Here is a 115,343-nt window from a genome sequence, read left to right on the forward strand (position 1 = left end):
TTTCTTGCACTTAACAAGACGTATAAGGTTTACAATCCGCACAGTGTTACCTTTTTCTACTTTGTCAGCAAGCCCTAATTATACTATAATCAACAACTTACCCCTTATTCTTTTTTATATTACATTTGTACTATAAAAAGTCATAGCAGATGCTTGAATTTAAGCAAGGTCAGCTTTTGGAAGAAAATGTCGAATATCCTCAAGGTGAATACTGTAGTTTAGCAAGAAGTGCCTATTTCAGCTAGTGCTTCAGGAAGCACATCATCACTGACACCTCGCCGTTTCAAACTTGCAATTAAAGCTGTTACCGTACTGAACTCTTGCCGTTCTAAGTCTACTCGCATTCCCTGCCCTATATAGGCACGGATCAATGGCTGATAACCGGGAAAACCAAGCATTGGTGCAATTCGCTTCAAATCTTCTACTACGTCTTCCGGTATGCGAATAGTAACCGCTATCATCGGGCGATTCTTGTCCAAACGTTGTTTCAAAGTTTCAACTTTCATAGTACTCTCGCTCTTTTCATGTGGCTTTACGGGCTGAAATGATTCGGATTACATCATTTTCACTCATCAATGTGAACAACAAATCATTTATAACTAGTAAATAATTCCAGAACTGTGTTTGGAATTTATTTCACTGATAGATTATAAATTATGCTAAACCTAGCTTAAAGAGTTTGGAGTAGGGATAAAGTGCTATCTGTATCTAAACACTGTATTTTATTACCACGTGTGTTTTGAAATAGCTTATCTAAGTTAAGTATGTCTTCATCAGATGAAACTATTAAGTCTACGTCTTCGGTTAAGGCAGTAACTACATGAATAGAGTCTCCAGCTTCAATTGCTCTTTTTTGAAGTTCTATTTCTGCCACCACCTTTTCAAATGTAGTTTTCGTAAGGTCAATAACCTGTATATTATAAAACCACACTACAGAGAGAACCTGCATTGTGAGAGAACGTGCTGAGGTAATTAAGTATCTATTACGATCTGATAACCCGCTTGATAAACTCTTAATGCTTCCGTACATTACATTTTCAGCTTCATAAAGTGTCAAACTTGATGTACAACCGTCATGATGCGAGTTTATTAGTTTAAGACACTCTGCGGCATCTGTTGAAAGTTGTTGAACTGTTCTTCCCCGTCGGCCTGCTGTTCTTACATAACCACCTGCATGACCACGAAGAGCGAGATAATCAAGAAAAACTCCAGTGTCAATATACACTTTCATATTCAGTTATTCAATCATACTCAAAAACTCTTCTGGAGGCATAGCTTTGTATTTTTTATCTGCTGATTCTTTTATTAGTATTTGATCATAAGTTAATAGATAATCACTATTAACTTCCCTTACCGTTGACATGATTAACACATCGTTACTATGTGCTACACGATTTCGGAAATTTTGCAGTTCTTTTTGAAAGGATTTATCAAAAATATTCGGATTGACGATATCTACATATGGTATGATGCTATCTAAATCAACCTGTTTATTGGTGCGCGATGCGGCAAGAATTAACTCTTGAAAAACAATTGGACTAGTTACATAAGTTACTTGGCTCAAAATTTTTTCCGAAAATAATTTCAATAATTCTTTATGTCCAGATAACAACCTGACAAAGACGGAAGTGTCAAGAAAAACCTTTAGTTTAGTGATTGAAGATAATGTACTTTTGTTATTCATTGATGATTTTTTATTCAAAATTATACATTAAACGTAACAGAAGTAAGGTCAACGGTATCAGTAGAAGTAGATGTAGTAACTAGATTATAACAATTACCAGAAATATTCATATTCTGTGGAAACAGAAACCTAAGCTTATGAGCATTTAGATTGCACGTTGGGAAAGGGCTAAAGCCCTTACTACGAACGAGTTACCTTTGAAAAATGAATGATGACTAGCTTAGTTCACCCGACAATTAAACCATCCTGAACGCGGATAGTTCTTTTTGTTTGCTCAGCGATATCTGGTTCGTGAGTAACAATCACAATTGTGATGCCTTGCTCGTTTAATTCTGTGAGCAGATTCATTACTTCTTCGGAAGTTTGAGTGTCTAAAGCTCCTGTTGGCTCGTCTGCCAAAACTAATGCCGGTCGATTTACCAAAGCACGAGCGATCGCCACACGTTGTTGTTGCCCACCGGAAAGTTGACTGGGACGGTTGAAGATGCGATCGCCTAAACCTACCCTCCTCAAAGCTTCAATCGCTCGTTGGCGGCGTTGTGATTTAGGCACATTGGCATAAACCATTGGCAACATCACATTATCCACTGCTGAAGCGCGAGGTAATAGATTAAATTGTTGGAAAACAAAACCTATCCTTTGATTGCGAATATAAGCCAATTCATCATCATCAAAGGTAGTCAAGTTTCTGCCTTCCAAGATATAGTGTCCATCTGTAGGACGGTCGAGGCAACCGATAATATTCATGAGTGTGGATTTACCAGAACCAGACATACCCATGATGGCGACGTATTCCCCTTCCTCAATTGACAGGTTAATCCCCTTGAGTACTGGGACATTGACTTCGCCCAAACGGTAGGTTTTGGTGATCGATTCCATCCAAATCATTGTAGGCATATTAGTCACTCCGTAAAGCAGCGATGGGATCTAACTTGGCGGCGTTACGTGCAGGAATCACCCCAGCAATTAACCCAACTGTAAACGCCAGTCCAAAACCGACGATGATTGACAAGGGAGAAATTACAAATGGAAACTTGAAAATAGACGCCGCCGCCGCCGCAATCAAAACGCCACTTCCTATCCCAATTCCTCCACCAAGAGTGGAAATGACGATCGCTTCTGCTAAAAATTGATTGAGGATAGCTGAATATGTAGCTCCTACTGCTTTGCGAATTCCAATTTCTCTTGTCCGCTCCACAACAGAAACTAACATGATATTGGCAATGCCTATACCGCCAACTAATAATGAAATTCCGGCGATCGCCACTACCATCACCGTAAATAAACCCACTACATTAGTAAAAGTACTAATAATATCAGCAGAGTTGCTAATGCGGAAATCATCAACCTGAGGCGGATAAATGTTGTGACGCAGGCGCAAGATGTTGGTTACTTGAAACTGAGCCGCATCTAACTGCTCTTGATTGCTCGTCTTGATCAAAATTACACTAACAGAAACACCTGACAAGGCATTATTACCAACTAATCGCGCCGACATACTGGTAAGGGGGATGTATATTTGGTCATCTCTGTCTACCCCGCCTTGAGAACCTTTAGATTCCGTTATGCCAATTACTTCGTAGGCTTCTCCACGAATCCGAATTCTCTCACCGATGGGATTGACTCCCCGTTCAAAGAGTGTGCTTCTAACTGTCGGTCCAATCACTGCCACCGACTGCGCCGTATTTAATTCTTCTGTGTTAAAATATCTACCCCTACTAACTTGGACATCTCTCACTTCTGGGTAGTTTAAATCCGTGCCGAAAATTGATGTGGAAGTATTCTGTCCGCCGTATACTACTTGTGCAGAACGTTGTAAATAGGCTGAAACAAATTGTGCCGAGGGAGCTTGTTTAGCGATCGCCTTAGCATCATCCCAAGTCAACGTACTAGCAGAACCAAGCCCTTGACGCACATTCCCGCTTCTTGCCGCACCTGCAAAAACCGAAAGAACGTTTGTACCTAAAGCCTGGATTTGTTGTTCTGTAGCTTTTTGCACACCTTGTCCAACAGAGGTAATCGCAATTACCGAAGAAATACCAATAATTACACCTAGCATAGTTAATCCTGTGCGTAATTTGTTACTCCACAGTGCATCGAGCGCCATTGATAATATTTCTGCTAATGATACTGTGCGACTACTTTTCTTATGGAAAAACCCCTTAAACATAATGTAATAATTTTTTACTAAAAAGGAGCGCCACCACCAGAACGACCACCCCTACCACCAGAAGAACCTCCTGCACCAGGAAAGATTCCGCCTCGCGGTGTAGATTGCGGTCGTAACCCAGGTGGAAAGCTGAGCAATACTTTATCTTTTTCTTTTAATCCTGAGCGTACTTCAGTAAAGTTATTTACCGTCACCCCAGTTTCAATCGGAGTGAAAACAGGTTTGTTATCTGCCCCCATCAAATACACACCAGTTGCTCGCTGTTGGCGTACAACTGCGGCTGTAGGTACAACCAGGGCATTTTCCAATTTACCAACTTGGAAATCTACTTGCACATTCATCCCCGAACGCAGCAACTTTTCGGGATCGTTGACTATTGCTACTTTGACTTGAAAACTAGTAACATTTTGATCTACTACTGCTTGTGCCGCAATTTCACTGACTCGACCTTCAAAGGTTTTGCCGGGAAAAGCATCTGCCTTGATGCTCACGTTCTGACCAATCTTGATTTTGGCAATATTTACCTCAGCTAAATTTGCCACAACTTGATTGTTAGAAGCTAGGGACAAAATAGAAGAAGAAGTAGCACTAGAAACAGCACTACCAGAGGTTGTCGGTGTGACAAATGCGCCGGGGTCAGAAAATTTTTGCGTAACAACACCATCAAAAGGTGCGCGAAGTATAGTATCGTTGATCTGAGTTTGAATAGTTTGAAGCGAACCACGAGCAGAAGTTACTTGGGCACGCGCTGCGTCAATCTCTTCTTTTCTTGTTCCTGCTTTGAGCAGTGATAAAGCTTGTTGTCTTTGTCTTACAGCAGCTTGTACTTGCTCAATGTCTTCTGTACGTGAACCGGCTTTTTGTAAAGACAGTGCTTGCTGTGCTAGGGCTACTTCGGCAGCGGCACTATCTCGATCTGCGCGTTTTTGGTTGACAACTTGCAGGGCAATGGCTCCCGATCTGTAAAGTTCTTGGTTGCGGCGAAAATCATCTTCGGCTTTTCTTAAGGTAGCTTGAGCGCTGTTTAACCGTGCTTGTGCTTGACCGATATCTTGGGGTCGATTGCCTGCGATCGCCTTTTGTAGAGTTGCCTGAGCTTCATCCAATTGTGCTTGGGCAGAAGCAATGTCCTGAGGGCGATTTCCGGCAATTAACTTACGTAAATTTGCCTCTTGTTGTGCTAGTTGTCCTTGTGCAGAGGTTAGCTGTCCGCGTAGGTTAGAGTCATCCATGTAAGCGAGGATTTGCCCAAGCTTAACTGTATCGCCTTCTTTAACTAGTAGTTTTTTCAGTACACCCGAATTTTTCGGACTGACGTTGATTGATCGTATGGGCTTAATTGTTCCGTTGGCGGAAACCGTGATGGGTAGAGTTTGCCTTTCTACAGGATTTGTCAGTACTCTGCTTGCTGCTTTTTGAGTGGGAACAATGACTAATTGATGGTATACTACGTATCCTACTCCACTTAAAAGTAAAAGAGTGATTAACCAAGGTAGCCACCCAGTCCTGTTTTTTTTCTTTACTTCTTTAAATAAATTCGTAGAATCTACAGTCTGTGTTGTATCAATTTTCATGTTCCCATGGTGACTAGTATAACTGACAAGCATAAACCCATCTTATACACTACTCTGTTGCCATCACATGAGTCAAAAGTCCCAAACTCATACATGACGAAAGTCACAAGTTTAGCAATATTTTTTGCTCACAAAATTATTGCTAGGTATCGATTCATTTACCAGTGTAGTTGAAAGAAGCGAAATTTTGCTGTCGTCGATAGCTGAGATCGTTTAAGCTAGCTGAAAGATTCTATGATTAGCGGGCCCGAGGTGGAGTGTGCCAAAACGAATTGGTTTAATTTCAATTTTGGTTATTTGTGGTTTATTGAGTACTCCTAGAGATGTTTATGCACAAGCTTTGATCCCTCATACACTGCAACTGGATGTAACGAAGTTGGAACAGCAGGGGTTGAGTTTGGCACAAGAGGCGGCTCAACTAGCTCAGTTTCAACAGTATGAAATAGCTTTACCAAGAGCGCGGTTGGCTTCTCAACTAGCGCCCAAGAACGATAAAGTATGGTTGCTCCTGGGCGGGTTGTATTTGCAAACTAAAAATTTGGATAATGCAATCACAGCTTTGAAACAAGCACAATCTCTTAATCCCAAGAACGGTGATATCCACTTTGCTTTGGGTTCTGCTCACTTTCAGCAGCAAAAGTACTCTGAGGCAATTGGATATTTTCAAACTGGTTTGAATCTCAAGCCTAATGATCCAGAAGGACTATTTGATTTAGGCAACGCTTACTATATGGTGGGTAAAAAGCCTGAAGCACTTGTACAATACAAAAAAGCTGTCTCTTTTAACAAAAAATTCTGGCCTGCTATTAACAATGTGGGCTTAATTTTGTACGAGCAGGGAGATCTTCAGGGAGCGATGAAGCAATGGCAACAAGCAATTCCCATTGCCAAAGCTCTTAAACAGCCAGAATCGGAACCCCTACTGGCATTAGCTGTGGCAATGTATACTAGAGGAAATCAGCAACAAGCGTTAGCAATGGGAGAAGCCGCACTCCGGATTGATGAGCGTTACGGCGATTTGGATTTCCTCAAGCAGAATCTCTGGGGCGAACGTCTACTATCGGATACGAAGAAATTCTTGTCATTACCTCGGATTCAAGCGGCGTTAGGGCAAAGAGAAAACTCTTCTCAACCTAGAAGAACACGGACGCAATAAGTGGGTTTCGGGTAATGGGCATTTTTTCTCTGCCCAATATCCAATAACTATTGCTAAAAAGTACCATTCAGTAGTACATATATATTAGAAAAAGACGCCTAGAGTGCGGCTACCTAAAAAAGGTTTTCGCCGCTCTACAGTGTCTTAGTTGTCGTCTTTGGGAAGCAGTGACAAAATTTGATCGACAAACTGTTGATGATCGATCACTGGTTTGGAGATGTAGCCATCTGCACCGCTTTGCTTGAGAAAGTTCTCGCGATCGCCTTCCATGGCGTGAGCTGTGACCAAAATAATTGGTAATTTGGCTGTTTGTGGATCAGATTTCAACATTTGTGTAATCTTAATACCATCAACAGACTTACCCTGGTAAACACTTCGTGACAGAGAAACATCCATCAAAATAATGTCAACTTCTCCCGCTTGGGCAATTGTCATTACCTCTTCCACGTTTTCAGTGTGCTTCACTGACACACCACCCCGCTTGGTCAAAATCTTGGAAAAAACGCGAGCATTAATCAGATCGTCTTCGACAATCAAAACTGTTTTCATGAGAATTTGACTTTTAATCACCTATGTTAAAGGTTGAAGGTGTACGCGAATCAATCGGGAGTTACCACCCAATAGGAAACACACTTGTACATCCTTTGAATTAATCCATGTGCATCCCCGTCATTCAGGATAATACTACTGCTTTTTATCCAATGACTATCAAGATTTTGTAATGATCAGCATTTCATTCGTTATGCTGTGGTTGCTATAGTCTTCAATTACAACAACATTTGTATAGTTAAAATTCAGGGAAAAAACTCATGGCAAAACAGTTAAACCTTCTCTCAACGGGACAGGTCATTACTACAGCCCTGCATACTGAGATGCAACGGTCTTACCTAGAATATGCCATGAGTGTGATCGTCGGGAGAGCTTTACCAGACGTGCGCGATGGCTTAAAACCAGTTCATCGGCGGATTTTATACGCCATGCACGAACTAGGTTTAGTTCCAGATCGACCTTATCGTAAATGCGCTCGTGTTGTGGGGGATGTGTTGGGTAAATACCATCCCCACGGCGATCAAGCGGTTTACGATGCCTTAGTAAGGTTAGTGCAAGACTTTTCTAGCCGCTACCCCTTACTAGCAGGACATGGTAACTTTGGCAGTGTAGATAATGACCCACCAGCAGCGATGCGCTACACGGAAACGCGCCTCGCGCCCATCAGTCACGAAGGGATGTTGGCGGAAATTGGTGAAGAAACTGTAGAATTTATCGGCAACTTTGATAATTCTCAGCAAGAACCAACTGTACTACCAGCACAGCTACCGTTCATATTGTTGAATGGCTGTACGGGTATTGCTGTAGGAATGGCGACTAATATTCCACCTCATAATTTGGGGGAAGTGGTGGATGGGTTAATCGCACTAATTGACAACCCAGATTTAAGTAATGAAAAGTTATTTGAGCTAATTCCTGGACCTGATTTTCCCACTGGTGGAGAAATTGTCGGTAATGCGGGGATTCGTGAAGCTTACACTACAGGTAAAGGTGGGATCGTACTCAGAGGTGTTGCTACTTTTGAGGAGATTAATCCGGGACGAGGTAGCAAGCGGCGCACAGCAATTGTGGTGACGGAGTTGCCTTATCAAGTGAATAAGGCAGGTTGGATTGAGAAAATTGCTGAACTAGTGAATCAAGGGCGTCTGGTGGGAATTGCCGATCTTCGTGATGAAAGCGATCGCACTGGGATGCGGGTAGTAATTGAACTTAAACGTGACACTAACCCGAATGAAGTTCTCCAGCAATTGTATCATCTGACTGCTTTACAAACTAATTTTGGCGCGATCCTCCTGAGTATAGTAAATGGTCAACCGCGTCAGTTGAGTTTACGTCAACTATTGCAGGAGTTCTTGAATTTCCGCGAACAAACTCTCTCTCGCCGCTATTCTCACGAGTTAGAAAAAGCCGAAAGTCGGTTGCTTTTGGTGTCCGGTTTGCTGATTGCACTTTCTCAACTAGATGAAGTCATCGATATTTTGCGCCATGCTGCAGATGGTACAACAGCAAAAATAGAACTGCAAAATCGACTCTCTTTAAGTGAAGTGCAGGCAGATGCGATCTTAGCTATGCCACTGCGACGGTTAACAAGTTTAGAACAGCAAAATTTACAAAAGGAATCAGAGCAACTCACAGAGCAAATTCAGTTGCTGCGGACTTTACTGAGCGATCGCCGCGAATTATTGAAGTCACTGAAAAAAGATTTGCGCACTCTCAAGCGCAAGTACAATGACTCTCGTCGGACTAAGTTAGTAGAGGAGCACAGGAGCACAGGAGCACAGGAGCAGGGGAGTAGGGGAGTAGGGGAGGAAAATCCAAAATTGGAGGTTCCACCAGAAGAAGTAGTTTTAGAAATTACCCAAAAGGGGTATGTGCGACGTCTGAGTTCCGCCGCTAAAAAGTCAAAATCTGACAATGGTGCTTCAGATAATGACTTCACAATTCAAACCGCTGCGACTGATACAGAAAAAGAGTTGTTGGTACTAACTAATGGTGGTAAAGTCTACCCGATTAAAGTTGGAGATATACCACCCACCACTGGACGTTCTCCACGCGGAACACCTTTAATTACTTTACTGACTACTACTGCTCAGGGTACACAAGAAGCTGTTGTTGATCGCTTTTTACTCCCAGATAATCCTGATGCAGAAATGATTTTGCTCACTAAGCAGGGAAGAATTAAGCGCTTACCGTTACTAGAATTTACTAACTTGACTCGGCGTGGTATTACCATCTTGAAATTAAAAGACGACGACGAATTGTTATTTAGCCAGTTCACAACTACAGGTGAACATTTAGTTTTGGCTAGTTCAGGTGGGCGACTTTTGAAGTTTAAAGTGGACGACGAACAATTACCTGTGATGGGACGTACTGCGATGGGGTTGCAAGCTTTACGCCTGCGTCTACAGGAAAAGATGGTTGGTTGTGTTACTTTCCACAAAGACCAACAGCTGTTATTGGTAACTGAATTAGGATACGCCAAGCGTATCGGAGCAAGCAGTATACGACTGGCTAGCCGAGGTGAACTCGGCACTCAGTTCTTCAAATTTACTCATAAGAGTGACAACTTAGCTGGTGTGGTACTGGCAAATCCAGGAACTGAAGTGGCGATCGTGACTAATCAGCAGCGAATTGTCCGTACAAGCGTAGAAACGGTATCTGTATCTGGTAGAGACACTATAGGTGAAAGTGTTCTCCAACTTAACCGTGATGAAAAAATCATTACCGTTACCGAGTTGCGCTCTTAGATATACCTGGGCTACGGATTTAAAAAGATCCCCTCATGCCCCCCTTGCCAAGGGGGGGTCTAATTTCTGTTATAGCTTTTCTTTATCATCAGTTATTTTCCCATAAGTCAATTTGATACAATAAATATATAAATAAATATGACATTTTTTACAAAACTTGTTATAGTAGTTTACAAAAGGTAACACAAACATAAAAGTTCAAGCTTGGAGCCAAAATCATGACAAACGCAACAAAAGTTACAACCCCCGTAATGGAAGATCGCAATGCTTGGCGTTGGGGTTTTACTCCCCAAGCAGAAATTTGGAATGGTCGTTTGGCAATGATCGGCTTCTTAGCCGCAGCTTTGATTGAACTGTTTACTGGTCAGGGCTTCTTACATTTCTGGGGTATCCTGTAATTAAGATTACAGATTTCTCTTAAATAAAATCAATAAAAAACGATGTAGGGACACGGCATTGCCATGTCCCTACAATGTATTGCACCCCATAGAGAAAAGCTATATTCCCAAGCGATCGCCTGGGAACTAGGGACGTCGATTCCCCTTAGCGGATGTACTCTTTGAGAACGCTGTTACGGTTGGGATGACGTAACTTACGTAAAGCTTTCGCTTCAATTTGACGAATACGTTCTCTGGTGACATTGAAAATTTGACCAATTTCTTCCAAAGTCTTCATGCGCCCATCATCCAATCCATAGCGCAGTCTAAGAACATCTCTTTCGCGAGGACTAAGGCTATCAAGGACTTTTTCTAGGTCTTCGCGCAGAAGATTTTTGGAAACTTGGTCTTCTGGTGTTTCACCATCTGACTCAATGAAATCGCCTAGTCGAGAGTCTTCTTCTTTACCTATAGGAGTTTCTAGTGAAATTGGTAGCTGAGCAGATTTAGCAATAAACCGCAGCTTTTCAATAGTCATTTCCATTCTCGTTGCAATTTCTTCTTCAGTGGGTTTGCGTCCCATTTCTTGAGAAAGCAACTTGGTGGTTTTCTTAATCCGAGAGATAGTTTCGTAGAGGTGAACAGGAAGGCGAATTGTCCGGGATTGATCGGCGATCGCCCTCGTTATTGCCTGCCTAATCCACCAAGTCGCGTATGTAGAGAACTTGTAGCCTTTCTCATGATCGAATTTTTCTGCAGCACGAATCAAACCGAGACTGCCTTCTTGAATTAAATCTTGGAAAGACAAACCGCGATTCATATACTTTTTCGCGATCGAGACTACTAAGCGCAAGTTAGATTGCACCATTTTGTCTTTTGCCCTGCGACCGATGTGCAGGCGATAACGAAACTGTGGTAGTGGTAATTGTACTGCTTCTGCCCACTCACTATGCTGTGGTTCTCGATCCAACTGCTGTGAAAGTCTTTCGTACACTCGTTCTAATTCGAGTAAATCAGCAATCTTTCGTGCCAATTCAATTTCTTCATCAGCCCGTAGTAGACGAATGCGACCGATTTCTTGTAAGTAAAGCCGAATCGAATCTTCTGTATAATGCTTTTTCTTAGTTTGTGAGCGACGACGCGACTTAGCGGCTTTTCCAGACTTTGCGTCGTCCTCATCAGACTGAGGCTCTAAAAATTCATCAATTTCGCCTTCATCGGTAATCAATAAGTCCTCTTCTTCATCTATTACCAAGAGTTCCTCTAACTCGATCTCAGGCTGATTTGTTATTTCTAGGTCAGGCTGATAAATGTTTTCGAGTACGTTGTTAGCCTGGTTCATGCCGCGTTCCTCATGCTCCTTGCAGAATCAATTACTCAGGATATATGTTGACTGCTCTTAGAAAGAGCTTTGTTGTTTGCCTTGAAAAATTTTAGCTACTTCGCCGCCATTTTTATGTTGCGTCATAGCCAAATGTGTTGCATCGCAAGACGATGCGTGAATCTTTATGTCTAAAAAGATTTTAGACTACGAACAAAACTCATCAATCCATACAAACTAATATAACCGTTGGGGGATTTTTTTTGTAAATTCTGTTCCGATTGTAGCCTGTTTCACAGAAATTGCACTTTTTTTATGTGGTATTCATAAACTCATTAAGTAAAGTGAAAGCTGCTCTATCAAAAACACATCGTCGCCTGTACCCTTGTTCTGAATTGTCAGCAAAACTTAAATGAATTTGCCGTCGTATTTTTTTCCAATTCAAAGTTTGGTACATATCTCCGTGTTAACTTAAGTATTATGCACAACACATGTTACTTAGATACTGTGCCTTTCTGGTTGAGGAATTTGGTTTTGACCATAACTTGTCTTCATCCAACTTAGCGCACAATGCATAAATCTCAACCCTATGAAACTTGACAAACTGTTTTTATTGTATACAACGATATTTTAATCAATTCAAAAAGGATTTGACAGCTAAATTATGAATATTAGCTAATAAAAGCGTAAAAATGCATAGAATCGATGCCACATATACGACTTACACCATCATAGTCAACACAAGCTGACCATAGCGAGTTTACTGTCACAACTTATTATCATCACTCTAAGCGCGTATACGTTTAAATCAATCATTTGGTAAAGAGGCAGCTACTTGCTGCATAATATATCAACTACCTCATAGACATAGTGACGAATAAACACTTTAGTTAAAGTTTAGGTTAATAAGTACTCATGTGGAGACTACTGCGCTGACATCATAGATACCATTAAAGCGTCCACAACAATCTACAGACAGATCCTGCTTTGAGACAAGCTGATATGATTGTCATCTTTCATACTTTTATATTAATTAAGTTATTGCCATGTTGTAAATTAAAAATCGTAAATAAACTTACAATTCGTACATTGTAGATCCTACTAAGCACGGACAGAGTGCCAACCAAAGATTTGCGGCTCCCTATGCGGATTACTTTATATTTCTGTGCAGTTGGTAAATACCCCTCAATTACTTCTTGTAAAGAATAGCTTGACAATATACAAGTTTTGTGCATTTAGGAATATTCTTTACATCCCTTCCTTTCCAATATTAAAAGAGGTTATTCCTTCAGAAACCCGGTTACTTAAAGAAACCGGGTTTCTTGGCGTCAGACCGGAGTTGTTAAGTAAAAAACTGCTATAAGCAATAATAGGAAATAACAGTATAGCGATTTACCGACAAATTTAGTTAAACAGATATTAAAATTTTGTGTATTTTTTAACTCAGATGATATCAGGTGCCAAAGAATGAATTCCAGTGAGTCTAACGAACCCAAATCCACCGATCAAGAAGAAACAGTCGAGGAGCAGCTGGAAAAAAATCAAGAATTATTTCCGATCGTTGGGATTGGAGCTTCTGCTGGTGGATTGGCGGCATTCACGGAGTTACTTGGGCATCTACCGACTGATATCGGTATGGGATTTGTGCTAATTCAGCATTTAGACCCCGAAAACAAGAGCTTGTTGACCGAGATTCTGGCAAGGATTACCCAAATGCTAGTGATTGAAGTGGTAGATGGCATGACTGTGGAACCCAACCACGTCTACGTTATTCCGCCCAACACGAAAATGATCCTTGCCCAAGGCAGGCTGAGACTCTCGCCCCGCGAGAAAACCGGTGGGACGTATATGCCAGTTGATGTTTTCTTTCGTTCATCGGCGGTGGAACTAGGGAGCAAAACGATTGGAATCGTTCTGTCGGGAGCGGATGGAGACGGTGCACAAGGACTAAAGGCACTTCCCAGCGGCAGGCGGAATTACCTTTGCTCAGTGTGAAGCAACGGCAAAATTCACTCTTTATGCCGAACACGGCGGCAGCTACAGGTGATGTGGACTTTATCTTGCCCCCAGAGGCGATCGCCGAGAAACTAGCTAGTATCAGCCGCCATCCCTATGTCAAGGAGCCTCACCCAGTAGAAACGGTTGAGGGACTCTCTAAAAGCGAGAATGCTCTGCAAAACATCTTCAAGTTGCTGCAGGCAGCCACGGGAATTGACTTTACCTATTACAAGCACACCACCCTCAAGCGGCGAATTATGCGGCGGATGGTTCTGTACAGGTTGGAAAAACTGGAGGATTACGTTACGTATCTTCAGAACAACCCTGCGGAAGTGGAAGCTTTGTTCCAAGATTTTTTGATCCATGTCACCAGTTTTTTCCGAGACGCTAATGCTTTTGTTGCCTTAAAAAATCAGGTATTTCCCAGCATTATGCAGAATAGATCGCCCGAGTCGCCAATCCGCATCTGGGTGGCGGGGTGTTCAACAGGCGAGGAAGTTTACTCCATTGCCATCTGCTTGCTGGAGTTTTTGGACAATCAGCACTTGCCCACAATTCAGATTTTTGGCACAGACATCAGCGATTTTGCCATTGAGAAAGCCCGATTAGCTACATACATACCGGGCGTAGTCGCTCAGATTTCACCAGAACGTCTACGACGCTTCTTTGACAAAGTGGAGGGCGGATACCAGGTGAGCAAGTTTGTCCGCCAGATGTGTGTCTTTGCTAAGCAAAACCTGATCGCTGATCCACCTTTTTCCCATCTGGATCTAATTAGTTGTCGGAATGTACTGATTTATTTGGGACCCGCTTTGCAGAAGAAGGTGATACCATTGTTCCATTACAGCCTCAAACCAACAGGCTTTCTCCTGCTTGGAACCTCGGAAAGTACGGGCGAGTACTCAGATCTGTTTACTTTAGTAGACAAAAAGCAGAAAATTTATTCCCGAAAGTTGACACCCACTCGGCTAAACTTTGACTTCTTTAGCAACGATTATTTAGGACAGAAAATGAAGGCTCCGGACACGAACTCGGATGGTGGGGAAGGTCTTGATTTGCAGCAAGAAGCTGACCGGATTGTCTGGAATAAATATGCCCCCCCTGGTGTAATTATCAATAGCGAGTTGGAAATCTTACAATTTCGGGGAGAAACCAGTCCCTACCTTGCACCAGCACCCGGAACGCCAAGCTTTAATTTGCTCAAAATGGCTCAAGCAAGCTTGCGGTTAGAGCTGCGCACAGCGATCAACCAGGCGAAACGCTTAGAGATCCCGGTAAGAAAGGAAGGCATCCAACTCACTACTAAAGAGCAATTGAGGGAACTCAATTTTGAGGTGATTCCTTTCAAGGCAACCCCAACAGAAGAACGCTACTTTTTAGTTTTGTTTGAGGAAGTTTCCGCGTCAGCTATTGGTCAGTCAGCTGATGACAACCGTAGCGTGAAGCCTATTCGGGGGAAGCAGACAGCCACAAAGCAGGAAATCCAGCTAAAACAAGAACTTGCTGCCACTAAACAGGAGCTTACTGCTACTAAAGAGTATCTGCAATCGATTATTCAGGAGCAGGAGGCAACTAACCAAGAACTCATGACCGCCAATGAGGAGATCCTCTCCAACAACGAAGAGTTACAAAGCACAAATGAGGAACTACAAACCGCCAAAGAAGAGATTCAATCGACAAATGAAGAACTGAACACCACTAACGAGGAATTGCACAGTCGGATTCAAGAATCAAACAAGGTCAACAGCGATTTGCGCAATTTACTCACTAGTGTCAATATTCCCATTGTTATATTAGCAAACGATCTGAGCATCCGACGTTTCACGCCGAGCGCAGAAAAAGTCTTCAACCTGATTGCGACTGATGTGGGGCGACCAATCAATCATATTAAACCCAATCTTAACGTCCCAAACTTAGAGCAAATGATCTTAGAGGTGATTGATAACCTCATTATTAATGAACTTGAGGTTCAAGACACCTCCGGTCATTGGTACGATCTACGGATACGCCCTTACAAAACTCTAGAAAATCAAATTGATGGCGTGGTGATCGTGTTGGTCGATATTGACGCCTTAAAACGCAGCACTGAGCTGCTCAAAGAATCCCGTGACTACGCCCAAGCGATCGTGGAGACAATACAGCAACCTATAATAGTGCTGGATACGAACTTAATAGTGGTTACAGCGAATCAGTGTTTCTATGAGACTTTCCACGTTTCAAATGTAGAAACAGAACACTGTAGTATCTTCGCTCTTGGCAATGGTCAGTGGAACATTCCTCAGTTGCGATCGCTGCTTGAAGAAGTTCTTCCTCACAACACCCAGATCCATAATTATGAGGTTGAGCATACATTTGAGCAAATCGGACACAAAACAATGCTGCTGAATGCTTGTAAAATACAGCGAGCAGACAATCATCAAATGATCCTCCTTGCCATCTCTGACATCACTGAACGTAAGCTGTTTGAGTCACAACGCAACCAGCTACTGATGCAGGAGCAGTCGGCGAGGGCTGCTGCCGAGACAGCCAACCGTGCTAAGGATCAGTTCTTATCAATCGTCTCTCACGAACTACGGAATCCTCTCAACTCCATACTAGGCTGGGCTGAAATGCTCCGTAATCGCTCTTTTGACGCCCAAAAGACCGCTCAGGCGCTGGAGATCATCGAGCGTAGCGCCAAGTCGCAAGCTAAGCTGATTGAAGATCTCCTCGACATCTCACGCATTACCACAGGCAAACTCCAACTTAATATCAGTTTGATTGATCTCGTAGCTGTGATTGAGGCAGCCATTTATGTTATCCGTCCATCAGCTGAGGCTAAAAATATTCAAATAGAAACCTTGCTCGGATCGCCGGACACCCTATGGGTGTCCGGCGATCCGGAGCGTTTACAGCAGGTACTGTGGAATTTACTCTCTAACTCCATCAAGTTCACCCCAGTGGGGGGACGGGTAACAGTCAAACTTGAGCGTGTTGGCTCTTTTGCCCAGATTCAAGTTATTGATACAGGTCAGGGCATCAGTGCGGAGTTTCTACCCCATGTCTTCGAGCGTTTTAGTCAAGCAGATACCAGTATCTCTCGATTTCATGGTGGACTCGGAATCGGACTTTCAATTGTGTATCATTTGGTAAATTTACACAATGGCACGGTTCAAGCTGAAAGTCCGGGTGAGGGGCAAGGCACAACTATGACATTGATATTGCCATTATCGCACACAGACACTTCTGTGTCAACTAATTTGTCGCAGAGATTGAGGAATCGGCAGGAAGTGCCACGGGCTACCATGCCAACGCTCTTAGGTGTGCGGGTACTTGTGGTTGATGACGAAGCGGGTTTACTAGAGTTACTGAAGACAATTCTTGAAGAGGTAGGAGCGCAAGTGACGGCGGTAGGCGGGGCAAAAGAGGCGATCGCCATTCTCAGAGCGAATAGGAGTGAATATGATGTTCTGTTGTCAGACATTGGGATGCCAGATGTTGACGGCTATGAGCTAATCCGTCAGGTGAGGGCGCTTGATGCTGAGTTAGGGGGAATTCCGGCGATCGCCTTAACGGCATACGTGAGGGAAGAAGAGCAAAGTTCGGCTCTTGCTGCTGGTTTTCAAAGGCATATTGCTAAACCAGTCGAACCAAATCAATTGGTATCAATGATTGCCGAACTTGTTCAACTGAATCAGTCTTAAGCTGGTGGCTTGATTGCGACAGGTCGTTCCAGTTCTTCCCGCAATGCTACAATAAGTTTACAGAGATGCTCAACATCTTGACTCTGCTTGACTCCAGCCCCAAAAATCTGTTCAATTGCGCGTGCGAGACGCGAGGCTTCAGCAAAACCAAAGCTAGCTAACGATCCAATGAGTAGGTGGGCTTCTTGCTGTGCCTTTTGCCGCAGTTCTTCAGTTAGTTTACCCGCACCCAGAGTGGTAATAGCGTTTTCTAAGACGCTAACGTGAGCGCTGTACTTGGGTTTAAATCGCTCCCAAATCCCAGCCTGTGCCGACGACATGTGTAGTTCGGGCTGTTCTACTGTAGTTTGGGGAACCGTTGCTTGTGCATGCTTAACTTCTTCTCCTAATCTGAGCCGATATCCTAGTCCGTATACTGTCTCAATGCTTCGATCCGCCCCAGCTTTCTTAAGTTTCTGCCGTAAAGCCTTGATGTGTGCTCTAACAGTATTCTCAGAAGGGATTTCTTCCGATGACCAGAGATAATCGAGCAGCTGTTTTTGGCTATACATCCGGTGGCTATTACGCATAAGCATTTCTATTATAGCATATTCCTTAGCAGTCAAATGCAAAAGTTGCCCATCGCAAGTCACCCTACAGCTACCGGAGTCAAGCTTGATATTTCCCACCTCTATTACTGAGGAGACAGCCGGAGTTCCGCGCCGGAGCAGAGCACGTATGCGAGCCAATAACTCATTGGTGTCAAAAGGCTTGACAACATAATCATCAGCTCCTGCATCTAATCCAATAACTTTGGTAGTGCTACTGTCCAAAGCTGTCAAAAGCAGAACTGAGGTGCTATCTCCGCGATCGCGTAGCTTTCTGCAAAAGTTTAAACCATCCAGCTTTGGCAACATGATATCTAATAAAATCAGGTCATAAGTAAACACTTCGACAAGGGACAGTCCAGCTTGACCATCCATTGCCAACTCTACTACGTAATGCTGTTTCGTAAGTGTATTCTTCAATACTTCAGCAGTCCCTTCATCATCCTCTACTAGCAGAATTTTCATAGATAAGTATTGATCATTGCTAGATGCACATCACGTTTAAAGAAACATCTATCGTTGGAATTATGATTTCATACTTAATAGATAATATCACTCCGTTTAATTACTTATAAATAAAATATTAACTCTTAGTTGCGATCACAGCGCTTTTAAGAGTGTTTGAGCGCGGTCATCGCAACTACAATCTTTTATATTCTTAATATTATCTACTAACTCATTCACAAAATCTTCACTTTCTTTTTTTATATTTATAGTTATGCCCAGCTATTCCCTGAGTTAGCCAAGAGCTTTTACTGTAAATAAGATGAAAAGTTTTAAAAATAGTCAAGGAATTAGAAGTTAGAGATTCAATATGACTTACCAAATACGCGACCAAGAGAGCCATCTTCAAGTACCAAGAGGTATTGACGCCGATAAAATTCTGGAACTTGAGGAGAAAGTAGAGTTTTTATTAGAACAAATAGAGAGCTTAAAACAATATCTGTGTCACAAGAATTACGAACTGCAACAGATAGAGCAAGAGTTGGGTTATACAAATAAAGAGTTGCGCGATGCACTTAATGCAAAGTTACTAAATATTAATGAGGCGATGGAATTAGCTAAAAACTTATTGGCAAGCAATAAGCCTACGAAGGATATTCTAGCTGAATTACTCATCGCTATCTATAGCTCTTGGTAATTAGCATTTAACGCTTTTTTCAAGCATTAGAATAGGTCGCTAGTAATAGCAATCACTAACTTGGAGGTTAAATTTAAAATGCTAAATCGTAGTATGCCAAATAGTTTTTGCGACTTGCATCCTCAAAAAGATAGAGAGCCGATCAACCATTACCAAAATGCACAAAGTAATTCTCCATCTCCTGCCCTTGATGGCTTGCGCGTATTTGTGGTAGATGACAATGCAGATAATCTGAAGTTGGTGAAGATCATTTTTGAAGAGTACCAGGCTGAGGTGGAGACGGCAACTTCAGTGGATGAAGCTATTGAAGTGATAGAAGAGTGGAAACCAGACATTCTGATCAGCGATATCAGTATGCCACACAAGGATGGCTATTCGCTAATTCGCTCAATCAGAATCAAAGAAGCAGAGGTTGGTGGGTTTCTTCCCGCTGTTGCTCTTACAGGTTGTGTGTTTCCAGAAAACAGTCGTCTAGTTTTCAATGCCGGGTTTCAGATGTTTATTCTTAAGCCATTTGAGGCTTTGGAGCTAGTTGCAGTTGTGGCAAAACTTACTGGAAGAACCTGAACGTGTAGAGACGTTACATGTAACGTCTCTACGTGATCGGTGTACCCCCACCCGTACTAAATATCTAAATCCGTAAGGTTGAGTTTAGAACCGTAGGTTTCGATAAATTCGCGACGGGGTGCAACCCTATCGCCCATCAAAATCGTGAAAATGCGATCAGCTTCTGCTGCATCCTCAATTTCCACTAGCTTGAAGGTGCGGGTTTCTGGGTTCATAGTAGTATCCCAGAGTTGTTGTGGCATCATTTCACCCAACCCTTTAAATCGTTGGATGGTGTAGTTAGCATTGTCGGGGAATTCAGCAATACGTTGTTGTAGTTCCCTGTCACTATAACAATAGTAATGATTCCGTCCCCGCTCAAGTTTGTAAAGTGGTGGACAAGCAATGTAGATGTAGCCCTGCTCAATTAACGCTCGCTGATACCGATAGAAGAAAGTTAACAACAGAGTACGGATATGCGCTCCATCTACGTCAGCGTCGGTATTATGCGCACACAAACCCCCAGTACCACAGACAAAGTTTTCGTCATCCTGCACTGAGAAGTCATAAACGTACTCCCCAACTGGTTCGATCTCAGAGGCACTAATCACCTGCAATCCCATTAAATCATCGCTGATTGGCACATAATCTTGCGCCTTGCGAGTCGGACTTAAAAGAAGTGCTTCCAACTTATGGGCATTAGCATGACGTTGCCAAATTTGACGACACAGGTCGATTTGCTCTTTGCCACAAATTGTGATGCTGTAATAAGGATGTCTTGTTTGAATGGGAGCATCAGGAAGTGTTGACGGCTGATGATGACTGTTAGCAGCAATTATACCCAATTGCCCCAACAGGTATAGTAGCCCATCTTTAAGAGCAACAGAGTTAGTGGTAAAAGACAGGTGTTTACCCACTGTAGTGCCATCACCAAGGAAATAGCCTTCCAAGAAAGCCAGTTGTAGTTCTTCAGATAAACTAAATAGGATATCCGGCAACTTCTTGAGGTGCGCCCGCTCAGCTAAACCCCATACTCGCAATAATCTAGCGGCGGCGACACTGTGGAAGTAGAGTTTAATACCATCGCTGTTTGGATCGTTATACTGGCGTGGAGTTTCCCCAAACACCGCTTCAATTGCCGCTTTAATTTCTGGAATAAACCGCTCATCTTTCTTACCCAAGTTGAGGCTAACTTGGTGTTGACTCAAAGTTCCTTCAGCAACGTACCAGCCCAAGAACCACATTAATTCAGAAGTGATGGGTAAGTAACGCCCAAATGCCTTTTCTTCATGGGCTTGTGGGACAATTTGTACATCCTCTCCCAGTTGTGCCAGTTCAGTGAATGTAAATTCGTCTAGGGGTTTGTAGCAACTTACCTCACGCCAACGAGCGTTTTTGCTGGTATCATCTTGGGCTAGTCGTTCATCAATTTTAGATGGCAACTGCTCATATACAACGTGATCATTCCAGGCGATCGCATCTAAGTAACTGAGGAATTGAGATAAAATCGGTTTGTTGACACCGCGTTCCCAGTGACTAATGGTAATTGGCTGCTTAACACCGCAGACGGTTGCCACTTGCATCTGGCTGATTCCTGCTGTAGTACGCGCTTGTACAAGCTGCTGCCATGCATCTTCGTTAAGTAGAATTCGTGGTTCACTCCACAAATCTGGGCGTTCTACCTTTGCCAACACCCGTTTTGCTGCTACTTGCCGTACATCTTCACCTTTGACATACAGTCCTTTGGTTAATTCTGCACTGTAGAAAGTTTCCAGTAAGTCAATGCGTGTAGGGCTGTTAGATGGACGAGGTAAACGACGACTAGCTACTAATATATCACCGGGCTTGACTTCATTACCCTTCTTCAGTCGCACCTGCCCATCTTCAAAGACAAAGACACTGTGAGAAGATGTTACCTTGACCGAGCGGTTGTAACGGGTTTTGATCTTGTACATCGGCTCCTCATGTCCGTGGCGAATCACGGCTTTGAGGGGTCGGAAGCGGGTATCATGGGTTACTTGGTCAAAACAGATGACTTGGTATTCTTCGGCGCTGCGACGCCCTTCTACACAATCATCAATAAAACCACCTATGGTGACAAACTCTGTACGCCCAGTATTATCCATCACTAGAGTTGGTTCATCACCTGCAACGCTCATAATGACGATGCGGTGATAACGCAGTTGGGAAGCATCGAATTCCTCACCCTTGACACCCAAGCCCAGTGCTGTAATCAAAGACTGGATTTCAGTGTTTTTGTAGATTTTGGCATCGTCAGTTTTCTCGATGTTGAGGATTTTACCACGTAAGGGGAGAATTGCTTGGAAACGGCGATCGCGTCCTTGTTTTGCACTATTGTGAACAAATACGCCACTTGCCAAAGCAAAGTTATGGGTATGGGGAACTTCGATGTCGTAAACATCTACCCGTTCTTCCAAACGTTCGATGGAAACAACACGGTGGTTGTAATTGGTGACTGCTTCAACAGCAAAAACCTGATTACCATCAAAGTAGCGTTCACAGAAAGTGTCAAACCGTAATAAAGACTTGTCTCTTGTTTGGAGACGGTATGCTTGATAAGCATCCAAATCCAGCTTGCCAAGATCAACTTCTATTTGCTTAAGAGCAGCAATAGTTTTGCGATAGTAAGTTTGCTGCAACGCCGCCTTACGCTTTGCGCGAAACTCTGGAGTCCATTGTTCCTGAGTCTTTTCTCTTCGCCACTCCAACAACGCCTCGTCTTGCCATTGTTGTTTTGCTAGCAATGAATGAGCCTCTCGTGCTTGAGGGTTATTAGCAAAATGATTGCGAACTCGTTCAGCTTGAGCTAAGCAGTTTGCTGCATCGCTCCAGTATTCTTGCTGCGCGACTTTGAGTTGCTGGCAATTTTGCTGACGGTAAGTGTCGTTGCTGTTGTAAAATTCTCGCCACTTGCTAACCATATAAGCTTTGTAGGCTTCATCTTCCCATTGCTCGCTAGCTTGTTGTGAGAGAATCTGCCGCGTTTGCTCCTGCTGCATTCTTTTGCTCATCTTAGCTCGGTATTCTTGGCTTTGACGAGTTTTGCGACTCTTTTCAATCACATCTTGCCGATGCAATGTTTGTTCAATATGAGCGCGGTGTAGCGCCAGATGTTCAGCAGCAGATAAACGCTTTAGGTTTGTAGGGTTGTTATTACGCTTGTTGAAATCAATATGATGGCAATGATCGCCGTCGGCAAGCTGATAAACCCCCTGCCATCGATTATACCAATCTGCTACCAGGTGGGTAAATAGCCAGGAATCAGAACGTGGATTCCAAACCATTTCGTAACCATCAATGGTAATACCTGGTTCACTCGTATCTGATAGCTTGCGATACAACGGCATGAGCGAATCATCCGGTGTTAACAATGCAGCAGGCTTGTAAGTGCCATCTCGCAACATGAAGCGGTGATCTGGTGTACAGATCAGGGTTTCTCCGTTATCTAACGTCACCTTGATTACTTCAGCGTTGGCTTTTGTCATCCGGGGGTTGATAATGCGTTCTATGCCAAGAGTGCCGTCATTACGGATGGTATAGCAAAAATGCTCTTTCCCTATTGCTTGCTCAGCGACAATTTGTTTGAAACTGAGCGTTCGCCCATCAGCTAATGCTACAAGTGTATCTCCATCAAAGCACCCGCCTGCAGAATCTCCTTCCACGAGGAATATTTCTGATTCTTTGGGATCTCTTGTACTGCAATCTGCTAACTTACCAGGTAAAGGTGAAGACTCTAGTACCGATTTACGCCGCACTAATTCTCGTGCATGACGGGCTGCTTCTGCGGCTTTGAAGGCTTGGATGGCTTTATCTAAAACCGAATCGGCAATACCGGGGCGAAATTCTAGGTATTCTGTGAGAACTTCTCCCACCAAAGTATCGACAATTCCCCGCACTTCGGTGTTACCAAGTTTAGTTTTGGTTTGTCCTTCAAACTCTGGTTCTGGTACTTTAACAGAAATAACGCCAGTAAGTCCTTCACGAACGTGTTCGCCACTGAGGTTGGGATCTGCGTCTTTCAGTTTGTTGCGCTTGCGAGCGATCGTATTTAAGGTACGAGTTAGTACTGCCTTCAAACCTTCCAAGTGCGTACCGCCATCAACGGTACGAATATTATTGGCAAAACCCAGTACATTATCTGTATAAGCATCAGTACACCACTGCAATGCTACTTCTACTTGTACGTTGTTGCGTTCACCCTGAACAAAAATAATTTCTTCATGTAGCGGCTGCTTGTCGCTGTTCATGTAGGCGATGTATTCCCGAATCCCGCCTTTATATTCGTAGGTTTCTACCTTGGGTGTACCACTTTTGAGTAGTTCTAGGCGGTTATCGGTAAATGTAATTCTGACTCCTGCATTAAGATATGCTAACTCCCGCAGGCGACTTGATAAAGTAGTGTAATCAAACTCAGTATCAGTAGTGAAGATTTGGGGATCTGGCTTGAAGGTGACAGAAGTTCCTGTACGATTTTCTTTGTAAGGCTTGGCTTCCAGTTCCGTAACGGGAATACCACGTTCATAACGCTGGGTATGAACCTTTTTATCTCGCCAAACTGTAACTTCTATTCTCTCAGACAGGGCGTTGACAACAGAAACACCTACCCCGTGCAATCCTCCGGAAACTTTGTAGCCACCACTACCAAATTTTCCTCCGGCGTGTAGTACGGTTAACACTGTTTCCAAAGCTGATTTGCCAGTTTGTGGGTGGATATCGGTGGGAATACCCCGACCATCATCTGTTACCGTAACAGAACCATCGGCGTTGAGATCCACCTCCACATGGGTACAGTAACCCGCCAAAGCCTCATCAATAGAGTTGTCCACCACCTCATAAACTAAATGGTGGAGTCCTCGCGGACCAGTAGTACCAATGTACATACCCGGTCTTTTGCGGACGGGTTCCAGCCCTTCCAGAACTTGAATCTGAGCGGCACTGTAACTGCTCGTCATGAAAATTCTCCTGAGTAGTGGGGGTGAATTCGCCCAAAGGCGAAAAATACAAAAACATACCAAAATTATAGCACAAAAGCCTTGATGGCGACTGTGGGTCAATTTGAAGAGAAGTTTATTATAGGGATGTACCCTTTATAAGAAGGCTAATAGCTAATGGCTAATGGTTAATAGCTAAAAACAATTAACAATTAGCAATTAGCAATTAACAATTAGCAATTAACAATGACTAAATTAATTGTGATTTGTGGCGCAACAGCAACAGGTAAGTCGGGGTTAGCCTTGACTTTAGCTACGCGACTGGGTTCTATAATTCTCAGCGCCGATTCCCGTCAAGTATACAGGGAATTTAATATTGGTACAGCTAAGCCAACTTTAGCTGAACAAAAATTAGTACCGCATTATTTAATTAATATCTGCGCACCAACAGACACAATGACGGTAGCAGACTACCAAGAACAAGCTCAAGCCCTCATTTCTTCTCCCCCACTCCCCCACTCCCCTACTCCCCTCCTCCTCGTTGGTGGTACTGGTTTATACATACGTTCTATCACCCAAGGGATGAAGATTCCTAGAGTAGCACCGCAGCCGGAATTGCGATCGCAACTCGAATCTCTCGGTCAAACACAACTTTACGCTATGCTACAACAAGTTGACCCTGTTGCAGCACAGAAAATATATCCTAACGATATGGTGCGGACTTTAAGAGCATTGGAAGTATTTTATGTTACTGGTATGCCAATTTCTGCTCAGCAAGGCGAAAATCCGCCCAACTATCCCATACTGCAAATTGGTTTAGATTGTGATTCTGCTCACCTCACTACCCGGATTGCACAACGGACAGAAAACATGATAGCAGATGGCTTAGTTGGGGAAGTTGAATACCTTTGTCAGAAATATGGTGTTGACTTACCGTTGCTGAATACTTTAGGTTATCAAGAAATCAAGCAATACTTAGCTGGAGATATTTCTTTGGATAAAGCTAAAGAATTAACTGTTTTGCATACTAGGCAATTTGCCAAGCGACAACGTACTTGGTTTAGAGCATATCCTCAAATAGAATGGTTTGATGCCAACAGTTCTGATTTAATCGAGCAAGTTTGGCAGCGGGTGCAGAATTTTATTGCTAATTAATCTATCATAACCATGAACAATAAAATTAATATCATATTCAATATTTCGCTCATATTCAATATTTTGCTACTATTGCTTTGCAACTTATTTATATCGAAAATGGGTGGACTGCCCTATTTATTAAACAAATTTTTGCAGAAGTATTATTATAAAGTCAATGAATACCATTCTACATACCTCCATAAAAAAAGCCAGTTTGAAATACTGCCTAAATCAGAGTCAGCAATCATTTTTTTGGGAGATAGCTTAACTGAAGAATGTCAATGGGCAGAGTTACTAGAAAATCCTCAGATTAAAAACCGTGGTATTAGCGGTGATACAACAGAAAGAATATTGTATCGCCTAAACGCGATCGTAGAGTCAAAACCCAGAAAAATCTTCTTTATGATCGGTATCAATGACTTAGTTAATGAAGGCAAATCTGTAGAAAAGACTTTGGCAGGATACGAAAATATTTTAACTAGATTTAGTAATGAAATACCCAATACGAAAGTATTTATTCAAAGCGTTTTACCTGTAAACAACAAATTTCGCTACTGGCAAAACAATAACAATATATTGCAAATGAATCAGAAATTAAAAGAATTAGCTCAAAAATTTAACTATGAATATATAGATGTGTTTTCTCTTTTATTAGATTCTCAAAATCAATTAGATGCTAAATATACTTTAGATGGACTGCATTTAAATGGTCAAGGATATTTAGTTTGGAAACAAGCTATTGAAAAATATGTGATTGATTGATCATCCCAAGATACCCGACTTCGTAAAAGTTGTCGGGTATCTATGATTTGTAAGAGTTTTAGGTTATGGCTACCACTTTAACTCTAATTCTTGCCACAATAAGTAGGTAGGCGTAAATAAATGCTCGTTGGTAGTAAGGGCTTCAGCCCTTATAACTTACTCGCTGAGCGCTCTCACGGTACTACGAACGTAGAATTTATTTTATATTTAATTTTACCTACTTACTTATAAACATCTACCTTAACTACAAAAACCCATGCTCATCCAAGATAAACAACAACGTAACTGGAAACCCATCATCAAACAATTTGAAGCTGTAGTTGGCAAAAATGGTGTTGTGCAACGTCGAGAAGAACTCATTACCTATGAGTGTGATGGACTAACTAGTTATCGTCAACGCCCCGCTGTGGTAGTATTGCCCAGAACTACAGAACAAGTAGCGGAGGTGGTGAAGATATGCGATCGCAACTCCATCCCCTTCATTGCACGCGGTGCTGGTACTGGTTTATCTGGTGGTGCATTGGCTGTAGAAAACTGCGTTTTAATTGTCACATCTTTAATGCGGCAAATACTAAATGTAGACTTAGATAATCAGCGTGTAGTTGTTCAACCAGGAGTAATTAACAACTGGGTAACACAAGCAGTGAGTGGTGCTGGATTTTACTACGCTCCCGATCCTTCTAGCCAAATTATCTGCTCCATTGGTGGTAATGTAGCAGAAAACTCAGGTGGAGTACATTGCTTGAAGTATGGTGTTACAACTAACCACGTTTTAGGATTAAAACTAGTCCTCCCCGATGGTTCAATTGTAGACGTGGGCGGACAAATTCCCGAAATGCCCGGTTATGATTTAACAGGTATATTTGTGGGTTCCGAAGGTACATTGGGTATTGCCACAGAAATCACACTGCGAATTCTCAAAAGTGCCGAATCAATCTGTGTGCTTTTAGCAGATTTTACCAACATAGAAGCTGCTGGGGCGAGTGTTTCCGATATTATCAGCGCGGGGATCATTCCAGGGGGCATGGAAATCATGGATAACCTCAGCATCAACGCTGTGGAAGATGTAGCTTGCACTAATTGTTACCCCCGTGATGCTGTTGCTATTTTGTTAGTCGAAATTGATGGTTTGGCTGTAGAAGTTGCCGCAAACAAACAGCGTATTGCGGAAATCTGTAAAAATAATGGTGCGCGTAATATTACAATTGCAAGCGATCCAGAGCAGCGCTTAAAATTATGGAAAGGACGTAAAGCCGCTTTTGCCGCAGCCGGACATGTAAGTCCAGATTATTACGTACAAGATGGTGTCATTCCTCGTACTCAATTACCCTACGTACTAGGAGAAATAGAAGCATTAAGTCAGAAATACGGTTATCGCATTGCCAACGTGTTTCATGCTGGCGATGGTAATCTTCACCCACTAATTCTCTACGATAATTCCATCCCCGGAGCATTAGAAGAAGTGGAAGAAGTCGGCGGAGAAATTCTCAAGCTTTGTGTTAGGGTAGGTGGAAGTATTTCTGGTGAACATGGAATTGGCGCAGATAAAAAATGCTACATGCCAGATATGTTTACAGATGTTGATTTAGAAACCATGCAATTGGTGCGTCAAGCCTATAATCCCAAAGGTTTAGCGAATCCTGGCAAGATTTTTCCTACACCGCGCACTTGTGGTGAAGCTGCTAAGGCTATGAGTGATGCTAAGAAGTTTGAGGAAGTGTCCAGGTTTTAGAAATACGTAGAGACGCGATTAATCGCGTCTTTACAGGAGTACGGGAGAATTGTACAGATGCCCCGCCGGGACGTCTCTACGATTTCTTACTTATTAAGAATTGTAAAAGTTAATGAGGAGGCTTTTCTTATACCTAAGGATATGCAAAAATCTAGAAAGAGTATAATTTTGTCTCTACATTAGTAAATAAGCAATTACCTGCAAGTGTATATTCGCCATCCACAAGCAAGATTTGTAGGGATCGCATGAATATAGATCCATCGCAATCTACCACAGAGTTAATACAAAGTAATTCGGATATTCTTCAACTAGATTTAGCTAAGCACTATTATCGTAATTTTGAAGCGTTAGTGCGACGTATAACTGAGCTAATTCGCGACAGTCTCGAAGAAAGTCAGGTTTTGCAAACGGTTATTCAGGAATTAGCTCAGGTTTTAAAGGCAACTTCATGTCAAATTGAACTTTACAGCACTTGTCGCACAACAGCAACTGTTACCTATGAGTACACAACTACCTCAGCTCAGCGCTTGGGATCGATAAGGCAGATAGCAGACTTTCCAGAATATCAGCCACTTTTGCAAAAACAAGCTCTACACTCGGTGGAAATTGTTCCAGGATGGAACCCTCAGTTAAATGTAGTGACGCATTTGGCTTATCCGATTTTCGATGCTTGTGGGATACTGGGAAATGTTTGGGTGACAAGACTAACAAAAGAAGTTTTTGATGAATTTGAACTTATGTTAGTGGAGCAGGTAGCAAGTCAATGTGCGATCGCTATTCGCCAATTTAGACTTTACCAATTAGCACAAACACAGGTGATCGAACTAGAAAAACTTGAGCATTTGAAAAAAGAATTCCTCAGAAGCCTTTCGCGTGAATTACGCACACCAATTACTAGCATCAACCTCGCCGCCCAAACTCTAGAAAGTCTACTCCAACAAATAGGAGTAACAGAAATAGAGCTAGTTCCTCAGCTATTGCAGATTCTACATAACGAATGTCATCGAGAAAGCAAATTAATTGACGATTTACTCACACTCACCTATTTAGAAGCCGACGCCGAACCTCTGACTCCCATTGTAATTGAATTGCAAACCTGGCTTCCCGCGATTGTTGAGTCTTTTCGAGAACGTGCTAGTTGTCAAAGGCTCAAGTTAAACTTGAAAATGCAGAGTGAACTTCCTCCATTAGAGACAGATGTCACAGATTTAGAACGTATTATCACTGAATTACTCAACAACGCCTGTAAATTTACACCAGCAGGTGGAGCGATCGCAATTTCTGTTTCCCAAAAGGTAGACACAGTACTTCTGAGTATCAGTAATTCCGGAGTTGAAATTGCCCAAAATGAACTGTCACGCATTTTTGAACCCTTCTACCGCATCCCCAACAACGATCCTTGGAGATATGGTGGCAGTGGATTAGGTTTAGCATTAGTTCGTAAACTTGTCAAGCACTTGGGAGGCTCAATTTCTGTAGAGAGTGCAGCAGGTTCCACCACCTTCACTCTAGAATTTCCCCAGTTCCCTCCCTAGATCCCCGACTTCGTAAAAGTTGTCGGGGATCTAAGAAGACGAAATTCATTCCTAAAGCAGTAATTTCAGAAGTCAGAAAAAACTACTATATAAGAAAAGGCTTTACGAATCTTCATAATGAGTGTAACTACACAGCAGCTACAAACACAATACTCTTTTGAGAAACACATTTGGACTTGGCAGGGGTATAAAATTCAGTATACCGTTATGGGTACTGGATGTCCGTTGGTACTAGTTCATGGTTTCGGTGCTTCCATCGGACATTGGCGGAAAAACATTCCCGTTTTAGCCGCCGCAGGCTACCGGGTATATGCCATTGATCTGTTGGGATTTGGCGGTTCCGATAAACCACCATTGAAATACACTGTAGATGTGTGGGTAGAACTGCTAAAAGATTTTTGGACAGCACACATTCAAGAAAGAGCCGTATTTATCGGTAACTCCATCGGCGCACTCTTAAGTTTGATAGTAGTGACAGAACATCCAGAAATTGTCGCAGGCGGTGTTTTAATTAATAGTGCAGGTGGATTAAGCCATCGCCCCCACGAACTAAACCCACCACTACGAGTTGCTATGGCAGGTTTTAACAGGCTCGTTGGTCATCCCATCACGGGTAAATTGGTATTCAACCGTGTTCGACAAAAATCTCAAATTCGCCGTACCTTATACCAAGTTTATCGCGATCGCTCAGCCGTCACCGATGAACTAGTCGATTTGCTATATGCCCCTTCTTGCGATCCTGGTGCGCAGCAAGTATTTGCTTCTATTCTCACAGCACCCCCAGGTCCAAGTCCAGTAGAACTATTGCCCAAAGTTGAACGTCCATTATTAGTAATATGGGGTGCAAATGATCCTTGGACACCAATTACTGGCGCTAAAATTTATCAAAAAGCACGGGAAAATGGTAAAGAGATCAAAATTGTTCCCATTCCCGGTGCAGGGCATTGTCCCCACGATGAAGTACCAGATGTTGTGAATCGCGAAATTGTGGAGTGGTTGGCATCTTTATAAAAAAGAACGCGGATAAACACAGATGGTTATTATCTGTGTTTATCTGTGTACAGATTACTCCCTGCAAACAACCAATCCAAATTCTGCTGAATTACGACAATCCAACGAAATTGCTTGGTGTTATTTGCCACTGGTTGTCCATCACTATCTGGGTAGAAAATCTCTGACTGGGTTGGCGATTGGATTTGAGAAACCATACCGAACCTTGAACAATCTTGTTAATACAATATATCTAAAATAGCAAGTATTAGGCTATGTCTGGCTTAACAAGCGTGCCTGGTAGTAGAGGTTCGCGATCGCGTTTGAATGTTAATGATATCTATGGCAAATATTCCAGACAGCAGATATTCTTTGAGTATCAAGATTTTGAAAGGCTAGTTTCTATCATTTACTAAGCACTAAAATAAGTTGAAAAGTTAGCGATTAAGTAGGTGAACTTTGTGCGCGTAATTATGATTAATGTAGATGCACTCTAGATGCTGGGTATATAAAAGCGATTGGCTCTAAGATTGAATAATAATATTCTCATTTTCTGCAAGTGCCTTACTGCAGATAGTCGAAGATTGCTCGGGCGATCGCTGTGGACGGTTGAGCGGCGGGGGCTGCTGTATCAATTGTTGTATGAGGGCTAATACCTGCTAGCAGGTGGAGTAAAAAAGTGATGATGGCGGCTTGCATCAGTTTTTCTAGCATGGCAGACTCCTATCTTAGGGTGGATGTTTCTATAGTAGGTATTGAATATTACGTCATGCACCTCTTACTATTGATATACCCATCCGAGGGATGCGAATCCGGAAATATCGTCAGTAAAATTGCTGACCAAGTTATGGTAGCTTGACAAACCAGGGTTCTGAGCAAAACCTGGTTAGGGAATCCGAACAGCACTTCCCCTGTTGCAATCGTTAAAATGTACATAAATTAGTTACACCAGCACCTACGATGATTCCTGTCGTTATCGAACAATCAGGTCGAGGCGAACGCGCCTTTGACATCTACTCGCGGCTGTTACGTGAGCGCATTATTTTTCTGGGAGAGGCGATTGATAGCAACGTAGCTAATTTAATTGTCGCTCAACTGCTATTTTTAGATTCTGAAGACTCGGAGAAAGACATTTATATGTATGTAAATTCTCCTGGTGGATCAGTGACAGCAGGAATGGGCATCTTTAACACAATGAAGCAAATCCGCCCGGATGTTTGTACCATTTGTACCGGATTAGCAGCAAGTATGGGCGCTTTTCTCCTTAGCGCTGGTACTAAGGGTAAGCGCATGAGTTTACCCAACTCGCGGATCATGATTCACCAACCTTTGGGTGGTGCTCAGGGACAAGCTACTGATATTGAAATTCAAGCTAGAGAAATTCTTTATCACAAGCGGCGGCTAAACGAATACTTAGCCGAACATACCGGGCAACCTTTAGAAAAGATTGCTGAAGATACTGAGAGAGACTTTTTTATGTCTCCTGAAGAAGCTAAGGAATATGGCTTGGTTGATTCTGTAATCGATCGCCACGCTGCAGGTAGCCGTCCGATGGCGGTTGTTTAAACATGTAGAGACGTTCCGGCGGAACGTCTCTACGATTTCAAAATCCCGCTAACGGATCTGGCGGTGTTGGTTGGGCTTCGAGATATCTGAGAAAGTCGAGTAATTCTTCTTCGGTAAGCAAAGTACGTCCAATTTTACCGTAGGTTTTTTTGAGATGATCTCGTCCTTGTTCCTTTGTCCAGCCTAAGCGCTCGATTTCCACATCGGTTTTCGCAATCACATCTGATAAATCTATCGGTTCGCTCTTCTTCTTTTTCTTTGTTGTCTCTTTGGTAACTCCATTTTCTGGAGGATTATAACTGCGTGGTGTAAACGGTGTAACGTTACTATTCAACGTGCGATCGCTTGTGTCTGTTATTTTAGAAGATTTCTCCACGTAATTGAAAGGCGATAAGCTTTTGTCTTCTGGAGCGGACAACTGTGGTGCTGGCTCACTAATGACAGGATCTGGATTCACCTCAGGACTATTGAAGTTACTTTCGGTTGCAAATGAGGTAGGTGGTTCGAGTGTAAGAGAGTTGATTGTGGAGGAATAAACTCTTTGATTCAATCCCACTTCTAGCTCAGAAGTTGGCTTTGGCATTGGGCTAGGATGAAACTGCGTTACTGGTTCAGTAGACAATGGTACTGATTCTGAGGATGTAGTGCTGATTCCTAAAACCATCAACGCCCTGTTTCTTGCTTGATCTTCTGCTTCTTCAAGCTTGGACTCACAAGCCATTCCTGTAGCGCGGATGACGCCTTCTATTTGCACGCTGGCGCGAACAATATATTTACCATGATAAATTTGTACTAATTCAGTCAAGAGATTGCCTTGAGGATAAGAGCTCCGAAATTGAGCCAACATAATATTACCACCAACATAATTCTTTACTCACAGAACGCTACACGCGGCACACGCCCGTATTTCGATGGTAGCATGAGGTTACCAATCGCAAGATTAATGGCTACTATCTACCAATTCTACGTGAGCGGACTAGTGAATGCTATACTGATTACCTTATTATATATTCAGATCTATTTTCTATAAGTACGGTCTAAATCTACAATAATGTAGTAATGGTTCGTCCTCACACCTTGCTTGTGCTGCTGACCTAATCGTAACCAATTCTACATCTAGGTCAGTTAGGTTTATCAGCAGTTTCGCTTAGTTAAACACTAGAGTTTCATGGCGTAAAAGTACCCTCGCATCTCAATTGAACACCTGTTCCCCAAACAGCTTCGGCGCGGCAAATGTTGAGAGTAATCCTCTCAAAGCCTCTAATTAAACCCGTGGCAGAACAAACATATGGGAAAAATTATATACCAGGCGTGCGATGTTCGATTGGCTTTTCGTCGGGACTTAGACCCAAGTAAACTCACCAACTGCTTATGTCTTCCCTGCTCTTGAGTGGAAATTCGTTTCCTATTAATGTCTGTGGGTCGTGAGGATAGATCACTAAGGAACCAGATGCAACAACAAATGATGTTTTGACCAAAGGTCGGTTCACCGCATGGAATTTTCAATCGCTACACTCCTGACCAATTTCACCGATGATAAATTGGTAGCTCGTAAACTGTTAGAAAAAAAACTTGGCTGTGAAGATGAAGATTGTTTACAAAAACTTCACATAACCTTGGAAGTGCTGGAAAAAATCGGGATTTTGGCGAAAGACCGGGGTAAATATCGCCGGATTTCAGAAGAAGGACTGATTGAAGCAAAACTGCGCTGCTCTAGCAAAGGCTTTTGCTTTGCAATTCAAGATGTGGAAGGAACTGAGGATATTTACATCCGTGAAAGCCATCTGAGTAATGCTTGGAATGGCGATCGCGTTTTGGTCAAGGTTCTCAAAGAAGGTAGCCGTCGCCGTTCTCCAGAAGGAGAAGTGAAGTTGATTCTAGAACGCTCCAATCACACTTTACTCGCACGGATTAAACAAGTAGATGGGGGCTTTCGCGCTGTACCGCTAGATGATAGATTGTTGTTCGAGCTGAAACTTCTCGCCAATGGTCTTTCTTTAGAAGGGGCTGTTGACCATTTGGCGCATGTTGAAGTGCTGCGTTACCCCCTTGCACAATATCCGCCAGTAGGTAGGGTGGTGCAAATCTTGGGTAGTGATGCAGAAGCGGCTGCTGATATTGATTTGGTTACTTGTAAGCACGACTTATCTCGTACTTTCCCGGATGGAGTACAAGAAGCAGCAACAAAAGTGCCAAAGAGATTATTGAAAGCAGATTTAAAAAATCGGTTGGATTTACGTCAAAAGTATACCTTGACCATTAACAGCAACAAGAATGATACATCGGTCGAAAACGCCTTAAGTTTAGACAGAACAGATGCTGGACATTGGCAGTTAGGGTTTCACATCGCTGATTTAACTCACTATATTCAACCAGATGAAGCGCTTGACAGAGAAGCGCTCAAGCGGGGTAAGTCAGTATATCTGGGTGAATTAGTCCTGCCCATGTTACCAGAAACTGTGATCGAAAGAAGTTCATTATCACCAGGATCTGATCGCTTAACTATTTCTTTTCTAATTACAATTGATGCTCAATCAGGAGAAGTCATAGAATGGGAGATTATACCTAGCGTAATTAACGTTAAAGAGTGTGTCAGTGCTAAGGACGTAGAAACAATTCTGAACACCAACACTACAGATTATGCTCCAGAAGTAGTCGAAATCATACGACAACTCGAAATCTTACGGGTAGCCCTAAAACAAGTGCGCTTGAGTCGTGGTTGCTTGCAGTTGAATTTACCACCAAACCAAAACCCCTACTACGATGAAGGAATTCTTGGCTGTGTGGTAGTAAATGATTTACCAGTACAGTCGCTGATGAGTGAGTTTGTACTACTAGTAAATCAACTGATGGCTACTCATTTAAGCGCCTTGGGTGTTCCGGCAATTTGGCGAGTTCAAGGCGCACCCGATCCAGAAGATGTCCAGGAGATGCTAAAATTAGCAATCAATTTAGGGGTTGAACTGGTACTAGAGCCAGAAGACGAAATCCAACCTTTAGATTATCAACATTTGACCAGGGTATTTGCTGAGTCAGCATCTGAGCAAGTTCTTACTTACTTGTTGCAAGACACGCTCAAGCCATCTGTGTACACCACAAATAAAGGACCTCATTTTGGTTTAGCACTCCTTGGTGGGTACACTCACTGTACATCTCCAATGCGCCGTTACCCAGATTTGCTCATGCAAAGGGTCTTTTATGCTCTACTAGAACATGGACGCGATCGCCGTAATACTCGTGTGAAAGAGCGTGTCAATCTGCGCCACTCCTCTTCACACGGAGAAATTAACTGGAATGTTCTACCTCCAGAATTGCAAAGCGAATTGCAAAGTGATTTAACCAGGGTAATTGTTCAGCTTAACGACCGAGAAAAAGAAGTTCAAGAAGCTGAAGCTGATTTAGCAGGGTTACAAAAAGCTTCATTGATGAAACAGCGCATCGGTGAAGTGTTTATGGGTGTGATTACTGGTGTCCAATCTTACGGATTCTTTGTCGAAATTGAAGTACCACCAGCAACCGTAGGTACAGAAATTAATAGCCGTGTACCGTTACGGGTAGAAGGATTGGTACATGTCAGTTCGCTCAAAGACGATTGGTATGAGTACCGCGCTAGACAACAAGCTCTATTTGGACGCAAAAATCGTGCTTCTTACCGATTAGGCGATCGCGTTGCTGTTCAGGTGAAAAGTGTAGATTACTACCGCCAACAAATTGATTTGGTTACGGTTGGTAGCGATGGTTTAGCGCATAAGAGTATTAACCTCTCCAACGGCGAAGTTCCAGATTTGTATTTACACAACGATATGGAGCCAGATGACTTAGAGCCATATGGCGACGACGATTGACGGGGAAATGGTTAATAGTTAATGGTTAATGGTTAATTGCAATTAACCATTAACATTTTTTTCAGGTAAATTCCACATTGTGCAAAGTGTCAAATAACACTAACTCATTGATAATTGGTGTCACGGGTGCATCTGGTTTGATTTATGCAGTTCGCACTCTCAAATATCTGTTAGAAGCAGATTATACTATTGAATTAGTGGCATCTAAATCAACTTATATGGTTTGGCAATCTGAACAGAATACTCGGATGCCAGTAGAATCAGTTCAACAAGAACTATTTTGGCGACAGCAAGCGAACGTTGAACAAGCAGGTAAATTACAGTGTCATCCTTGGGGTGATATTGGAGCTAATATTGCCAGCGGTTCCTTTCGGACTTTAGGAATGATTATTATTCCATGCAGTATGAGTACGGTAGCGAAGCTAGCTGTGGGTTTAAGCTCTGACTTACTCGAACGGGCAGCTGATGTTCAACTCAAAGAAGGACGAAAGCTAGTTTTGGTTCCTCGAGAAACTCCTTTGAGCTTGATTCACCTACGTAACTTAACTACGTTAGCAGAAGTTGGAGCCAGAATAGTCCCGGCGATTCCTGCTTGGTATCACAATCCCCAAACCATTGAGGATTTAGTTGATTTTGTGATCGCCCGCGCTTTAGATCAACTGGACATTGATTGTATCCCCCTACAAAGGTGGCAAGGTCGTCGTTAAGATTAATGCAGAGGAGTAAGGGAGTAGGAGAGTTTGTGAGAATAATAACTCCTGTCTCCTGTCTCCTGAACGCCAGACACCTCTGTCGGGAAACCCTCCTGCATGGCGCTTCGCTCCTCCTGTCTCCTGTCTCCTGTCTTCAAAATCCCTATGAATGTAATTCGTTTATTCTTATTACTGGCGGTACTAGGAGGACTAACACTTTTGTTAGTGCAAAACTTGTCGCCAGTGATATCTTTGACTTTTTTGGGTGTCAAGACTTCAGCATTACCGCTAGCTAGTTGGATTTTGTTCAGTACTGGTGCTGGTATTTTTACATCTTTGTTGATTACTAGCTTGTTTAATTTATCAAACTACTTTACTAGACAAACACAAAATACCCCACGTAAAGCAGCAACAACTTATACGAGTGCTACGTCTGGTAGAAAAGAAACAAAGCGTCCAGAACCTCCACCATCTAATGTTGCGGATGATGATTGGGATCAAGATAGCAGCAAGGATGACTGGGATGTTGAGGAGAAAGACGAACCGATTAAGGATAGAGCAACTATTTATGAACGACAACAAGAACCAAAAAGTGTTTCTCAGTCAGGTTCTGTTTACTCTTACAGCTACCAAGAACCAAAAAATTCAGGAGTAAGAAAAACTGAATCAGTTTACGACGCTGATTACCGTGTAATTGTCCCTCCACATCAACCATCGACTACCAATAAGGCAGACGATGATGATTGGGGATTTTTGGATGAAGATTTGGACGACTTGGAGCCGCGCGATCGCTCGAAGTCTACTTGATCCCGCAGCGCTCTCGTGATTCTTGCTTAACTGTACCACTCATAGCCGCTTCCTGTAACTTCATAAAAGCGTTAAAATCTTCTAAATCATACCTAGTTGCTAGCAGCTGTCGCAGCTGGTTTTCTGCTTCAACCGTCAGATAGCCTGTTAATAAAGCTTTTTGTACAACATCACGAATCCGAATCATGGTTGAAACCTCTAACGACCATACATACTTTATTCAGACTTAATTGCATATGATACGCAGCAGTTTTTGTCTCTTTACCATTAAGTTGTTTAAAGCTTGCTTGCAACATTTGCCAGAGTAAGTCATAATTTACACCTTGAGCCAATTTTGTCTTAATAAGTGAAATTTTATGGCAATAAAGCTAAATATCCAGTAACCAACCGTCGGTAGAAACACAGAGCTTCCCTGAGTCAGAATGCCTCCATGCCAATAGAGAATTGTCCTTGTTTATGTAGACTGTCCTTGCTTGAATAAAGTTTCAAAAAAATTATATAAAATTTCTGTTAAGACTTAAGATACATAAGCTACAACTGTCAAGTCACCTAACGACCGTTATTAATTTCGTTAGAAATTTAATCTTTATTTATTTTGGCTTTACATAAAAATCGTTAAAATCATGCCAATGTAACCTTTATTACACAACGCTTATGACAGCAGGTGGTTCAAAACCAATAGAAGAGGATTTTACAGAGGCTAAAAATAATTGGGAGTTAGAAAAATTATACGTAAATTTAGCATCCGCAAAGGGAAAAGCCCTTACTCCTGTAGAGAAGAAATTTTTACGAGGCTTACTCTGTGGCTTTAGCCCTGCGGAAATAGCTAGTACTGTATATCAAAGTCGTAGCAGTAGTACAGTTAGGGTTTACCTCTCTAATGGATTGTATAAGTACATAGAAGAAATGCTGAGTCATCTATCTGGATACTCAGTAAAAGTAAAAAACTGGAGCCGCGTTACCTATTTGCTAGAAAAAGCCGGGTATAAAAAAGTAGATGCGCCCATCAGTACGTCTCAATCACAAACTTCGGATGAAGATTTTGTCAACACGAAACTAAATGGTGCTGCTATTTCCAATGCAGTGCTTCCTTTTGTTGAGGATTGGGGTGAAGCAATTGATGCTAGTGTTTTTTATGGTAGGAAAACAGAACTAGCTCAAGTTAATAAATGGATTGTTGAAGAATATAGTCGGCTAGTAGTAATCTTAGGAATGGGAGGAATCGGTAAAACAGCTTTTTCGGTGAGGTTAGCTGAACAAATCAAAGATAAATTTGAATACGTGATTTGGCGATCGCTCTTACTTGCTCCCAATTTAGAACTTTTTTTAACCCAATTAATTCAAATTTTTACCCAACAAGAAATTTCCTTAAATCAAAGTGTAGAGAGTAGTATTTCACAACTAATTGATTGTTTGCGTTCTTCACGTTGTTTACTTGTGTTAGATAATTTTGATGCAATTTTATGCCAGCAGTACGAAGAAAATTTAATATCAAGAAATGTTCCTAAAATTGAGTATAAACGAGGTTATGAAGTTTATGGTGAATTAATTAGACGTATAGGAGAAGCTCAACATCAAAGCTGTGTCATATTAACAAGTAGAGAAAAACCTCAAGAAATTTCTGCTTTTCAAGGGGAAAAATTGCCCGTTCGCTGCATAAAATTAGCTGGGATCAGTAATGTAGAAGTTAGGGAAATATTGCAAGCTAAAGGACTGACAAACTTAACAGAAGAAGAGTGTAATACATTATTTGAATTGTATGCAGGTAATCCGTTATTTATTAAATTAATTGCTACAGCTATTCAAGAGTTATTTGGTGGTAATATCAATGAGTTTTTAGAGCAGGGTATTAGGGTTTTTGGAGATATTAAAGCAGTGTTAGATCAGCAATTTAATCGCTTATCTAGCTTAGAAAAGCAGATTATGTACTGGTTGGCTCTGCATCCAGAACCAGTGTCAATGCAGAATATACAGAAACAAATTGTACCACGTCTGTCGCCAGGATTAGTATTAGAGGCTGTAGAGTTATTGCAAAGGCGTTCTTTAATTGAAAGACAAGCATCTCACTTTTTTATAACTCCAGTATTAGTAGAGTATATAGCTGAGCAATTAGTAGTACAATTTTAAATTATGAAAAATCAGGAGTCAGGAGAATTGATTCTGTCTCCTGTATTCTGTCTGCTCATATACTTTGTACTTAATTCATGAACAGTTTATTAAAAGGTGTTAATTTATACTTAATAGCAATGCCAGGCTCTGGTAAAACTACAGTAGGAAGGGAACTGGCAAAGCAGCTAAACTACGGATTTGTCGATACCGATGTCGTAATTGAAAAAACCGCAGGCGATAAACCGATTACCCAACTGTTTGCAGAATTTGGCGAAGCAGCGTTTCGTGAATTGGAAAGTAATGTGTTAGCACAAGTTTGTGGATTCACTCAGCTGGTTATTGCCACTGGTGGCGGTATTATATTAAAGCGTGAAAACTGGAGTTACCTTCACCACGGCTTAATTGTCTGGTTGGATGTACCAGTGGAACTAATTTACTCCCGTTTAGCAGAGGATACCACAAGACCACTATTACAAGATGTTGACCCAAGAGCAAAACTGCGCGAGCTCTTGGAAACAAGACAACCACTTTACGCCCAAGCCGACTTACGTATTACTATCACTGAGGAGGAAACACCAGAACAAATTGCTACGCGAGTAATTGAGGAAATTCCTACCGTTTTAAAACAAAATATTCATCCACCAGAAGATAGATCATTAGACAAAAGAAATTAAGTTGGTGATATCCCAAGATTTTTTACCAGATTCTTATGATGACCGACGAAAATGAGTACATAAAGCAGGATGTAGCAACTCGCGTACAGATACTGAGCGAGGCTTTACCTTACATTCAAAAATTTGCAGGTCGAAGAATTGTTGTTAAATATGGTGGTGCAGCAATGAAAGATAGCACCCTCAAAGACAAGGTAATTCGTGACCTGGTATTCTTATCTTGTGTAGGTTTGCGACCAATTTTAGTACATGGTGGCGGACCAGAAATTAACAGTTGGCTAGATAAACTGGGAATTGAACCTCAATTTAAAAATGGTCTGCGCGTGACGGATGCTCCGACAATGGATGTGGTAGAAATGGTGTTAGTCGGACGAGTTAATAAAGAAATTGTCGCGCTGATTAACCAAGCGGGTGGTTCTGCGGTGGGATTGTGCGGTAAAGATGGTAACTTAATTACTGCCCGCCCTCAAGGGCAAGAAGGGATCGGCTTTGTCGGTGAAGTTTGCAGCGTGAATATCAAGATTTTGGAAACACTGGTTAACAGTGGTTATATTCCTGTAGTGTCTAGCGTTGCAGCCGATGAGACAGGACAAGCTTACAATATTAACGCCGATACTGTAGCAGGAGAAATCGCCGCAGCGCTAGGAGCAGAAAAGTTAATTTTGCTCACCGATACTAGGGGTATTTTAAAAGATTACAAAGACCCTTCGACGCTGATTCCTAAAGTAGATATTCAAGAAGCCCGTGGTTTGATTGCAACTGGTGTCGTCGGTGGTGGGATGATCCCCAAAGTAAATTGTTGTGTGCGATCGCTTGCTCAAGGTGTAGACGCAGCACATATTATTGATGGTCGCATACCCCACGCCTTGCTTCTAGAAATCTTTACCGACGTTGGTATTGGTACGATGATCGTCGGTTCTCAGTTTACACATTAGAGAGGGGACGGGCAAGATGCCCATCCCACAAGAGATGCCCATATACCTCGTTCCTAGTCTCCGACTAGGAATGCCCGTCGGGAGGCTCCGCCTCCGGTTCTGGCGGCATCGCAATGTCTGTGCAAATTTTTTGTGGGGTAGGTTTCAAGCGAAAGCCCCCTTGTTTCAATTTTGGTATTCTTCATATAGTTCAAAAAACCTTTCTAGGGCTTCAGGCTCATCTACTGAGAAGAAAAGAATTACAGCAAATTGCAAGTTAATGGCGTACACCCCGAACGAACCCTCCCCTTGTTCAGGGGAGAACTGGGTGGGGTAGTGTACCTCACTAAGATGAAAAGCGCTATATTTTAGCCCATAATTGACCTGATTTAATTTCATATTTTTCTTCAATCCACGGTTGAAACCCTTCAAATTCCCTTTCTTGTTCAATTGGAGGTATGCCAACTTCTCTTCGCGCCAAACTGTATCCTCTCAATAGCATATCAAGTCTAGTAATTGAGGCAGTTGCTAAGTACATACCTGGTCTTTTCCTAATACTACTTAGAAGCTCATAGAGAGCGCGTGGGCTGGGTTTAAAATCATTCCCTGTCGAGTTAAAAGTTTTTTCATTTTCCTCTTTTTTTAAACTCTCATTCCATTTTAAAAATTCGTCAAATAGTTCAAAAAAGTTATAAAATTTACTTTTTTCACTCCCACTGATAAAGAGAATTGTTCCCGACCATGATTGAGATACTGTAGTTTTTACTCTTTCTTGTATCCACTGTTGAAATCCTTCAATTCCAGATCCCTCTCGCTCTAATCCCAGATCCATTCGAGTATCTAGATATCCGTTTAAGAATAAATGGTGACACGTAACAGAGGGCTTATCTAAATACAAACTGGGGTTTTCCTTAATCTTTTGGATAAGCTTGTAGAGGTTACTCATCTTAATTACCTGCACTTAAATTAAGAATGTTCAATGCGTAAGCCTGTTTAGGAAAAATTACTTTAAATATTAAAAGTAAAATAAACGTTCAAATTCCTACTAAACTAGATACAGTTGTCTTTGCACGCAGTGATATAACTCCTAATAATGCTATTGTAACTATCTCTAATTATTTCTATTATCAAATCTTTGGTCTAAAAGTGTACCAATTACAAGTTAATGCCCAAAATCATAATCGATTATTTCTGAAGTTAAACGAAAGCAAATCGCAGTTATGATTGAAGGTTTAGAAAAGAAAATATGTTTAGATTAAGTAGTCATTGTAAAGATTAATTGTTGAAAAAATTAGTGTGTTATTGTATTATTTTGCTCAAGTCTCATCAAGCAAGGTTTTGCGCTCCCAAGATCCCCGACTTCTTTAAGAAGTGGGGGATCTAATTCTGCAAGTACTGGCAAAATAAAAGCAGTGCTGTATTGGTATTAAACGTGAGTAGCGAAAGTTTAGAAATTGCTAAAGTTAGATATCAAGCTGGGAGAGCCGCTTTTGAAAAGGGGCAATACAAGCAAGCAATTGAACAACTCGAAAAGGCTAGCGCTCTTTTGGCTCGTAATTCCCGTCTTGGTGGTGAGGTACAAATTTGGCTGGTAACAGCTTATGAAGCGGCTGGGCGTACTGATGAAGCGATCGCCCTTTGCGAACAATTAAAACGCCACCCCCACTTAGAAACGAGTAAAGAGGCAAGCAGGTTGCATTATATCCTGAAAGCTCCTAGATTACAACGACCTCAAGAATGGATGACGGAAATTCCCGATTTAGGTGGAGTGTCGGATAATGAAAGTCAAATTCGGTATGCGGGTAAAGATACTAAGGGTTCGGCAAAGAAGCCTGATGAACTGAAGTTTGATGATTTGAGTCAGATTAATACTAAAGATAATCGCTTTGTTTGGGTGGCGTTGTTGGCGATCGCTTTAACTGTGGCTGGTTTGATTTGGTATAGTCTGTAACGAACCACCTCTAATACTTCTCACTAACAGGTAAAAAAGAAAAATTTTCAACTACTGAATTTCTGTACTTATGACAAAATTAATCACTTCCCCTGCTCCCCCTGCTCCCCCTGCTCCCCCTGCTCCCCCTGCTTTTGTATGGCTTGTGCTGTTGGTATCGCTGCTGCTTTCTGGTTGTGTGCAGTATGATGTGGGCGTGAATTTTGATCACCAGAATAGTGGCGAGTTTGTGCAGCATATTAAGTTGGGAGAACGGTTGACTAGTTTTAGTGGTGATTCTGTATATGAATGGTTGAACAGCATTGAGCGTCGCGCTCGGAAGTTGGAAGGTAAAACGCGGCGGGTATCCAAAGAAGAAATGTTTGTAACAATTCCTTTCAGTAATAGTCAGGAGTTACAAGCAAAGTATAATGAATTTTTTCATCCCAATGGTGAGCAAAAGTTAGATGCACTAAGGAGTGCTGAAACAGAACTGCCGAAAATTGAATCTAATTTACTGTTGTTTCAGAATAATTTTTTACTGGTAGTACGGAATCGGTTGATTTATGATTTGGATTTGCGATCACTTGCACTTATTTCTAGCCAAGGTAATGTTCTGGCTAATCCTGGTTCAATTCTAGATTTGGATTTTAGCTTGAAGACACCTTGGGGAGCAAAGAATATTCCAGGAAATGTTGCTCTCTCACCGCAAAAGAATAATAATCAGTTGGTGTGGAAGCTGCAGCCAGGAGAGTTAAACCATATAGAAGCAGTTTTTTGGCTTCCCAGCCCTCTGGGTATTGGTACGTTGTTAATTATCCTATTTGTCTTTTTAGGACTTTATCTCAGGTACAGCTTTATGCCAGATCCCAGAATTCAATTTACCCCCAAAAGTACAGACGCTCCGGCGGAGCGTCTCTACGACTGACTCCTTTACGGAGATAACCGCTGTATTTTCCAACTACCATCATTTAAGCGGGTGTAGAGTAAGCGATCGTGTAAGCGACTAGAGCGCCCTTGCCAAAATTCAATTTCTGTGGGAATTACTCGCAAGCCACCCCAATGAGGGGGACGTGGAATTTCCTGATTTTGATATTTTAGTTGAAGTTCGTGCAACTTTTGCTCCAAGGCTTCTCTAGTTTCAATCACTTCGCTTTGATTCGATGCCCAAGCACCCAACTGACTGTTGACAGGACGACTGTGGAAATACGTATCTGATTCAGTAGCAGATACTTTCTCTACCAGCCCAGAAATACGGACTTGACGTTCGAGTTCAGCCCACCAAAAAACTAGATAAGCTTGAGGATTTTTTGCTAGTTCTTGTCCTTTATGACTGTTATAGTTGGTGAAAAAGACAAAGCCTCGCTCGTCAAAATCTTTGAGCAGCACCATTCTTGCCGAAGGTTTACCATCTGGGGTAGCAGTAGCAATAGTCATGGCATTGGGTTCTGTCAGTTGCGCTGCTAGTGCTTGATCGAACCATTGTTTAAATTGTATGACAGGATTGGGATCGACTTCAGTTTCACTCAAACCTTGTAAGGTATAGTCTTTGCGCAGATCGGCTATAGTTTTTTCCATTACACAATGCATTGAGTAAATCGGATGAACTAGACAAGTACTTGATCAAAATATTTATCATGGATATTAACCCCAATCGAGCTATATTGATTCTGTCTTTGGAGTATCTAACACATATTGCATTGCAATGCGCCGTTCAGCCTCCCTTCAACGTTTGTTAATATATGGTCTGAGCGGTCCGATTATCGCTCTTAACATTTGGCTGCTGTCTGTACTGTTTTATTATTTTCGTCATCCAATTACTATCCTTAGCATTGCGGCACTTCTGGCTTTTCTACTCAATTACCCGGTTAAGTTTTTTGAACGCGCTCCGATGACTCGCTCTGGAGCAGTAATTATTGTTTTGCTGTTAGCGTTAACGCTGTTTATAATTATGGGTGTAACGCTAGTGCCAATGCTGATTGACCAAACAATCCAATTGTTAAATAAGATTCCTGATTGGTTGAGCGCTAGTCAAGCAAATCTACAAAATGTTGAAGCGATCGCCAGACAACGACGTTTACCACTTGATTTTAGCGTTGTGAGTAAACAAATTAATGCTAACATTCAAAGTTTGGTACAACAGCTGGCTACCAGTGCTGTAGGCATTGCCGGGACGCTGCTGACAGGATTACTGGATATGATGTTAGTAATTGTACTAGCGTTTTATATGCTTTTGTATGGCGATCGCGTTTGGCTTGGTTTATTCAGCCTTTTACCAGCTCATATTCGAGTTCCTTTAATTACATCCTTGCAACTAAATTTCCAAAATTTCTTTTTGAGCCAACTATTGCTAGGATTATTTATGGTCATTGCCCTGACCCCAATTTTCTTGCTTCTGGGTGTGCCATTTGCATTGTTGTTTGCTATAGTCATTGGCTTGTCTGAACTTATACCTTTTGTGGGGGCAACTTTAGGTATTGGGTTAGTCACAATTTTGGTGCTGCTACAAAACTGGTGGTTGGCAGTTCAAGTGGCTGTAGCCGCAATCTTCATGCAGCAAGTTAAAGATAACCTGTTAGCTCCCAGGTTACTCGGTCAAATCATCGGACTCAATCCCATTTGGATTTTTGTATCAATTTTGATGGGATTTGAGATTGCGGGATTGCTAGGTACGATTCTTGCTGTTCCGATTGCTGGTACGATTAAAGGTACTTTTGATGCCATTAGGAGCAAATCAGGAAATTCTATATCAACTGTTATTTTTGCTGATGATTCACCACCCAACTAACATAGCAATGTTGTGTATAATTATAACCATTGAGTGATATATATTATACAACTATATCTCAATGTTGAAAACATATTTTTTTGCAAAAGTATCAAAATTCAGACTTGCAGAATTTTAAATCACAATTCAAAATGGTATTAAATGCAGATGTCAGGGAAGTAATCAACGAGATAAATTACTAGCGTGTTGGGTTTTCAATGAGACAATTTAACTTTGTAATAATTTTTATCCTGTGTCTGGCTTTTGCTCTATTTGCCATCGAGAACACAGAGCCAGGGACAATTCACATAATTCCTGGTTATCAAGTACAAGCACCAATTGCTGTAGAGTTACTATTGGCTAGCGGCTTGGGTGCAGTTTTTGCTTGGTTATTTAGTATCTGGACACACTTAGGGCGGCTTTTGGTGTCTGGAAAACAAGTTCGCCAAAAAAATGTGCAGCTTAAAGAATTAGAAACCAAGATTGAACAGTACCAAGCGGAAATTCAGTCTTTACAACTAGCGCTACCACCAGCAGGTGATTCATTGAAAGAAGCACAAGCTGCTCAATAAAGGAACTGGTTAATAGCTAATGGCTAATGGCTAATTGCACTATTAGCTATTAACCATTAACAATTCTTAATCCACTCATCCAAAATCTAAAATCTTATTGATGGATGCATCCTTACTATTAGAAACAATTACCAAGCTGATTCACCAGGCAGAGCAAGGAGAAATTGATCCTTGGGATGTTCAGGTGATTGAAGTAATTGATAAATACATAGAACTAATGGTACCGGAGGCGACACGAGGGTATGAGGCAGACTTATCCCAATCAGGGCAAGCTTTTTTGTCGGCATCAATGCTTGTGTTATTTAAAGCAAACACTTTGATGCAGTTACAATCAGCAGCAGAGCAACAAGTTGCCGAAGCGGAATTACTACCTTTAGATGAAGAAACAGTACACCAAGCTCATCGCTTGCAACTGGAGAAACATCTACGTCGTCGCCCAACGGCAATGCCTCCACCAAAACGGCGTGTGACTTTGCAAGAGTTGATAGAGCAATTGCAAGTAATGGCGCAACAGTTGCAACTGGTGCAAAAAAGCCATAAACCAGCTCGTAAGAGCCGTCAACCTAGTCTTCAGTCTATGCGAGCTGCCCTAGAGTTAGCTCATCAGGAAAATTTGACTGAAGTGGCTTTAGAATTAGAGCAGCTATTGTATCAAATTTCACAAGAGCATCAGGTGCAAAAAAGTTGGTTTAATTTAGAGCAGCTTGTAGATTTGTGGAAACAGACGAAGCAAAAGCCGTCAAAACAGCATATTTCTGCTCCCCATGAATCGCTTAATAGTCATAAAGTAAGTGTCTTTTGGGCATTATTACTTTTGTCGGCTCAATCTAAAGTGGAACTATTACAAGAGGAGTTCTACCAAGAAATTAAAATTAGGTTAATTACATAACCAGCGAATGTTAGTGATACAGTAGATATACTAAGTATATAAGTAAGTGTAAACAAATAATACACTGAAGAAAGCAAAATGCATACTTTTGTAAATTGTAAAATCCAGGTAAATTGAATCATATGACCAATCATCTGTTATGTTTCGATGCCTATGGTTGCACACTTGTCAAATGATTTCCGTAATCAGTGCTTTTTGGGATGACGAAGAAGCGGAAATAAACCGATGATGAAATATAAGTTGATAAAGCGTAAACTGGCTTGTGGTTGAGGAATAAAAATTTATGAAAGCGATGATTCTCGCAGCAGGTAAAGGTACTCGTGTACGTCCTATTACCTACACAACTCCTAAACCGATGATTCCCATCCTGCAAAAGCCAGTGATGGAATTTTTACTCGAACTCCTACGCCAGCATGGATTTGACCAAATTATGGTCAATGTCAGCCATTTGGCAGAAGAAATTGAAAACTATTTTCGAGATGGTCAAAGATTTGGCGTACAAATAGCCTATTCTTTTGAAGGTCGCATTGTTGAAGGCACATTAGTAGGGGAAGCGATTGGTTCTGCCGGAGGGATGCGGAAAATACAAGACTTTTACCCGTTTTTTGATGACACTTTTGTCGTGTTGTGCGGTGATGCTCTAATTGACTTAGACTTGACGGCAGCTGTAAAGTGGCATAAATCTAAAGGTTCGATCGCTACCATTGTGATGAAATCTGTCCCACGGGAAGAGGTTTCTAGCTATGGTGTGGTTGTTACCGACGAAGAAGGTAGGATCAAAGCCTTCCAAGAAAAACCCAAGGTAGAAGAAGCTCTCAGCACCAATATCAACACAGGTATTTACATCTTTGAACCAGAAGTATTGAAATACATACCTTCTGGTGTAGAGTACGATATCGGTGGTCAATTATTCCCCAAACTAGTAGAAATTGGTGCGCCCTTTTATGCCATTCCAATGGACTTTGAATGGGTAGATATAGGTAAAGTGCCAGATTATTGGCGGGCAATTCGCGGTGTGCTATCCAGAGAAATCAAAAATGTACAAATCCCAGGACGTGAAGTTGCTCCTGGTATTTACACTGGCTTAAATGTTGCCGTGAATTGGGACAAAGTAGATATCACAGGTCCAGTTTACATTGGTGCTATGACCAGAATTGAAGACGGCGCGAAAATCGTCGGTCCTACAATGATTGGTCCTAACTGCTGGGTATGTAGTGGCGCAACTGTAGAAAACAGCGTGATTTTTGAATGGTCACGACTCGGACCTGGAGTCAGACTTGTTGATAAGCTGGTGTTTGGACGTTACTGCGTAGATAAAACTGGGGCAACAATAGATGTCCAAGCAGCGGCTTTAGATTGGTTAATTACCGATGCCCGTCAAGATCCGCCATCTCATACCCCAGTTGAACGTCAAGCGATCGCTGAATTGTTGGGAACAAACTCAATTTAGAGAATGGCTAATAGTAACTATTAACAATTAGCCAGTCTTCTATTCCCTAAGAAGTCAAGTACGTATATCTTCTGAGACTCTGCTCATAAGTTTGTAACAACCTTTGAGATTCCGCCAGGGTAATGCGATTTTCTGCTAAAGCTTGTTCGCAACGCTGGCGGATATTTTCTACCATATCCTCAGAGTCATACTGTACGTAGCTTACCACTTCGCTCATGGTATCACCTTTGACAACATGTTGAATTTGATAGCCTTTGGGTGTCAGTTGGATGTGAACTGCATTCGTGTCGCCAAATAGGTTGTGCAAATTACCCATGATTTCTTGGTAAGCTCCATTGAGGAACATCCCTAGATAGTAAGGTTCTCCTGATTTTAAGGAGTGCAGTTCTAAAACTGACTTCACATCACGCAAGTCAATAAAACGGTCAATTTTGCCATCACTGTCGCAGGTAAGATCTGCTAAAATAGCGCGTTGTGTCGGTTCTTCATCCAAACGGTGTAAGGGCATGATGGGAAATAACTGATCGATCGCCCAACAATCAGGTGCTGATTGAAACACAGAAATATTTACGTAGTAAATGCTCGCCATGATCTTTTCTAGATCTTCGAGTTCGTCGGGTACGTAATCTTGCTGCCTAGTTATACCCAAAAGTTTCTGACAACAAGCCCAGTAGAGTCGTTCAGCTTTGGCTCGTTCTGTCAAACTCAAAATACCCAAATTGAAGCGACTGATGGCTTCTTCTTTAAATTGGGTAGCATCGTGGTAAAATTCTTGGAAATTTTCGTTGTTGATTGATTGGTAAGTTTCCCAAAGGTAAGTGATTACAGGTGATTCTCCTTCTACTGGGGGTTCTGGTGAATCAGTAGGAATCTCGCTACTACTGAGAACGTCGAAAATTAGTACAGACTGATGAGAAGCGATCGCCCTTCCGCTTTCACTAATTAACGTTGGTACGGGAATATTGCGCTCCGCACAGGTATCTTTTAACTCGGCAACAATATCGTTGGCATAGTTTTGCATGTTGTAATTTTTTGAGGCGTAGAAGTTAGTTTGGGAACCGTCATAATCTACACCCAAACCGCCACCAACATCCAGATATTTCATATCAGCCCCTAAAGATGCCAATTCCACATAAATGCGGCTGGCTTCACCAATAGCATCTTTAATTACATTAATGGCAGAAATTTGTGAGCCAATATGGAAGTGTAGCAATTGCAAGGAATCCAAGATATTGGCTGCGCGTAATTTGTCAACTGCCTGGATTATTTCTGGGATTGTCAAACCAAATTTAGCGCGATCTCCGGATGATGTTCCCCAACGTCCCATTCCTTGGGTACTAAGTTTAGCTCTCACACCGACAATGGGTTTAATGCCCAAAGAGCGGTTTGCTTCAATCACTAAATCGACTTCTTCAATCTGCTCTAAGACAATAATCGGCGTCTGACCTAGTCTTTGTGCCAACATCGCCGTTTCAATGTATTCCTTGTCTTTGTAGCCATTGCAAATCAGTAGCGCTCCTGGTGTATCCAACAATGCCAGCGCAATCATTAATTCTGGCTTGGAACCGGCTTCTAAGCCAAATTGATGCGGTTTACCAAATCGCACCAAGTCCTCAATTAAGTGCCGCTGCTGGTTACATTTGACAGGAAACACGCCCCGGTAAACACCAGGGTAGTTATAACGGGCAATTGCTTTGGCAAAACAAGCGTTTAATCGCTCAATTCGGTCTTCTAAAATATCAGAAAAGCGAATTAACAGCGGTAGCCCCAAGCTACGCTGCTTGAGCGCGTTGACTAACTCAAACAAATCCAGAGAACCGCCGCGATCGCCTTTAGGGGAAACAGTGACATGACCTGCCGCATTGATGGAAAAATAAGGCTGTCCCCAGCCCTCAATGCGGTACAATTCTTCACTATCCTCTATTTTCCAGCTTCCGCGCGGCACTTCTGTAGTAGTGCTGGGAGGCAGTAATTTTTTCACCTTACGCTCATTAACCTCAGTTTTTTGTCCATTAGATGGTGATTTGACCATCTCGGTAGATGTAGCAGTTGACTCAACACCCATTTCTTCCTGACCTTGTGTGTTACACCCACGAATTAACAATTTAACGCATTCACAGAGGACTGCAATATGTCCTTTAACATACTTTGTGATATAAACTCTGATTGTCACGAGTTATAAATCCTTTGTCATTTTTTCATGACAAAAGACTGGGACTCAAAGGACAACATCAATGAACGTTTGAGGAGATAGCTTTTGGAACGCACATTTTTAGCAATTAAACCCGATGGCGTGCAGCGGGGACTAGTAGGCGAAATTATTCGTCGCTATGAAACTAAAGGCTTTACCCTCGTTGGCTTAAAATTTGTTAAAGTCAGCCGGGAATTAGCTGAAAAGCACTACGATGTACACCGAGAAAGACCTTTTTTTGCTGGCTTAGTAGAGTTTATTACTTCTGGTCCAGTTGTAGCAATGGTTTGGGAAGGTGAGGGCGTCGTTGCTGCCGCCAGAAAGTTGATTGGTGCAACTAACCCTTTGACAGCAGAACCAGGTACAATTCGGGGTGATTTTGGCATCAACATCGGTCGCAATATTATCCACGGTTCCGATGCTATTGAAACAGCACAGCGGGAAATTTCTCTCTGGTTTACAGAAGAGGAATTAGTTGGTTGGCAACCGCATTTAGCACCTTGGTTGCACGAGTAATTTAGGTAGTAGAGACGCCCCGGTGGGGCGTCTCTACTATCCCCGATCAACAACTTCAGTTTTGGACACTTCAACTGATTCTTCAGTTTTTGCATCTCTACGCTTGGAAAATCCCCAAGTTAAAATCAAGGCAATGGCAGTAATCATTACCCATTGTGGTGGCACGAAGGAATCGTTAACTACTTTCAAAAGCAAGCGCAAACCCACCAATGCCACGGTGACATAACCTGCGTCTTCCAAGTAGACAAATTCATCTAACCACTGGATAAATAAACCAGCCATAAAGCGCAGGGTGATAATGCCTATGGTTGTACCTGTAATTACCAGCCATTTTTCATTAGAAACAGCAATAGCAGTAGTGACGCTATCGAGAGAAAATGCTAAATCTGTAAAGGCTATTACGGGTATGACTTGCCACAAAGAATTGAAACGGGGACCGTGGTGGAGATTGTCTTCGCCTTCTTCTGAAGTAAAATGTTGGAATACTAGCCACAATAGATAAAGCGCACCTAGCAACTCAAATTGCCAGTACTGTTGCACCCAAGTAGCAGTTAAAAGTAGGGTGATTCGTAGGACATAAGCAACCACCAAGCCAATATTGAGGGCTTGCTTTTCCAGCTTTTTGTCCCCTAGCCCCAAAGCGATCGCCGCTAAGGCGATGGCGTTGTCAGCAGATAGCACCGCCTCTAGAAAGATCAAGATCAGCAGGACTATGGAGGCTTCAATACTGAAGTGTAAATTGAGGTAATCAAAGATTTGGTCTAGCATTCCTTTCTTCTGAAGTAGCAAAAATTAAAAATTTCCAGCAAAAGTGTATTTAATATGAACAGCGCAACAATATGCTACCTTAATAAAGCTTAACTTGTAGAAGAATAATTCTTGTTCGGTTTGCCCCATCCCTTTGTCTGGTGAAAGGCGATCGCTTCAGTTCCACTCTACTTTGCCTTTGTCCGTGTCTGCTTCACCATGGCAATCAGCGTGTGGTGAGCATCTTCTGCATCTGCTAAAACATGGTCAAATTGAATACGCACTGGTACAGATTCCCCATTTACCTGTGCTGTTAAATCCATACCTTGAGCATCAATAGAATCCATCCGTGCTGCTGTTGTCTCAGTTAAATTACCGTATACTTGAGCGTAAATAGCTACAGCATCACTATGGTCTTCGTTCATGTGATTGCAGATGCGATCGCTCACTTGAGCAGAAAATGTTTCAGACATCACAAAATTCCCAGATTTGAATACGTACATCCATAGTACAACGTCTTCATGATTACTTCATACGTCAAGCGTGACTAAAGTTTTAATCTATACTTGAATGCTTGATAGATCAATTCTGACGACGTTTAAAGATGAGCGAACCAAATGCTGATTATGATAATCCCTGGAAAGAAGCACTAAGTGAATATTTTGAACCATTTTTACAGTTCTTTTTCCCTCAAGTTCATGCTTTAATAGACTGGAGTAAATCCCCACAATCCCTTGATAAGGAACTACAACAAATTACACCTTCATCAGACTCAGGGCTACGCATTGTAGATAAGTTGTTTCAGGTGTGGCGAAAGGATAATCAAGAAGCGTGGATATTAATTCATATTGAGGTGCAAAGTCAAGAGCAGTCAAACTTTGCTCAACGGATGTATATTTATAATTACAGAGCATTTGATCTGTTCCTTAAACCTGTAATTAGCTTAGCAATATTGGGAGATGAGCAATCCTCTTGGCGACCTTCATCTTATGGTTATGCTTTAGGGGGGTGTGAAGTAAGCTTGAAGTTTCCTGTTGCCAAGCTATTGGATTATCAGACAGAGTGGGAGAATTTACAGCAAAGTAATAATCCATTTGCGAGCGTGGTAATGGCACATTTAAAAACCAAAGCGACAACAGGCAAACCCCAAGAAAGGGAGCAATTGAAGTGGAGTTTAGTTCGGGGACTATATGAGCGGGGATACGAGCGACATGATATTATCAAACTCTTCCAAGTCATTGATCAGATGATGACTTTACCGAAAGAGTTACAGCAAAGCTTTGAAGAAAAATTAACTCGTTACGAGGAGGAAAGAAAAATGCCTTTACTTAGCAATATGGAATTGAGGGGAACTAGACAAACCTTTAAATCGAACATAATTAGTCTTTTGCAGAAACGGTTTGAAACAGTACCATCTGAGTTAATTGAAGCTATCAATAGCATTGATGATATCTCAGAATTGCAAAGGCTACTTCTAGAAACAGTGAGTGTCAACTCAGTAGCTGATTTTCAGCAATTACTCTCACAAAACCCTTACAGTTAGGGCAATGCTTAAAAAGGGATTGACTTGTTCTGACGCGGGAATTACTGATAGTGGTTTTTGGTTGTTATGTGAAGAATAGGCGATGTTTAATGACCGAAAAAAGAGTAATTATGGGTCTTTAGATAAAGCTAAACCTATAATTACTGTTTTTTTATTCAGATTCAGTTAAAACTGGCTAAAAAACTAGGTTAACGTCAAAGTTTTCTGAAAAGAGTAATATAAATGACATAGAGGAACAAGCATCGTGCCACGCGGAACAAAGAAAAACAGCAAGAAGCAACCTACAGAAAATAACGGTTCTGGACAATTGTCTTTACAGCTAACTGACAAAGGTGAGGAACGCTTAGACATTCCCACGATGGAGACATGGCTGTGGGATGCGGCTTGTAAAATACGTGGTGCGACAGATGCCCCGAAATTCAAGGATTTTATTCTGCCTTTAATCTTCTACAAACGCCTTTCCGATGTCTTTGATGACGAGTATGAAAAGTGCGCCCAGAAGTTTTGTGGTGGAGAATTAGCCCGTTACTTCATTGAAGCAGATCATCAGGATGCCCTAAAGAATAACCGTCAGCCGATTGTCCGTTACTATATTCCTCATGATTACCGTTGGGATGCAATTCGTTTTCATCCTAAAGATGGGTTGGGGGAATTTGTCACGACGGCGATGCGGGAAGTAGCAAAGCTCAATCCTGGGTTATCGGGAACGCTGACACTAAAAGACTACAATGAAAAGCAAAGCAATCAGCGCGTGCTGGATGACGATCGCTTATCAGACTTGATTGAAGTGATTAGTCGGCATCGGTTGGGGCTAAAGAATACCAATGCTGATGTCTTGGGGGAAGCGTATGAGTATTTGCTACGGAAGTTTGCTGAAGGGCAGGGGCAAAGTGCGGGGGAGTTTCTTACACCATCTGAAGTGGGTTGGTTAATTGCAGAAATTATTGATCCTGAACCCTACACGAAAATTTGCGATCCCACTTGCGGTTCGGGACGGTTATTGATTAAGCCGCGTTTGGTGTTCAACCGTAAGCATCCAGGAGAGGAAAGCAAAGCCCCTCGGTTGTTTGGGCAGGAGTTGAACCCGACAACGTTTGCGATCGCCAAAATGAATATGTTTTTGCAAGATTTTACTGATACTCAAATTGAGATTGGCGATACATTTAGGCAACCTAAATTTACAGTTGAAAAAAAACTAATGCGCTTTGATTATGTAGTTGCTAATCCCATGTGGAATCAGGATAACTACGGCGCAGATGCTTATGAAGCCGATTCCTTTGAACGGTTTCAAGATGGAATTGCAGCCAAATCTTCAGCCGATTGGGGCTGGGTGCAGCATATTTGGGCATCGCTGAAAGATAACGGAAGGGCAGCGGTTGTTTTAGATACAGGGGCAGTGTCTCGCGGTTCGGGGAGTCAGCAAACGAATAAGGAAAGGGACATTCGTAAGGAATTTGTAGAAAAGGACAGAGTTGAAGGAGTGATTTTGCTTCCGGAAAACCTGTTTTATAACACGACTGCACCAGGGGTGGTGATTTTGTTAAATCGCCTAAAGCCTTTGGATCGTAAAGGCGAGTTTTTGCTGATTAATGCTGCTGATTATTTTGTTAAAGGCGATCCCAAGAATATTTTGACCCAGGAAGGGATTAAGGCGGTAACAGAAGTTTATCGCAATTGGGAGACGCGGGAGAAGCTGAGTAAAGTTGTTAAATTGGAAGAGTTAAGGGCAGCAGATTATAATCTTAGTCCTTCCCAATTTGTGGATGTAAGCGAAAAAGTTGTCCATCGTCCCCTTACGGATATCGTGGCAGATTTAGCAGCAGCGAAACAAGAGCGGGAATGGGCTGATAAGGATTTAGCAGAGGTATTGGCGAAGTTGAATTTTACTGTAAGTTAGGAGCTAGCAATGAAAGTTTCTTTAACACCTGAAGTAGAGCAGTTAATTCAAGAAAAGATTAACAGTGGTCAATATACATCTGTTAGTGAGATGATTGCTGAAGGACTGCGATTATTAGATGAAAGGGATAAACTGAGAGCAGCGCGTTTTGCTGAATTAAAGCAGAAAATCCGAGAGGGAATTGAAGCAGCAGATCGGGGCGAGTTGATTGATGGTGAGGAGGTATTTGCTGAAATAGAGGAGGATATTCGTCGCGCTGAAGCAAGAATGCAGGAAAAGGAGGAAGTTAGTTAAGTTAAAAGAAATTACCTTGACTGATGAACTCTTCCACGCCACGCTGGAACAACTGATGATAGGTAAAATTTCCACCCAACCCTTAATCAACAAGGAGAATTAAACCATGCTACTAGAAGATTACTTTGAATTTCTTGCTCCCGATGACATTCGAGTAAAAGGCACAAGAGTAGGAATAGAAAGTATTCTCTATGAATATATCTATCGCCAGCGTTCACCAGAGGAAATTATTAAACACTTTTCTACCCTTACCCTCGATCAAGTTTATGCTACTATCCTTTATTACTTAAATAATAAAGAAACCTTAGATGAATATATAGCAGACTGGTTAGAATGGTCGCACCAGCAACGAAAAGCCCAAATTTTAAACCCTCATCCAGCTTCAATTAGACTGCAAAAAATTAAAGAAGAAAGACAGCAAAAACATGATTATCAAGTACCTCATGGATGAGAACATCGATCCCATTTATCCCAGTCAAATTCGTAGCAAACAACCACAGTTAACCATACGGGTTATTGGAGAACCTTCTACACCTTCTAAAGGAACTAAAGATCCAGAGATTTTAGTATGGTGTGAAGAATATAACTTTATCCTAGTCACTAATAACCGTAAATCTATGCCTGTTCACTTAAACGACCATCTTCAAGCTAATCATCATATACCTGGGATATTTATTTTAAATACAAATTTAAGTATTGGACAAAACATAGATGAACTAATTTTGATTGCTGAATGTTCCTTTACTAATGAATACCAAGACCAAATTATTCATCTACCTCTAACTAAAATTCAAGAATAGTTAACTCTTAAACACAAAAACAAACTCATGACAATTGAATATCTTATTGATGAAAATGTCAATCCTATTTATGCTCAACAACTGCGAAGACGACAACCAGATATAGTCGTTCAAGTGGTGGGAGAACCTGCAACTCCTCCCAAAGGAACTTTAGATCCAGAAATATTAATGATGCCGTTCAAAAATGGAGCGATATCATTAATAGTATACAAAAATATCGTTGCTGGGCAAACGGACTGATGAAAAAGAAGTTAGAAGAAATTTTGGCAGAACTGCGTCGTTATTTTGAAGTAATGTACGGCGAAAGACTTGTGCAGTTAATACTCTATGGTTCCCAAGCGCGAGGAGATGCCAAACCTGACTCTGATATTGATGTTTTAGTTGTTTTGGAAGAACCAGTTGATACTTGGAAGGAAATTGATAATACGGGGGAATTTATTGCTGATTTATGCTTAGAGTATGATGTCGTTATTTCCAGTGCTTTCGTATCAATTGTACGTTTCCAGCAAGAAAATAGTCCCTTCTTTATCAATGTGCGTAGAGAAGGAGTACCAATTTGACGCCAGAACAGATTTTTCTACTGAGGAAAGCTGACAACACCCTAAGAGCAGCTAAGTTACTAGTAACTAATTCTTTTCCTGACTCAGCCGCATCACGGGCTTATTACACAATGTTTTATGTTGTTGAAGCTTTTTTACTGGGCGAAGGTTTAACTTTTTCTAGTCATGCTGCTGTTATTTCAGCCTTTGGTCGAGAATTTGTTCGTACAGGGCGCGTTTCAGTAGAGTTTCATCGTTACCTAATTGAAGCTCAAAATAAACGAATTCAGGCTGATTACAACATTGATTCTAGCATTACAGAGTCTCAGGCTACTGAATTAATTAGTCGCGCTGAAGAATTTTTACAGTTAGCACAAAGTATGCTTGGTTTGCCACCAACTTAATGATGGTAGCTCAATATAGCACTTATGCTGGGGAGTAATTTAACTTATCGGCGCGATGGAGCGATCGCTCCTTCATAGTTCGTTCGTCATTGTTCACGAACTGGTACATTTACTCGTTCCCAATCAAGGCAAGCGATTTAAGTGCTTTATGTATGTTTATTTGCCTGACTGGGAGGAACGGGAGCAACGGTTACAAGCAAGTGTTAAATAGAGGTGTGCAGAACACTGGTATTGCATCATCTACAATAGTTTACAAAAATATCCTTGCTGGGCAAACGGACTGATGAAAAAGAAGTTAGAAGAAATTTTGGCAGAACTGCGGCGTTATTTTGAAGCAATGTACGGCGAAAGACTTGTGCAGTTAATACTCTATGGTTCCCAAGCGCTTCGGTGATGCCAAACCTGACTCTGATATTGATGTTTTAGTTGTTCTCGAAGAACCAGTTGATGCCTGGAAGGAGATTGATGATACTGGGGAATTTATTGCAGCTTTATGCTTAGAGCATGATGTTGTTATTTCTCGTAATTTTGTATCGTTAGCACGGTTCCAGCAAGAGAATAGTCCTTTCTTTATCAACGTGCGTAGAGAAGGAGTACCAATTTGAGGACTAAAGTTGTCAAATCTTGTTAAATAAGGACTGAAGTCCTTACTACAAACAAAGCGATCGCTCTACCAACGTCTGTGCAGCGCTTTCAATCCGTGTTCGTTGTTGCGCATAGTACAATGTTTGTATAATTACTTCCTGCGCCACAGCTTTGACTACATTCACACTCACCGAATTGCCAAGTTGATGATAAGCCTTATCATCATTGGGATGAAGAATAAAGTTGTCAGGAAAACCTTGTAGTCGTGCTGCTTCACGAGGAGTGAGTCGCCGCACTCTATGATTGTGGTATACTCCCAACCTATTGGCATCACTAGCAACAAGTGTCACCGAAATTTTACTTGGATCTACAAACTTATAAACCTCAAAGGAAAAGTTGCCAGCTACAGGTTTATATTTGCCATCGATAACTTTAAGATATTTCTTAGCTACTAAAGAATCGAGAATTTTTTCCAAACTGGGATGCTTAAAAAAACTAGCTATCTGCTCCTGAGTTAATAATTTACCATCTTGTTCCTGCCCAAATACTTTATTTCTTCTCTTTAAAATAAAACGGTTCATCAATTCTATTTCATCTGCACTACACTTACCACGCAATCCTAATTCCCATGAATGAATTGAGTTGCCGCCACGATAGTCTATGAGCCGCACTCCATGTAAGCGATTTAAATCATTATTGAATATTCTTTTTAAAGCTTCAACAAATTCTGGTGAACAATCATACTTATCATCTGGATTATCTTCTAAAATATCAGCAATTACAGTATTTTGAAGTGGATGAAACAAAGATAGTTGCTGCGGGTTATAAGAATGTGAATCTTTTGGTCCTATATCAGAAATCAATCCAAAGGTAGGAGAAGCATTTAAAATACCTACTAAATATATCCTAACGCGATTTTGTGGTAAACCAAAGTTAGCACTGTTGAGTAAAAAAGCGTTAAAACTGTAACCTCTTGCTTGAATTTCATGCTTAATCGTTGCTAGGGTTCTTCCTTGCTCGTGACTGTAAAGTCCTAGAACATTTTCAAAAATAAAAGCTTGTGGTTTATAAGTATCAAGTAATCTCGTAATTTCAAAGAACAGTGTTCCTCTAGTATCTCCAAAGCCTTCTTTTTTACCTGCATGAGAAAAAGCCTGACAAGGAAACCCAGCTAATAAAATCTCATGTTCTGGTAGTTGCTCTATGAGTTTAATATCACCGTCGGGCTTGTGACCAAAGTTTTTTTCATAAACTAATTGCGCATCAGCATTTATTTCGCTACTTAATACGCATTCAGCATCTATTTCCAAGGAATGAGCAGCTTGTTCAAAGGCTAATCTAATTCCGCCTATTCCTGCAAATAAATCAACAAACCTAATTTTTGGCATAATTTTACCCGCGCATACTACTTAGTACCCACTTTTGGAACAAGCAGCTACTGTCAGTACACTGGCAGAAAGAATTTCAGCAATTGTTAGAGCCGCAAGCCAATTAGGTTAAGTTTACGGCAGTGTTGTACTGCCTCTATGCCGCACCGCTAACTCATCCAAAAAGGCTAGCTTTAGGCGAAAGCGAGAGTCTACCTCGCCTTTGTTGGCGCTGATGCTATTGCCATCAGCATTAATTGAATTAAAATAAACTATTTATAGTTATTTTACCTTGATTTACGAAATCTCGTTAGAAGAAACTGTAGCACAAGTACGAGACATTGTTGAAGCAAAGAGCCGATGAGCGCAAACAGCCACCGTCGAATTGTCATTGGGGATGTACATGGTCACTACGAAGGTTTGATGACCTTGTTGTCGGCGATCGCCCCCATGAAAGAAGATCAAGTCTATTTTCTGGGAGACTTAATTGATCGCGGACCACAGAGCGCACAGGTAGTGAATTTTGTCAAGGAAAGTTCATATCACTGTCTGCTAGGTAATCACGAGCAGATGTTATTAAACATTCTGACTAACCCACAAATCGCCGCCTCAATCGTACAATCATGGCTGTACAGTGGAGGGCAAGCGACGGTAACCAGTTACCAACAAGCGACAATCTCCCCCGAAGAGCATCTAGAATGGTTTAAAACCCTGCCTACTCATTTAGACTTGGGTGACATTTGGTTAACTCACGCTGGTGTTGATCCCTCAATTCCCTTGCCAGAACAAACAGCGGAGCAATTTTGCTGGGTGCGGGACAAATTCCACAGTATGAAAGCGCCCTACTTTCCTGATAAGCTGATCATTGTTGGTCATACCATTACCTTTACCCTTCCTGACGTTGTTCCTGGGAAACTGGCGCAAGGAAAGGGATGGTTAGACATAGATACTGGCGCTTATCATCCTCGCAGTGGCTGGTTGACAGCAATTGATGTCACTAATTGGCTAGTTTATCAAATCAACGTTGTCACACGCCGCCTTCGCACTTTGCCGTTAAAAGAAGCAGTTACTAAGGTGGAGCCTACCAAAATCGGCATTGGTAGAAATAGGGGAAGATGAAAAACAAGTCAAAAGTCAAAAGAAAGTAGCTTCTTTGTTTTACCTTTTTACTTTTTACTTCAATGGTCGGATATTTGCTTGATAAGCAGCACTATCTAACCCAGTACGACTACTACTTGGTTGAGCGTTGATTGCACTTTGGAGTGCTTGTATGCGATCGCCCGTTGCCGGGTGAGTACTCAAAAATGCTGGAACACTAGAACTCTTCTTGAGTAGCTTTTGCATAAAAGAAACCATCCCCGACTGAGCATAACCACTACGTGTCAAAGTCCTTAAACCTCTTTTATCAGCATCATATTCATCCCCACGACTACGAGGACGGTTGACAGCAAGATCTACACCAATAGCTACCGCTGTATTGCGATCTAACCCAGCGGCTGTTGCCAACCCGCCAGCAATAGCTCTTTGCCGCATTTGTTTTAACAAATGTTTTCCACCAATATGCCCAATTTCATGCGCCATCACACCAGCTAGTTCCGCTTCATTTTCGGCAGCTTTGAGCAAACCAGTGTTGACATAAACAAATCCACCCAACGTAGCAAATGCGTTGAGGCTATCATCCTCAACTACTTGAAAAGTATAAGGGATATCGGGGCGATCGCTATTAGCCGACAAACGTCTACCAATTTGCTCTACATAGCTATTAACTTGAGAATTGCGGTAAAGCTTAACTTGACTGTTTGCCAACTGTTGATTTATCTGCTTGCCGATGTCTACTTCTTGACGTTCTGATACATTAGAAAGCTGGATTACCTGCGCTCCCTGCAAAATTAGATCAAACCAGGAAACCGCATAAGATGGCAGGGAAGTCAAGCAGATACTCAAGCCCACTGCGAAGGAAATCAACGGATAGAACCAGCGTTTTCTGGAAAAAAGGAAATTTACAGTCAAGCGTTGCCAATTCATAATTAATCCGGTTTCAAAGGATGTGTTTGGGAAAACATATAATAATGAGACGGCTTTGATGCTTTGAGAGTTGCACTATTGGGTACAGACGTTCCGGCGGAACGTCTCTACTCCCATTTTGAAGAAGTTGTGATAAACTGTCGCATGACGGAAACCCTTACCCCTTCAATCAGTTACTTTGCTCTAATTCGGTAAAAATTGTTATGGCTATTTTAGATTCTAAAGGTCGGTTGTTCGGTAAAATCAACTTTCTTGATTTGGGTGCTGCGTTAGTAATTCTACTAGTGATATTTAGTATCTTTTTCTTCCCTGGTGGTTCTGGCTCTGTTGCCCAAGTAGGTGCGACAACAAAACCTGTCGAGGTAGATTTAGTTGTACGGGGTTTAAATGTACGCAATCCCGAAGAGTTATTCAAACAAGGGTTAACAAAAGGTGGCAAAACTAATGTAATTATCCGTAATCAACCCCACGGTAAGATAGATATTAAATCTGTAAAGGTGCTACCGAGAACTATATTAGTTACCCAACCTGATGGTTCTGTCAAAGAGATAGCCGATCCGAAATCAAATAATTTCAGTACAGACATGCTTTTGACTTTAGAGGGCAAAGCACAGATTACTGATAACGGTCCAGTTATTGGACCAAGTAAACTCAAAATTGGCGTACCGTTTGAATTAGACGGATTTAATTACAACTTTAACGCTACTGTGATTGATGTACGTGTTAAAGAGTAGTGAACAGTTAGCAGTTAACTGTTAGTTGTTAACTGTTAACAAAGGCAAATATTGTCTAATTAAACCGATTGTTACTGCTGGTAATTCTAGCTGTGGCGTCAATCCTACATTTTCCAACTGTTGAAAAATCCGAATGGCTTGCGGATTCATTTGGGCTAAACGACGACCAATTTCGGGACCTGTAAATTCCGACTTTTGCCCCCAAATAATAGCTGTGGGAGTTTTCAGTTGTTGAATGTACAAGGATAAATCAAAACATAAGTCGCCGCGTACAAAAGACAGAGCCGCATATTCTGCATTTGGTTGCCGTGCAGATTCTAGGTAAGCTTCGACAATCTCTTCATACACTCGGTTCGGCTGGGCAAATTGTCTTTGTTCTAAGAAGCTGCGAATACCCCCCTTTGTGGCAATTCCGGTACTGTAGAGTAATCTGTCCACAATGGGTACGCTCACGATTTGAGCAAACAGACTTGTGGAGTAATTTTCCCCAAAGTCAGAAAGTCCTGCGGGTGTAGTGACAATCAGCGATTTGAATAATTCTGGGTGGGCGATCGCCACTCTGATTGTAAACGCTGCTGTCAAAGAAGAAGCAATTACTGTGACTGGTTGTTGACAAGTCTGTTGCAAAAATTCCCGAATAGTCGTGAGGTAATCTTCTATACTGTAATTTCTGGCTGGATGTTCGGATCTACCCCAACCTAACATATCTGGCGCGATGACATGATACTCAGCGGCAAATGCTGGATACACTTTTGACCATTCATACGCAGAAGATCCACCACCAAAACCGTGCAAGAACACTAAAGTTTCTTTTTCTAAGCTTTTGCTCACCGACTCCTGCCAAGGTACACCAGCCGCAGTATAATAAATTATTCTTCCTAATGACGTAATTACGGAGCGTTGCTCAAATCCTAGTGGCTGAAACATAGCTAACCTCCAACAAAAAGATTTGTGCTTTTAGTATCTCTAATTTAAAAGTAAATGTAAAATACCCCAACGGCTGATGAAGTTTTAGTAATTTTTTGCGGCATTTTCCAGCGATTTTCGCCTCAAAGTACTTTTGTATATAGCTTTATACTAGTAGCATGTATTACTTTAGACTGAAGTTTAGAGCCAATTTTTTATGCTATTTTATCAGAAATATCACTGATAGCACTAAGCGTTTAAAAATACGGAAACTACACAGACTTTGCTTTGTAAGCAGCGCAAATTCACCAGCTTTTCCATAAATAAAGCGAACAAAAAGTATATTTTTTTACTTTTTGTAAACAAGTATTAATTAATTTTTTACATTTAAGCCATTATTAGGCGGGGTGTCATGGTAAATAACGCTACTCTTGAGTCACATCAAAAGTCAAAGTTGGAAGACCATAAATTTGCATTTTTAGACTTTGAGCACCAAAATCAAGCGATCGCTTCATGTGAGCAAGTTCAAATGCCAGAAGCTTTCAACCCTGAAGAGGAGCCACCACCTACCAAAACTGTTTTAAATTTAGAAGATTTGAGATGTTTTGAGGTAATAGAGCGTCAGTTTGAGCAGTTAGGTGTTGTGTTCAATAATTGTATAGCGATACAGCCATCTAACCCAGCATTTCCTACCCGCAGAAACGCTTTCGTCTTAATGGGAGCGCCTAAAAACGGATTTTTAGAAGTCAGTTTCCTGCATCCTGTTCAATTTGTGAGCGCTTTGATCACAAGTTCACAGCGGTTAGTGCTTTCCGCATACAACAGCGATCGTCAACTACTGACACAAACGGTACTAAGAGAAGCTAATCTTGCCAATTCTGACTCTACCTTATCTCCTAATACTTTATTATCTGTATCAGCCAATGACATATGCTGTGTTATTTTCAGTGCTTTTGATGGTCAATTTACAGTTGACGATTTTACCTTTTTGTAAAGATGCGCCATGACACGTCTCTACTAGATTCTTCGACATACTCGTCCATTACTAACTTGCACAACTGGATAATTGTAGCGCCGCACTAATTGTTCATCGTGGGTGGTAACAATTACTGTTGCACCAAAGGAGTTTAGCTTTTGAAAAATCTGCATTACTTGCTTTGCGTTATCTGGATCGAGATTTCCAGTTGGCTCGTCAGCTAAAAGTAGGGGTGGCGTGCCAATGATTGCTCTGGCAATGCTTACCCGTTGTTGCTCTCCGCCAGAAAGTTGATTGGGAAAACACTCAGCTTTATTCAGCAAACCCACTAGCTTTAAAGTAGGTTCTAGACGACGTTGAATTTCTTTGCGAGTATATCCTTGAACTTGTAGCCCTACAGTTACATTTTCTGCTACCGTGCGCTCTTGAATTAATCTATAGTCTTGAAACACAACACCTATGCGCCGTCGTAATAATGATAAGCGATCGCCTGTTGTTTCTTTGAGGTTGTAAGAATCTACCATTACCTCACCTTGTGTTGGTGATTCCTCACCAAACAGTAGCTTTAAGAGCGTAGATTTACCAGAACCGCTAGGACCTGCCACTAACAGGAAATTTCCCTGTTCCACCTCTAGGTTTACATCTAACAGGGCATTTTGTCCATTGGCATAAGTTTTTGTTACTGACTTCAATTTTACCACAGCACCATTGTTACTGTCCGAACTTTTGCCAGCTTGATTTTGAATCGGTTTGTCAGTCGCCCGTGAAGTTGTTGATATCGGCATCGCTTAATTGAGAGAAATTGAGGTTTTGGATTTAAAATGCATTACAAAATAGGATGCCCAAACTGCACTCTCAAAATCTCAAATCTCTCACTGTTTTAAAGACGTTCTGGCGGAACGTCTCTACTGCAATTGCTCACCGATTGATGGCTTTTGAAACAAACGGTAAACCAGGGCTTTAAGAGCAAATTCAGGTAAAGCCAACATCCGCCGCCAGCGCCAAGGTTCTTGATAGAGACGGTACAACCATTCTAAATGATTGTTGCCTAACCAAGCAGGAGCGCGAGTTTTAGTTCCCGACCAAATATCAAAACTACCACCAACACCAATCCAAATTGCTTGGGGACACAAATGGCGATTTTGGGCAATCCACAACTCTTGACGTGGAACTCCTAAACCAACCAAAATCACTTTTGGTTGTAGTTGAGCAAGATTTTGGTGCAAAAGTTGTTCTTGTGGTTGTGAATGATAGCCGGAGTGAGTACCTGCTATACGCAATCCGGGAACTTGAGAACGCCAAAACTCTGCTGCTGCTGTAGCTACTCCTGGCGCTCCGCCATAAAAAAAGACATCCGCGTTTGTGCCTTTTTCCCCTAGTTCTCGTAATAAACTTTCTGCTAGTTCAATCCCTGGCGTTCTTTGTACTTTTTGCCAAAAGAGTAAACGGAGATAGAGAACAACTCCTGCTCCGTCTGGAATGATTAGTTCTGCATGTTGAATCACAGCCGCGAGTTTTGCATTTCGCTCTGCCTGCATAGTCATTTCTGCATTCAGCGTTACTACATGAGTCCCCATGCTTTTTTGCAACCGTTCTCGCAACCAGTCTGAATAGTTAACCATTACATGAACTGGTAGCCCTAAAACCGAAAATGCTTTCTTGCGTTGAGACATAGTCTGCTATTGGTGAGCCTCACACTACCTATATTATATAGACGATCGCTCTTGAAGATTGTTTCCCAGTTTGTTTATTCTCTTTAAGTTATGAGCAGTTCGTTTACGCTATTGACTCTCAACTGTCAGACTTTCCCAAATTAAGCATAGAATATCTTGAGTAAACTGATCGCTATTCTTCACTGACTGCAAATTGGTTGCCTAATGATCTCACAAGCGCATAAACTTTTTTCCAAGCTCCGGTTCTTGTAGTTGTTCACTACACTTTGAATCGATTTACTTAAATTTACACGTTAATTGTGTAACGGGGAATAAACTATGAATAAAATTCGCGTTGCTCTCATAGAAGACCATGATTTAACCCGTGTGGGTATTCGGACAGCACTAATGCAAAACGATGAAATAGAAGTTGTTGGGGAAGCTGCCAATGCTGATGAAGGGGTAAAAATGTTAACTAAGTTACATCCGGATGTGGCGATTATTGATATCGGCTTACCGGATCGGGATGGCATTGACCTGACACGGGAGATAAAATCTGCTAATACAGTAGAAGAATCACAAATAAAGGTGTTAATTTTGACGTTACAAGATAACAAACAAGCGGTACTAGCAGCGTTTGCAGCTGGGGCAGATTCGTACTGTATGAAAGATATCAGGTTCGATAATTTGCTAGAAGCCGTGCGTGTAACTTACAATGGCAACGCTTGGATAGATCCGGCGATCGCTCGGATAGTACTACAACAGGCACAGCAAAATCCTGCCAAACCAGAAGTAGTACCACAAGACACCAAGATAGTTACTAATGACGAAGAATTAAGCGAAGATCAGGAGGTAATTGACGCTTACACCTTGACACAAAGAGAATTAGAGGTATTGCAGTTAATTGTAGAAGGTTGTAGCAATGCAGTAATTGCAGAAAGACTTTACATCACAGTCGGGACTGTGAAAACTCATGTGCGAAATATTTTAAACAAGCTGTGCGCCGATGATCGTACCCAAGCCGCAGTACGTGCTTTACGTTCGGGGTTAGTGGGATAAGGTCAAGGTCGCAGGTGTAGTAAGAGTGTAAGGAGACGATCACAATATTTACAACTGTGATTTGAAAAAATTATGACAGATCAGCACAATTTTTATTTTTCGTTGACTTCCCGGTGCCAGCTACATCGCACCATCTCGCCATTAAAGTACACAGATGGGATATGACTGAAACAGAGGCAAGCACTCTTAAGCTCATGGTGGTAGACGATGAGCCAGATAATTTAGACTTACTCTACCGCACTTTTCGGCGAGATTTTTATGTATATAAAGCAAGTGATGCTAAAAGCGCATTAAAAATCTTGGAGAACGTTGGAGAGATGGCTGTAATTATCTCTGACCAAAGAATGCCAGAGATGAATGGCACTGAATTTCTCAGTCGGACTGTGGAGCATTTCCCTGATACTATTAGGATCTTGTTGACTGGCTTTACTGATGTAGAAGACTTGGTAGACGCCATTAACTCTGGTCAAGTGTTCAAGTACATCACTAAACCTTGGAAGCCAGATCGACTCAAGGTGATAGTCGAGCAAGCTGCTGATACATATCGTGTCGTTAAGAAACGTACGCAGGAATTACGTCGCGCTCTGCGACGAGAATCTTTATTTAATGCTGTAACAACTGCAATTAGGGAGTCCCTTGACTACCACAGTATGCTGCACAAGATTGTGGCAACAATTGGACAAGCATTTGAAACAAGTTGTTGTTTACTTAGACCAGTAGAGGGCAATAGTCTCAGCTTAGATGTATTCTCTTATCAAGATCCAAAACTCCCACATTACCAGTGTTCTTTTGACCCAAGTCCTTTAATTGAAAAAGTTTTAGCAACTCAACACTATCAACTTGCTCAAACTTCAGTTGACGGTAAATCTTGCCATCAACTGGTTGTACCGCTGACTTATCAGCAACATCTACAAGCCGTTCTGACTTTGCACGCCTCTGGACAAAATAGTGTTTGGCAAGAGGAAGACATTCAATTAATTACAGGTGTCGCCGATCAAGCAGCCTTAGCTTTATCTCAAGCAAAGCTTTACCAAAGCCTTCAAGAAAAGCAAGCCCAGATCCGCACAGAATTGGAGGTAGCTAGGCAAATTCAGAACAACCTCTTACGTCAAAGTTTACCAGATATCAAAGGAGCAAAAGTACAAGCCTGTTGCTATCCTGCTCGTGAAGTAGGAGGAGATTTTTTTGAAGTTTTTGTTCATCCTAAAGGTGATTTGTGGATCGCAGTAGGTGATGTTTCTGGTAAGGGTGTCCCAGCTGCTTTGTTCATGGCTAGTGCTATTTCGGTATTGCGGCGCGAATTATCCCAAGAAACCCCCGCTATGCCCAATGTGGTTATGCAAAATCTCAATCATGCTTTGGGCGATGACTTGATTGGCAACAATTGCTTTATCACTCTTTTCTTAGCCCGTTATATTCCTACCTCTAAGGAATTGGTTTATGCCAATGCTGGTCACATCTACCCTATTTTGTGGTCACCACAGGCAACTGTCTGCCAACCTCATTATCTCAAAGTTCGTGGTATTCCCTTAGGTATTTTACCTCAATGGCAGGCGAATACCGGTCATTTAGTTCTTGCCACTGGAGATATTTTACTACTAGCTAGTGATGGTATTACAGAAGCACGGGTTTCAAAACATGTGGATTCATTGTTAAAATCCGTGAGTGGTACACAGTTCAGTACTAATTCTATGCTCAATCTAGAAGGTCTTTGGCAACTATTAGTTCAAGAAGCTCAACCACTTTCTCTTGACCATTTAATAGCTCGTATCCAGGCAGATAACCAAGTTCAAGAGGATGACCAAACTATACTCTCACTGGAGGTTTTGTAAGTCATGAAAAGTGAGCTTCATGTGCCAAGTGACTTGAAGTTTTTAACCATTGTGGAAAACTGGTTACTGGGCTGCTTGGAAGTCCATCTTAAAGAATCTGTTGATTGGTCACGACAATCAAATCGTTTGCGTCTAGCTTTGGTAGAAGCTTACTCTAACGTAGTTCGTCATGCTCATAAAGATCAACCACTAAAGCCTATTTTAATTCGTTTGGAACTTAAAGAGCACGATATTGCTTTGGAACTTTGGGACTCGGGCGACGGTTTTGATTTATCTAACTACTTAGCTCCTAACCCCGATGATAAACAAGAGGGTGGCTATGGTTGGTTAATTATACATCGTTTGATGGATAAGGTTGAGTATCAGTTGCAAGTTGATGGTTGTAACTGTCTCAAATTAGAAGTTACCCTGCCACAAGCAGCCAATTGCTAAGAATCTCTTTGTCCACAAAATCTCAAATTATTGTCATGCCAGGGGTGCGTTACTCCGCGTTAACGCATCCACAAAATTATCACTGAGAAAATTATTAAGAATTGTAAAATAAATTCATAAGTTTTACTACATTTATTTGATAAATAAGGAAAAATCATCAAAAATGAAGAATTGAACACGAGCAAAGACATGATTCGGGCAAGTGAAAGCCTATGTATTGTTTGTCACCACGCTATCGTCTTGATGATGAATTACCTTGGCTAGTGGGAATTGACCCTAGTCGTCATTATTGGATAGCGGTAAATGGAGACAAGAGTCTAACAGTAGCGATTCCAGGTTTAACAGTAACTGCAGTGAGTGAAATACGCCAAGTTATCCATCAGTGGCGATCGCTACAACCAGGAGAACAAATGACTTTGGCTAGAATTGCCAAAAATTATACGATTCACTGCATTAGTTATGACTGCTATGCCATAGCATCCCATATTAATGGCGCACCAGTTTGGCATCTATTTGACGAAGAAACTTTATACAGTCTTTTCATGACAGCACACCCAGATTGGCAATGTGCGCCATCAGACGTTGATTTGGGAAGAAAAATATTAATGCGCTCTTTTGCACAAGCAGCAGTAAGCAAGTAGAGACGCTCCGCCGGAGCGTCTGTACAATCCTGTTCTATCGTCGCAAAGCCAGTAACTCTTGAGGAGAAGCCAGTAATTTAATTCTTGTATATTGAATCTTCTGTTCTTGGTTGAGAATAAAAGTCCACAAAACGTTGACGCCGCACCAAGAAGTTTGTGCTTTACCATTTACCTGAATGTGGATTTGTTCCGATTCTATTTCGGTAATACCTTGCCGGGGAAAAACTTTGATCCCCGAAGCTTCTTGTTTGAGGTAAAGCGCGATCGCTTCCCCGCCTTCGATCCCAGATTCAAATGGGGGTTGCATCACACCATCTGCAGCAAATAACTCAGCCGTAGCTTCAAACTCTCCCGCGTTCAAAGTTTGAAAATAACGCAGAATAGTTGGCTCTGTAATACCCTCTATTGTTATAGTTGATAGCTCCGATTCACCTGCTGTCATATCTTCCCCTCTATCATGTCGATTCATCTTTATTGGAATTAAAAATAGAGGTATTAGCAAACTGCTATAGAGGTATTTTACCCAACACCATACTACTTCTTGTGGATGCAGTAGAGACGCTCCGCCGGCGCGTCTCTACATTATTTTCACTCCAATGGATCAACACCCATATCAATTACTATTTTACGCAGTAAGGCAATTTGCTCACCAAAATCTAACTGCTTGATTGCTTCCAGTATCTGCGCACCATCGCGAGAGATTTGATAGCCCGCTGGCATCGGAACGACATAACCTTTAACCATTAATTCTGATAATTCATACCAGAAAGCTAACTTAGTATTAGCGCTGAGTGTACCATAAGAACGAGAAAATTCAGTATTTTTCTGCGCAGCCAAGTCACGTATTACCTGTAACTGCTTGTCATGAGACATCTGTTTAATTTGATTCAGTAGACCATTAGCTAACTGCAAACGCGCAGCGCCTGTGGCAGCTGGTGCGATTGAACGTCCCATTTCAGTATACGCAAACCAAAGTACTGTCAACTGGTCATCTACCAAAAGGCTCTTGAACACAGTGGCGATAGAAGTTACGCCATCACCAGTCGGAATGCGATGATGAAAAGCTTTGTTCAAACGGCTTTGTGCTGGATCTGTTGTGAAAGTCATGATAGCACCACAGTCAATTAGTTAAATACGCTCTTGACAATTGAGAGGTTGGTATCATTTCTAGTTGCTTTACCTCTTGAATTACATTCTGCATACTTTCTTAATAAATGACAAATAAAATTTATAAATACATTAAGTAATAAAATGAAACATGGGTATTGACTACAGTGTGTACAATAGAGAAGCAATATGCTGGGCAAATTTACGATAAGATAAATGAATCAATTATCCCCACTTAGTAGCAGTGAGGTAAAACAAAAAGCACTCTTGTTAGGATTTCATAAAGTTGGGATCGCTGCTGTAGAAGGATTAGAGGCAAAGGTATCCCAAAGGCTACAAACATGGTTATCAATGGGGTATCATGCTGATATGGCATGGATGGCAAATCCCAAACGTCAAGATTTGAAGATGGTGATGCCAGAAGTGCGATCGCTCATTTGTGTCGCCCTCAACTACTACACTCCGAAACTTCGTCCTACCGATAACTCATACGCCAAAATCTCTCGATATGCTTGGGGAAGAGATTATCACAAAGTCCTGCACAAAAAACTCAAGGCTCTCAGTAATTGGCTACAAGGATTTGGTCAAGGCATTCAAGCACGGTACTATGCAGATACTGGTCCAGTGCAAGATAAAGCATGGGCGCAAACAGCCGGAATTGGTTGGATTGCCAAAAATGGGAACGTAATTACCAGAGAGTATGGCTCTTGGGTATTTTTGGGAGAAATTTTGACAAATCTAGAATTGACAAGCGATCGCCCACATACAGAACATTGTGGTAGTTGTACTCGTTGTATTGAAGCTTGTCCGACAAATGCAATTACCAGTCCATTTGTCGTTGATGCCAATCGGTGTATTGCTTATCATACAATTGAAAATCGGGCAGAAAAATTGCCACCCACAATCACACCTCATATGCAAGGCTGGGTAGCAGGTTGCGACATTTGCCAAGATGTTTGTCCTTGGAATCAGCGTTTTGCCCAAGAAACTGATGTTGATGAATTTCAACCTTACCCTGGGAATATTGCACCATTACTGGTAGAATTAGCGGAAATCTCAAATGAAGAGTGGGAGCAAAGATTTCCAGCTTCGGCATTACGGCGGATCAAACCGGAAATGTTACGACGGAATGCTCGTGCGAATCTTGACGTATTTCACGCGGAAGAATGAGCAAAAAAGCAATTATTTTTGACTTTGATGGCACAATCGCAGATACAGTAGATGCTCTCGTCAGTATTGCTAACCGTTTGGCTAAAGAGTTTGGGTATACACCCATTTCTTCAGAGGAACTTGCTATACTGAAAAATCTTAGTGCTAGAGAAATTATTAAACAATCAAAAATTCCTCTTTTTAAAATACCCTTTTTGGTCAAAAAAGTAAAAGCGGAATTGAAAAATAAGATCAAAGAACTCAAGCCAATAGCAGGAATTCAAGATGCATTAATAGAACTTAAGAGTGACGGACATAAACTGGGAATTATAACTTCTAATTCTAAAGATAATGTAACAGCATTTTTCCAGGTAAATAACTTAGATAATTTATTTGACTTTGTTTATTCAGGAGTAACAATTTTTGGTAAAAATACGATAATTAATAATGCTTTAAAGCAACAGCAAATCAAATCTCAAGACGTTATTTATGTTGGTGATGAAACTAGAGATGTAGAGGCATCAAAAAAGGCAAATATTAAAGTAGTTGCGGTAACTTGGGGATTTAATTCAAAGGAAGTGCTAGCTAGGCAAAATCCAGATTTCTTGATTCAAGAGCCTATGGAATTACTGAAGGTGATTGAGGGGTTGAGTGTTAATGGAATTGAAAATTAATCATGTCGAAATCTGAGCGGAAGAAAGGGGCATCTGTGAGATTTTCCCGTCGGGGATTTTTGCAGGGAGCGACGATTGGTGCTGCTGCTGCTAGCAGTGGTAATTTGTTGAAGGGAGAGAAAGCGGCGGCAACTAGTGATGGTTTTTATCCAGCAACAAGTACTCCATCAACAGAGTTTGATTTCACTCGGCAATCAGGTGCGCTACAACCAGATGCGGTTGTAGATAGTGCTTGTCAGTTTTGCAATTCGCTTTGTCGGTTGAAGGTGCATGTTAAAAATGGCAGAATTATTGATGTGTTGGGTGAACCGGATGATCCAGTACAGGCAGGTGGTTTGTGTATTAAGGGTCCAATGATGACCCAATTGGTGTATAATCGCTTCCGGTTGACTCGTCCGATGAAGCGGGTGGCTGGTGAGAAGGGTTCACCAGATTCTCAGTTTGAACCAATTTCTTGGGATGAGGCACTGCAAACTATTGCGAGTAAATTTTTAGCATTGCGCGATGCAGGGGAAGTGAGGGCGATCGCCAACAAAACTTCTGGTAGAATGCCACGAGGTACGGGTTCTTTGATCGGACGCTTTTTTACACTTCTTGGTAGTCCTAATGATACAGATGTGGGACCGGTGTGTAATGATGCAGGTGGGAATGCACTGGCATGGACTTTTGGATTAGGCAATTTTACTAATGGTTATGGTTTGGATGGCGCAACTGGTAAAGAGGATTTGGGTTCTGCTAAGTACTTTCTATTTTTAGGTACTAATCAAGCAGAAACTCACCCAGTTACTTTTGCCTATTTGCTACGTAGTCGGGCAAAGACTAAGGCTAAGTTAGTTGTTGTCGATCCCCGATTAACTCCGACAGGCGCACAAGCAGACGAGTGGATTGCACCAAAGCCGCATACCGATCAAGCGCTTGTTCTGGCGATGCTACATCATATATTAATGAATAACCTACACGATGCTGCTTTTGTGCAAAACTGGGTGTTGGGTTTTGACGAGTTGAAAGCTCATGTGAGTAAGTTTGGTTATACTCCTGAATGGGCAGAGAAAGTAACAGGAGTGCCAGCTAGTAAAATTAAACAAATTGCCCAAGAGTATGCAAGGGCAAAACCTGCTGCTATTTTTTGCAATGCGGGGATTTCTCACCAGCTAAACGCTTTCGACACCTATCGCACGCTGGCATTCTTAGCTGCCGTGACTGGAAACATTGGTGTCAACGGCGGAGGATGCAATTTTATGCACAATACTTGGCCTGGTGGCTTGAATTTACCACCTCTTGAGGGAACTGTGCCGAAAAAGGATACGGCGTTACCTGTTGGACCAGACTACTTTGCTGAGTCAATTTTAACACAGAAGCCTTATCAACTCAAGGCGATCATTACTGCAGGGAATCCCCTCATCGGTAGTGCCAACACGGCTAAGGTTAAAGAAGCTTTCCGCCAGTTGGAGTTTTACGCCTACACTGGTTTGTTTATGGAAGAAGCAGCTTATTACGCTGATATCATTTTACCTGTGTGTAGCGGCTTTGAGATGGAAACAGTGTACATGCGTCGGGACGATCGCGCAATTCGCTGGCAAAATCAGGTGATTCCTCGCGTAGGTGAGTCTAAACCAGACTGGGAAATCTGGATTGATTTAGCTCACACCATTGCTAAGTTGGACAAAAAGAATCCACCAACCTACTGGACAGCGAATTTTCCCTTGGAGTGGAAAGACTACCGCAACCTGTGGGCAACCTTTGTCAAGTATACTTTAGGAATGGGCGGTATGACTCAAGAGCGTTTGTCCAAGCGAGCAGAACCCTTACGTTGGCCATGTCCTTCTTTAAATCATCCTGGTGTTAGCACTCTATATTTGGATCATCCCTCTTGGTATGAGGTAGTTCAAGCGCTTACTCCCAAGAATACTGTCGGTGGGAGTCAAAAGGCGCAAAAGAATCAGGGCAAACGGTTCCTCACTCCCAGTGGCAAAGTTGAAATCTATACCCCAGACTTAGAGAAAAAATTAGCTACAGCCGGACACACAGCTTTACCCATATTTTACACCCATCCTGAGGTGACTGGTAAAAATCCTACCATTGAGTATACAAAGGAGTTGATCCAAAATCCAATCAATCCCCAAGCGGTGACTCAAAAAGTAAAACTAGGAAAAATCTCTTCTGGCGAAGTACACAAGGATTACCCATTAATGGGTATGAGTGGCAGACCGAGTGTGGTACATTTCCATTCGGTGACACACTGGACATATACTGGAAAGCAAATGAACGGCGTTCGTTTGGTACAGATTCACCCTAAGGTAGCACAGAAGGCGGGTATTCAGAATGGGGATACCATTGCTGTAGAAAGCCCCAGAGGCTCTATTACCGGAACAGCACAAATTTGGGAGGGTATTCGGGAGGATACAATCTTTGTACCGCATACATTTGGACCGATGCAAAAAATGGCTACAGAGCTAGGTACTCCTTACTATGAGCCTACCAATGTGTTGCTTAACGACCAGTTTTACGATAATCTCTCTGGTCAGCAGGCTTATAAGTGCTTTGCTTGCCGAGTCAGGAAAGTTTGATCGCATCTACTTCATAGTTTGTTATTTCTTCAGTTTCAACTTTGTTTGACTCTTTAGTGGTTTCTAGAAGTTGCATTTATCAGTTTGGGTAAGCGATTTTGCAGAAGTTCTAGACGTTGAGCCAGTTCATTTTTAAGTGTAAACTACTAATGATTATAGCTTTTAAAATTAAATTATACACACAATAGCGCCTCCTTGTAGATGAGCAAGAAAGCGCGAATTCCTCTAGGGCTTTGCTTCAGGCAGATTTTCAGTTGAGCGAGGCTCCTGAGAAATCGGGCATTGATCTGTAGCCTCAGATTCATTTGTAGCCGGCTCGTCTTCCGTCTCATTCTCGTCCTTGAGCAAGTCGTACACAACCCCCAAAGCAACGATAACTGCTAGCATTGGAGCATACTGTGGAAATGTGATAAAAATCACGATAATTTCCAGCAGTGTTTTGATAGCCTCTAAACTTTCCATGATTGGTTTCATGTGTGATGTGGACAATTTCATCCTCAAATACTGCTGTCAAAGTGAGTGTCAGAGGTTTGCCTGAGATGTTTTCCGACATAAGTCCGACAAAAAACCGACATCAAGAAAACTACTGCCTTGATTAGGAGTTATGCCGCGATCGCTTAAGGTTGCCTCACAATACATTAAAAAAGTTAAAGCTGCCCTTCACCGTAATGGCTTTCCACGCCAGCAGAATTTGGCTGAAGACTTGGGAATGTCTAGAGATACCGTCAGCAGGTTTCTCAATGGCAAGCCCATTAGTTATTTGAATTTTGAGGAAATTTGCCAGAAGTTAGGGTTGAACCTGCAAGAAATTGCTGATTTTGAGACTGAGGACAATGAGATTTTAGAATTAGTTAGTAGCGTTGAATTTATCTCAGAGCAGCTGCTTAGTTATGGGGAACTCTCGGATACTCAGTCCACTACTAATGAGGTAGAAGCGTTACCACCAAAACCTCATTTACTCTTTGACTTACTGCTGCAAATGGACTTTAAGCAACAGGTGAGCTTAGTAAAAAAAGTCATGGAATTGCACCGCATAGCAGGCTTCCTGGTTCATGGTGAACCTTACTGCGGACAACAACTTTTGGTTACTCGGTTATTCAGGTTGAAGCCAAAGTGGAAGAATATATCACCAATCAAGATTGACGTTAGTCACAACGGTGTAGGTAGGAGTATCCCTCACTTATGGCGACAACTTACGTCTTGGTTTGGTTTGCCGAAAGATGCTGAACCAAACCAGATTATCGAAAAGGTTTGCGATCGCCTTTTGACTCAAGATGTGATTTTTATTTTTTACACCGTAGATTATATGCAGCCGAAGGTTCTGACAGAGTGGCTTCAAGCATTCTGGGAACAGCTAGTGGCAACAGTAGAACCATCCCCTTCGACTCAAAGGGATACACACCTGTTAATGTTTCTAGTAGATAATAGCGGCAGCGTTTGTCAATCAAACATTCTGCTAGCACAACAATTCAATGAACCAGATTATCCCCGGATTCCCTTGCACTTGCCACCAGTTGCTCCGTTTCCACTAGATGTCTTGGATGATTGGATTGATACGGTGACGGCAATGCAAACGGTACAGATACCTGCTGGGTTAACCTCCCAAATATTGTTAGAGAAGTCCAATAACGGTATTCCCCAAGATGTATATGAAGAAATTTGCTGCCACTGCGGTCATAATTGGGAAGGAGAATTGGCAAAATGGCTGATTTAGCAAGTGTACTCGCCGCCAGTGGCAAGCTGTTCTACAGTGGCAAGCCAATCTCACCACAGGAGCGCCAACGGTACAAATCCCCTTACTTGCCATCGCCAGAACTAATCAACGCCGTTAACCTTGCCATATTTCTAGAAAAACGTCCCTTGTTGCTCAAAGGTGAGCCTGGATGTGGTAAAACTAGCTTGGCGCAGGCGGTAGCTCACGAACTGGGCTTACCTTATGAGTCTTGGTATATTAAGTCTACAACTAGGGCGAGAGATGGACTATATACCTACGATGCCGTAGGTCGTTTGCACGATGCTCAACTTGTTGGTACGGGGAAACAGAGTAATTCCAAAGTCGATAATTTAGATAATTACATTAAACTGGGACCGCTAGGACGTGCCTTTAAAAATGAACAGCGCACAGTAGTGCTGATTGATGAAATTGATAAAGCTGATATTGACTTTCCTAATGATTTGTTGCGAGAGTTAGATGAGCAGCAATTCAGCATTGATGAAACAGGAGAAGTGGTAAAGGCTTCTGCTTCCCCCATCCTGTTCATTACCAGTAACGACGAGAAAGATTTACCGGATGCGTTTTTGCGGCGTTGTCTGTTTCATTACATTCAATTTCCATATGCACAGTTAACTGATATTGTCAAGGCTCACTTTCTTGAATCGTCCCCTAATTTAGTGGAGGCAGCAGTGAAGCGTTTTAAGGAATTGCGGCAGAAAATGGAGAAGGGCAAATCGGGGAAAAAGGTAAGTACCAGCGAGTTGCTTGATTGGTTTGCGGTGTTGCGTCAATTTCCTCAAGATGAGGTGTTGCGGCTGCTTGAGGGAGAACTGCCTTTCCCTGAAGTTCTGCTTAAGAAATGGGAGGATCATCTGCGGTATCTGAAGTATGAAACTTGAAGAACTACCACTGCTAGATATTTTTAACAGCCTGCGCCAAAGGCATGGTTTGCCGTTGGGGGTTGATGAATATCTGGTGGTATTGCGTAGCTTGCAAGTTGGTTTTGGTATCGGTAGTCGTCAGGAATTAGAGCAGTTGTGCTGTTTGGTATGGGCAAAGTCTGAAGAAGAAAGTCGTTTGATTCGACGGTTGTTTGAGCAGATGTGGAAGCAACTCGAATCGCACTTTGTTAATTCCACCTCATCTTCACATAAACAGGAAAATTGGCAGGGTTTCTCTGCTGACACACTAACATCTGAAACATCTTTACCTGATGAGCCGTTGCCTGAGTTAGAGACACATCCCAGTCTCACCCCAGAACCAGTGCAAACTGTCCAAGCTGTGCGCAGCAGTCGGCGGGATAGAGAACTGAAACGTCCCCGCTATAGCTTGTTAACTGAGTATTTTCCCGTTACCAAACGGCAGATGAAGCAAAGCTGGCGTTATCTACGTCGTCCGGTGCGCCAAGGAGTACCGATAGAGTTGGATGTAGAAGCGACGGTGGCAAAGATAGGGCGTGAAGGCATTTTACTCGAACCCGTGCTAGTGCCGCCCCGTACCAATCGCACTGACTTGGTGCTGCTGATCGACAAAGAAGGCTCAATGGTTCCCTTTCACGGGCTTTCACGGCAGTTGGTGGAAACAGCGGAGCGGGGTGGAAGGCTAAGAAACACCCGTGTATTTTACTTTCATGACTATGCTGATGAATACCTGTATCGTCATCCCGCGTTGCTAGATGCCCAACCCCTGACTGAAGTGTTGGAGGAGATTGGAGAAAGGGCGGCGGTGCTAATTGTCAGTGATGGGGGAGCAGCACGGGGAAATTTTGACCCTGAGCGGGTTGAACGTACACAGGAATGGATTGAGCAGTTGCAGCAGTCGGTGGGTTATTGTGCATGGTTAAACCCAATGCCTAGTGAATGCTGGCGTCATACCACGGCTGGGGAAATTGCCCGTTTGCTGCCGATGTTTGAGATGAGTCGTCCAGGTATGAATGCGGCGATTAGCTTGTTGCGGGGCAAATATATCGCATGGGAGATGATGTACTCATGGCTGATGTAACGGCTAACATTAACCAAGCCCGTGCAATGCGAGTTGCTGTTAATCGGATCGAAGGGTTTGCCAAGCAATTTGGGGAAGCACACCGCAACCTAGCTCGTCACGCGGCATTTCCCTTGGTACTTACCCCTGATTTGCTCTACCAAATTTGGGCAAATTTTGTCCCCGAAGCTCCTTGGACAGCGGTAGCTCATGTACTGCTGTCGCGCCTATGTCGTCAAGTGGGCTATGAGATGTATGAGATGGATATTACAGATCGCAATCTGTTGCTGAGGGAATTGAAGAAGCAGTTTGGGCAGGAGCGATTTGACGAACTGGGTGAGTTTCTGCTGGATTATGTGGCGCAGCGGCTCACTGATGACGATCCGGATACACAGGATTTAGCACAAGCTCAGGAGTGGACGGCGTTGGTTTATACCAAGCCTGTAGAGGCAGCGCGGGAGTTGGCACAGGCGTTAAGTGCGAGGGTGAAGCAGGAGGATATGGCTGAGGTGTTGCGCTTAGCCTCTTTGGTAGAAACCCTTGCGGAGCCGTTGGTGGAGATGGGATTTGAACCTTTACTGGTTTACAGTCGTGGGATGAAGAGCTTTGTTAGCGATGATTTGGATAGAGCTGCAAAGCAATTCCGTCAGCTGCCTCAACAGGGACGTAGAGTACAGGTTGCCGGAGTAAGTTTAGATATCCCATCAGCAGCACCCATCCCTCCCATGCCAGTAGCAGAACCAGAATTACCAGAAGGACAGGTGGATTTAACTTCGGCGTTTTATGTGGAGCGATCGCCAATCGAATCTCGCTGCTACGAGGAAATTTTGAAGCCAGGAGGTTTCATCCGAATCAAAGCGCCCCGGCAAATGGGTAAAACATCTCTCATGATGCGGATTCTTGATAAAGCTTCACAACAAGGTTTCCTAGCTGTACATTTGAACTTTCAACTGGCAGATAGGAAGGTTTTTGCCAATTTGGAGCAATTCCTCCACTGGTTTTGTGCCAGTGTGGGACAGAAACTGGGGTTACCCAACAAGTTAGCGGATTACTGGGACGAGATTTTGGGTAGTAAACTTAACTGCACCGTTTATTTCCAGGAGTATCTCCTAGCACAAATCAACCAACCTCTGGTTTTGGGATTGGATGAAGTCGATTTAGCCTTCCAACATCTGGAAATTGTCGCTGACTTTTTTGGACTGTTACGCGCTTGGCATGAGGAGGCAAAAAATCTAGATATTTGGAAGAAACTGCGGTTGATTTTGGTGCATTCTACAGAAGTTTATATCCCCCTGAACATTACTCAATCACCAATGAATGTGGGCTTGGCGATTGAGTTACCGGAGTTCAACGCCGAACAGGTGCTTTCTTTAGCACAAAGACATGGACTCAATTGGAGTTCTACCCAAGTTGAACAGCTGATGGCGATGGTAGGAGGGCATCCATATCTAGTGCGGGTGGCGCTGTATCAAATTGCGCGGAGTGAGATGACGCTGGAACAACTACTGCAAATTGCCCATACAGCAGAATTTCCGTATAGCGACCATCTGCACCGCCATTTGTTAAACCTGGAGGAAAATCAAGAACTGCTGGCAGCAATGAAGCAAGTAGTTGCCGCAATTAATCCAGTAAGGATAGACTCAAGGGCAGCGTTTAAGTTACGCAGTATGGGGCTAGTGAAATTCAGGGGCAATAATGTCCAACCTTTGTGTGACTTGTATCGGCATTATTTTCGTAATAGGCTAGACTACAAACACTTAAATGAAGAAGTTTACGAAAATTATTTCCAAGTCGGGGGTAGTCTACGGTTTGATACCCCAAGCTATGTAACACGGCAGGCAGATCAAGACTTGTACGAAGCGTTGAAGGCAAGAGAGTTTTGTTATCAACTAGGCTCGCGGCAGATGGGAAGATCTAGCTTACGGGTGCGAACTAGGGAAAGGTTGCAAGCTGAAGGAATTGTTTGTGCTGTAATTAACTTAACAACAATTGGTAGTCAGCAGCTTACACCAGAACAGTGGTATGGGGGTGTAGTGAGAAGTTTGGTGAGTCGTTTTAAGCTTTCAGAAAAGTTTAATTTGCGGAGTTGGTGGCGCGATCGCGATCGCATTTCTCCTGTACAGCGATTGAGTGAATTTATCGAAGAAGTTCTGCTTGTTGAGATTTCTCAACAGATTGTCATTTTTGTAGATGAAATTGATAGTGTTTTCAGCTTGAATTTTTCGATTGACGATTTTTTTGCTTTGATTCGTGATTGCTATGATCAGCGTGCTAATAAGCCAGAATATAATCGCCTCACTTTTGCAGTACTGGGAGTAGCTACTCTCGCCGATTTGATTCAAGACAAAAAACGCACGCCGTTTGATATTGGTCGAGCGATTAAACTCAATGGCTTTACTCTGCATGAGGTTCAACCTTTAGCTCAGGGATTGGTGGAAAAGGTAGACAATCCCCAGGCTGTGCTTAGAGAGGTGTTGTCCTGGACAGGTGGGCAACCTTTTCTCACCCAAAAGCTTTGTAAACTTGTCAGCAATTCCGAATATCCCATTTCCGCAGGAAGTGAAGCACAGAGGGTGGAGCTGCTCGTGCAAACACAGGTGATTGAGAATTGGGAATCCCAAGATGAGCCAGAGCATCTGAAGACAATATGTGATCGCCTTCTGCGGAGTGGGCGCAGCAGCCAGATGCTGATACTCTATCAGCAAATTTTACAACAGGGCGAAGTAGTAACTGATGACAGTCCCGAACAAACGAAATTGTTGCTGTCAGGATTAGTTGTCGAGCAGCGTGGCAAGCTAAGAGTTTATAACCGCATTTATAAGAGTGTATTTAACGCGGCTTGGGTTGACTTGGTGATGGCGACAACAGGTATGGCATGAACTCAACAATCGCACTAGCGGTCAAGTATAGTATCACGGATTTAACAACAACAGTTCAACTAACCACTAAAGTTTGATCGCTACCACCTCTCAATAACTAGCGATCGCTCCCTCAAGTTTTTACGGATACCGTTTTTGACTAATCAATACTTGACGCTCAAGTATGCGATTGGGAGCATTCAACTTAAGTAACCTTACAGTAGCTTGACCTATCTGAGTTATGCTTTCAATTCTGGCATCATGAAGAGAAAAATGCTCATCCCAAACCTGGCGACGGGGATTAAACAATGGAGTAATTTCTTCACTTACTGGGTCTATTGTAGCGAAATCAGAACCTTTATGACGGTTACAAGATAAACAGGAAAGAGCCAAATTATCAGCACTGGTTTGACCTCCGTGTTTTAGGGCAATAATATGATCCACTTCATGACTGTAAATAGAAACATCTTGATGAATCAAGCAATATTCACAGCGCCCCGAAGCCCTTTCAACAACTAATCGCCGGAGTTCGGCTGGAATTTAACTAGAAGTCATTTATTGAATAGCAGAATAAGCTTTTGCTTTGAGTAAAATCATCAGATGTTCTAGCTGCTCGTAAACATCTAATTCTGCCACTTCCATATGAGTCAACTTTACTTCACGATTTTTTTCTAGTAAGGTTTGTAGGCGAGTTTGAGCAGAAGTTGAAACTTTAAAAGCAGTAATTTCTTCTGGAGTTGGACCCTTAATTAAGAAGTCAAGAACTTCTTGATAAACAGTAGGAATATCTGTATAATTTGATATTACCTCACTTTCAATTTTGTTTGACTCTTTAGTTGTTTCTAGAAGTTGCAAAAGCAGTTCGGGTAAGCGATTTTGCAGAGGTTCTAGACGTTGAGCCAGTTCATCAGGAATTTGAATTGTTACTTCTGCCATTATTGTTCGTCATTGACTTTCTAGTTGCACCTTAGCATGTTTCTTAGCGTGAGTACAAAGTGTGCCGTAGGTATTCACCCACAATCGACCCTCCCTCTCCACAAAAAGCGATCGCCCACAGTCAAAACCACCTCTTTACAACCAACTATCGCCTATCTTAAAAACTACCGCTGATAAAAAGAACGGGCAAAATTTAATACTTCCCACTGACGTTCCTCAGATAAATTGGAGAGCGCAGCCACAAGCTGTTGCGATACTGATAACCAACTTTTAGTTTTTGCCTTCCACACGACAATAAATTTGTCAGGCGATAGCGTACATAGTGCTAAAGTTTCTCCGTTTTCATTGGTAAACTCTACTTCATAATGATTATCGTCGTAACACTCTACGATTGTTCCTTGAACTCCTGCACGGAGATTATCTTCAGGCATATCCACCAGCAATTCAATTACATCATATAGTTCTGGTTCACTCATTGTCTCCTCCGTATATAAAGCGTTACCAACCTGGCTGTATCACTTTGATGTTCTACTATCCATGCTGTACGCACTATTTCGCTACTGTGCCGAAGTGCGATCGCACTCGCCTACCAAAATGCGCTCATACTTGGGTGTAAATTATAAAATTGTAGTAGACTCAAATCCGTTAGGAGATTCGTCATGTCTCTCAATATTGAGGATTTAGAAAAACTGCAAGCTCAATTAACTGAAGCCCATCTTGACTACCAGATGGAGCTAGTCGATGGGAAGATAATCATAATGGGACTATCAGACTACCTTTCAGAAGAAGTAATTGCCAGATTAATGTTTTTCCTGCAAAGCTGGGTACTGAGCCGTAATCTGGGGCGTATCACAGGTTCAAGTGCAGGATTTAGGCTACCTGATGGCAACTTACGTGGTCCTGATGTGTCTTTTGTTTCAGCACAACGCCTGCGTCAAAGCCCCCGTACTTTTGCGCAGATAGTTCCTGATTTGATGGTAGAAGTAAAATCATCCACAGACCGAATCAAACCTCTTCAAGAGAAAATCCAAGAATTCCTCAAACTGGGGACACAAGTAGGGATTCTAATTGATCCAGATAAAAAGACTGCTACTATTTATCATTCTACAGGAGAACCCACTGTACTAGGAAATGATGATATTTTGACTATACCAGAATTACTACCAGGTTGGGAACTACCAATTTCTCAATTGTGGCCTCCCGTATTTGAATAAGTAAGTGAAATTAAATATAAAATAAACTTTACGTTCGTAGTACCCGACTAGAGCGTAGGGGTGTTGGTTATAAGCACTAAAGTGCTTACTACAAACTTCAGAATTGTCTTCACCTGCGCTACTTAGATCGGGATAATTAGATTGAGGATGTGCTATTAGGTAAAAGTACAATGAAGTTTAGGTTAAACAATCGGATTTGGGCAAGTGTAGTGTGCGTATTGCTTGGGGTAGTGATTTGGATTGCTTCTCCTGTTGGTTTGATACCACAAGCTTTAGCACTTGACTACAACAAAGAAAGCTTGATTGAGGGCGATTTTTCGGGGCGTGACTTAACAGATTCCAGCTTTTCCCACGCTAATCTACGCTACAGCAACTTTAGTCACGCCAATTTGAGCGGTGTTAGTTTCTTCGCTGCTAACCTTGAATCGGCAAATTTTGAAGGAGCCAATCTGACTAATGCTACTTTAGACTCGGCTCGGATTATCAAAGCTAACCTCAAAGACGCAGTGTTAGAGGGCGCTTTTGCTGCTAACGCCAAGTTTGATGGTGCGATTATTGAAGGGGCAGATTTTACTGATGTGCTGCTGCGTAAAGATGAGCAAAACAAATTGTGCAAGGTAGCAAAAGGCACTAACCCAGTTACTGGGCGCGACACCCGCGATACTTTGTTTTGTCCGTAGTTAAAGATTTTTGAAAATATAACCACAGATACACACAGACAGAAGTGTATTATTTGTGTGTATCTATGTTCATTTGTGGTTTAATTAATCTACCTCGAAAAAGTTTCGGGAAGTAGTAAAATTTTATATAATTCTCATATTATGAGTACTTCCCACCTAAAAAAATCTGCTAAATCCTACCGTCGGCGCGAAAATGACTGGCGGCTATTTTTGCGTCTTGTACCTTATGCTCGTCGTAGTGGAAGAGTACTGGCGCTATCAATGTTTTTACTTATACCAATTGCTGTGGCTAACGCGGCGCAACCTCTACTGATTGGACAAGTGATATCCTTGGTACGTAATGAACCAAGTACATACACGTTTCTTGTCAATCGTCCACTATCACAGGGGCTAAATATCCTCGAAGTATTGTTACTATTCACGGTGGTGATACAACTGACTTTGACTGGCACTCAAGGTTATTTGGTACAGAGGGTAGGACAACAAATCACGGCGGCAATTCGTCAAGATTTATTTCATCATGTCACATCTTTAAGTGTAAGATTTTTTGACCGCACACCTGTAGGTAAGTTAATCACTAGACTTACTAGTGATGTGGAAGTGTTGGGAGATGTTTTTTCTACGGGAGCGATCGGCATTGTATCAGATTTATTGTCGATGCTGGTGATTGTCGGCTTTATGCTGTACACAAAATGGGAACTGGCTTTGTTACTGCTATTAATTTTGGTTCCTGTCACCAGCTTGATTGTTTTGTTTCAGCAGCGATACCGTCAAGCTAATTACAAAGCTAGGGAAGAACTTTCTGGGCTGAACTCTCAGCTACAAGAAAATATTGTTGGCATTAATATAGTACAATTGTTCCGGCGAGAAAAGTTCAATGCCGAGTTGTTTCGAGTTACTAACCAACGTTATGTTAAAGAGGTAGATGAGACAATTTTTTTTGATTCGGCAGTTTCGGCAACACTAGAATGGGTTGCTCTCGTTGCAGTGGCAGGTGTTCTTTGGATTGGTGGCTATTTTATTTTAAAAAAAGAATTGACTTTTGGGATATTATCTGCATTTATATTGTATGCCCAAAAATTCTTTGACCCTTTACGGCAGTTTGCAGAAAAATTTACCACAATTCAAGCAGGTTTTACCGCGATTGAGCGTGTGAGCGAAATTTTAGATGAACCAATCGAGATAAGCGATCGCAGTAATCCCAGGTTCTCAATTTTTGATTTGAAATTAGGATACATTGACGAGCTAACTGATAATCCTGCCCATATCAACAATACCAGACCGGCATTGGGAGAAATTAAATTTGAACACGTCTGGTTTGCCTATAAAGATGACGACTACGTAATTAAAGACTTAGACTTCACCATTCACCCAGGTGAGAAAGTAGCATTAGTTGGTCCTACTGGTGCAGGTAAGAGTTCTATTATCCGTCTTTTGTGCCGCCTTTATGAACCTAGTAGAGGACGTATTCTTGTCGATGGCGTAGATATCCGAGAAGTACCCCAAGCAGAATTACGAAGATACATGGCAGTAATTTTGCAAGAAGGTTTTTTGTTTGCTGGTGATGTGAAAAGTAACATAACTCTGGGCGATAGCTACGAAGAAGAAGAAATTACTGCCGCCGCCGAGAAAACCAATGTTGCTCAGTTGATTGAACAACTACCACAAGGCTATGAGACTCAACTTAGGGAGAGGGGTACAAATCTTTCGAGCGGACAAAAGCAACTTTTAGCATTTGCCCGTGCAGCAATTCGCAATCCACAAATCTTAGTACTAGATGAAGCGACGGCTAGCTTGGATGTGGGGACAGAAGCTTTAATTCAAGATGCTTTAGATGAGCTTTTAGTCGAACGTACAGCTATTATTATCGCTCACCGCTTATCGACAATTCGCGATGTGGATCGAATTTTCGTACTCAAGCGCGGAGAATTAATCGAACAGGGAAGTCATGAACAGTTGCTGCAGCAAGGGGGACTTTATGCGACGCTACACAATTTACAAATGTTGGGAACTTAGATTGTGGTAGAAGTACGCCTTGTAAAACATGAAGAATTAAATGATATGTTTTACCAAAGGTGGCTGGTGTTGAGAGCACCTTTGGCAATGCCGTTGGGAACTGAGAAAGACTTGTATGAAGATAGTGCCTTTCATCTAGTTGCCCTTAACGGCACACAAATTATTGGCTCGGCAAGACTGCGATTACTTTCTTCTGAGTTGGGCAGCATTGCCTATGTTGCTGTACTACCAGAATTCCGCAACCAAGGTATTGGCTCTCAACTCGTAAGAAAATCGCTCTTCATCGCTCAGCAAAAAAATCTGTCGGCTGTAAGATTGATGTCGCGCCCTAATGCCATTAACTTTTATCAGCGATTAGGATTTGTTTCTGAGGGAAAAGTCTTCGAGTATCTGGGCTTGAGTCACGTTTTCATGTACTACAAGTTTCTGGTTGGCGCTTGAGAGACTAGCTACAGCGTATTTAGGAAAAACATATTCTTGTTTTGCCTTGCAAGAACCCTTGATTTGTAGCTTTTTCGTGTCATATTTGATCAAGCTAGCTTGGTAGGTGTACAATTCACCATCTGGTTTTTCTAAAGTTAGTTCAGCTTGAATGGTATCGTTATCTAAGTTTTCTTCGATGATTCTTGCTGCAACTTTGTAGTCAAACCAATCCCATCCGTGCTGTAACATGATTTCTCGTTCTAAAACTTGTAGCTCAGATGACAGAATTCCCCAACCTCGATAAACTTTATTCAAGCATGTGATGTTGCCAGTACGGGTTAATATTGAATTGAATGAATCTGCATCCAATACGCCGTAGTATCTTCCTTCTGGCAAGTCGATGGCTGTTGGTGCAAATCTATGTCCCCCAAAGTGGCTGGATTTCCAAATTCTGACGTTATTTATGCCTAAATTAGCAACAGCGTTTGCTGCTTGGTGGTAAAAGGGAGTACCGTATCTGGCACAGCACATGTCAACACTGCCGTGGGTACATATTAATATGTCTCTGGAAGCTTTTGTCTCTACTTGCTCGTCAGAATTTCCATTCTTTAACCATCTTCTCACTACTGTTGCTACTTGCTCAATATTTTTTAGCTTGAATTCCAGCTTGCGATAGCCGTTTCCTAATCCATCTTTTCGATGGTAAATTAACAGGGTTGTACTGTCTGCTTTGTGTGATACACTATTAGCAATAAGTAAAAATCTTATTGGTAGTTTAGCTTGTTTTACTTCCTCTACCAATGTCCGCAAGTTCTCAGAAACCCATTTGGAGTTGAAAGTTTCACCTAGCCACGGTTGAGGACACTCAACTAATATATAAGTTTGATGATTGCTGGCACTGCCAATAATATCTTCTCCTGCTTGTTTTGAATGGTCGGAACAAAAGAATGTGTTCATTTATGGTATACTGAGTAGGTTGAATTGAATACAAAAGGATATTACAAACAGAGTTGTGCTAATTGTTAATTGCTATAAACCATTAACAATTAACTATCAACAAAAATGATGCCCTCGACTACCAAACGAGATAACAAAGGAAGAATGTCTATTTCCCAGTCATAATCTGGTAGCCACTTGAGCACATCATTTCCAGTAAACGTCTGTGTGGTGAAGATTTTCTCCACAACAGAAATTGGTATCCCTTTAAGAGATACTTCCTTCCCGGCAACGGTAATTTTGTACCCACTACCATCTGACAGTTGGGAAAATCTTACTCGCTGAAATTTAGGATTAGTGAACTTTGTTTCAGCGCCGTTGGTAAAAATATTAAACCCTGCTTGAAACGGTAGAGAGTAGCGGGCTATAGGTTGGCATAAGCTATCCAAATAGCTTATATACTCATCATAAATATCGTTGGCAGCAAGATGTTTATTTAATTTATCTACCAAACAATATAAACTTTTTGCTGTATCCTTCTCTACACCTATAGGCAGACTTTTTCGCCAATCTTCTTGTTGGCGTAATTGACTAACTACCCATTCGAGAAAATCAATTCCCGTTCGGCAATGCACTCCTAAAGTTAAATGTAAAGAAGGTTCATTTTGTGCGATCGCATAATGCCAATGTCCGCGTGGAATGTAAAGAACATCACCTTTATTTAGAGTACAAGTTAAATAAGGTTCTCCTTCTGGCGGCGGCAAAGAAGATGATTTTTGCTCAACTAAAGGATACTTAAATGTATCTGGAAAAACATACCATTTCTTTGTGCCATCTATTTGTAAGATAAACACTTCATGAGTGTCGTAGTGAGAAGAAAAACCTTGTTTGTGTGGCCATGAACAGTAGGCATTTACTTGTACACCACAACCTAAATCATATTTTATCTCAGAAGCAAACGTAGCTAATTCGGGAATTAGTTTATGTACCCCGTTAAGGATGAGAGTCGCACCTTCTTGGCAGTGCTTGATGGGATTTTCATTTGCGCTTTCATCTAAAACTTTTTCATCTAACGCCAATCGCATCTCTGGGTATTTGAAATGGTGAAAGTTCACCAAGTATGTGAGTTTTTCCCAGGAAAACAGATCGGCAAATTTATTTCCTCCTTCATTAGGTATAAATACTGCAAGGTTTGTCCAGTTCTTGGTTAAGAATTCCTCGACACTATATGGTTTTAATATATCTCTTAAAGAGCGCATGTTGCCAATTATTATCAATAATTACCGAAAAAATAAAATCAACTAAGAATGAGGAGTAAGGGTGAATTGTTTAATACCCCTTTACTCCTCAGTTATAACCTAGATGCTATAGATTGGCAATTACTCGTTGGTAAGATCGCCACCATCAGCATCAGAATTTAACTGAGCGGTAGTATTTTTACTCAATGATTGCAGGGTCAGTTCCTTAACTTGTACTTGAATTTTGCTGGTACGCAACTGTTTTTGGGTAGATTGTGCAAATTGCTTTGACATATTTTGACTCCGATAGTAAGCACCCAACTACCAACTAAATCCTTGACTAGGATATCAGGGTTTAGTCTGGTTGTCTGCATTGACTGTAGCTGAAGTCAATAACAAAAGCAACCATTTGATAATAATTGTTGTTTATGATAAAATTGCAAATCCATAGAAATTACTGGTAGCTATGGCGATCGCGTCTTTCCATTTTCATGCAGAATTGAATGATTTTTTACCACCCCACAAACGGCTTGGGAGAATAGAGCATTTTTTCGCAGAGAAAGCTTCAATCAAGGACATGATCGAATCCTTGGGTATCCCCCATCCCGAAGTTGATTGTATTGAAGTCAACGGGGAAGCAGTAGATTTTTCCTACATCGTGCAAGATAGCGATATCATTAAAGTCTATCCAAGCTCGTTTCGGGCAGTCACTACATCTACTATATCTGTCCGACCAAAACCGTTAAGTGTAATTCGCTTCGTTTTGGATATTCATTTAGGTAAGCTGGCAACATCTTTGCGCCTGTTGGGCTTTGATACGTTGTACCGCAACGACTACGAAGACGAGGAATTAGCCCGCATCTCCAGCACCCAAGAACGAATTCTGCTCACCCGTGATAAAGGTTTATTGATGCGGAGTGTGGTGCAACATGGCTATTACGTTAGACATACAGATCCTCAGTTACAAGTGCCAGAAGTAATGCGACGCTTCGATTTGGTTAAGTTAGCATCGCCTTTTAAACGGTGTTTGCGCTGTAATGGGTTGCTAGAAGCTGTGGCGAAGGAATCTGTGATTGACAAACTACCGGAAACGGTTAAATCTCAGAATAATGATTTTCATCGCTGCTGTGACTGTGAGCAGGTTTATTGGAAAGGTTCCCATTATGAACGATTGCAACAGTTTATTGACACGCTAATGGATAATGGCTAATAGCTAATCGCAATTAACAAGCTCGCATTCTGACTATGACGTTAATATTAGCACTCGATTTTGGTGGAACTAAACTGGCGGCGGCGCTGGTTAATGCTGGCTCTAGGGAATGGTTGGGTTATGAACGTCGCCTTTCTCCTGTGAAGGCAAATGCTGAAACTGATTTGGAAATGATGCGATCGCTCATCCATTCTTTGCTGGGAGGAAGGAAACCAGGGGCGATCGGTGTGAGCTTTGGGGGACCAGTAGATGCAATGATAGGGAAGGTGAGATTATCACATCATGTTCCGGGTTGGGAAAATATTCCTTTACGGGATTTGTTGGCACAAGAGTTTGGTGTTCCGGTTAGTGTGGATAACGATGCTAATGTTGCTGCTTTGGGTGAGCATCGTTTTGGTGCTGGTGAGCGGTTTGATAGTTTATTTTATATTACTGTGAGTACTGGGGTAGGGGGTGGTTGGATTCTTAATGGTCAGCCGTGGCGGGGTGCTGGGGGTATGGCTGGTGAGATTGGGCACATGGTTGTCGATCATAAGGGACCAATGTGTTTGTGTGGGAAGCGGGGTTGTGTGGAACGTTTGGCTTCGGGACCTTATATGGCGCGAGATGTGAGGGAGGTTTTGGAGAATGAACCGCCGCTTAGCCCCAGGTTTCAACCTGGGGGTAGCCAAGAGGGAAGAGGGGAGGTTTTGCGGGGGTTGGTGGGGGGTGATTTGGGTTTGATTACGGGGAAGGTGGTGAGTGAGGCTGCTGCTGCTGGGGATGAGTTGGCTGTTGAGTTTTTGGCGCGGGCTGGTTGGGCGCTTGGTATGGGCATTGGGAATGTGGCGAATCTGGTGAATCCGCAGCGGTTTGTTTTGGGTGGTAGTGTGATGAAGGCGGGTGAGCGTTTGTGGGATGTGGTGAGGAAGGTGGCGCGGGAGACTGCTTTGCCTGAGGTATCTTATGAGATTGTTCCTGCAGCGTTGGGTGATGATGCGCCGCTTTGGGGTGCGGTGGCGTTGGCCCTAGATACGATTTCATGTTAATTATGATACATATTAATATTGTAGAGACGCGATATATCGCGTTTCTACATCGTTGCTTTGTACTGTTGACCGTTGACAGTTAACAGTCTAACCCTTGTTAATGTGCAAGTTAAATGTGTAACAGCTTAGCAAACGCTTATAATGTTTGGAGTTAGAATTGTAATGTTCAGCGTTTTGCTTTCTTTAAATATCGCTAAAACTGCTTAATTTTTTTTATAAGCCCATAATCACAAATAGTAAAAATCAAAGCAGGTGAAAGATGGCTACCCAAAAACTGATGTTAGAAATCCCAGAATCGCTCTTTGAGCAACTGCATCACCTCGCTGAGTTGACTGGTCAATCTGTTGAATCCTTGGCACTACAAAGCATCACGAGTAATTTACCTCGCTTTACAGAAAAAGTACATGACCTCGATGAACTACTGTCACGAGTAACAGCCGATAATTTACATGGTGAAATTGACAGTGGAGAACTAGTAGGTCGTGAAGTCTTCTAATTTTGAATTATACATCCCTCAACAAGGCGATATTATTTGGATCAACTTCACCCCTCAAACTGGGCGTGAGCAAGCAGGTCGCCGTCCTGCTCTTGTCATCTCACCAACTAGATATAATCGCAAAGTAGGACTGGCTTTGGTATGTCCGATTACTACGAAAGTAAAAGGATATCCTTTTGAAGTACCTATTCCGGAAGGCTTAGTAGTATCAGGGGTAGTGCTGGCAGATCAGGTGAAGTCATTTGACTGGCAAGCAAGACAAGCCGAATTTGCCTGTAAAGCACCATCTGAATTTACAGTTGACGTAATTACCCTACTGAGAACTTTAATGCCTTTGTGACAAGTAGTTTTATCAAATTATGCCGTGCATCTTCGACAGGCGAATTGTTGATAGTTTCGCCTAAGCCTGGAGCTTCAACCATTTTTCGATCAGATTTATGTAGTGAATATGACCAGCTTGGGCGATCGCTACTTCTCTAAAATCGTACAACGTGCAGCCAAACTCATCTGCACCACCCTTGAATTTAATGAAAGACGAATTAATTCCGCCTGACGATATCTATCTTGGAATAGTATTGGGGTTCCGCCTACAAAGTAGTAAATAACCTGAAACCATTTTAAGATATAAATGCTAACTCTGTTCATTAATAGGTAAAGATTTAATTTGTTCAATTAAGTTGGAGTAATCTCTCAAAATATTATCTTTTTCTGGGGAATCTAAGTTATGATTTTGGCAATACAAAATAAACCAACCCAGATTAAATATGTTTTTTTGCTCACGAGTTGGTAGTTTATTAAAGTTATTAATCATCTGGGTATAGTCAGAAAATTTTTCCGTATACTCATGACGAAATTCTTTAGGAGCATTGTCAATTTGTTTTTCATAGTAGTCTAAAGTTATTTGCTTAATTACATTTCCATAACAGTCCATAAGTAACTGGTAATCTTTTTGAGATTGAACAGTAATAGAAGAGTAATAGCAGCTTAGATAATTAACAAGATAAAACAAATTCAAGTTGTTTTCAGAGTTTAGCCGATGCATCAAAGATGTTATAGTTTCTCCAGTCAGCGATAAAGCCATGTCTTTGACAACATTGCCTATAGATTTGAGTGAATCTAAGACTGAATTTGTGGAGTTTGGGTTGATTGTGGTTGCGGTTCCAAAATTTGCTTCGCTTGAAGTTCTGAAGTCTGTTGTTGTATGGTTTGAGGTTGTGATGTCTGCTGGGGTTGTGGTTGAAACAGGAGTTTTAGGCTGACAACTATCAACACGATTGTGATTGCTGTTATTAGCAACATTATCATTAGGCGAATTTTCTGGTTTGGCTGAGAAGGAACTTGAGTTTCTTCCACTTCTGGAGAGTCCATGAAGGGTATCGCGTTCGTTTTTTTTTCCTGTGATTTAACTTCTCTCACTGGTTCCTCTACACGAGATGCAAAACCTCTCCAAACACCAGCTTTGTGCAGAATAGTTCGTTTCTCTAAATTTTCTGTTACAACGACTAAGACACCATCGTTTTTTTCTCCATCCCAACTAGTCCACTTTTTAGGTAGAGGATTATTTAGTATTTCTTCTGCTAGTTTTTTTAAATTATCAGTTGATTTATTTTCTATTTGATATAGTTCATAAGATTCTATATCATTAGAATACTGGGTATTAATTTGCTCAATTTTCTGAATAAATTGATGAACTTTTTGCAGGGATACTCTAAACTCTTCCAACTCAAAAAAGTCAATCGATTCTTCAATCATCTTACTAAAAGATGAATTTTGATGTAAAATGTTTTGAATAGCACTATAGGCAATCTTCCGTAAGACTTCTTCATTTTCTTCTAAATTGTCAGCTATCCAAACTATAGAATTTAAAACTGTTCGCCCTAATTGAATAGATCGTTGTGGTGATTCAATGCCTGTTACTTCCAATAAAAGTTTGTTCTCCTCTTTATCTCTAAAGATAATTAGGGAAGGTTTAACCTCATCAATTAAATCGTTAACAATAACTATTTTACCGTTTTCTTCTATAACTTGACGTTTAATCAAACTAGGAACTTCTACAGGTTGATGTTCTTCGCTCTCAATACTACGCCAGTGAATACCCGTCTTACCTAGCGCAGAAGTTTTTACATAAATTTTAAAGTTATTCATAAATTAATTATCCTTGTTATTAATTAGAAAATAGACTGAGGAAATTCCAACCATTTATGCCCTTGAATAATTGCAAAACCATCACTATTTTTAGAGCCGAACGCAAATCTCAACAAGGCATTGTTGAATGCGTTAATTTGTTCTTGAGTTGCCTGAACTTTAAACAAACTTGATTGAAAACTTGTTTGGATCTCTTGGATACCAGCTTGTTTTTGCTCGACTTGTTCTTTTACTGTATAGTAAGGGGATTCTCTATCATCAAACAGATTAGCTATTGTTCTAAATACCCACCACATGTTATTACGTTCATTTAAGAGTCTTTGTTTTTCTTCAAACTCTTTTTTAGCATTTTCTAATTTATCTTTCTCTGTACATAGCTCTAATTCAAGCCTTTCCAAGCTCTCTTTCTCTTTATGTAAAATCTGCTTCTTATTTTCTAAAAAAACATTAATTAGAAACAATAGGATATATCGAAGCGGTTGTTCGCCATCTTTTGGTTGGTAAGGAGCGTTAATTGGAGTTTTATGGTAGTAAAATTTTGTAAAGTTATTTTCATCAGTTTTGTAATGAGAAAAGGTTACATTTCCAATAGTTTGCACTGGAGTTATTACTACAGCTACCTTATTAATTAAAGAATCTGATTTAAAAAAATCGAGCAATTCACCATAACTTATTTTGACTTGGTATAGTAAGCTTTCAGCATCTCTTGATGTTCTAGTGTAAGTTTCGCACTTAATAGGAGCTAAAATCACTAACCGAGGCGATTCTACATGAGAATAAGCATCCTTTAATAGCTGAGTAATACGCTGGGAATTATTTTTTTCCTCATGCCATGTTCCAATTTCTCCATGACTGACTCTTCCTGTCTTTTTTTGCATGAGTGCGGTAGCATCAATAGGAATAACTACCGCATCGCATTCATTTAGCTGTCGTTTGATATATTCTTTTTGTTCTGGTGCTGCATCTGGATTAAAGTACTCACCGGAGGGGTCAGTAAACCTCAATTGCATAAATTTTTTACCGCTACTCCCAATCTCAAAGTAAAAACCTTGGTCGTTCCAAGGATTTTCTTTAGGTTGCGTCGGAGTAACTTGCTTCTGTAAGCGTGGGTCTATATTTTTTATGATAGACTTACATTCTTCTATTGCGCGTAAGGTATTGGTATCATCAATCCAAGTTTGAAGATTAGCACGCTCAAATGTTTTGTTAAACTCTTCGTGCATAGCTGCTAAAAGACTAGTTTTACCAATTCCTCTTAAAGCAACCATAAGAATTTTTAATTCTTCAGTTCCATTCATAATATTTCCTACTTATTTACTATTAAGCAAAATAAAAAGACTCAAGTTGATTTACTAAGTTAACTTGATTAACTGCTTTCACCCATTCCTCTCGCATCTGTCTATCCTGTTCTTTTTTTCCAAATACGTCAAACCATATTTTTCCACGAACTCCCCTTAAAAAGTTTCTCCATTCCTTCTGGATATCCTTTTGAAGGATAACGTTATCGATAAATTCTTCTACCATTGCATAGACAGCTTCATTCGGTTCGTATAGCAATTCTTCCAAGGCAGGTTTGATAGTATTAATCGCTTTGTCATAGTCAATTTCTAAAGCAGTTAGAATATCTTCAGCACTGGTATCTTTAGAAACAGCAAGCGTTTTATCTAACTGTTCTGATTGTCCAAATTGTCCAGTCATAGGACTAATATTGGTAAGTCCATCTAAATGCTGACGAATACGAGGAAGAATTAAGCCACGGTAGGATAACTGAAAGTTTGCTATTATTTGAAATCCTGCTTTTAACTTTGCTAAACGTTCAGGAATAATATTAGCGATCGCTGCAAAAAATTCTGACCCTTCAGCCTCGCTTAGAACGCTTAAACTTCCTTTTGATTTTAAAACCTCAACTACTTGATTCTTAACTAACTCAACTATCCGTTTGAGGTTTTCATCTAAAGATAAAAACCTATGAGAAATTAATACTCTTAGTTCGTCTTGATAATCAGGATAAGCCCTAAAAGCACTACTAATCATGATGCGATTATTAATTTCTCTTAAGGCATCTTCTGATGAGAGAATACCTTTATCCTGTTCGCAAGTTTGAATAGCTGCGATCACTCCTTCGTGTAATTCTTCATCAGGTACTTGCCGTTGATGCCAAAGTTGTACTCTTAATTCTTGAAGTCCTAGAGCAATAGACTTCCACCAACCGCTATCATTATTTCCAAATAGCTCGCTAAAGAGTTCTTCAGTTTCTTGATAATTGTCCTCTAAATCTTTAGGTAAAACTATTTTTGCTTTGCTCAATTCAGCATTAACTGTTTCATAAATATCTACTAAACGCTTTTGACAAGCACTAGAATATTTTTGATCAAGAGCATCAATATTCTTAGTTAAGTAATCCAAAATTGTATTTAAGAGTTGGTTAGTCTCTTGACTGCTAGCACAGTTAGTAATTAAACATTTTTCGACTGTTATATATTTTTCTTCAATTGTCTCCAATAAATCTTTGCAGTTTTTTAGATTATCCCCATTATTAGATTCAGGATGAGTTTGATTAAGTACCAGAAATGACCATAAATTAATGGGTAAATCTACTAAGGCTGAACGAGCAGCATCATATAATTTAACATCCACATCCGCCCAATAATCTCCAGCAGATTTAGGCATTCTGACAAATAAAACAAAATCAATGTCCTTTCCTAATGCTTTAATTAATCTATCCTCATCCCCAAGTCCTGTATCGCCTAATCCTGGCATATCTACTAAGGCAATTTTACCGACATCAGCATTTGGAAATGTACAGGTAATTTTAACCTCTTTAACCGCTAAGTAGTTGAAGAAAATGCGTTGACCATCAGGAGTGTCTTGCGCTACATATTCTCGAATTTGATGTTTCTTAATAGTTCGAGGGGAAGTTTCCTTTAAAAGATGACGATATTGATGGAACTGAGTATGATACCGCTTTAAATGTTCATACATTGCTCCCGGTTCTGCATAACCAGGAATATCTTGAGATAATGGTGGTAAGGGTTTATTAGCAAACTCTTCTACAGTGAGAGGTTTTGCACCTAAACGAAGTTTCTCGTAATAAGGAGCAATCACTTCATCTAAAAATGAATGCTCAGTGTGAAACCACACCTCTCCATAAGTATCTACATTAGGATTGTGATGAATCGTACTCCGAACCCCTGTACAATGCTGTCTATCCCCATCAGGGATTTCTGCTGCACTTAATCCAGTTAAACTTTGCAGAAGACGGCTTTTCCCTTGTCTTGCACGTCCTACAACTCCGATGTTGAGGGTATCGCGAGAAAAACGGTTTTTCAGCTTAATTAAAGCTTGTAACTCAGACGTGATAGTTAATTGAATATTAGAAAAATCAATTTCCTTAAGTTTGCCAGTGACAGCTGAATCATTAACTTGGGTTAAAAGATTGTTGCGATGTTCCTCAAGTTGGTGTAGGGCTACAGAAAGAGTTTTTAAATTCCCTTCTACCCCTTCAATTCTCTTAGCTAGGGGTTTACGCTTTTCAATAATGTTGGTGATGCGCGTGGTTACGTCCATCTGATAACATGGTTAATGAGGCAATTCAACAAGTATATTTTGCCACCTTTATTTCTGCCATTAGTGTTTATACTTACATTGCACACTCAGAGGAATGCGATCGCATTCCTCTATCTCACCCGCAACTTACCTTGACTACCTGCGGCAGCGATCGCACCTATATTAGCTGTAAAGACTTTTATTCCAGGAACAGTAACATAATCACCATCATCAGTAATTATTTTTACTATTCCTGCTTTGTCTTCTTTTTTCGGAGAGTCAGACCGGATATCAACAACCTCAGCCTGAACTGTATAGTTAACTGGCATTAAATGGTATTAGCCTGTTCGCTGATAACTTGGTCTACTCTACTACGAAAATCAGGGTCAGAGTAATACCGCTTTGAATTTTCAATTCCCGTGCTTGAGTATTTGCTTGCCAACTTGGTTTAGGTTAGACACCTTCAAAAGACGGCTCTTCATCTGGTTCAAAGTCCAAGGCATAATATGACTCGTCGCACAAGAGTGTAATGTTTACCAGTGTTCCTCCAAAGAAAGTTTGTCTATTTTCGTAAATTTCTTGTTTTTCATCTATTGTCGCACATCCATCATGACTTAGAATTTGAAGTTTTCCCTTATTTATGTGAACAAATTGTTTTAAATAGTCAAGACCGATACCACCCGTCACATCTCCAGTTCTCGTAGTTGTCCCCGGTTGGAAAGCCCATTTTAAGGCTTCGGCTGCCGGTAGACGGAAGTTGTTTTGAAAATCACGGACATTGTGAGGGATTCCTACCCCAAAGTCAACAACAGTCAGCTTGAGTTCGCCTAGCTTGGGGTAGTGCTGTCCGCAGCTAAACACGCCGATATCAGTTCGCCCATGCTCAAAAGCATTGGCATAGATTTCCAAAGTAGTTCCGACAATCACTCCTCGTAACAAATTACTGATGTGAACCCAGCCTCTACCAAACCACTGTTCAGCAAGATAGTAAACCAAATCATCTCTATTTTGGCATCGATCTTCTCTGTAGGGAATGGAATTACCTTGCCAAGGTTCCTCATCACCGTTAAATGCGTACATAAATCCATTTTGTTTTAGGTTCATGCTGATATGATTTTTTACTGTGTCCCAGTTAAAGATAGCTTTACCGCCTCGTGACTCAACCAGTCTGGCTAAACCACCTAAAAATGCCACGGCGTTTTGTTGTAAAAAGTAACACTCTGAAAAATCAAAAATTACTTCTTTTGTACATTCTTGGACTTGCTGCCATAGTTGGAACAAGCAGTCAAAGTCCTTTGGTTTGTCATTGATAGTAGGAACTTTCAGAATCAGACTCACAATGCTGCTTGCAAGATTTTAAATACATAATACTAGGTAAAAATTGCTGGTAAATCTGTTTTTAGCTGAGTATCAATATTAACTTGCAATTACTACCGATTCTGCGAGATACTCTCAAAGTCTCTTATTGAGCGATTTTTGCGTCGGCTATTTCACTCTTAGAGGTAGGCGGAAGATTGACGATTTAATTGAGCAGTATGTTGGTGGTGGGTGTTGCGATCGCGCTTTATACTAGGCAAAACTCCATTGAGCAGGTTGGCTTACCGAAGTACCCGTAAAAGTTGATTCCCACCTTTTTGAAACTCATAGGGAACTTGTCTAATCTCAACTAAATAACCTTGAGACTCTAATTCTTGGAGTACAGGTTGCAACCAAGGTGAAACTTCTCCCGTCATGTTTACTAACAATGGAAAGATCCGAACTTCACATGCAACTCGGCACATCTCTATAATTGCTGTAAGATGAAATTCCATTGATAGTTGATCTGAATAGGTAAACAATAGGTGAGAACATAGCGCTAAGTCAAACTGTTCTGGATTAAATGACAAGGAAGGTAGTTCCTCTATGACGTAACGCCCCTGTTGTAATCCTGGGGGAAAGTCTACTAGGAACTTGTCCATTGCCTGCTTGCGAACCTGACACAAATTTTCAGGAGACTCAATTGTTGTCCAGACAAAATTTTGCTGATTGGTTTGTACGCCCTTTAAAATTACTGGAAAGGTTTCTTCAATACGTTGGGATATTTCACTTGCAGAAAACTGGTATATGGGATCGCAAGAAATGACGCTATGTCCAAGAGCCGTCACTTCCGCATTGAAACTAGCAGGTCCACCAGCACAATCAAGAATTTTACCACTTAGGTCATTAGTAGTGAGGTCAAACATCTGAATATATTCCTGTAGAGAACGTCCCCAAGGAACAACAGAGTCAAGCCTTAATCCCATATGCAGTAGCCTCGCGTTTCTACTGCATCATACCAAATTCAGTTTTTACAACAAAACAACATTTAATGTAGAGACGCCCTGTTTGAAGCGTCTCTACAGGAATTGTGGGTTTTAGACGCGCCCTCAACAACCACCCCATTAAAGTGTTTCTGGGCGAGAAATATCGGCTCCAACAGACACACCAGCAGTACTAGATTGTAGCCCTGGTTTAGTAATTGGTTCTTTTTTATCTTGCAACGACTGGGTGACAGAAGAAGGTGGCATGGCAGCTTCTGGATGTAGTTTATTCGCATTTGCTTGCTGAGATAAAACTGACAATCCACCTACCGAGCCAGCGACAAGGGCTGTGTAGCCTACATACAAATATGCCGGATGTATTGAAGGTAATTGAAGTTCAAAATTGCGTCCTTTAGGCTGATACTTGTAAGGCAAAATATTTTTTTTCACCTGTTCTGGTGTTGCTGGTAAACAAGACGCTAGATGTGTACCATTTAATCCCAACGCATTTCCCATCACCCGAATAAAGCCACGTACAAAGACATCTTCTGGTAATAAATCCCAGTTACCGTTTTCTACTGCTTCCATTGAAGAAATTGGTACGTGAGTGTAAACGTTGAGTTGGGTGAGCGAAAGATTTTGAGACTCACGGGCTTGGCGAAGTTTTTCACCAATTTGACGCAAACTGTCTCGACGTTTATCTGCTGCTTTTTGAGCTAATTCAGCTTGTCTTGGTTTTTTATCGAGCCACCTAGTCAGTACCTTCTTGTTGGGGCTGTTTTCTTTTAGGTTAGAATTGATCCCCTCTTGCCCCCCGATATTCGCGGGGTTGCTGGGTAAAGACTTTTGTTGTGGTTTAACATTTGTTAAGCAATGTGACAATTCAGTGTAATCTGCTTCTTCTACAACTGGTGTTTCAACTTGAGTTTCTGATGGTTGGTTATCTTCTGTAACTTTCTCATGCTGCGTAAATTTCTCAAATGCTAAACCAATTGCTTCTCTACCCACAGCTTTAAACAAAAGATGGGCTTGTTCAGCAGAAGTGCCTAACAATTTTTGTAAAGTCGCTACCGCACGACGATATACCTTACTTTGGTGGAGATCGTTTTCTATTTCACCAAGAAGCGATCGCAATTCATCACGAGAAATTTCCATAGGAGAATTTCCAGGGACTGTTAACAAGTACGCAGATGTCATAGTCATTATTAAAAGCCTATATGAGCAATTGAGCAAAAAAGAATATTCTTACCTGTGTAATTTATTCTGCCATTTCCAAGCTTTTCCGGAACAATAAGTAACAATTTTGTATTTTTTTAGTAAAAATTGTTAAAACTTTCACTAATGAAATAATGTGCTAATTTTTCCCCATCCAACTTACTGAAATACAGTAATTTTTTAACTCAGTATTTATCAATTACTTCCCATAAAATTGGTTGATAAAAGACCTTACCGCTGGTAAATAAATATCAGGCGCAACGTCTGCTACATTATTATGTCCTGCACCCGGAACTAAAATCAATTGCTTCGGTTCAGAAGCAGCATCATACAGGTTTTGGCTCATGAAAGCTGGTACAGTTTCATCAGCAGTGCCGTGAATGAATAACACGGGCATTTTTAATTTTGCTACTTTATTCAACGAGTCAAACCGCTGCGTCAGGATAAAACTGACAGGAAATATCCGAAAAAGTTTCCGAGCAGCAATCACCCCTTGGATAGAAGTGAAAGAACTTTCCACAATTAAGCCTGCAGCATCGGGATGTTGAACCGCCAAATCAATAGCAATCGCTCCTCCCAGAGAATGCCCATAAATAAAAATGTTTTTGGGATCAATCCCTTTGTGTTCTACTAAATAATTCCAAGCTGTGGCTGCATCTTGGTAAACCCGCGCTTCATTGGGAAAAGCGCCCTCACTACGTCCGTAGCCACGGTAATCTATGAGTAAAATCGAAAACCCTAACTTCTGTAACCGATTGGCGTGGGCAACATTTGCGCCAATGTTGATTCCATTTCCGTGTAGATACAGTAACACGCGATCGCTCTTGTGATTTGCTTTAATCCACCAACCATGAATACGTTCCAGCTTCGATGCAACTGGCACGGGCAACCAAACCTCCTCATAATCTAGCTTCCAAGCTTTTGGTGTAGTTTCGATCTCAGCAGAGGGAAAAAATAAAAATCGCGGTTGCTGAAAAAAAAGAAATATGCATACAGCACAATAACCGACAAAAGTCGCCACTCCCACCCAAAATAGTAGCCAGATTAACAACTGTACTATATATTGCACCTTGGTTGTTTTCATGTACGTATTTTTAAATACAATAATCTTAAGCTTATATAAGCTGACTAAAGTTTTTAAAGTTATCAATAAGTAATCAATAAATGGGTGATAGGGTGTAGTCAAAAAAATCACAATTATTTAAGTAATTTCTAAGCGTGAAAATTAAACATTTAGTGCTGACTAGGAGAGAATCGTGAAGTTGTCAAGTGACGCTCAAGAAGAGCAATTAAAGGAAATATCTGTACTTTTACGACAAGCAAGAGAAGAAAAATCGCTACGTATAGAAGAAGTAGCTGCTCTAACACATATTAGACCAACTTTTTTACAAGCTTTAGATGATGGGCGATTTGAGGTATTGCCTGAACCAATCTATGTTCAAGGATTCATCCGTCATTACGGAGACGCAGTCGGGTTAGATGGTACTACTCTGGCAAAAAAGTTTGCCACTACTTTCCCTCCGGCTGAGCTCACAAACGATTCTGTTGAGGTTGCAGCACAAAAACCAAACATATATGTACCTCTTGCTGTCCCCTACATTTTATTAGTAGTAGCTGCCTCCGTGGGACTCTTTTACCTGCTCAATCCACAACGTAGTGCAGAATCTTTCTCTCAGAGCAAATCAGAACTGAAAGTCGGGGACAAGAAAAAAGCATCACAATCAGCTTCATCACCAAAAGCATCTTCAAAAAGTAAACCCTTACCAAGTGTCTTAGCAACACCTGTAGCCGCCCAGCTATCAACACCATCCCCCACGGCAAAGGAATCAAGCGTGGAAGTTTCTCTGGAACTACAAGACAAATCATGGCTACGAGTCAAAGTAGATGGTAAAACTGAATTTGAGGGAATATTGAACAAAGGCGATCGCAAAACCTGGAAAGCCAAAAAAGAGCTGAGTATACGTTCTGGTAATGCTGGTGCGGTGATTGTTTCGCAAAACAATCAGCAACCAAAACAATTAGGAGCAGTTGGTAGTATCAAAGAAATTACGTTTACGCCAGAAAAAGTCAATTAACTTAGATCCCCGACTTTTTCAAAAAGTCGGGGATCTAGAACTAAGTATTCATTTGTGGTGTACGTAGATGCCAATCAGTTGATTGCTCATAAGCGTAAGCCACTTGAAATAATTGATCTTCCCGCAGCACCTTACCAATGAGCTGCAAACCTATCGGTAAACCATCAGAATCAAAACCACAAGGTACACTTATACCAGGTAACCCAGCCAAGTTGACGGGAATAGTCATTAAATCAACTAAATACATGCTGAGGGGATCAGTAGTTTTTTCCCCAGCTTTAAATGCTGTGGTGGGAGCAGTAGGACAAGCTAATACATCTACTTGTTCAAAAGCTGCTTCAAAATCTTGCTTAATCAGAGTGCGAACTTTTTGTGCTTTCAGATAGTAGGCATCGTAATAACCAGCAGAAAGAGCGTAGGTTCCAATCATGATCCGCCGCTTGACTTCTGCACCAAAACCCGATGAGCGGGTACGAGTGTACATGGAAATCAAATTATCAGCATCAGCAGCGCGGAAGCCATACTTCACACCATCATAACGAGCCAAATTTGCCGATGCTTCTGATGGCGCAATTACATAATAACTAGGTACACCAGAACGGAACCGAGGACAAGAAACGATATGAACTTCTGCGCCTAAACTTTGTAGTTGATCTATGGCTTTAGTCACAGCTTGTTCAACTACAGAATCTAAACCATCTCCAAAAGTTTCTTTGATTATACCAATTCTCAGTTTTCCTCTAGGTTTGAGGTCTGGTTTTAAGCTCAGGGTATAGTCAGGGATTTCCACTTTTAGACTAGTGGAATCTTTGGGATCGTAACCAGCGATCGCCTGAAGCAATATCGCGGCATCTTCTACTGAGCGTGCAAAAGGACCTATTTGATCCAAAGACGAAGCGAAAGCCACCAAACCGTAACGAGAAACCAGTCCATAAGTTGGTTTCATTCCTACCACACCGCAGAAAGAAGCAGGTTGACGAATCGAACCACCAGTATCAGAACCGATTGCCACCTGACATTCTTCTGCTGCCACCGCTGCCGCCGAACCACCAGAAGAACCACCAGGAACCCGCGATAAATCCCAAGGATTGGCAGTACCTTGGAAGGCTGAGTTTTCTGTAGAGCCGCCCATCGCAAACTCATCTAAATTAGTTTTGCCTACCATCACCGCACCTGCATCCAGCAGTTTTTGTGTCACCGTTGATTCATAGGGCGGCACAAAATTTTCCAACATCTTCGAGGCGCAGGTAGTACGAATTCCCTTGGTACACATATTATCTTTGATACCAATAGGAATCCCAGCTAGTATTCCAATTTCATCACCTGCGGCAATTTTGGCATCCACGTTTTGTGCTTGTTGTAATGCTATGTCGGCTGTCACAGACAAGAAACTGTGTAATTTCGGCTCTAGTGCTTGAATGCGCTCTAAAGCTTCTTGAGTAATTTCAACTGCAGAACGTTCTTTGTTTATTAGCTGTTTGTGTAACTCTCGTATGGATGCCATGATTGCTCCGTTAGTGGCTCAAATCCTTCATCTTAGTACAGTTTAGGAATTTTTATTCCAGTTTGCTTGAGAGCTGCTCTACATTAGTATGTAATCTACGGCTCATTATTGACTGCACAAGTTAATTTTACTAATTTTTTGATTCTATCTATGGTTAAAATTATTACACGTAAATCGTTAGAAACGCAAAATGTATATGATATCGGCGTGGAACACGACCACAATTTCTTAATTAGAAACGGTTTGATAGCTTCCAATTGTTTTAATAAATCTCACTCTACAGCGTATGGTTATGTAACATATCAAACTGCGTATTTAAAAGCGAATTATCCGTTAGAATATATGGCGGCGCTGTTAACGGCTAACAGTGGCGATACAGAGAAGGTGCAAAAATACATTTCCACCTGTTTGAGTATGGATATTCAAATAGAGCCACCTGATATTAATCGTTCTGGTGTGGATTTTACACCATCAGGAGACAAAATTTTATTTGGATTGTCAGCAGTTCGTAACGTAGGGCAAAATGCGATCGCCTGTATTTTAGCAGCTAGAAACGAGGGCGGCGAGTTTAAATCACTCTCAGATTTTTGCGATCGCGTGGACTTGCGTACTGTTAACCGCCGTACACTAGAAGCACTAATTAACTGTGGAGCCTTTGACAAAATTGATTCTAACCGTAACCAATTAATCAAAGACTTAGAGCTAGTCTATGAATGGGCGCAATCCCGTGCTAGAGATAGAGCTAGCGGACAAGGTAATCTGTTTGATTTACTAGGTGGCGGATTTTCTACTAATCATAATACAACCCAAAATAGCTTTGACACTGCGCCTAAAGCAAAACCAGTGCCTGATTTACCTCCACAGGAAAAGCTGCGCATGGAAAAAGAAATTTTGGGCTTTTATGTATCAGATCATCCACTTAAATCTATTCGCACTTCAGCGCGAGTGCTAGCTCCCATCAACCTGTCACAACTAAGCGAACAAAGAGAAGAAGCCAATATTTGTGCGGTTGTCATGCTGAATGGTGTGAAAAAAGTGATGACTAAAAAGGGAGATCCAATGGCAATATTGCAAATAGAAGACTTAACAACACAATCAGAAGCAGTGGTATTTCCCAAAATTTACGAGCGCATTCATTTAGTACTTCAAGTTGATTCCAGAATGATCATTTGGGGTAAAGTAGATAGAAGAGATGAGCAAGCTCAATTAATTGTTGAAGATGCAGAGCCAGTCGAAACAGTACAGATGGTGATGGTAGAACTAGATCTTCAACAAGCAGCCACCATAGAAGAGCACCATCGCTTAAGAACAATTTTACAAGAATACTCAGGTGATAGAGAAAAAGCAAAAGTACCTATCATTGGAATTGTACGTGCCAATGATACTCGTCATCTTGTCCGGTTTGGACGGCAATTTTGGGTACAAGATACCAGAACAACTGTTCAAGCTCTGCAAAACGCTAGGTTTACAGCATACATTCAACCGTTGATTGGGGTATAGGGCATGGCGCATCAGTAAATAAGCGTACACCTTCCCACGGTTGCCCGTTTTTTTAGTCACTTCTGCGGATGGGAAATTACCGCAGAAAATGGTATCTTTTTATGCCATGAGTAACTATGAGGCAATCAGGGGAAGGAGCAAAATTTTGATGACCGTAGATAGGCTAGATAAGCTAGGTCAATTCGTTTCATATTGCAAAAAAAATCAACCTCAAAGTCAAGAAGACATTAAAAGGTTTTTTGAGGGGGTTGTTGGGTTTCCTTATGACAAGGAACTCCTATTGCAAGCTTATCTATTTTTAAACATCAAACAGATATTTCCTTTATGTACAGAATTACTATTGTTTGAGAAATCGCCAATAGCTGATTATACAGATTTAGGAAAATGCGACTTTGTGTATCTAACATCAAATATGAAACTTTTTATCATTGAAACTAAATTTATAGATACAGAGGCAACAGGAGCAACAGAAAGAAAAAGAAGAAATAAGCATCGAAATAAAGTATTTGAGCAGGTGATAACTTTAAAAAGTCGATTTAGTGAGTATTGGAATATTAAATTAGAGCAGTTGGAGTGTGGCGTATTTACAACAGATCCTGAAATTCATTGGCGAGGAAATGATGTCAACGTTGTAACCAAATCAATATCTATTGAGCAACTCGAACAATGGCGTAGGAAGTATATAAAAAACTAAAGATACCTCCTGAAGATACCCGACTTCTTTAAGAAGTCGGGTATCTTGTTAGCTTTTATAGTACAAATGTACTGTAAACGTGCTAAAATGCCTTACGAGCCAGATAGCCTTCCATAAAAATAGAAGGAAAATAGCTACGGGAAACAAATCTTAAATTACTAGTATTCAATCGCAACTCACTATTAGGGTTGTAGCGGTTATGCTGGAATTATTGCACTTCGAGCAAAATCGAGAATGCAATATCTAGAAACTGTGAGCGCATAATTGAGGTGTATTGAAAGTGTTAAAGACACTTCTGGTGATTGTCATTGGTTTCTTACCCTCCCTGTTCTCGCTATGGTTGATGCGTAAAACCCAGGCTAGAACACGCTCACAGTTTAGGCGAGCAGCTATGACCTTTCCTACGGGACAGGTACGCCAATATACTAGGCCAGAAGTTGGCGATCGCTACTACCTAGATGGAGTAGGCTACCTCATTGGCGACATCACCTGTAAATTTAATGCTCGTTCCGGTTATCTGCGTTGTGCAGTCAATCCCAGTGGCCCATGCGAAGGTTGTCGTTACTATGAATCACGGGAAGCAGATAGTGAAACGTCTAAAATTTGAGATGATACACATAAATGTAAGTAATTGCAAATCCGAATACCTTCTTAAGGTTAGTTACCGTAACTACTGCATATTTTATAATGGTAAATAAATTTACTGTAATTTTAAAGTAGTTTCACTGAATTAAAACTTTACTTTTATAAAACATTTGCCCATTTATAGTTTGTACATAACTAGGACTTACGCACTTTACAAAAAGACTGGAATATGCATAACGTGCGCGATCGCGCTCTGGAAACATTGTCTATATCTGCGGCTCAATTACACTGCGGTTGCAGAATGCTTCTGCTATCTACAATCTATATTCCATCTTCAGCCAGTGCATAAGTTGATTTCACTTACACCTAGATAAAAAGTAAAACGAGGGCTGATGTCCTCACAAGGTAAAAACCCCAACTTTATTGAGGTGATTGATGTCTACTATGGTTAAAAACACACAATCAAAATTTTGTCAATGCGTAAATTCTAGTTACCAATATGGTAAGTTAAGCCAACCTACAGCTTTTGCTTTGATCAGTGATTGTCTCAAAACTTTTAAGTCAATCACAGCACCACTCGCTAAAAGCAGACTAGCTACATCAGTTTTAGTAACATTTTTGGGTACAACTGTTGCCACCTTTGTAGGTTTTGGGTCTAGTACAAAAAGTGCAACAGCACAGATTGTCTATCCATTTGATGTAACATATGATGTAGAAGATACATTGACACCTATTCCTGGATCGGATGTTTTTGAGGCACTTATCTCTGGCTTTAATCCTGACGCTCAGTAAGGTCTGACCAACTATACAGTTAGGAGTTATTTTCGATTTAATCCCATGACTGGTGTGGGTACATTTGATACAGATCCAACACTGTTTGGTCTAGAAGGATTCCCAATAGGAAGTGTGATATATTTTGGCAGCAGTAATAATCAGCTATTTGCATATGGTGGCGGTATCGGTACACTTGACTTCGCAACAGGCTTAATAACGGGTTCTACCACTGAGATTATCACTGTACGCTATTCATTATGGGTATAATCGGGGCTGGTTTTCTGCAGCGACAACGCCTTCTCAAATCCAATTTGTGACTATTTATACCATTCTCACCAAGCTGGCTACACACGATCCCTTCGTGCCCACCCCCCCTTGCGCCCCCTTATTAAGGGGGGTTGGGGGGTAAAGATGTGTGGCAACTACAAAGAGAATTGGTATTAGATATTTTTTCTACCACCACAACTTTTTCATTAGTATTCCAGGATATATATGGACAAGCAAAAATTTTCTCCCGCTGTTGCCTTCTCGACGTTTATCGCTGTTGGAACAGCAGCCTTAGCGCCAGCTCAAGCTGCTCTACTTGACTTCAGCTTTACTACCACAAACGGCGGAACAGGGACATTTACTCTCAACACGGGTACTTCACCCTCTGCTGAGCCTGCTATATTTGCGCAAGGGGTTACAGGAATTTCATACCCAAATGCTATCTCTAACTTCTCTATTTCAGCACCCTATGTAAATTTGAGCAGCGTCACTACTGACTTTAGTGTTGTCCCATCTATTACTTCTGCTTTTATTGGTTTTCCAGCTAATTTAGGGGTTCTTAGCAGTATTAGTTATCCACCCGGATGCATAACATCGCCAGGTTTCACCTGTTTATTTGATATTGCTATATTCTACACTGGTAACCTTTCAGAACTTCCTTTACTTTCTGATAATCCCAACTCCTACTCTACAAGTGTTGCTGTTGATTTCTTTGATCCCACCACTCAAGAATTGCTCGTCCGTGACTTTATTACCAATTTTCAAGTTGTCCGTAAGCAACCCGTTCCTGAGCCAAACGTTGGCTGGAGCATATTAACTTTTGGTATTGGCGGCTTAGGTTTGCTGCTTAGACACAGCCCTAGACAAAAAAATGTGCTTGCTAATCCTACGAGTATAGAAGGCTAATCACTGAATTTACGCAACTGGCGATCTTCGTCCTAAATTTTAAGTCCTGAGTAAAATAAAAATACTCAGCAGACAGTACTCAGGACTTTCATTTAAAGTGTGCGATCGCGTCTATCAAGTAATTGAGAAGATAGAATATTGAAATGGTAGCAATACAACAGGTTACCATTAGTCAATGCAAGACATTCAGGTTTTCTATTTAGATGGTAGAGAAATTTTGAGTAAAGAAACCTTTTTTAAAAAAGCCGCTGAAGTAATGAACTTCCCTGCTTACTTTGGCGCTAACTGGGATGCATTTGATGAATGTATTACTGATTTAACATGGTGTCCGGCACAAAGATATCTCATATTATATGATTACTCTAATGTTTTCGCGCTGGCTGACCCCACTGAATGGCAAATCGCAGTTGACATTTTGCACTCTGCGGAAGAATATTGGGTGACAACAAACAGACCTGTGGATGTTTTTCTTCTCAATTAAATAAAATGGTGCGAAGTGCTTCCATCATCGTCGGATATTTAGATTATATAAAAAAGGTGCGTTACACTACGTTTACGCACCCTACTATGATAATGCTAGTTCGGCTTTAGATTTGGGTAAACGGTATTGCTCTAATATTTATTCGAGATAGCGATTGCACTTTGTACCAACTCAATGGTTTATTTATCATAAGGACATGCCAAGCAACGGCATCCACGTTCCTATTATTAGGAGGTAATTATGTCCCAAGCCCCTTTCAAAATAATGACGGTTGAGGAGTATCTAACCTACGATGATGGTACAGATAAGCGTTACGAACTCGAAAACGGGGTATTAATAGAGATGCCTCCTGGCACTGGTAATCACGAAGCAATCATCACGTTCGTATTATTTCAGTTTATTTTAGAAAAACAACGACTGGGACTAATGTTAGAACCGCGTTCCAATGGTGTCGAAGTCATGACGAACAAACAAATTAGGCGACCCGATGTGTTGGTTATGACGACTCAACAAGCTGCTTCTATTGAGAATAAATCGGCTATTCTTAGAACTGCACCACCACTTATTGTTGAAGTTGTATCTCCCGAATCTGTTGACCGCGACTATAATATCAAAACATTGGAGTATGCAGCCTTTGGTGTTAATGAATACTGGATTATTGACTCGCTCGAAGGTAAAGTAACAGTCTGTCTGCTAGCTGGTTCAGCTTATAATCAAACTATATTTACTGGCAATCAAGCAATTGTATCGCTTACATTGCCACAAATTAACTTGACTGCCCAACAATTATTGATGCCGAAGCTTTAATATACGACAACAATACTCAGCAGTCCGTACTCAGGACTTTCACTTAATTAGCGCTACTGGATAGTCAGGGTTTGCAGGATTCGGAATTAATCGCCGATTTGTACAATCTACTAGGAAATCTAACTTTTCTAACACAACTTGACCAATTAGAACTTCGTCACCAGTTATTAGAGCATCTTCTATTGTTCCACGTCCCTGACACTCAATGATCACAGGTCCAGTGACTCCTACAGATTCCTTTCGCCCATCTGCATATTGGGCTATTTGCTGCCCCCGAATTCGCAAGCCAAGGTGCTGCACTATTACTTGTGGAATTACTAAAGAAACTGCGCCTGTATCTACTAAGGCTTCAGCTTCGTATTCGCGTAGTAGGTGAGGTGCAAGTAACCCTCTATTTACTAGTTCTTCATCAACTGCATTGGATAGCTTGACTTTGGTGCGAACTGCTCCCATCATTTTTTGAAATTTATATCCTTTAAAAAAGTTGCTTTACTCTCATTAACGCACCCTACTATGATGATTATAGCAGTCCTAAATGATTCACGAACGCCGAAAAACCCGGTAACTTTTACGAAACCGGGTTTCTGATAGCTAGCTTTTGTAACTCAAATAGGATTGCTATATAGCGCGATCGCACTTGTCAATCAGCATACTGGGCTATTGGCGATCGTGTATAGAATGAAATGCATTTAGTCTTCTCAAGAAGACTTTAGCTATAAGCCTGCGATTTGAATTGCAGGCTTTGTTGTAAACTAGCGATTACCTTAACACCAAACTCTGCCTCAAATACTCCTTTTTTGTACTCTAAACTCCATAATTCTAAGGCGCAGTCATCATCAGGACGAGAGGGAAATATTTGGATATGGAATTCTTTCATATCTGTTAGATACTCACACTTTATGCGTTTAACAGCGCCTATTTGCCGCCTATCCAGAGCAACTGCTAATCTTAAGATCGCACTTAATTGATCAACAATTTGTCTGTGGTGTTTGCTCACCAAATTGCGGTAATTTTCGTGCTTTTTCTTCGGCGCAGATTTGCGATGATAACGTGCTATATTGGCAATAATTTCTATTTCTGTTTCTGTGTAACCGAGTAATTCGCTGTTACGAATTAGATAATAAGAGTGTTTGTGGTGTGAAGAATGGCTCACATAATGACCGCAATTGTGTAAGATTGTTGCAGCCCAAAGTAGTTGCCGTTCTTCTGCCCCCCAGTTGTGTAGTTTGCCCTGAGTTTGGTCAAATAAACTTTTGGCAAACATTGCGATCCGATCGCCATACTCTATATTGACATGATACTTCGTCGCCGTTCTCATCACACTGCGTTCGCGTACTGAACTTTGGTAGCGCAGACGATCTTCAATTAAACCGTGGGCAAGCATCCAATCTACAATCACACCTTCTCGGAGCGATCGCTCACACACGGCAATCTCTTCAACTCTCAGCAGCGTCATTGCCTCCTGTAATATTACTGCCCCAGCTAGTATAACTTCTGACCGCTTTTCTGGCATCCCCGGAACTGCACATCGTTCTGAGTAATTCAGTTTGCGCAAGCGATTCACCATGCCTTGCAAATCTTTAAGGCTGAACTGGTACCCATTCAGTGTGCCAGGGGCAACATTCGACTTTTCTCGTGCATGGATAACTGCTAAAGTTTCAATTGTACCAGAAGTTCCAATCAATCGAGCTTGTTGACCACGCAAATTTGCCAACACATCTTCAACTGAACGTTCCAACATCCCGCGTGCATAGGCTTGCAGATATTGAAACTCAGTGTTGCTAATCGGATCGGTGGTGATTAACTCACTAGTGAGTCTAACTGCACCAATTTTTGTACTAGTAAGAGTTCTCGGTTCATGACAGTCGCCCAAAATGATTTCCGTAGAACCGCCGCCAATATCTACAATCATGTGGGGCTGGTTGTTGAATTCCATCCCTGATAGTACACCCAAGTAGATTCGCCGCGCTTCTTCTTGACCGGAAATTAAGTCAACGCACAAACCTAGCTCGTCTTCTATCCTTTGCAAAAATTCTTTACCATTGGGAGACTCGCGCACGGCGCTAGTTGCTACAGCAATAGTTGTTTCTGCTTTGAGAATTTTGGCAATTTCTTGGAAACGTCGTAAAGCGGCAAGGGCACGATTCATCACCTCTGGTTTGAGTTCACCTGTGGTAAGATCGCGATCGCCTAGTCTGACTGTTTCCTTTTCTCTGCCAATAATGCTAAAACTTGGTAGTGTCGGTTCAATCCGCACAACTACCATGTGCAGAGAATTTGTCCCTAAATCAATTGCAGCAATTATCCGGTGTCGGTCAAACTGTTGAGTAGGAATACTCTCCCAGCTTTTTGAAACTAAATTCACCATCTTGTGGTTCTCTCTATTAATGATGGCAGCCAACAGTTTTGAAACAAACTCACTTGCAACCAAGCGCAATCCACCCATCTAAGCACACTTACCTGAGTAGAAATTCACCCAGCCATCTACAACTAAAATGACATTTCAATTGTATTTAAAGTTGCAAATTCTGGTTATGCTTTTACAAATAACAAATAACGATATTCTATAAGTGTAAAGAAGTATTAATGCATCTAACTAAAGTCATTGATTTAAATCTATGTTAAGCACACCAGAACAAAATCAAGAACCTGTATGGCTTGTAATTATCCGACTTTTACGGTGGGATAAGCCCGAAGGACGGTTAATACTAATGATTCCAGCCCTATGGGCTGTATTTTTGGCAGCTTCAGGGAAACCACCTTTACCATTAGTTGGCGTCGTCATACTAGGAACACTCGCCACTAGTGCCACTGGATGTGTCGTTAATGATTTATGGGATAGAAATATCGATCCACAAGTAGAAAGAACACGATCGCGTCCCCTTGCTGCCCGCACCCTGTCTGTAAAAGTTGGTATTATTGTCGCCATCGTCGCTCTTCTTTGCGCTGCGGGTCTTGCATTCTATCTTAACTCACTCAGCTTCTGGTTGTGTGTAGCAGCAGTGCCAGTCATATTACTTTACCCTGGCGCAAAGCGTGTATTTCCTGTACCTCAGTTAGTGCTTTCCATCGCTTGGGGTTTTGGCGTCTTGATTAGCTGGAGTGCAGTGACAAAAAACCTCTCCACACCCGCTTGGCTTTTGTGGGGTGCAACTGTACTGTGGACATTGGGATTTGATACAGTGTACGCTATGAGCGATCGCGAAGATGACAAACGTATTGGTGTGAACTCCAGCGCCCTGTTTTTTGGAGATTACGCCCCTGTTACTATTGGCATTTTCTTTGCTGGGACTGTCATTTTACTTAGTTGGTTAGGATTTGTGATAAATCTTAACATAGCTTATTGGATTAGCCTTGCCTTTGCTACCATTGGTTGGATTTGGCAGTTTACGCAATTAATAAAAAAAGATTTACCTAACTCAATATACGGTGAGATGTTCCGGCAAAATGTCTGGATTGGTTTTACCATCCTTGCTGGGATGATTATCGGGAGTTTGTAATTAAGGCATGAGGAAAATTATGATTGGGGTAATGGGACCTGGAGAACAGGCTACACCAAATGATTTGCAAAATGCCTATGAACTAGGAAAACTCATTGCCCAACAAGGATGGGTTTTGCTCACTGGCGGTAGAAATGCTGGCGTAATGGATGCAGCAACTCAGGGAGCAAAATCTGCCAATGGTTTAACTGTTGGCATCCTCCCTGGGGATGATAAAAATGGCATTTCCTCCTCAGTTGATATTGCCATTTTTACTGACATGGGAAATGCGCGAAATAATATTAATGTTCTCTCCTCTGATGTAGTAATTGCTTGTGGTATGGGTGCAGGTACAGCATCAGAAATTGCCTTGGCTTTGAAAGCAGATAAAAAAGTAATTTTGTTGAGTGAGGATGAAGAAAGCAAAGTTTTCTTTCAGAAACTTTCACAGGAAAATGTTTATATTGTTGATAGTGTGATTAATGTAATTGCTACAACCAAGGCAATTTTGAGGAGTTGAGACTTTGCCCTACCAGATAGCATTCTCAGTAGAGAGTTTGGCGCACTTAAGAGCATTGACGGCTCGACAGCAGAGAATCGTTTTGGCAGCAATTACCGAACAACTGAGTAATGAACCAACTGTACCGACTCGCAACCGCAAGCAGATGCGACCAAATCCCTTAGCACTGTGGGAACTTCGAGTTGGAGATTTACGCGTGTATTACGATATAGATGAAGAGGAGCTTGTAGTAGATATTCGTGCTGTAGGCGTCAAAGAAGGTAATCAGGTCTTAATTGGAGGAGAAATAGTTGAGCTATGAAAACAATTGAAATAACCGAATCCGATACTCTTTGGTCAGAGTATGT

At 41.5% G+C, this 115,343-nt stretch carries 117 protein-coding genes and 4 pseudogenes (1 of these 121 running past the window's edge); 72 read left to right on the plus strand and 49 right to left on the minus strand.

Translation table 11 applies throughout. The features are described from left to right. Positions 1–218: 218 nt before the first annotated feature. From ICL16_RS15560 to ICL16_RS15585, 6 genes are all read right to left on the minus strand, one after another. The gene (locus ICL16_RS15560; RefSeq protein ID WP_190829290.1) at positions 219–506 is read right to left on the minus strand and encodes a hypothetical protein; all 288 of its coding nucleotides are present in this window, start codon (positions 504–506) and stop codon (positions 219–221) included. Between the two features lie 164 nt (positions 507–670). Next, a complete protein-coding gene (locus tag ICL16_RS15565; RefSeq protein WP_190829292.1) occupies positions 671–1,231 on the minus strand; it encodes a type II toxin-antitoxin system VapC family toxin in 561 nt (186 codons plus the stop codon). Between the two features lie 6 nt (positions 1,232–1,237). Beyond that, entirely contained in the window at positions 1,238–1,702 is a 465-nt protein-coding gene (locus ICL16_RS15570) for a type II toxin-antitoxin system VapC family toxin (protein WP_190829294.1), read from the minus strand. Positions 1,703–1,909: 207 nt separating this feature from the next. After that, positions 1,910–2,581 (minus strand): ABC transporter ATP-binding protein, encoded by a 672-nt coding sequence (locus ICL16_RS15575; protein WP_273038794.1) that lies wholly within the window; start codon positions 2,579–2,581, stop codon positions 1,910–1,912. A gap of 1 nt (position 2,582) precedes the next feature. After that, a complete protein-coding gene (locus tag ICL16_RS15580) occupies positions 2,583–3,854 on the minus strand; it encodes an ABC transporter permease (protein ID WP_190829296.1) in 1,272 nt (423 codons plus the stop codon). Between the two features lie 17 nt (positions 3,855–3,871). Then, positions 3,872–5,428: an efflux RND transporter periplasmic adaptor subunit gene (locus ICL16_RS15585; protein WP_190829298.1), complete on the minus strand. Its 1,557-nt coding sequence runs from the start codon at positions 5,426–5,428 to the stop codon at positions 3,872–3,874. Positions 5,429–5,687: 259 nt separating this feature from the next. On the opposite strand from ICL16_RS15585, the gene ICL16_RS15590 reads away from it, so the two are divergent. Further along, positions 5,688–6,584: a tetratricopeptide repeat protein gene (locus tag ICL16_RS15590; RefSeq protein WP_190829300.1), complete on the plus strand. Its 897-nt coding sequence runs from the start codon at positions 5,688–5,690 to the stop codon at positions 6,582–6,584. A gap of 144 nt (positions 6,585–6,728) precedes the next feature. On the opposite strand, the gene ICL16_RS15595 is transcribed toward ICL16_RS15590, so the two are convergent. Continuing rightward, positions 6,729–7,133, minus strand: coding sequence for a response regulator (locus ICL16_RS15595; protein ID WP_190829302.1), 405 nt, complete (start codon positions 7,131–7,133; stop codon positions 6,729–6,731). A 260-nt stretch (positions 7,134–7,393) separates the two neighbouring features. Between ICL16_RS15595 and gyrA the strand changes: the two genes are divergently transcribed. Together gyrA and ICL16_RS15605 are read left to right on the plus strand one after the other, a co-directional pair. After that, complete coding sequence (gyrA, locus tag ICL16_RS15600) at positions 7,394–9,880, plus strand: DNA gyrase subunit A (protein ID WP_190829304.1); 2,487 nt, start codon at positions 7,394–7,396, stop codon at positions 9,878–9,880. A 218-nt stretch (positions 9,881–10,098) separates the two neighbouring features. After that, a complete protein-coding gene (locus ICL16_RS15605) occupies positions 10,099–10,278 on the plus strand; it encodes a chlorophyll a/b-binding protein (RefSeq protein WP_190829306.1) in 180 nt (59 codons plus the stop codon). Positions 10,279–10,423: 145 nt separating this feature from the next. Here the strand turns inward: ICL16_RS15605 and rpoD are convergent, their stop codons facing one another. Continuing rightward, a complete protein-coding gene (gene rpoD / locus ICL16_RS15610) occupies positions 10,424–11,599 on the minus strand; it encodes an RNA polymerase sigma factor RpoD (protein ID WP_190829308.1) in 1,176 nt (391 codons plus the stop codon). A 1,446-nt stretch (positions 11,600–13,045) separates the two neighbouring features. Between rpoD and ICL16_RS47250 the strand changes: the two genes are divergently transcribed. Together ICL16_RS47250 and ICL16_RS15615 are read left to right on the plus strand one after the other, a co-directional pair. Beyond that, on the plus strand, positions 13,046–13,573 hold the full coding sequence (locus ICL16_RS47250; RefSeq protein WP_337907016.1) for a chemotaxis protein CheB: 528 nt from the start codon (positions 13,046–13,048) through the stop codon (positions 13,571–13,573). Beyond that, a complete protein-coding gene (locus tag ICL16_RS15615; RefSeq protein ID WP_337907017.1) occupies positions 13,570–17,259 on the plus strand; it encodes a CheR family methyltransferase in 3,690 nt (1,229 codons plus the stop codon). Before ICL16_RS47250 ends, ICL16_RS15615 begins: the two co-directional genes overlap by 4 nt. On the opposite strand, the gene ICL16_RS15620 is transcribed toward ICL16_RS15615, so the two are convergent. Continuing rightward, a complete protein-coding gene (locus ICL16_RS15620; RefSeq protein WP_190829310.1) occupies positions 17,256–18,311 on the minus strand; it encodes a response regulator in 1,056 nt (351 codons plus the stop codon). The genes ICL16_RS15615 and ICL16_RS15620 overlap by 4 nt on opposite strands. 349 nt (positions 18,312–18,660) lie before the next feature. Here ICL16_RS15620 and ICL16_RS15625 point away from each other — a divergent pair, with 349 nt between their 5' ends. Next, positions 18,661–18,987 (plus strand): hypothetical protein, encoded by a 327-nt coding sequence (locus ICL16_RS15625; RefSeq protein ID WP_190829312.1) that lies wholly within the window; start codon positions 18,661–18,663, stop codon positions 18,985–18,987. 78 nt (positions 18,988–19,065) lie between these two features. After that, positions 19,066–19,554, plus strand: a complete 489-nt coding sequence (locus ICL16_RS15630) for a response regulator (RefSeq protein WP_238360793.1) — start codon at positions 19,066–19,068, stop codon at positions 19,552–19,554. 56 nt (positions 19,555–19,610) lie between these two features. On the opposite strand, the pseudogene ICL16_RS47255 reads toward ICL16_RS15630, so the two are convergent. From ICL16_RS47255 to ICL16_RS47265, 3 pseudogenes are all read right to left on the minus strand, one after another. Next, positions 19,611–20,036 (minus strand): annotated as a pseudogene (locus tag ICL16_RS47255) (DNA topoisomerase IV subunit B); the annotation flags it as partial. Between the two features lie 6 nt (positions 20,037–20,042). Continuing rightward, positions 20,043–21,692, minus strand: a pseudogene (locus ICL16_RS47260) (LAGLIDADG family homing endonuclease); the annotation flags it as partial. Next, a pseudogene (locus ICL16_RS47265) lies at positions 21,681–24,506 on the minus strand (ATP-binding protein); the annotation flags it as partial. The pseudogenes ICL16_RS47265 and ICL16_RS47260, both read right to left, overlap by 12 nt. Before the next feature lie 225 nt (positions 24,507–24,731). Between ICL16_RS47265 and miaA the strand changes: the two are divergent. From miaA to ICL16_RS15660, 5 genes are all read left to right on the plus strand, one after another. Continuing rightward, complete coding sequence (gene miaA, locus ICL16_RS15640; RefSeq protein WP_190829316.1) at positions 24,732–25,640, plus strand: tRNA (adenosine(37)-N6)-dimethylallyltransferase MiaA; 909 nt, start codon at positions 24,732–24,734, stop codon at positions 25,638–25,640. Positions 25,641–25,739: 99 nt separating this feature from the next. Next, complete coding sequence (locus ICL16_RS15645; RefSeq protein ID WP_337907018.1) at positions 25,740–26,384, plus strand: GDSL-type esterase/lipase family protein; 645 nt, start codon at positions 25,740–25,742, stop codon at positions 26,382–26,384. Between the two features lie 256 nt (positions 26,385–26,640). Then, positions 26,641–28,116 carry a glycolate oxidase subunit GlcD gene (glcD, locus tag ICL16_RS15650; protein ID WP_190829320.1) on the plus strand — a complete coding sequence of 492 codons (1,476 nt, stop codon included), beginning with the start codon at positions 26,641–26,643 and terminating at the stop codon, positions 28,114–28,116. Positions 28,117–28,361: 245 nt separating this feature from the next. Further along, positions 28,362–29,651, plus strand: coding sequence for a GAF domain-containing sensor histidine kinase (locus ICL16_RS15655; protein WP_190829321.1), 1,290 nt, complete (start codon positions 28,362–28,364; stop codon positions 29,649–29,651). A 117-nt stretch (positions 29,652–29,768) separates the two neighbouring features. Then, on the plus strand, positions 29,769–30,662 hold the full coding sequence (locus ICL16_RS15660) for an alpha/beta fold hydrolase (RefSeq protein WP_190829323.1): 894 nt from the start codon (positions 29,769–29,771) through the stop codon (positions 30,660–30,662). A gap of 29 nt (positions 30,663–30,691) precedes the next feature. On the opposite strand, the gene ICL16_RS15665 is transcribed toward ICL16_RS15660, so the two are convergent. Then, positions 30,692–30,859 carry a hypothetical protein gene (locus tag ICL16_RS15665; RefSeq protein ID WP_190829558.1) on the minus strand — a complete coding sequence of 56 codons (168 nt, stop codon included), beginning with the start codon at positions 30,857–30,859 and terminating at the stop codon, positions 30,692–30,694. Positions 30,860–30,916: 57 nt separating this feature from the next. Here ICL16_RS15665 and ICL16_RS15670 point away from each other — a divergent pair, with 57 nt between their 5' ends. Next, positions 30,917–31,057, plus strand: coding sequence for a hypothetical protein (locus ICL16_RS15670; protein ID WP_190829325.1), 141 nt, complete (start codon positions 30,917–30,919; stop codon positions 31,055–31,057). A gap of 148 nt (positions 31,058–31,205) precedes the next feature. On the opposite strand, the gene ICL16_RS15675 is transcribed toward ICL16_RS15670, so the two are convergent. Next, complete coding sequence (locus ICL16_RS15675) at positions 31,206–31,355, minus strand: hypothetical protein (protein WP_190829327.1); 150 nt, start codon at positions 31,353–31,355, stop codon at positions 31,206–31,208. Positions 31,356–31,601: 246 nt separating this feature from the next. Between ICL16_RS15675 and clpP the strand changes: the two genes are divergently transcribed. Next, positions 31,602–32,207: an ATP-dependent Clp endopeptidase proteolytic subunit ClpP gene (gene clpP / locus ICL16_RS15680; protein WP_190829329.1), complete on the plus strand. Its 606-nt coding sequence runs from the start codon at positions 31,602–31,604 to the stop codon at positions 32,205–32,207. Between the two features lie 37 nt (positions 32,208–32,244). On the opposite strand, the gene ICL16_RS15685 is transcribed toward clpP, so the two are convergent. After that, complete coding sequence (locus ICL16_RS15685; protein WP_190829331.1) at positions 32,245–33,054, minus strand: hypothetical protein; 810 nt, start codon at positions 33,052–33,054, stop codon at positions 32,245–32,247. Positions 33,055–33,700: 646 nt separating this feature from the next. On the opposite strand from ICL16_RS15685, the gene ICL16_RS15690 reads away from it, so the two are divergent. The 3 genes from ICL16_RS15690 (at position 33,701) to ICL16_RS15700 (ending at position 37,551) form a co-directional block, all read left to right on the plus strand. After that, the gene (locus ICL16_RS15690; protein ID WP_190829333.1) at positions 33,701–36,052 is read left to right on the plus strand and encodes a ribonuclease R family protein; all 2,352 of its coding nucleotides are present in this window, start codon (positions 33,701–33,703) and stop codon (positions 36,050–36,052) included. Positions 36,053–36,138: 86 nt separating this feature from the next. Further along, positions 36,139–36,759, plus strand: coding sequence for a UbiX family flavin prenyltransferase (locus ICL16_RS15695; RefSeq protein WP_190829335.1), 621 nt, complete (start codon positions 36,139–36,141; stop codon positions 36,757–36,759). Between the two features lie 150 nt (positions 36,760–36,909). Next, positions 36,910–37,551: a LapA family protein gene (locus ICL16_RS15700; protein WP_190829337.1), complete on the plus strand. Its 642-nt coding sequence runs from the start codon at positions 36,910–36,912 to the stop codon at positions 37,549–37,551. Here ICL16_RS15700 and ICL16_RS15705 read toward each other — a convergent pair. Then, entirely contained in the window at positions 37,544–37,738 is a 195-nt protein-coding gene (locus tag ICL16_RS15705; RefSeq protein ID WP_190829339.1) for a hypothetical protein, read from the minus strand. The two genes, ICL16_RS15700 and ICL16_RS15705, sit on opposite strands and share 8 nt — an antisense overlap. Positions 37,739–38,205: 467 nt before the next feature. Here ICL16_RS15705 and ICL16_RS15710 point away from each other — a divergent pair, with 467 nt between their 5' ends. The 3 genes from ICL16_RS15710 (at position 38,206) to argB (ending at position 41,266) form a co-directional block, all read left to right on the plus strand. Next, positions 38,206–39,678 (plus strand): NB-ARC domain-containing protein, encoded by a 1,473-nt coding sequence (locus ICL16_RS15710; RefSeq protein ID WP_190829341.1) that lies wholly within the window; start codon positions 38,206–38,208, stop codon positions 39,676–39,678. A 77-nt stretch (positions 39,679–39,755) separates the two neighbouring features. Further along, the gene (locus ICL16_RS15715; RefSeq protein ID WP_190829343.1) at positions 39,756–40,334 is read left to right on the plus strand and encodes a shikimate kinase; all 579 of its coding nucleotides are present in this window, start codon (positions 39,756–39,758) and stop codon (positions 40,332–40,334) included. 38 nt (positions 40,335–40,372) lie between these two features. Further along, positions 40,373–41,266, plus strand: coding sequence for an acetylglutamate kinase (gene argB, locus ICL16_RS15720; protein ID WP_190829537.1), 894 nt, complete (start codon positions 40,373–40,375; stop codon positions 41,264–41,266). 165 nt (positions 41,267–41,431) lie between these two features. Here argB and ICL16_RS15725 read toward each other — a convergent pair whose 3' ends face one another. Together ICL16_RS15725 and ICL16_RS15730 are read right to left on the minus strand one after the other, a co-directional pair. Further along, positions 41,432–41,644, minus strand: a complete 213-nt coding sequence (locus ICL16_RS15725; RefSeq protein ID WP_190829560.1) for a hypothetical protein — start codon at positions 41,642–41,644, stop codon at positions 41,432–41,434. Next, positions 41,607–42,191: a hypothetical protein gene (locus tag ICL16_RS15730; protein WP_190829345.1), complete on the minus strand. Its 585-nt coding sequence runs from the start codon at positions 42,189–42,191 to the stop codon at positions 41,607–41,609. Before ICL16_RS15730 ends, ICL16_RS15725 begins: the two co-directional genes overlap by 38 nt. A 486-nt stretch (positions 42,192–42,677) precedes the next feature. Between ICL16_RS15730 and ICL16_RS15735 the strand changes: the two genes are divergently transcribed. Next, entirely contained in the window at positions 42,678–43,196 is a 519-nt protein-coding gene (locus tag ICL16_RS15735) for a tetratricopeptide repeat protein (protein ID WP_190829347.1), read from the plus strand. 70 nt (positions 43,197–43,266) lie between these two features. Continuing rightward, positions 43,267–44,103: a DUF3153 domain-containing protein gene (locus ICL16_RS15740; protein ID WP_190829349.1), complete on the plus strand. Its 837-nt coding sequence runs from the start codon at positions 43,267–43,269 to the stop codon at positions 44,101–44,103. Between the two features lie 5 nt (positions 44,104–44,108). Here ICL16_RS15740 and pdxH read toward each other — a convergent pair whose 3' ends face one another. Then, entirely contained in the window at positions 44,109–44,753 is a 645-nt protein-coding gene (gene pdxH / locus ICL16_RS15745) for a pyridoxamine 5'-phosphate oxidase (protein ID WP_190829351.1), read from the minus strand. 127 nt (positions 44,754–44,880) lie between these two features. Between pdxH and ICL16_RS15750 the strand changes: the two genes are divergently transcribed. The 4 genes from ICL16_RS15750 (at position 44,881) to ICL16_RS15765 (ending at position 48,853) form a co-directional block, all read left to right on the plus strand. Further along, a complete protein-coding gene (locus ICL16_RS15750) occupies positions 44,881–45,963 on the plus strand; it encodes an AI-2E family transporter (RefSeq protein WP_190829353.1) in 1,083 nt (360 codons plus the stop codon). Positions 45,964–46,160: 197 nt separating this feature from the next. Beyond that, positions 46,161–46,514: a lipopolysaccharide assembly protein LapA domain-containing protein gene (locus tag ICL16_RS15755; protein WP_190829355.1), complete on the plus strand. Its 354-nt coding sequence runs from the start codon at positions 46,161–46,163 to the stop codon at positions 46,512–46,514. A 100-nt stretch (positions 46,515–46,614) separates the two neighbouring features. Continuing rightward, positions 46,615–47,403, plus strand: coding sequence for a segregation/condensation protein A (locus ICL16_RS15760; RefSeq protein WP_190829357.1), 789 nt, complete (start codon positions 46,615–46,617; stop codon positions 47,401–47,403). Positions 47,404–47,686: 283 nt separating this feature from the next. Beyond that, positions 47,687–48,853: a nucleotidyltransferase family protein gene (locus ICL16_RS15765; protein ID WP_190829359.1), complete on the plus strand. Its 1,167-nt coding sequence runs from the start codon at positions 47,687–47,689 to the stop codon at positions 48,851–48,853. A 46-nt stretch (positions 48,854–48,899) separates the two neighbouring features. On the opposite strand, the gene speA is transcribed toward ICL16_RS15765, so the two are convergent. Further along, entirely contained in the window at positions 48,900–50,918 is a 2,019-nt protein-coding gene (gene speA / locus ICL16_RS15770; RefSeq protein ID WP_190829539.1) for a biosynthetic arginine decarboxylase, read from the minus strand. 192 nt (positions 50,919–51,110) lie between these two features. Between speA and ndk the strand changes: the two genes are divergently transcribed. Next, positions 51,111–51,560, plus strand: a complete 450-nt coding sequence (ndk, locus tag ICL16_RS15775) for a nucleoside-diphosphate kinase (protein WP_190829361.1) — start codon at positions 51,111–51,113, stop codon at positions 51,558–51,560. A gap of 36 nt (positions 51,561–51,596) precedes the next feature. Here the strand turns inward: ndk and ICL16_RS15780 are convergent, their stop codons facing one another. Next, complete coding sequence (locus tag ICL16_RS15780) at positions 51,597–52,328, minus strand: TerC family protein (RefSeq protein ID WP_190829363.1); 732 nt, start codon at positions 52,326–52,328, stop codon at positions 51,597–51,599. Positions 52,329–52,495: 167 nt separating this feature from the next. Further along, a complete protein-coding gene (locus tag ICL16_RS15785) occupies positions 52,496–52,780 on the minus strand; it encodes a DUF2470 domain-containing protein (protein WP_190829365.1) in 285 nt (94 codons plus the stop codon). A 131-nt stretch (positions 52,781–52,911) separates the two neighbouring features. Between ICL16_RS15785 and ICL16_RS15790 the strand changes: the two genes are divergently transcribed. From ICL16_RS15790 to ICL16_RS15835, 10 genes are all read left to right on the plus strand, one after another. Next, entirely contained in the window at positions 52,912–53,850 is a 939-nt protein-coding gene (locus ICL16_RS15790) for an RpnC/YadD family protein (protein ID WP_190829367.1), read from the plus strand. Between the two features lie 244 nt (positions 53,851–54,094). After that, positions 54,095–55,747 carry a type I restriction-modification system subunit M gene (locus tag ICL16_RS15795; protein ID WP_337907020.1) on the plus strand — a complete coding sequence of 551 codons (1,653 nt, stop codon included), beginning with the start codon at positions 54,095–54,097 and terminating at the stop codon, positions 55,745–55,747. A gap of 9 nt (positions 55,748–55,756) precedes the next feature. Next, positions 55,757–56,041: a type II toxin-antitoxin system ParD family antitoxin gene (locus ICL16_RS15800; protein WP_190829369.1), complete on the plus strand. Its 285-nt coding sequence runs from the start codon at positions 55,757–55,759 to the stop codon at positions 56,039–56,041. A 106-nt stretch (positions 56,042–56,147) separates the two neighbouring features. Then, on the plus strand, positions 56,148–56,492 hold the full coding sequence (locus ICL16_RS15805; RefSeq protein ID WP_190829371.1) for a DUF433 domain-containing protein: 345 nt from the start codon (positions 56,148–56,150) through the stop codon (positions 56,490–56,492). Continuing rightward, the gene (locus tag ICL16_RS15810) at positions 56,467–56,841 is read left to right on the plus strand and encodes a DUF5615 family PIN-like protein (RefSeq protein WP_190829373.1); all 375 of its coding nucleotides are present in this window, start codon (positions 56,467–56,469) and stop codon (positions 56,839–56,841) included. The genes ICL16_RS15805 and ICL16_RS15810 overlap by 26 nt, the downstream gene beginning before the upstream one ends. Before the next feature lie 27 nt (positions 56,842–56,868). Beyond that, entirely contained in the window at positions 56,869–57,081 is a 213-nt protein-coding gene (locus tag ICL16_RS15815; RefSeq protein ID WP_190829561.1) for a hypothetical protein, read from the plus strand. Next, positions 57,081–57,401 carry a nucleotidyltransferase domain-containing protein gene (locus tag ICL16_RS15820; RefSeq protein ID WP_190829375.1) on the plus strand — a complete coding sequence of 107 codons (321 nt, stop codon included), beginning with the start codon at positions 57,081–57,083 and terminating at the stop codon, positions 57,399–57,401. Before ICL16_RS15815 ends, ICL16_RS15820 begins: the two co-directional genes overlap by 1 nt. Further along, positions 57,398–57,784, plus strand: coding sequence for a HEPN domain-containing protein (locus ICL16_RS15825; protein WP_190829377.1), 387 nt, complete (start codon positions 57,398–57,400; stop codon positions 57,782–57,784). Before ICL16_RS15820 ends, ICL16_RS15825 begins: the two co-directional genes overlap by 4 nt. Before the next feature lie 55 nt (positions 57,785–57,839). Further along, a complete protein-coding gene (locus ICL16_RS15830) occupies positions 57,840–57,995 on the plus strand; it encodes a M48 metallopeptidase family protein (RefSeq protein WP_238360794.1) in 156 nt (51 codons plus the stop codon). 160 nt (positions 57,996–58,155) lie between these two features. Continuing rightward, entirely contained in the window at positions 58,156–58,389 is a 234-nt protein-coding gene (locus ICL16_RS15835) for a nucleotidyltransferase domain-containing protein (RefSeq protein ID WP_202895576.1), read from the plus strand. Between the two features lie 45 nt (positions 58,390–58,434). Here the strand turns inward: ICL16_RS15835 and dcm are convergent, their stop codons facing one another. After that, complete coding sequence (dcm, locus tag ICL16_RS15840) at positions 58,435–59,757, minus strand: DNA (cytosine-5-)-methyltransferase (RefSeq protein ID WP_190829379.1); 1,323 nt, start codon at positions 59,755–59,757, stop codon at positions 58,435–58,437. A gap of 339 nt (positions 59,758–60,096) precedes the next feature. Between dcm and ICL16_RS15845 the strand changes: the two genes are divergently transcribed. After that, complete coding sequence (locus ICL16_RS15845; RefSeq protein ID WP_190829381.1) at positions 60,097–60,855, plus strand: metallophosphoesterase family protein; 759 nt, start codon at positions 60,097–60,099, stop codon at positions 60,853–60,855. Positions 60,856–60,909: 54 nt separating this feature from the next. On the opposite strand, the gene ICL16_RS15850 is transcribed toward ICL16_RS15845, so the two are convergent. After that, on the minus strand, positions 60,910–61,761 hold the full coding sequence (locus tag ICL16_RS15850) for a M48 family metallopeptidase (protein WP_190829383.1): 852 nt from the start codon (positions 61,759–61,761) through the stop codon (positions 60,910–60,912). Positions 61,762–61,964: 203 nt separating this feature from the next. Between ICL16_RS15850 and ICL16_RS15855 the strand changes: the two genes are divergently transcribed. Beyond that, positions 61,965–62,495, plus strand: coding sequence for a DUF4330 domain-containing protein (locus tag ICL16_RS15855; protein ID WP_190829385.1), 531 nt, complete (start codon positions 61,965–61,967; stop codon positions 62,493–62,495). Positions 62,496–62,516: 21 nt separating this feature from the next. Here the strand turns inward: ICL16_RS15855 and ICL16_RS15860 are convergent, their stop codons facing one another. Continuing rightward, complete coding sequence (locus ICL16_RS15860; protein ID WP_190829387.1) at positions 62,517–63,422, minus strand: alpha/beta fold hydrolase; 906 nt, start codon at positions 63,420–63,422, stop codon at positions 62,517–62,519. 391 nt (positions 63,423–63,813) lie between these two features. Here ICL16_RS15860 and ICL16_RS15865 point away from each other — a divergent pair, with 391 nt between their 5' ends. After that, the gene (locus tag ICL16_RS15865) at positions 63,814–64,395 is read left to right on the plus strand and encodes a hypothetical protein (protein WP_190829389.1); all 582 of its coding nucleotides are present in this window, start codon (positions 63,814–63,816) and stop codon (positions 64,393–64,395) included. Positions 64,396–64,418: 23 nt separating this feature from the next. On the opposite strand, the gene ftsE is transcribed toward ICL16_RS15865, so the two are convergent. Next, positions 64,419–65,162: a cell division ATP-binding protein FtsE gene (gene ftsE / locus ICL16_RS15870; RefSeq protein WP_190829391.1), complete on the minus strand. Its 744-nt coding sequence runs from the start codon at positions 65,160–65,162 to the stop codon at positions 64,419–64,421. Between the two features lie 120 nt (positions 65,163–65,282). Continuing rightward, positions 65,283–66,050, minus strand: a complete 768-nt coding sequence (locus ICL16_RS15875) for a WecB/TagA/CpsF family glycosyltransferase (protein ID WP_190829393.1) — start codon at positions 66,048–66,050, stop codon at positions 65,283–65,285. A gap of 318 nt (positions 66,051–66,368) precedes the next feature. Here ICL16_RS15875 and ICL16_RS15880 point away from each other — a divergent pair, with 318 nt between their 5' ends. From ICL16_RS15880 to ICL16_RS15895, 4 genes are all read left to right on the plus strand, one after another. Then, positions 66,369–67,088 carry a response regulator transcription factor gene (locus ICL16_RS15880; RefSeq protein ID WP_190829395.1) on the plus strand — a complete coding sequence of 240 codons (720 nt, stop codon included), beginning with the start codon at positions 66,369–66,371 and terminating at the stop codon, positions 67,086–67,088. Between the two features lie 161 nt (positions 67,089–67,249). Next, on the plus strand, positions 67,250–68,920 hold the full coding sequence (locus ICL16_RS15885) for a SpoIIE family protein phosphatase (RefSeq protein WP_190829397.1): 1,671 nt from the start codon (positions 67,250–67,252) through the stop codon (positions 68,918–68,920). A gap of 3 nt (positions 68,921–68,923) precedes the next feature. Then, on the plus strand, positions 68,924–69,352 hold the full coding sequence (locus tag ICL16_RS15890) for an ATP-binding protein (protein WP_190829400.1): 429 nt from the start codon (positions 68,924–68,926) through the stop codon (positions 69,350–69,352). A gap of 212 nt (positions 69,353–69,564) precedes the next feature. After that, complete coding sequence (locus ICL16_RS15895; RefSeq protein WP_190829402.1) at positions 69,565–69,993, plus strand: hypothetical protein; 429 nt, start codon at positions 69,565–69,567, stop codon at positions 69,991–69,993. Between the two features lie 34 nt (positions 69,994–70,027). On the opposite strand, the gene ICL16_RS15900 is transcribed toward ICL16_RS15895, so the two are convergent. Both ICL16_RS15900 and ICL16_RS15905 read right to left on the minus strand, forming a co-directional pair. Beyond that, complete coding sequence (locus ICL16_RS15900) at positions 70,028–70,435, minus strand: nuclear transport factor 2 family protein (RefSeq protein WP_190829543.1); 408 nt, start codon at positions 70,433–70,435, stop codon at positions 70,028–70,030. A gap of 146 nt (positions 70,436–70,581) precedes the next feature. Next, the gene (locus ICL16_RS15905; protein ID WP_190829404.1) at positions 70,582–71,100 is read right to left on the minus strand and encodes an orange carotenoid protein N-terminal domain-containing protein; all 519 of its coding nucleotides are present in this window, start codon (positions 71,098–71,100) and stop codon (positions 70,582–70,584) included. A gap of 216 nt (positions 71,101–71,316) precedes the next feature. On the opposite strand from ICL16_RS15905, the pseudogene queG reads away from it, so the two are divergent. The 3 genes and pseudogenes from queG (at position 71,317) to ICL16_RS15920 (ending at position 75,490) form a co-directional block, all read left to right on the plus strand. Then, positions 71,317–72,292: pseudogene (queG, locus tag ICL16_RS15910) on the plus strand (tRNA epoxyqueuosine(34) reductase QueG). Then, the gene (locus ICL16_RS15915) at positions 72,267–72,923 is read left to right on the plus strand and encodes an HAD-IA family hydrolase (RefSeq protein ID WP_190829408.1); all 657 of its coding nucleotides are present in this window, start codon (positions 72,267–72,269) and stop codon (positions 72,921–72,923) included. The pseudogene queG and the gene ICL16_RS15915 overlap by 26 nt, the downstream one beginning before the upstream one ends. Positions 72,924–72,925: 2 nt before the next feature. Then, on the plus strand, positions 72,926–75,490 hold the full coding sequence (locus ICL16_RS15920) for a molybdopterin-containing oxidoreductase family protein (protein WP_190829410.1): 2,565 nt from the start codon (positions 72,926–72,928) through the stop codon (positions 75,488–75,490). Positions 75,491–75,715: 225 nt separating this feature from the next. Here ICL16_RS15920 and ICL16_RS15925 read toward each other — a convergent pair whose 3' ends face one another. Next, complete coding sequence (locus tag ICL16_RS15925) at positions 75,716–75,985, minus strand: hypothetical protein (protein ID WP_190829412.1); 270 nt, start codon at positions 75,983–75,985, stop codon at positions 75,716–75,718. A 109-nt stretch (positions 75,986–76,094) separates the two neighbouring features. Between ICL16_RS15925 and ICL16_RS45685 the strand changes: the two genes are divergently transcribed. The 4 genes from ICL16_RS45685 to ICL16_RS45690 are packed head-to-tail and all read left to right on the plus strand — an operon-like array spanning position 76,095 to position 82,063. Beyond that, entirely contained in the window at positions 76,095–77,204 is a 1,110-nt protein-coding gene (locus ICL16_RS45685; protein WP_190829415.1) for a helix-turn-helix domain-containing protein, read from the plus strand. Then, complete coding sequence (locus ICL16_RS15935) at positions 77,192–78,103, plus strand: AAA family ATPase (RefSeq protein WP_190829416.1); 912 nt, start codon at positions 77,192–77,194, stop codon at positions 78,101–78,103. Before ICL16_RS45685 ends, ICL16_RS15935 begins: the two co-directional genes overlap by 13 nt. Beyond that, positions 78,093–79,205 carry a hypothetical protein gene (locus ICL16_RS15940; protein ID WP_190829418.1) on the plus strand — a complete coding sequence of 371 codons (1,113 nt, stop codon included), beginning with the start codon at positions 78,093–78,095 and terminating at the stop codon, positions 79,203–79,205. Before ICL16_RS15935 ends, ICL16_RS15940 begins: the two co-directional genes overlap by 11 nt. After that, on the plus strand, positions 79,193–82,063 hold the full coding sequence (locus ICL16_RS45690; RefSeq protein WP_238360795.1) for an AAA-like domain-containing protein: 2,871 nt from the start codon (positions 79,193–79,195) through the stop codon (positions 82,061–82,063). The genes ICL16_RS15940 and ICL16_RS45690 overlap by 13 nt, the downstream gene beginning before the upstream one ends. A gap of 120 nt (positions 82,064–82,183) precedes the next feature. Here the strand turns inward: ICL16_RS45690 and ICL16_RS15950 are convergent, their stop codons facing one another. The 4 genes from ICL16_RS15950 to ICL16_RS47710 all read right to left on the minus strand — a co-directional run bounded on the left by ICL16_RS15950 (position 82,184) and on the right by ICL16_RS47710 (position 83,555). Continuing rightward, positions 82,184–82,522, minus strand: coding sequence for an HNH endonuclease (locus ICL16_RS15950; RefSeq protein ID WP_337907022.1), 339 nt, complete (start codon positions 82,520–82,522; stop codon positions 82,184–82,186). A 75-nt stretch (positions 82,523–82,597) separates the two neighbouring features. Next, entirely contained in the window at positions 82,598–82,978 is a 381-nt protein-coding gene (locus ICL16_RS15955) for a hypothetical protein (protein ID WP_190829420.1), read from the minus strand. A 164-nt stretch (positions 82,979–83,142) separates the two neighbouring features. After that, positions 83,143–83,454, minus strand: a complete 312-nt coding sequence (locus ICL16_RS15960) for a DUF4926 domain-containing protein (protein WP_190829422.1) — start codon at positions 83,452–83,454, stop codon at positions 83,143–83,145. Next, positions 83,451–83,555, minus strand: coding sequence for a DUF6883 domain-containing protein (locus tag ICL16_RS47710; protein WP_420485282.1), 105 nt, complete (start codon positions 83,553–83,555; stop codon positions 83,451–83,453). The genes ICL16_RS15960 and ICL16_RS47710 overlap by 4 nt, the downstream gene beginning before the upstream one ends. Positions 83,556–83,637: 82 nt before the next feature. Between ICL16_RS47710 and ICL16_RS15965 the strand changes: the two genes are divergently transcribed. The 4 genes from ICL16_RS15965 to ICL16_RS15980 all read left to right on the plus strand — a co-directional run bounded on the left by ICL16_RS15965 (position 83,638) and on the right by ICL16_RS15980 (position 87,329). Then, positions 83,638–84,192: a Uma2 family endonuclease gene (locus ICL16_RS15965; protein WP_190829424.1), complete on the plus strand. Its 555-nt coding sequence runs from the start codon at positions 83,638–83,640 to the stop codon at positions 84,190–84,192. Positions 84,193–84,362: 170 nt separating this feature from the next. Next, positions 84,363–84,872: a pentapeptide repeat-containing protein gene (locus ICL16_RS15970; RefSeq protein ID WP_190829426.1), complete on the plus strand. Its 510-nt coding sequence runs from the start codon at positions 84,363–84,365 to the stop codon at positions 84,870–84,872. A 141-nt stretch (positions 84,873–85,013) separates the two neighbouring features. Further along, positions 85,014–86,888, plus strand: a complete 1,875-nt coding sequence (locus ICL16_RS15975; protein WP_190829428.1) for an ABC transporter ATP-binding protein — start codon at positions 85,014–85,016, stop codon at positions 86,886–86,888. A 3-nt stretch (positions 86,889–86,891) separates the two neighbouring features. Further along, positions 86,892–87,329 (plus strand): GNAT family N-acetyltransferase, encoded by a 438-nt coding sequence (locus tag ICL16_RS15980; RefSeq protein ID WP_337907024.1) that lies wholly within the window; start codon positions 86,892–86,894, stop codon positions 87,327–87,329. Here ICL16_RS15980 and ICL16_RS15985 read toward each other — a convergent pair. The 3 genes from ICL16_RS15985 to ICL16_RS15995 form a co-directional block, all read right to left on the minus strand. After that, positions 87,243–88,268 (minus strand): sucrase ferredoxin, encoded by a 1,026-nt coding sequence (locus ICL16_RS15985; RefSeq protein ID WP_190829430.1) that lies wholly within the window; start codon positions 88,266–88,268, stop codon positions 87,243–87,245. The two genes, ICL16_RS15980 and ICL16_RS15985, sit on opposite strands and share 87 nt — an antisense overlap. Positions 88,269–88,357: 89 nt before the next feature. Next, a complete protein-coding gene (locus ICL16_RS15990; RefSeq protein WP_190829432.1) occupies positions 88,358–89,506 on the minus strand; it encodes a cupin domain-containing protein in 1,149 nt (382 codons plus the stop codon). Positions 89,507–89,626: 120 nt separating this feature from the next. Continuing rightward, complete coding sequence (locus ICL16_RS15995) at positions 89,627–89,779, minus strand: hypothetical protein (RefSeq protein ID WP_190829434.1); 153 nt, start codon at positions 89,777–89,779, stop codon at positions 89,627–89,629. Positions 89,780–89,951: 172 nt separating this feature from the next. Between ICL16_RS15995 and ICL16_RS16000 the strand changes: the two genes are divergently transcribed. The 4 genes from ICL16_RS16000 to mazF all read left to right on the plus strand — a co-directional run bounded on the left by ICL16_RS16000 (position 89,952) and on the right by mazF (position 92,559). After that, complete coding sequence (locus ICL16_RS16000; protein WP_190829436.1) at positions 89,952–90,695, plus strand: Mut7-C RNAse domain-containing protein; 744 nt, start codon at positions 89,952–89,954, stop codon at positions 90,693–90,695. Between the two features lie 35 nt (positions 90,696–90,730). Then, positions 90,731–91,723, plus strand: a complete 993-nt coding sequence (locus ICL16_RS16005) for an ROK family protein (protein ID WP_190829439.1) — start codon at positions 90,731–90,733, stop codon at positions 91,721–91,723. 259 nt (positions 91,724–91,982) lie between these two features. After that, positions 91,983–92,219 (plus strand): AbrB/MazE/SpoVT family DNA-binding domain-containing protein, encoded by a 237-nt coding sequence (locus ICL16_RS16010; protein ID WP_190829441.1) that lies wholly within the window; start codon positions 91,983–91,985, stop codon positions 92,217–92,219. Then, complete coding sequence (mazF, locus tag ICL16_RS16015) at positions 92,206–92,559, plus strand: endoribonuclease MazF (protein WP_337907025.1); 354 nt, start codon at positions 92,206–92,208, stop codon at positions 92,557–92,559. Before ICL16_RS16010 ends, mazF begins: the two co-directional genes overlap by 14 nt. A 291-nt stretch (positions 92,560–92,850) precedes the next feature. On the opposite strand, the gene ICL16_RS16020 is transcribed toward mazF, so the two are convergent. The 9 genes from ICL16_RS16020 to ICL16_RS16060 form a co-directional block, all read right to left on the minus strand. Continuing rightward, positions 92,851–93,150 carry a hypothetical protein gene (locus ICL16_RS16020; protein ID WP_190829458.1) on the minus strand — a complete coding sequence of 100 codons (300 nt, stop codon included), beginning with the start codon at positions 93,148–93,150 and terminating at the stop codon, positions 92,851–92,853. A gap of 185 nt (positions 93,151–93,335) precedes the next feature. Continuing rightward, on the minus strand, positions 93,336–94,364 hold the full coding sequence (locus ICL16_RS16025; protein ID WP_190829460.1) for a hypothetical protein: 1,029 nt from the start codon (positions 94,362–94,364) through the stop codon (positions 93,336–93,338). 23 nt (positions 94,365–94,387) lie between these two features. Continuing rightward, positions 94,388–95,662 (minus strand): TRAFAC clade GTPase domain-containing protein, encoded by a 1,275-nt coding sequence (locus tag ICL16_RS16030; protein ID WP_190829462.1) that lies wholly within the window; start codon positions 95,660–95,662, stop codon positions 94,388–94,390. 22 nt (positions 95,663–95,684) lie between these two features. Then, positions 95,685–97,931 carry a GTPase family protein gene (locus tag ICL16_RS16035; protein ID WP_190829465.1) on the minus strand — a complete coding sequence of 749 codons (2,247 nt, stop codon included), beginning with the start codon at positions 97,929–97,931 and terminating at the stop codon, positions 95,685–95,687. Between the two features lie 110 nt (positions 97,932–98,041). Beyond that, positions 98,042–98,239 (minus strand): hypothetical protein, encoded by a 198-nt coding sequence (locus tag ICL16_RS16040; protein WP_190829563.1) that lies wholly within the window; start codon positions 98,237–98,239, stop codon positions 98,042–98,044. A gap of 124 nt (positions 98,240–98,363) precedes the next feature. Next, complete coding sequence (locus tag ICL16_RS16045) at positions 98,364–99,248, minus strand: ATP-binding protein (RefSeq protein WP_190829467.1); 885 nt, start codon at positions 99,246–99,248, stop codon at positions 98,364–98,366. A 260-nt stretch (positions 99,249–99,508) separates the two neighbouring features. Then, positions 99,509–100,192, minus strand: coding sequence for an SAM-dependent methyltransferase (locus ICL16_RS16050; RefSeq protein ID WP_190829469.1), 684 nt, complete (start codon positions 100,190–100,192; stop codon positions 99,509–99,511). A gap of 138 nt (positions 100,193–100,330) precedes the next feature. Next, positions 100,331–101,344: a helix-turn-helix domain-containing protein gene (locus ICL16_RS16055; protein ID WP_238360796.1), complete on the minus strand. Its 1,014-nt coding sequence runs from the start codon at positions 101,342–101,344 to the stop codon at positions 100,331–100,333. Between the two features lie 259 nt (positions 101,345–101,603). Beyond that, positions 101,604–102,488, minus strand: a complete 885-nt coding sequence (locus tag ICL16_RS16060; RefSeq protein WP_190829473.1) for an alpha/beta hydrolase — start codon at positions 102,486–102,488, stop codon at positions 101,604–101,606. 172 nt (positions 102,489–102,660) lie between these two features. Between ICL16_RS16060 and ICL16_RS16065 the strand changes: the two genes are divergently transcribed. Beyond that, complete coding sequence (locus ICL16_RS16065) at positions 102,661–103,479, plus strand: RodZ domain-containing protein (protein ID WP_190829475.1); 819 nt, start codon at positions 102,661–102,663, stop codon at positions 103,477–103,479. Between the two features lie 40 nt (positions 103,480–103,519). Here the strand turns inward: ICL16_RS16065 and gatA are convergent, their stop codons facing one another. Next, the gene (gatA, locus tag ICL16_RS16070; protein WP_190829477.1) at positions 103,520–104,983 is read right to left on the minus strand and encodes an Asp-tRNA(Asn)/Glu-tRNA(Gln) amidotransferase subunit GatA; all 1,464 of its coding nucleotides are present in this window, start codon (positions 104,981–104,983) and stop codon (positions 103,520–103,522) included. A gap of 150 nt (positions 104,984–105,133) precedes the next feature. On the opposite strand from gatA, the gene ICL16_RS16075 reads away from it, so the two are divergent. The 8 genes from ICL16_RS16075 (at position 105,134) to ICL16_RS16110 (ending at position 110,997) form a co-directional block, all read left to right on the plus strand. Beyond that, entirely contained in the window at positions 105,134–106,483 is a 1,350-nt protein-coding gene (locus ICL16_RS16075) for a helix-hairpin-helix domain-containing protein (RefSeq protein ID WP_190829479.1), read from the plus strand. 148 nt (positions 106,484–106,631) lie between these two features. After that, positions 106,632–107,177, plus strand: coding sequence for a hypothetical protein (locus ICL16_RS16080; protein WP_190829549.1), 546 nt, complete (start codon positions 106,632–106,634; stop codon positions 107,175–107,177). Positions 107,178–107,457: 280 nt separating this feature from the next. Next, on the plus strand, positions 107,458–107,784 hold the full coding sequence (locus ICL16_RS16085; protein WP_190829481.1) for a DUF6464 family protein: 327 nt from the start codon (positions 107,458–107,460) through the stop codon (positions 107,782–107,784). A 413-nt stretch (positions 107,785–108,197) separates the two neighbouring features. Then, positions 108,198–108,554 carry a hypothetical protein gene (locus tag ICL16_RS16090; RefSeq protein WP_190829483.1) on the plus strand — a complete coding sequence of 119 codons (357 nt, stop codon included), beginning with the start codon at positions 108,198–108,200 and terminating at the stop codon, positions 108,552–108,554. A 45-nt stretch (positions 108,555–108,599) separates the two neighbouring features. Continuing rightward, positions 108,600–108,803, plus strand: a complete 204-nt coding sequence (locus tag ICL16_RS16095; RefSeq protein WP_190829485.1) for a hypothetical protein — start codon at positions 108,600–108,602, stop codon at positions 108,801–108,803. A gap of 225 nt (positions 108,804–109,028) precedes the next feature. After that, positions 109,029–109,709, plus strand: coding sequence for a hypothetical protein (locus tag ICL16_RS16100; protein ID WP_190829487.1), 681 nt, complete (start codon positions 109,029–109,031; stop codon positions 109,707–109,709). Between the two features lie 175 nt (positions 109,710–109,884). Then, complete coding sequence (locus tag ICL16_RS16105; protein ID WP_190829489.1) at positions 109,885–110,190, plus strand: barstar family protein; 306 nt, start codon at positions 109,885–109,887, stop codon at positions 110,188–110,190. A 240-nt stretch (positions 110,191–110,430) separates the two neighbouring features. Further along, positions 110,431–110,997, plus strand: a complete 567-nt coding sequence (locus ICL16_RS16110) for a Uma2 family endonuclease (protein ID WP_190829491.1) — start codon at positions 110,431–110,433, stop codon at positions 110,995–110,997. A 39-nt stretch (positions 110,998–111,036) separates the two neighbouring features. Here the strand turns inward: ICL16_RS16110 and ICL16_RS16115 are convergent, their stop codons facing one another. Together ICL16_RS16115 and ICL16_RS16120 are read right to left on the minus strand one after the other, a co-directional pair. After that, positions 111,037–111,453 carry a pepsin/retropepsin-like aspartic protease family protein gene (locus tag ICL16_RS16115; protein ID WP_190829493.1) on the minus strand — a complete coding sequence of 139 codons (417 nt, stop codon included), beginning with the start codon at positions 111,451–111,453 and terminating at the stop codon, positions 111,037–111,039. 253 nt (positions 111,454–111,706) lie between these two features. Continuing rightward, entirely contained in the window at positions 111,707–113,365 is a 1,659-nt protein-coding gene (locus ICL16_RS16120; RefSeq protein ID WP_190829495.1) for a Ppx/GppA phosphatase family protein, read from the minus strand. A gap of 250 nt (positions 113,366–113,615) precedes the next feature. Between ICL16_RS16120 and ICL16_RS16125 the strand changes: the two genes are divergently transcribed. The 4 genes in view from ICL16_RS16125 to ICL16_RS16140 are tightly spaced (at most 19 nt apart) and all read left to right on the plus strand, a layout consistent with a single transcriptional unit that may run on beyond the window. Beyond that, the gene (locus ICL16_RS16125) at positions 113,616–114,497 is read left to right on the plus strand and encodes a 4-hydroxybenzoate solanesyltransferase (RefSeq protein ID WP_190829497.1); all 882 of its coding nucleotides are present in this window, start codon (positions 113,616–113,618) and stop codon (positions 114,495–114,497) included. Between the two features lie 19 nt (positions 114,498–114,516). Continuing rightward, on the plus strand, positions 114,517–114,996 hold the full coding sequence (locus ICL16_RS16130; RefSeq protein ID WP_475579343.1) for a TIGR00725 family protein: 480 nt from the start codon (positions 114,517–114,519) through the stop codon (positions 114,994–114,996). Between the two features lie 4 nt (positions 114,997–115,000). Further along, positions 115,001–115,297 (plus strand): type II toxin-antitoxin system RelE family toxin, encoded by a 297-nt coding sequence (locus tag ICL16_RS16135; RefSeq protein WP_202895578.1) that lies wholly within the window; start codon positions 115,001–115,003, stop codon positions 115,295–115,297. Continuing rightward, a protein-coding gene (locus ICL16_RS16140; RefSeq protein WP_190829501.1) for a type II toxin-antitoxin system Phd/YefM family antitoxin crosses the window boundary here: on the plus strand, positions 115,294–115,343 show its start. Its footprint extends 199 nt past the window's final position; 50 of the gene's 249 nt are visible here — the first part of the coding sequence; its start codon is at positions 115,294–115,296; the stop codon falls past the right edge of the window. Before ICL16_RS16135 ends, ICL16_RS16140 begins: the two co-directional genes overlap by 4 nt.

The organism is Iningainema tapete BLCC-T55, from assembly GCF_014698965.1.
Classification (GTDB): Bacteria; Cyanobacteriota; Cyanobacteriia; order Cyanobacteriales; family Nostocaceae; genus Iningainema; species Iningainema tapete.

Bases quoted from the DNA above. Each gene is read 5' to 3' on its own strand.
- ICL16_RS15665 (WP_190829558.1), bottom strand. From the start codon at position 30,859: ATGGTTTCTCAAATCCAATCGCCAACCCAGTCAGAGATTTTCTACCCA.
- ftsE (WP_190829391.1), bottom strand. From the start codon at position 65,162: ATGCCGATATCAACAACTTCACGGGCGACTGACAAACCGATTCAAAAT.
- ICL16_RS15690 (WP_190829333.1), top strand. From the start codon at position 33,701: ATGGAATTTTCAATCGCTACACTCCTGACCAATTTCACCGATGATAAA.
- ICL16_RS15985 (WP_190829430.1), bottom strand. From the start codon at position 88,268: ATGAACACATTCTTTTGTTCCGACCATTCAAAACAAGCAGGAGAAGAT.
- ICL16_RS15750 (WP_190829353.1), top strand. From the start codon at position 44,881: ATGCGCCGTTCAGCCTCCCTTCAACGTTTGTTAATATATGGTCTGAGC.
- ICL16_RS15805 (WP_190829371.1), top strand. From the start codon at position 56,148: ATGCTACTAGAAGATTACTTTGAATTTCTTGCTCCCGATGACATTCGA.
- ICL16_RS15715 (WP_190829343.1), top strand. From the start codon at position 39,756: ATGAACAGTTTATTAAAAGGTGTTAATTTATACTTAATAGCAATGCCA.
- ICL16_RS15815 (WP_190829561.1), top strand. From the start codon at position 56,869: ATGACAATTGAATATCTTATTGATGAAAATGTCAATCCTATTTATGCT.
- ICL16_RS15865 (WP_190829389.1), top strand. From the start codon at position 63,814: ATGGTAAATAACGCTACTCTTGAGTCACATCAAAAGTCAAAGTTGGAA.
- ICL16_RS15630 (WP_238360793.1), top strand. From the start codon at position 19,066: ATGCTAAATCGTAGTATGCCAAATAGTTTTTGCGACTTGCATCCTCAA.
- ICL16_RS16020 (WP_190829458.1), bottom strand. From the start codon at position 93,150: ATGGACTGTTATGGAAATGTAATTAAGCAAATAACTTTAGACTACTAT.
- ICL16_RS15785 (WP_190829365.1), bottom strand. From the start codon at position 52,780: ATGTCTGAAACATTTTCTGCTCAAGTGAGCGATCGCATCTGCAATCAC.
- ICL16_RS15990 (WP_190829432.1), bottom strand. From the start codon at position 89,506: ATGCGCTCTTTAAGAGATATATTAAAACCATATAGTGTCGAGGAATTC.
- ICL16_RS15925 (WP_190829412.1), bottom strand. From the start codon at position 75,985: ATGAAATTGTCCACATCACACATGAAACCAATCATGGAAAGTTTAGAG.
- speA (WP_190829539.1), bottom strand. From the start codon at position 50,918: ATGGGTGTTGAGTCAACTGCTACATCTACCGAGATGGTCAAATCACCA.
- ICL16_RS15560 (WP_190829290.1), bottom strand. From the start codon at position 506: ATGAAAGTTGAAACTTTGAAACAACGTTTGGACAAGAATCGCCCGATG.
- ICL16_RS16095 (WP_190829485.1), top strand. From the start codon at position 108,600: ATGACTGGTGTGGGTACATTTGATACAGATCCAACACTGTTTGGTCTA.
- ICL16_RS15845 (WP_190829381.1), top strand. From the start codon at position 60,097: ATGAGCGCAAACAGCCACCGTCGAATTGTCATTGGGGATGTACATGGT.
- ICL16_RS15875 (WP_190829393.1), bottom strand. From the start codon at position 66,050: ATGTCTCAACGCAAGAAAGCATTTTCGGTTTTAGGGCTACCAGTTCAT.
- ICL16_RS15760 (WP_190829357.1), top strand. From the start codon at position 46,615: ATGGATGCATCCTTACTATTAGAAACAATTACCAAGCTGATTCACCAG.
- ICL16_RS15625 (WP_190829312.1), top strand. From the start codon at position 18,661: ATGACTTACCAAATACGCGACCAAGAGAGCCATCTTCAAGTACCAAGA.
- ICL16_RS15710 (WP_190829341.1), top strand. From the start codon at position 38,206: ATGACAGCAGGTGGTTCAAAACCAATAGAAGAGGATTTTACAGAGGCT.
- ICL16_RS16050 (WP_190829469.1), bottom strand. From the start codon at position 100,192: ATGGGATTAAGGCTTGACTCTGTTGTTCCTTGGGGACGTTCTCTACAG.
- ICL16_RS15730 (WP_190829345.1), bottom strand. From the start codon at position 42,191: ATGAGTAACCTCTACAAGCTTATCCAAAAGATTAAGGAAAACCCCAGT.
- ICL16_RS15940 (WP_190829418.1), top strand. From the start codon at position 78,093: ATGAAACTTGAAGAACTACCACTGCTAGATATTTTTAACAGCCTGCGC.
- rpoD (WP_190829308.1), bottom strand. From the start codon at position 11,599: ATGAACCAGGCTAACAACGTACTCGAAAACATTTATCAGCCTGACCTA.
- ICL16_RS16100 (WP_190829487.1), top strand. From the start codon at position 109,029: ATGGACAAGCAAAAATTTTCTCCCGCTGTTGCCTTCTCGACGTTTATC.
- ICL16_RS15850 (WP_190829383.1), bottom strand. From the start codon at position 61,761: ATGAATTGGCAACGCTTGACTGTAAATTTCCTTTTTTCCAGAAAACGC.
- ICL16_RS15860 (WP_190829387.1), bottom strand. From the start codon at position 63,422: ATGTTTCAGCCACTAGGATTTGAGCAACGCTCCGTAATTACGTCATTA.
- ICL16_RS15820 (WP_190829375.1), top strand. From the start codon at position 57,081: ATGAAAAAGAAGTTAGAAGAAATTTTGGCAGAACTGCGTCGTTATTTT.
- ICL16_RS15705 (WP_190829339.1), bottom strand. From the start codon at position 37,738: ATGATTCGGATTCGTGATGTTGTACAAAAAGCTTTATTAACAGGCTAT.
- ICL16_RS45690 (WP_238360795.1), top strand. From the start codon at position 79,193: ATGGCTGATGTAACGGCTAACATTAACCAAGCCCGTGCAATGCGAGTT.
- ICL16_RS15890 (WP_190829400.1), top strand. From the start codon at position 68,924: ATGAAAAGTGAGCTTCATGTGCCAAGTGACTTGAAGTTTTTAACCATT.
- ICL16_RS15740 (WP_190829349.1), top strand. From the start codon at position 43,267: ATGACAAAATTAATCACTTCCCCTGCTCCCCCTGCTCCCCCTGCTCCC.
- ICL16_RS16055 (WP_238360796.1), bottom strand. From the start codon at position 101,344: ATGGAAATTTCTCGTGATGAATTGCGATCGCTTCTTGGTGAAATAGAA.
- ICL16_RS16115 (WP_190829493.1), bottom strand. From the start codon at position 111,453: ATGATGGGAGCAGTTCGCACCAAAGTCAAGCTATCCAATGCAGTTGAT.
- ICL16_RS15620 (WP_190829310.1), bottom strand. From the start codon at position 18,311: ATGAAAATTCTGCTAGTAGAGGATGATGAAGGGACTGCTGAAGTATTG.
- ICL16_RS15670 (WP_190829325.1), top strand. From the start codon at position 30,917: ATGTCTGGCTTAACAAGCGTGCCTGGTAGTAGAGGTTCGCGATCGCGT.
- ICL16_RS15970 (WP_190829426.1), top strand. From the start codon at position 84,363: ATGAAGTTTAGGTTAAACAATCGGATTTGGGCAAGTGTAGTGTGCGTA.
- ICL16_RS16110 (WP_190829491.1), top strand. From the start codon at position 110,431: ATGTCCCAAGCCCCTTTCAAAATAATGACGGTTGAGGAGTATCTAACC.
- ICL16_RS15580 (WP_190829296.1), bottom strand. From the start codon at position 3,854: ATGTTTAAGGGGTTTTTCCATAAGAAAAGTAGTCGCACAGTATCATTA.
- ICL16_RS15900 (WP_190829543.1), bottom strand. From the start codon at position 70,435: ATGACAGCAGGTGAATCGGAGCTATCAACTATAACAATAGAGGGTATT.
- ICL16_RS15780 (WP_190829363.1), bottom strand. From the start codon at position 52,328: ATGCTAGACCAAATCTTTGATTACCTCAATTTACACTTCAGTATTGAA.
- ICL16_RS15700 (WP_190829337.1), top strand. From the start codon at position 36,910: ATGAATGTAATTCGTTTATTCTTATTACTGGCGGTACTAGGAGGACTA.
- ICL16_RS15565 (WP_190829292.1), bottom strand. From the start codon at position 1,231: ATGAAAGTGTATATTGACACTGGAGTTTTTCTTGATTATCTCGCTCTT.
- ICL16_RS15895 (WP_190829402.1), top strand. From the start codon at position 69,565: ATGTATTGTTTGTCACCACGCTATCGTCTTGATGATGAATTACCTTGG.
- ICL16_RS15975 (WP_190829428.1), top strand. From the start codon at position 85,014: ATGAGTACTTCCCACCTAAAAAAATCTGCTAAATCCTACCGTCGGCGC.
- ICL16_RS16005 (WP_190829439.1), top strand. From the start codon at position 90,731: ATGACGTTAATATTAGCACTCGATTTTGGTGGAACTAAACTGGCGGCG.
- ICL16_RS47250 (WP_337907016.1), top strand. From the start codon at position 13,046: ATGAATTCCAGTGAGTCTAACGAACCCAAATCCACCGATCAAGAAGAA.
- ICL16_RS15830 (WP_238360794.1), top strand. From the start codon at position 57,840: ATGGAGCGATCGCTCCTTCATAGTTCGTTCGTCATTGTTCACGAACTG.
- ICL16_RS16075 (WP_190829479.1), top strand. From the start codon at position 105,134: ATGGTTAAAATTATTACACGTAAATCGTTAGAAACGCAAAATGTATAT.
- ICL16_RS16080 (WP_190829549.1), top strand. From the start codon at position 106,632: ATGACCGTAGATAGGCTAGATAAGCTAGGTCAATTCGTTTCATATTGC.
- ICL16_RS15880 (WP_190829395.1), top strand. From the start codon at position 66,369: ATGAATAAAATTCGCGTTGCTCTCATAGAAGACCATGATTTAACCCGT.
- ICL16_RS16035 (WP_190829465.1), bottom strand. From the start codon at position 97,931: ATGGACGTAACCACGCGCATCACCAACATTATTGAAAAGCGTAAACCC.
- ICL16_RS16010 (WP_190829441.1), top strand. From the start codon at position 91,983: ATGGCTACCCAAAAACTGATGTTAGAAATCCCAGAATCGCTCTTTGAG.
- gyrA (WP_190829304.1), top strand. From the start codon at position 7,394: ATGGCAAAACAGTTAAACCTTCTCTCAACGGGACAGGTCATTACTACA.
- ICL16_RS15915 (WP_190829408.1), top strand. From the start codon at position 72,267: ATGAGCAAAAAAGCAATTATTTTTGACTTTGATGGCACAATCGCAGAT.
- ICL16_RS16120 (WP_190829495.1), bottom strand. From the start codon at position 113,365: ATGGTGAATTTAGTTTCAAAAAGCTGGGAGAGTATTCCTACTCAACAG.
- ICL16_RS15575 (WP_273038794.1), bottom strand. From the start codon at position 2,581: ATGCCTACAATGATTTGGATGGAATCGATCACCAAAACCTACCGTTTG.
- ICL16_RS15810 (WP_190829373.1), top strand. From the start codon at position 56,467: ATGATTATCAAGTACCTCATGGATGAGAACATCGATCCCATTTATCCC.
- ICL16_RS15955 (WP_190829420.1), bottom strand. From the start codon at position 82,978: ATGGCAGAAGTAACAATTCAAATTCCTGATGAACTGGCTCAACGTCTA.
- ICL16_RS15755 (WP_190829355.1), top strand. From the start codon at position 46,161: ATGAGACAATTTAACTTTGTAATAATTTTTATCCTGTGTCTGGCTTTT.
- dcm (WP_190829379.1), bottom strand. From the start codon at position 59,757: ATGCCAAAAATTAGGTTTGTTGATTTATTTGCAGGAATAGGCGGAATT.
- ICL16_RS15960 (WP_190829422.1), bottom strand. From the start codon at position 83,454: ATGAGTGAACCAGAACTATATGATGTAATTGAATTGCTGGTGGATATG.
- ICL16_RS16130 (WP_475579343.1), top strand. From the start codon at position 114,517: ATGATTGGGGTAATGGGACCTGGAGAACAGGCTACACCAAATGATTTG.
- clpP (WP_190829329.1), top strand. From the start codon at position 31,602: ATGATTCCTGTCGTTATCGAACAATCAGGTCGAGGCGAACGCGCCTTT.
- ICL16_RS15605 (WP_190829306.1), top strand. From the start codon at position 10,099: ATGACAAACGCAACAAAAGTTACAACCCCCGTAATGGAAGATCGCAAT.
- ICL16_RS16040 (WP_190829563.1), bottom strand. From the start codon at position 98,239: ATGCCAGTTAACTATACAGTTCAGGCTGAGGTTGTTGATATCCGGTCT.
- ICL16_RS15685 (WP_190829331.1), bottom strand. From the start codon at position 33,054: ATGTTGGCTCAATTTCGGAGCTCTTATCCTCAAGGCAATCTCTTGACT.
- ICL16_RS15800 (WP_190829369.1), top strand. From the start codon at position 55,757: ATGAAAGTTTCTTTAACACCTGAAGTAGAGCAGTTAATTCAAGAAAAG.
- ICL16_RS16060 (WP_190829473.1), bottom strand. From the start codon at position 102,488: ATGAAAACAACCAAGGTGCAATATATAGTACAGTTGTTAATCTGGCTA.
- ICL16_RS15675 (WP_190829327.1), bottom strand. From the start codon at position 31,355: ATGCTAGAAAAACTGATGCAAGCCGCCATCATCACTTTTTTACTCCAC.
- ICL16_RS15585 (WP_190829298.1), bottom strand. From the start codon at position 5,428: ATGAAAATTGATACAACACAGACTGTAGATTCTACGAATTTATTTAAA.
- ICL16_RS15725 (WP_190829560.1), bottom strand. From the start codon at position 41,644: ATGAAATTAAATCAGGTCAATTATGGGCTAAAATATAGCGCTTTTCAT.
- ICL16_RS15905 (WP_190829404.1), bottom strand. From the start codon at position 71,100: ATGACTTTCACAACAGATCCAGCACAAAGCCGTTTGAACAAAGCTTTT.
- ICL16_RS15660 (WP_190829323.1), top strand. From the start codon at position 29,769: ATGAGTGTAACTACACAGCAGCTACAAACACAATACTCTTTTGAGAAA.
- ICL16_RS15935 (WP_190829416.1), top strand. From the start codon at position 77,192: ATGGCTGATTTAGCAAGTGTACTCGCCGCCAGTGGCAAGCTGTTCTAC.
- ICL16_RS15835 (WP_202895576.1), top strand. From the start codon at position 58,156: ATGGTTCCCAAGCGCTTCGGTGATGCCAAACCTGACTCTGATATTGAT.
- ICL16_RS15920 (WP_190829410.1), top strand. From the start codon at position 72,926: ATGTCGAAATCTGAGCGGAAGAAAGGGGCATCTGTGAGATTTTCCCGT.
- ICL16_RS15790 (WP_190829367.1), top strand. From the start codon at position 52,912: ATGAGCGAACCAAATGCTGATTATGATAATCCCTGGAAAGAAGCACTA.
- ICL16_RS16125 (WP_190829497.1), top strand. From the start codon at position 113,616: ATGTTAAGCACACCAGAACAAAATCAAGAACCTGTATGGCTTGTAATT.
- ICL16_RS16030 (WP_190829462.1), bottom strand. From the start codon at position 95,662: ATGAATGGAACTGAAGAATTAAAAATTCTTATGGTTGCTTTAAGAGGA.
- ICL16_RS15765 (WP_190829359.1), top strand. From the start codon at position 47,687: ATGAAAGCGATGATTCTCGCAGCAGGTAAAGGTACTCGTGTACGTCCT.
- glcD (WP_190829320.1), top strand. From the start codon at position 26,641: ATGCTCATCCAAGATAAACAACAACGTAACTGGAAACCCATCATCAAA.
- ICL16_RS15595 (WP_190829302.1), bottom strand. From the start codon at position 7,133: ATGAAAACAGTTTTGATTGTCGAAGACGATCTGATTAATGCTCGCGTT.
- miaA (WP_190829316.1), top strand. From the start codon at position 24,732: ATGACTAAATTAATTGTGATTTGTGGCGCAACAGCAACAGGTAAGTCG.
- ICL16_RS45685 (WP_190829415.1), top strand. From the start codon at position 76,095: ATGCCGCGATCGCTTAAGGTTGCCTCACAATACATTAAAAAAGTTAAA.
- ICL16_RS16000 (WP_190829436.1), top strand. From the start codon at position 89,952: ATGGCGATCGCGTCTTTCCATTTTCATGCAGAATTGAATGATTTTTTA.
- gatA (WP_190829477.1), bottom strand. From the start codon at position 104,983: ATGGCATCCATACGAGAGTTACACAAACAGCTAATAAACAAAGAACGT.
- ICL16_RS16025 (WP_190829460.1), bottom strand. From the start codon at position 94,364: ATGAATAACTTTAAAATTTATGTAAAAACTTCTGCGCTAGGTAAGACG.
- ICL16_RS15855 (WP_190829385.1), top strand. From the start codon at position 61,965: ATGGCTATTTTAGATTCTAAAGGTCGGTTGTTCGGTAAAATCAACTTT.
- argB (WP_190829537.1), top strand. From the start codon at position 40,373: ATGACCGACGAAAATGAGTACATAAAGCAGGATGTAGCAACTCGCGTA.
- ICL16_RS15965 (WP_190829424.1), top strand. From the start codon at position 83,638: ATGTCTCTCAATATTGAGGATTTAGAAAAACTGCAAGCTCAATTAACT.
- ICL16_RS16090 (WP_190829483.1), top strand. From the start codon at position 108,198: ATGTCTACTATGGTTAAAAACACACAATCAAAATTTTGTCAATGCGTA.
- ICL16_RS15655 (WP_190829321.1), top strand. From the start codon at position 28,362: ATGAATATAGATCCATCGCAATCTACCACAGAGTTAATACAAAGTAAT.
- ICL16_RS16105 (WP_190829489.1), top strand. From the start codon at position 109,885: ATGCAAGACATTCAGGTTTTCTATTTAGATGGTAGAGAAATTTTGAGT.
- ICL16_RS15885 (WP_190829397.1), top strand. From the start codon at position 67,250: ATGACTGAAACAGAGGCAAGCACTCTTAAGCTCATGGTGGTAGACGAT.
- ICL16_RS15995 (WP_190829434.1), bottom strand. From the start codon at position 89,779: ATGTCAAAGCAATTTGCACAATCTACCCAAAAACAGTTGCGTACCAGC.
- ICL16_RS15645 (WP_337907018.1), top strand. From the start codon at position 25,740: ATGGGTGGACTGCCCTATTTATTAAACAAATTTTTGCAGAAGTATTAT.
- pdxH (WP_190829351.1), bottom strand. From the start codon at position 44,753: ATGGAAAAAACTATAGCCGATCTGCGCAAAGACTATACCTTACAAGGT.